The organism is Cytobacillus eiseniae, assembly GCF_017874625.1.
GTDB classification, from domain to species: Bacteria; Bacillota; Bacilli; order Bacillales; family Cytobacillaceae; genus Cytobacillus; species Cytobacillus eiseniae.
The window spans coordinates 1-115,343 of sequence record NZ_JAGIKZ010000007.1; the positions used below are offsets into that span (position 1 = coordinate 1).

The window sequence follows — 115,343 nt, forward strand, 5'->3', positions numbered from 1 at the left end:
AAGCAAATGCAAAGTCCATCATAGCATTGATGATGGACAAAACGCGGTGTGAAAGCAAATGCAAAGTCCATCATAGCGTTGATGATGGACAAAACTAGGTGTGAAAGCAGAGGGAAAGTCCATCATAGCGTTGATGACGGACAAAACGCGGTGTGAAAGCAAATGCAAAGTCCATCATAGCATTGATGATGGACAAAACGCGGTGTGAAAGCAAATGCAAAGTCCATCATAGCGTTGATGATGGACAAAACGCGGTGTGAAAGCAAATGCAAAGTCCATCATAGCATTGATGATGGACAAAACGCGGTGTGAAAGCAGAGGGAAAGTCCATCATAGCGTTGATGACGGACAAAACGCAGTGTGAAAGCAAATGCAAAGTCCATCATCAAGCAATTATGTCAGTTCTTTAAACAATCCTCCAAAATATTTCTCATAACCCCTTAATAATTTTCTCAAAGCAAATGCTAGTCTAATAGAACTAATAGATTAGTAACTGCATCGTCAATTATTCATAAGTTTTTCAAGTGATTAGCAGGGATATTGTCATAAAATGTAGAACTTTTAACCTATGCTCGATTACTTTATGAGGAGTGAGGAGAAATGCCGAAGCAAGTAAAGGTGTTAATTTGCGATGATTCTGCTTTAATTAGAAAAAAACTAAGAAATACATTAGAAGTTTGTAAGATTAGTCAGATTGATGAGGCTGAAGACGGTGCTGCAGCAATTGAAAAGGCGAAGGAAATGAAGCCGGATCTCATCTTTATGGATATCGTTATGCCAAATAAGGATGGACTTGAGGCTTTAGAAGAAATTATGAAAGAGAATTCAAAGATCAAAGTTGTCATGGCCTCTTCTGCTGGAACACAATCTCATTTGAAAAAGGCGTTAGATCTTGGGGCATATGATTTCATTCAAAAGCCGATTACTCTAGAAGCTGTAGCTGCGATCATAGATAAAGTGATCAAAGAAGTGGAGGAGAACGCCCATGTTTAGTCAATATTTTGGTCATTATTTACTGAACAATGGAAAATTAACGGCAGAACAGCTAAAACAGGCACTTGAACTGCAAAAAACTACCTATGTTAAGTTTGGAGTTATTGCGGTTGACGAAGGATTTCTTACTTCGAGTCAAGTAGAGGAAATTCATGAAAAGCAAAAACAGCAGGATAAGCGATTTGGCGAGATTGCTGTGGAGCTTGGCTTATTAACAGAAGAGCAAGTATCGTACATGCTATCTGCACAAAAGAAGAATTATTTAATTTTGGCACAAGCAATTGTCGATCAAGGCTATATGACGATGGACGCATTTACGAATGCTTTAAATGAGTATAAGCAATTACATAGTCTGTCTGATGAGAAATTTGAGGCGATTAAAAATGGAGATATTGATACAATCATTGAAAGTCTTCTTGAAATTAATCATCCTGACAAAGATGTATATACGCAATACTTATCCTTATTTGTTAAAAATATGATTCGTTTTATTGATGATCAAGTGTTTGTTCAGGCACTTCCATATGCACAAAGGAGCGAAACAGATTGGATTGTTTCTCAAGAAGTTACTGGGGAAAAGATGCTATGGACAGCGATTGCTGCGGATGAAAATGTATTTCTACAATTAGCATCCATTTATGCTGAAGAGACTTTAACAGAAGTGGATGAATTAGCAAAAGCATCTGTTAGTGAATTTTTAAATTTACATAATGGCATTTTCCTTGTAAATATGTCCAATAAAGGGATTGAGCTGAATATGAAGCCACAGCAAGTTGAAAAGGCTCGTACCGTTTCTTTACCTGAGGATAATAGCCTCTGTGTGTCCATCCATACTTCAAAAGGGAATTTCCAACTACTTGTTGCATACTCGCCAGAGCTTGTTGCTGCAGCAAATGAAAAGAGAGGAAATCAAGTAGGATAAAAAATCTAAAAAACCGAAGATCCATCCTAATTCATTTTTTAGTAAGGCTCTTTTCAAAAAGATTGTTGTTTTTAAAATAGTTGTTAGAATGAATTGTTTACCAAGTAGGTCGGTTGATTGGAACGGAAGGTGCGAGATCCTCGAAAATGCTGTCGCATTTCCTTCGTGCGGTGTGAATTCTAAGGAGCCAATTCAATGTCCTGCGGGATGCGTAGGACAGCTGAGACCCCGCAGGAGCGTGAGCGACGAGGAGGCTCAGCGCCTACCCCGCGGAAAGGGAGCAACCTGGAGTGGAAATCAACCTTTACCAAAATCATGTGTAAAATAGCAACAATGTTTGCGAAAACAGCCTTTAGTAAATAACAGAATTAATTGTTAAATTGACGCTATCGATCTTCCTTTGATAAAATAGTGAAAATTATATTGGAAACATATTTACCTGTATATGTTCAGTAATATGGACTGGACGTTTCTACCGAGCTGCCGTAAATAGCTTGACTACATGGGAAGAATGAATTATTTTTTTACTATTAAACTAGTGAATAATCATTTCTCTTGTGCAACTTTTGGTGGCTTCGCTTATTGCGAAGCTTTTTGTGATTGATACCAAAATAACAATAAGTCTATTTATAGAGCTCAGAGCGCCTAGCTATGTATGAACATGTTATCTCTTTGACCAACTAAGTCAACGAGAAAGTACCTGTTCCTAATTGCTAATCAAGGCGCTTCTGAGCTTTTCTTTTTTTTCGAAAGTAGGACGCTCTTGATAGGGAATAGTAACATATAATTAACTATTTTTTAGAAGGGGATCAAAGCATGTCACAATTTTTTCAATTCCAACTTAGGGGAACAAACTATAGACAAGAGACAATGGCTGGAATTACGACTTTTTTATCGATGGCCTATATATTAGTCGTTAATCCAATTATATTAAGTCAAGCGGGAATGGATAAAGGGGCTGTTTTTTCTGCAACTGCATTGTCAGCAATTATCGGTTCATTATTAATTGGCCTATTAGCTAATTATCCAATTGGGATTGCACCAAGTATGGGGTTAAATTCCTTTTTTACCTTCTCCGTTTGTATTGGGATGGGTATTCCTTGGCAAACAGCGTTAACTGGTGTTTTTGTTTCAGGTATTCTCTTTGTGATTTTGAGTCTATTAAAGATTCGAGAAAAAATTATTAATGTGATACCAAAGGATTTAAAGCATGCGATTGGTGCTGGGATTGGTTTCTTTATCGCCTTTATCGGATTAAAGAATGCTGGACTAATTGTTGGCAATGAAGCAACATTTGTTTCGATTGGGAATTTGAAATCTTCGGCCACATTATTAGCTATTTTCTGCTTTATTTTGACGATTATCCTTATGGTTCGAAAAGTGAATGGGGCTATTTTCTATGGGATGGCCATCTCGACTATTATCGGAATGGTAATCGGAATCATTGATCGGCCCAATCAGATTATAGGGGCCATTCCAAGTATGGCACCTACATTTGGTGAGGTGTTCTTACATCTTGATCAAATCTTTACACCCGAAATGATTGCCGTCATTTTTACCTTCCTTTTTGTTGCATTTTTTGACACAGCAGGGGCTTTAATTGCGATTGCTAGCCAAGCAGGAATCATGAAGAATAATGAAATTCCTAACGCTGGAAGAGCCTTACTTGCAGATTCGAGTGCGACTGTGGTTGGTGCCGTATTAGGAACGTCTACTACTGCCTCAATGATTGAATCAAATGCTGGGATTGCTGCTGGAGGACGAACTGGATTTACTTCGGTTATTATTTCAGGCTGTTTTGCGGTTGCGTTGTTTTTCTCCCCATTATTAGGTGTGATTACAGCAGAGGTGACTTCACCAGCACTGATTATTGTAGGGGCATTAATGGCGATGGAGGTAAAACAAATTGACTGGAGCAAGATTGAAATTGCCATTCCAGCTTTTGTGACGATTCTGATGATGCCGCTAACCTATAGTGTTGCTACAGGTATTGCTTTAGGCTTTATTCTCTACCCTGTAACGATGCTTGCTTTAGGAAAGCCAAAAGCGATTCATCCGATCATGTATGCACTCTGTATTGCCTTTATCGGCTATTTTATTTATCTTTCATAGAATGAAGAAAACCACCAATTAAGGTGGTTTTCATTCTAGTCTTTAATATCTTTTTTGATTTGTTTCATTAATACTTTCATTTCTGCATGGAATGCTTCTTTATCAAGATTGAGGCTTTTCTTGATTTCTTTAAATGATTGTCCAGCTTTCTTTTGTTTAATTAAATCGGCTAAGTCATTATTGCTTGCCTTTGCCATGGCTGCTCCTCCGACAATAAAGCCTAATGAGACCCCATCTTTATTCCAAGACTCAATTTCAGCTTCCGTCTTTCCTGAATATTCGGCTACATTTTCGATGACATCCTCTTTATGCTCTTCAAGGAATTTTTCCTTATGCTCATGGCATTTCTTTTTCATTTCTTCCGTATTTATGCCAAAATGCTCGGCTGTTTTTTCCCAAGATGAATTATTTTCTTTATATATTTTTAGGACATCATCGATCTTTTTATCTGCATATTTGGCAATATGAGCTGCTCTGATGATTTCCTTCTTTGTGTAGCCATCATCTACTAGTCGTTGAAATTCTGCCTCGTCTATAAAGTGATGGGGATGCCCCTTCTCCCCTTTTTCAGAGGAAGTTTCCTCGGCAAATGATTGGTTAGGTGTAAAGGTGAATATGGACCCTATTAATAAGAAAATAAGGGTACTAGTCATCCACAGTTTCTTCATTTTTTGCACGCTCCTTCAATATGTTATCGTTTAGCAACATGCTTAGCATGCCCAGAAATGAAAAACAAATGAGGGAAAATTTGGCTAATCTATAAAAAGGCTGTTCTCGCAAACATTGTTGCTATATTACACATAATTTTGGTAAAGATTATTTCTGCATGAGGTTGCTCCAATCAAGCGCCTTTCTAATATTTGTTCATTAAACTATTGCTGGAAAGGTTGATTTCCACTCCATTCAATCAGACCAATTTTGCAACATGATCATTCGCAAGTCTTAGCTAATAACCATAATCTTTTAGAAAAAAGTCAAAAAAAGAGGTTTTTATTGAAATATCGTGTGTGGTTCGTTTAAATAATAGTTATAGTAGTTCTTAGTAGGGATGGTGTAAGATGAAAATTCTAGTTGTGGAAGATAATGATAGTGTTTGCTCAATGCTAGAAATGTTTTTTATTAAAGAAGGATATGAAGGTGTGTTCGTACATAACGGTCAGGATGGATTTGACCGATTTAATAGAGAAAAATGGGATCTTATTATTGTGGATTGGATGCTTCCCATTATGGATGGTGTGACGCTTTGTCGTAAAATACGGGATTTAAGCCAGGTGCCAATTATTATGCTTACTGCAAAGGATAGTGAATCAGATCAAGTGCTTGGACTTGAAATGGGTGCAGATGATTATGTGACAAAGCCTTTTAGTCCGTTAACACTTATGGCAAGAATAAAGGCCGTGACAAGACGATATCAAATGGAAGCTGTTGAAAAAGAAGATAGCAACACGATTACTAGCCAATATTTCAGTATAAGCAAGGATTCACGTGAGGTGATCTATAAAGGTCAGGTGCTTGGAAATTTAACGCCAAAGGAATTTGATTTGCTTTATTATTTTGTGAAAAATCCGAAGCAAGTTTTTTCACGTGAGCAATTATTAGATCGTGTATGGGGCTATGAGTTTTATGGAGATGAAAGAACGGTGGATGTTCATATTAAGCGATTAAGAAGGAAAATAGGGACACCGGATCAGCCATACATTCAAACGGTATGGGGCATAGGCTATAAATTTGATGAAACGGAAGTAAATAATGAAGGTTAAATTTTTTTATCAGCTGCTTGTTAGTCAAATTAGTATTCTAATCCTTGCTTTTCTCATTTTAAGTCTCTCTTTCGCACAATTTGTTGAAAACTATATTTTTCAAAATAAAGTCGATGAATTGAATGATTATGGTGAACAAATCTTAACGGATATTACGATCCGAGTGGATGGGACGGAAAGTTTTTTAGATGAGTATAGCCAGATTCTTGAGACAAGGCATATTCAATATATTCTCTTTAACTATGAAGGGAAGGTAATTTATCCCCAATTACAAAGTGCACCGCTCATCCAGCTGACGAAATCAGAGTGGGAGCAAATCGCCAAGGGGAAGCGCGTATCAGTGAAACATGATATTAAACGATTTGGTCAAGAGGTGACGCTTGTTGCCATGCCTTTCATGCAAGGGGATAAGCTGTCTGGCGGAATTTTATTATTATCACCGATTACTGGTGCATTGGATATGATTAAGCAATTAAACCGCTTCTTATTATATACAATTGTGATCGCTCTCACTGCATCAATTCTAATTAGTTTAGTTTTCTCAAAAAGCTTTACGATAAGAATTCGCTCGATTCGTAATGCCACATCGATGATTACAGCAGGGAATTATGATGTCCATGTTCCTGATAAATATCAAGATGAAATTGGTGAGCTAGCAGCTGATTTTAATAAAATGGCTGAAAAGTTAAAGGATTCGAATGAAGAAATTGAGCGTTTGGAGAATAGAAGGAGAAAATTCATTGCAGACGTATCTCATGAAATGAGAACACCATTAACAACGATTAGCGGCCTTGCAGAAGGGATTAAAGATCATTTAATCCCAGAAGACGATATTGAAAAGGGAATGGTCTTAATCGATCGTGAAGCGAAGCGGCTCATTCGACTAGTCAATGAAAATCTGGATTATGAAAAAATTCGTTCGAATCAGCTCAAATTAAACAAAATGAATATGGAATTAATTGATATTTTTGAAGTAGTCGAGGAACAGCTCCATCTGCAGGCGTTAGAAAAAAATAATCATCTTACAATCGACTGTCATGAGGAAATTATCGTTTATGCAGATTATGACCGACTCGTACAGATTATCGTAAATATTGTTAAGAATGCGATTCAGTTTACAGATAATGGTCAAATTTTCCTGAAGGGGAAAAGGGATGAAACGAGTACGATTATCGAAATTGAAGATACAGGTGTAGGGATCAATCCAGAGGAAATAGAATCGATTTGGGTTCGCTTCTATAAGGCAGATTTATCAAGGACAACTCAGCCATATGGTGAATTCGGCATTGGTCTGTCAATTGTTAAACAGCTTGTACAATTGCATGAGGGTGAAATTGCGGTAACGAGTGAAAAAGGAAAAGGAACGAAGTTTACTATTCGTCTGCCGAACAGTGTAGAGGAAGAGATTAACTAACTGTCTAAATAAGTTGGAAGATAGAAGAGAATGAAAGGAGTACCAAATTTGGTACTCCTTTTTCATAGGATCATTTTTTTGTTAAACAACCTGAGTTTCTGTCATTGGCATTTGCGGTTGTGGTGTATCCATTTCTTGTATTTTTGTGACTTCGATATATTTGATATGATGTTCTTCCATATCAATTATTTTGAAAGCAAAGGAATCGAAATGAATAATATCTCCTTGCTTTGCTTCATAATTTTCGGTTAAAATCCAACCACCAATTGTATCCACATCTTCATCATCAATAGATATGCCCAGTAGATCACTTACCTCACTTACGAGCATTTTTGAATCGAAAATATAGTGGTCTTCTTTTATTTTTCGAACCTCAGGTACTTCATCCATATCGAACTCATCACGGATTTCCCCAACAATTTCCTCAAGAATATCTTCAACCGTTACAAGTCCAGATGTTCCACCATATTCATCCATTAATATAGCCATATGAATTCTTTCCTTTTGCATTTTTAGAAGGAGATCATGCACTGGAATTGTATCAATGACACGAATAATCGGTCTTGTATAGGAATGTAACGTATTAGTTGTGATGTCTCTATTTTTTATTAAATCTGTCATTACTTCTTTAATATTAACTAAACCGATGATATGGTCTTTATCCCCATCAATAATTGGATAACGTGTAAATTTCTCCTCATAGACAGTTTGTAAGAAGCTTTCAAGTGTATCATTCTTTGAGAATGATACAATCTCTGTTCTTGGGACCATAATTTCTTTTGCAATTCGGTTATCAAATTCAAAGATTTTATTTACATACTTAAACTCTGATTGGTTGATTTCGCCACTTTCATAGCTTTCAGACAGGATAATTCGTAATTCTTCTTCAGAGTGTGCAAGCTCGTGTTCGGAAGCAGGCTTTAAGCCAAATAAGCCTGTTAGAAATCTTGCAGATCCATTTAATGCCCAAATAAATGGATACATCATTTTGTAGAAAAAGATCAATGGGCGAGCTGTTAGCAAGGTAACTAACTCTGCTTTTTGAATGGCAAGTGTCTTTGGCGCCAATTCCCCGACAACTACGTGTAAAAATGTAATGAAAGCAAAAGCAATACCAATTGAAAGAATTTGAGTGGCTGAGCTTGGAATGTTCAGTTGTTCAAACAACGGACGCAGCATATGTGCTATCGTCGGTTCTCCAAGCCACCCAATTCCAAGGGCAGTAATCGTGATCCCTAATTGACAAGCAGATAAGTACTCATCCAAATGACTTATTACTTTTTTTGCCGGGATTGCACTTTTATTGCCTTCTTCAATTAACTGGTCAATTCTTGAGCTTCTTATCTTTACGATCGCAAACTCTGAAGTCACAAAAAATGCCGTTAAAGCAATTAAAATGGCTATGATAACCAAGTTTAATATGTCCAAATAAGTTCCCTTATCCCGAGTATCGGGTAAGGTGTCACCTCCTGATAATGTGAAAAATTTTAACTGTTTAAACTAGCAAGGGATTGAATTAATGTGGAGCTTTCATAATTAAGCTTCTTTGAAAGATCGCTCATTTGTTTTTGATCAAGATGGTGAATGAGCGGCAATAGAACAGAAATTTCATTGTGAAGCTGTTTCATATGCATGGTCACTACATCAACTTGTTTTTCAACTTCCCCTGTGTTCATATTCGTTTTTGACTTCAATTCTAGCTTTCTCTTAATCTCATCTAATGGAAGATGCATATGCTTGCATTCTTCAATAAATCGCAGATCAGAAAGTACGTCTTCTGAATACATACGATAATTTGATTTCGTACGATGTGCTTGAATGAGGCCGATATTTGTATAATAATCAATCGTTCTTTTCGATAATTTAGCAATCGAAGCTAATTCGCCAATTCGATAAACTGCCCCATGGTATCACCCCAATTATTCTATATATTTATTATTATATGTCAATCCAAACCATACAGTCAAACGTAATACTTCGAGTGAATGCTTCATTTCTATTTTATTAGATCATTCCTTTATTAAGAATCAGAATTTTTAGAAAAAATGACTTTGTATTTTTCTACAAAGTCATTTTTCCTCTGGCTTTTCTTTTTTCACTTCAATGTAAAAAATATGATGGCCTTCAATTTGTTGAATAATAAATTCATAACCTTCCTGGATAATGGAATCGCCTTGTTGTATATCAAACTTTTGTGTAAGAATCCAACCGCCAAGCGTATCAACATCATCTTGCTTTAATGCAGTTCCAAGTAAGTCATTCACTTCTGAAATGAGCAGTTTTGCATCTAAAATATAATGATCCTTATTTATTTTTTGTACAAGTGGGAGTTCGTCGGTATCAAATTCATCACGAATTTCTCCAACAATTTCTTCGAGAATATCTTCTGCAGTAACAAGTCCCGCGGTGCCACCGTATTCATCGAGCAAAATAGCCATATGAGACCGTTCCTTTTGCATTTTTAGGAGGAGATCATCGATTGGAATCGATTCCATGACGCGAATAATTGGTTTAATATAGTTTAAAATGGGCTTTTCTTCTGCACATTTTTTTCGAATACAATCCGTAAGAATTTCCTTTACATTAATTAAACCAAGAACATTGTCCTTGTCTCCATCAATGATGACTGGATATCTTGTGTATCTTTCATTCAGGATGGTTTCAAGCACTTTAGAAAGAGATGCATTCTTATCTAAACTGACGATTTCTGTACGTGGAACCATGATTTCCTTCGCAATTCGATTATCAAACTCAAATATACGATCCACATACTTATATTCAGACGGATTGATTTCTCCGCTTTTTAAGCTTTCCGAAAGAATAATTCGCAATTCTTCTTCAGAAAGGGCCAGTTCTTGTTCAGAAACGGGCTTTAAGCCGAATAATCGAGTGATAAATTGTGCGGAGTTATTCAATATCCAGATAAAAGGGAACATAAGTTTATAAAACCAAATTAATGGTTTCGCAAAATTTAAAGTAATCTGCTCGGCTTTATGAATAGCAAATGTTTTCGGCGCGAGCTCACCGATAACAACATGTAAAAAGGTGACGACCGAGAAAGCGATGATAAAAGAAAGAACAGAAGAAAGGGAAGGCTGGAGTTCTAATCTTCTAAATATCGGCTGGAAAAGCTGTGCAATGGTTGGTTCCCCAAGCCAGCCTAATCCGAGCGCTGTAATTGTGATACCAAGCTGACAGGCAGATAAATATTCATCGAGATTTGTGACCACTTTTCTCGCAGTAAGGGCTTGAACATTCCCTTCAGCAACTAACTGATCAATCCGGGATAAACGAACCTTCACCATGGCAAACTCTGAAGCAACAAAAAATGCGGTACATGCGATTAACAGAATAAGCAGAAATAAATTGAGTATCATAGCAATCCCCACAATATTTGTAAGGCATAGTCACCTCCATTACCCAATACTTTTCCCGCAAATCCCACTTTTTAGTATATGAAAATTAGTTACGCCTAAGATCGCATTCACCTGCATAAGGAGAGCTAACTAGAGGGGGGAGTTCGCTTATGCTCAACATTGAAAAGTGCAAGATTCTTAATGAAGAAAATAGCAAAAAGCAGTCAGGAGACTGCTTTTTGTTAATTTTTCCAATCCTTAGCAAGTATGCTATAGACAGCTAAATCATGGTAATGATTATATAGAAATTCCCCTTCTCGGATGATGCCTTCTTGTGTGAAACCTAATCTTTCTGGAATCGCACGACTTTTCTTATTTTCGATTCCACAGCGAATTTCTATTCGATTAAGGTTAAGGTCTAAGAAAGCGTAGTTGATGAGCGCTTGAACGCTCCTCGTCATAATTCCTTTTCCTTCATAGCCTTCTGCAAGATAATAGCCGATACTCGTTTGACGATTATTCCAGTCCATTTGGTGGAAGCCAATGGAACCGACGAGTACACCATTGTAGCGAATGCCTGTATTAAATCCATTATTATCGGCAAATTGTTTAAGCCAAGAAGGGATGATGGAATGGTATTGGATGGGGGAGCTCATGCTATCAACCCATGGCAGCCATTGGCTTAAATGATTGCGATTAACATCAACTAATTGATAAAGCTCCTCCGAATGATGCAATTGAAATAATTGTAGTTCGATTTCCTGATCAACCTTTAAAGTAAACATCATGATAGCTCCTATCTGAATGTAATTATTTCTATATGTTAAATGGAAAGCCTGAATATGTATACAGAATTTTTCTACAAATAGTGAAATTCAATGAAAGAAGCATGCGTTAAACGTCTGTAACAAGCTTGTCGTTAAGGCAAGTAGCCGGTAAATTGGCTGAAATGATCGATAAATCGTAAGAAGCAGCCGATAAATCGAATGAATTGCCTGATAAATAAATCAGAAGAAGAGTCAGTAAATCGCAAAAAGAAGCCAATAATTAAAAAAAGCCGACCCAACTATTGTTATGAGTCAGCAAAATACTATTGTGTATGAGCGATTGGAAGGCTAATGCTAAAAACCGTTAACTTTTCCCTTGTAGTACAATCTAAATTCCCTTTGTGTTTTTCGATAATTTCTCGACAAACGAATAGGCCTAGCCCAGTGCCCAGCTTTTTTGTTGTTACGAATGGCTCGAAAATGGTGTTAATAAGATGGGGTGGAATCATTGGACCATTGTTGGCAATTTCAAGTGTAATTTTGCCATTGGTGCAAGATTTTAGCTTTATTTCAATTAATGGATTGCGTGTACTTGTATTTAATACATCAATTGCATTAAAAATTATATTGATAAGCACTTGACGAATTTCATCAGCATATCCGTGCAGAAAAATAGTCTCCTCTATATCCTTCACAATTTTCACTTGTCCGTCGAGAATACTTGGGTATAAGAATACTAATACTTCTTCAATTAACTCATTTAAGGAAAAAGTTAATTTTTCTTTGCCGATTAATTCCTTTTTTGATAAAAGTAGAAATTGTGAAATTCGAAAATTTAATTGCTGCAATTCAATGGAAATGATATCTAAATATTTCATTTGCGGATTTTCCGATTTAAGTAGCTGTATAAATCCTTGAATAGATGTCAGCGGATTTCTAAATTCGTGGATAAAGCTCGAAGTCATTTGTCCAAGTAATGTTAGGCGATCTTTATGACTTGTATCAATAAATTTTGTTTTTTCCTCAATGATTTGATTTTTGACATCACTATAGCATGTGACAGAATAATAAAGATATTGGTCTAAGCAATAATGGATTTGTTCCAAGTAAAATTGGAGTTGCTGTAAGGAGGTATTCATTCCCTTTATATAGTTTTGGATAATTCTTCGCCCTAAATTTACATTGTATACAAATTCGCCAATATTCCCACCAGCTTTTACTCGTTGGTCAGCAATGGAAATGGAAAAGTTTCGAATGATTCCTTCTAGTTTATCTGTTTTAACAGTAAGACTTTGTAAGACTAGATAAAACAAGACCTCCCCATTTTCCTCCATTCTGTCTTTAAATGGATCATCAGTTGTGATCAGAATATTATCCTTCCACTCATTTAATATTTGTTCTTTTCCTGCGAGTAAAAAATCAACGATATTTTCGGTTGTACTTGTAACCATATAAACCTCCACTATGATAAGAATATTCTTTTTAGATAAACTTCGATCTTATTTGCTAATTTCCTTTATTAATTTAAAGGAAATAGAAAAAACAGGACTTCGAGCCTATACGTTTTTTGTCGAAATGGAGGCTTGTCTGTTAGCTGATGATTTTCAGTTGTACTATTTCCCGTAAGTCTTTTATAATAGAAAATAAAGTGTAAAAATACACAAAAGGGATGAAAGTTGATTTGACACGCGATGAAATTATCTCGAAGGTATCGGAAAAGCTTCGTCTAATTCGAACTGAAGCAGGATATACACAAGATAAAATGGCCGAAATTATCGGTATATCCAAGAAAACACTTGTTCAAATAGAAAAGGGACGTGCAAATGCGAATTGGTCTACAGTCGTTGCCATTTGTGCACTATTTCGCGAGACAGAGACAGTTCGCTTTTTATTTGGGAATGAACCATTAGAGGTGTTGGAAACAATCGCCTTTGAGGATATCGACTACCGGAAGCAAAAAACGATGGGTGGGAAAATTTGGTGGAAGGGAGTCGAAAAGAAGAATGGGCTGCTCCTGCAGCAAAATATTATTAGTCAGCATTTCAGGATTATTGATGAAGACCATTTTCGTATTTTTAGTAGCTTTGATGAAGTGGCGTCTAAAGAACGGTTAATAGAAATGGCGAAAGAAAAAGGAAAAGGGAGAAATGAATAAATTAAAACGGATATTTCTGCTAGTTGCTAGTATTGGGCAGGTTCTAGCGATTATATTATTATTTATTAATATAAAGGCCGCGATCGTATTTTACGTAGGGTATGCTGTACTAATGATTGGAATTTTTGTCATATTATTATTGGAACGTAAGAAAGAGAAAGAGGAGGATGATCGGAATGATTATCGTAACTACTGAGAATGTGTATGGGAAAGAGATTAAAGAATTGAAAGGATTTGTGAGAGGAAGTACAGTTCAAACAAAGCATATCGGAAAGGATATTTTGGCTGGTTTAAAGACAATTGTTGGCGGTGAGATTGGTGAATACACCGAAATGATGGATGAGGCAAGACAAAAGGCAATTGGGCGAATGGCAGAGGATGCAAAACAAAAAGGTGCAAATGCGATTATAGGGATGCGCTTACAGACATCTGCTGTTATGCAAAATGCAGCAGAAATTATTGCTTATGGAACGGCGGTCGTTGTAGAATAATTAACGTAGAAAAGTCATAAATTAGTCACTCTTTTGTCACAAATTGAAGAAGTATCCGCTAACTTATATGTTATTTTTTAAGTATAAACTCATTTGTTAGGGGGCTTCATCATGGAATTGCTTTCTGTTACTTTTGTCATTGCCAGTATTATGGTTCTTGGATACTTTATTGGATACACAATAAATAATTACTAAAACTGCTTGCATTATGCATGCAGTTTTTTTTTATATTTATTGAGCATATAGGGAATAGAATATAGTGAGTCAATATGTTCTTAGGAGGGCCATGTATGAATAATTTTCGGATTGAAAAAGATACACTTGGTGAAGTGAAAGTGCCTGTCGAGATGCTTTGGGGTGCACAAACGGAAAGAAGCAAACAGAATTTCAAGATTGGTCTCGAGAAAATGCCATTGGAGGTCGTTTATGGATTAGCCAATGTAAAGAGAGCAGCAGCCATCGTCAATCACAAATTAGGCAAATTAACTGAACGAAAAAAGGCAGCCATTGTAATGGCAGCGGAGGAAGTGTTGCAAGGGAAGCTTAATCATCATTTTCCACTTTCTGTCTGGCAGACTGGAAGCGGTACGCAGACAAATATGAATGTAAATGAAGTGATTGCTAGAAAAGCAAATGAGCAATTGAATGGATCGGATTTAGAAATTCACCCGAATGATGATGTAAATATGTCTCAAAGCTCCAATGACACTTTCCCAACTGCCATGCATATTGCCGCATATACAGAAGTGGCAGAGAAACTAATTCCTGCTCTCCAAAAGCTAAAAAACGTTATTCAAGAGAAAGAGGAAGCATACAAACATATTATTAAAATTGGCAGAACCCATTTGCAGGATGCAACTCCACTTACTTTAGGCCAAGAGATTAGTGGCTGGCGAGCGATGCTTGAAAAAGATGAACGTATGCTTACGGACGCAGTCGCGTATTTGCTTGATTTAGCGATTGGGGGAACAGCTGTAGGAACGGGAATAAATGCAGATGATGCTTTTGGAACAGAGGTGGCAAAGGAACTATCGAATCAAACAGGCTTCGCCTTCCAGTCTGCCAGCAATAAATTTCATGCGTTAACAAGCCATGATGAAATCGTTCATGTTCATGGTGCTATGAAGGCATTGGCAGCAGATCTCATGAAGATTGCAAATGATGTAAGATGGCTAGCGAGTGGACCAAGAAGTGGAATTGGTGAGCTTACGATTCCAGCTAATGAACCAGGGAGCTCTATTATGCCTGGGAAAGTGAATCCAACACAGAGTGAGGCATTAACGATGATTGCCTGCCAGGTCTTCGGAAATGATGCAACAATTGGATTTGCAGCTAGTCAGGGGAACTTTGAGCTGAATGTGTTCAAGCCAGTCATTATTTATAATTTTATTCAAAGTGTGCAGCTTTTAACAGATGGAATGAATTCCTTTAATGAGCACTGCATGAAAGGGCTAGAGGCGAATGAAGAGGTGATTAAAGACTATGTGGATCAATCGCTCATGCTTGTTACCGCATTGAACCCATATATCGGTTATGAGAAAGCAGCAGAAATTGCGAAGCTTGCCTTTAAGAACAATTCAAGCTTAAAGGAAGCAGCGTTAGCAACGGGGTATATTACGGATGAACAGTATGAGGAATGGGTAAACCCTAGTAAGATGGTATAGTCAATATAAAATGGCCCCCAATGAAGGGGGCCAAAGCCATATTTATTCAGTTGTCATTATTGATTATATCCGCCTAATTGCTGTTCAGCCATTTGTACAAGGCGCTTAGTAATTTCTCCACCTACAGATCCGTTTGCACGAGAAGTCGTATCTGCACCTAAGTTTACACCAAATTCGTTTGCAATTTCATACTTCATTTGGTCTAGTGCTTGTGCTACTCCCGGTACTAAAAGTTGATTTGAGGAATTGCTGTTTGATTGGTTTGCCATTTCTTCTTCATCTCCTCATGATTTTTTTTGATATGGTTGGGTTATCCGGATTTGCACCGGTGCAAGGTTTCTTGCTACCTCTTATTGGTCTAACCCATCGGTGTGTGTAAGAAGTTGAAGCTGTGTTTTGCTGTTTGTACTCTCTATTATGTTTGATTTCCAAATTAATATTCCATTGTTGTTCATGGCAATTGTTTCCTAATGATGAATACATAACGATAGAGAAAGAAACGAACGATATAAGTATGAATCAGAATGGGTTTCATTTTAAGAGAATGGAGCTGAGAGGATGGCAATTTGTCCGATTTGCAATGGATTCCAAGAAATACATGCTCGCTGTGCTTCATGTAGTGGGGATTTAATCGATCAAGGTCGGATCATGGATTACTACGATGATTATAGTGCATACATGCCGATCGACCAAATGAAACTTGAAGATGGATATGCATCTGATTTCTCAAATGAAGAGTGTCCACATTTATTAAAATGCAATTATTGTAACAGCGACAGGATTGTATTTATTAAAGAATAATAAAAAAAGGCTGTTTTCGTAAACATTGTTGCTATTTTACACATAATTGGTAAAGGTTGATTTCCGCGCACGTGTGCTCCCTTTCCGCGGGGTGGTCCGCTTTAGTCTCCTCGGAGCATCCGCTCCTGCTTAGGTCTCAGCTGTCCCACGCATTCCGCAGGACATTGAGTAGGCTTCTTAGAATTCACACCGAACGAAGGAAATGCGACAGCATTTTCGGGATCTCGCTACCTTCCACTCCAATCAACCGACTTAATTGGCAAAACATTTGATTCAAAAGCAACAATCTTTTAAAAAATAGCCTAAAAAAAGTCCCGTACGTAATTGTATCGGGACGTTTTTTTGGTCTATTCAATCTGATGAGGCGGTTCCTCTTCTATAAGATCTCTTGCTTCTTCAATATTTGTCTTTTCTTCACGCATATGGACAGATCCGCCCGACATTCCTTCATTTATCATACGGTCAATATCAAGATAGACGGAGTCTCTGCCTTCATATTGTGAATCCTCTGTATGCTTGTCTTTATCCATCATCCTACCTCCTTTTGTGTTACTTTACGCATGAAGGCAGGAAAACATACAGCTACATATTAATGGTCATATACATGAAAAAGCATGAGCTCATGGATTTGTTCAATTACTTTCACTTCATCCTCCGCATTTGGAGTGGATGAAGTCCATTCGATTTTTCCATTTTGATGGTAGATTCCATTAAATTTCTGCTTTTTAAAATAAAAGGAAAAATTCCATCCTGGTATTTGGGTGTTTTCATATAATTTTTTGTATTGAAAATGTGTTAGCATCTCTCTACCCCCTTGCTCTTATTTTACTTGTTTTTGTCGAGTAACCCAACACATTCAAATATAATTAGCATGATTTATCCAGTGTTTTTTTCGTTTAATAAGGGAAAAAGATAAGAGTACGGTTAATATGTAGGAGGGATTCGAATGAAAAGAGGAAATATAGCGATGACGGCGATAGCCTTAGGTGCTGCCTATTTATTGAGAAATAATAAATCACGTGAAAAAATAAAAAATCAATTCCTTGCTCTTGGAGAAACATCTAAAAGAAGATAAAGTTTTTTTGCCCAGAGACCAGTTATTGGATTCTGGGCAAATTTTCAATCATCTGTAGCCATTTTCAAAAACAGTTTGCAAAGAGATTGGATACGGGCATGTTCAATATGTTCCTCGTCAAAACGCATGGGCTTTGCATTTATTTCGTAAAGAACATATTTCCCTGATGATGATAGGCCAGCATCAATGGAAAACTCACCAAAAAAACCCTTTTCTTCCGTTAGGAGCTTTCCCGATCGCTCAGCAATAAGTGCAAGAAATTGGTCATGCTCTTTTGTTTGAACAGCTGAATAGGGAACAAGACAGCCGCCATTTGGAATATGGGTCGTAATTTCATTATCTCTAGACTGACGAATGCCCGTTCCAATCACTTGATATCCTTTTTCACTGAAATGAACAAGCACACGAAAATCATATCGCTTTCCATTGAGAAGGGCAGGGTCAATTGCTTCTTGAGCAATATACTGCAACTGTAATTGTTTTTCATTCCATTCATTCCAAAAGCTTTGGATGTCGTTAAATTGCTGCCTATTGTCAGCGCTTGATAGTTGGATATGCTCCTCCTGTTGGTCTAATGTAAAAATTCCCTTTCCTTTCGACCCATGCACCGGCTTTAAATAAATCTTCTTATGCTTATTGAAAAATTGGTAAAAGTCCCTTTCCTTATTCATCATCATTGTGTCAGGTAAAAGCGATCGCAAAATAGGGTCTTTCGATAAAATCGTTGAAAGCGTAGATTTATTGAGAAAACCAGGATTGAAAAAGGGGATCTTCTTACGTTGGAAAAAGGCATAGGCTTGCTGGAATGAATGGGTTGCTTCAAGCTTACGGGACGGTACACGATTAAATACAAGATGAGGGAGGGGGCAGATGACTGGAATCCAATGATCCTTTTCAGGTGAATAGAATAATCCATTAATCTGTGTATTATTCATATCTAATGGTGAGAAAACGACGGATAATCCGCCGTTTCGCAGCAATTCCTTTTGCAGCTCTTTAAAAAATGGCCCATTGCCAATAATTGAATTGTTTTTCCCTTTGCCCGCTAAAATCCCAATGATTGGACCATTATGTGAATGCAAATCAGTGATTGCCTTCATTTGAACATTTCCTCAGGACGTGTAATCACTTTTTCCGTTAAATAGACAGAAAAGGCAAGTGAAAGCTTACGAGTGAGGAAGTCGAAATCTTTTAGCTGAGGATTCTTGAAAATCGATCGGCCTGGTTTTGAATTTGCTTCAAAAAGCCATACATTTCCCAATCGATCAAGCCCAAGATCAAAGCCAATTTCCCCAATAATCCCTTCCATATTCGCTTCCAATGCTTGACTAATTTTAAGTGCGGCAGTAGTTAATTTTTCTTCCATCTCTTTTTGTTCTTCAGGGATAGGAAAGAGCTCTGCCAATGTTTTAATTACGCCACCATTATTCACATGGGTCGTAACACTTCCAGGGCCAGCCAGCTTTGCAGCAATCGCTGTGACAATCCATTCTCCATTTTCATCTTTATTCGTATGAACTCTAAAGTCGATCGGTCGTTTATCCGAGCGAATTAAATGAATGCCTTGCTGGACAAGCATTTTATTTAATTTTCTTTCGGCAAAGATATGACTCATTAATGACTCTAAGCTAGGAAACTTTAACAGTTTATTGTCTCCCGTTTGATTACGGAAGCGGCAGTAATAATCCCCCTCGAAACGATCATAAAGAATTTGGTGAATCCCTAGTCCAGAGCTGCCATTCATTGGCTTAATAAAAACATGCCCATAATCAGCTAGCATTTTTTCTATTTCAGAAAAAGAGCTGAATTCATATGTTTCTGGTAAGTAGTGAGCAATCTCTTCGTTTTGAAGCAATCGTTCATTAATATCTAATTTATTGAAAAATCCTGGATTATACCATGGAATCATATATTCTGTCTGTAATCGTTCTTTGACAAGCTTTAGTTGTTTCTGTCGCTCGCTTTTTCGATTGGGCAGCCGATCATAAATCACATTAGGAAAGGGCACTTCATATGTCTCCCATCCATCATGATGATAGAAGAGTCCATTAATTACGCCCCGTTCCCAGTCGATATGCTGTTCTCCAAAGACAAATGGAAGAGCTCCAACCGATTTTTTCACGGAAAGCAGCTTAGAGAAGAAGAGACTTCTTTCTCCAATTGGCCGCATTTGAAAGGGGGTAAATCCAGATGTGAATATTCCGACTAGCGGGCCAATATATAGTGTATCATTGTTCACAAAAAGATGAAGGGGAATGGAGAAATTAGGGAATTTAAGCTGTTCTGCGATATCTTTGCTTAACATGAGCGAATGTCGTTCATGACGGTCAATGACAACCTCTTGTGAAAGTGAACCAAAGGAAATTTTCGTTAATTTTGTTTTTGAAAGAAATCCCTTTGGTATAAGGACCTTCTGGGTTGTATCCTCGCTTATTTCTATTTGAATTTGCTTTTTCACGGCTGATAACTCCTTTCCATTTGAAGCAATCTTTTTCCATATTGAAGGGGAGCGGCATATAATTGATCACTCTTTTCTGGATGGAGGGCCAAAGCTACTTTTCTGCCTGGCTTTGAATTAATATCTAGCACCCATAATGCGCCGTCTTTATTCATGCCAATGTCTAGACCAATCTCAAAGAGAGGAGGAAAATGTTGCTCTAAGATTTTCGGTAATGTAACGATAATTTCATCGATTTCATTATGAATAAATTGGCGCTTTTCTAATGGGAGCGCTTGTATCCATAATTGAAAGGAGGAAATTTCTCCACCTGCACTTAAATTAGAAATAATTCCACCCTTTTGCCCATATCGAACGCCTCGAACAACTTCTGACCACTGTCCATTTTCATCTTTTTGCAGCAAAATTCGAATATCAAAAGGGCAATCTTCATTATTTCGAAGCTCTTCATATGCTTGAACGAGATACGTATGATCTTGTAGAAGTTGATTCAGCCAGTTTTCCGCTGATTGTTCATTCTTGAATGTTCGCATGATCTGTTTTTCCTGTTTATCCGTTTGTACAATGACTTCATTTTGTTGTTTCTTCAAATAATAAATCCCTCTGCCTTGTGAGCCATTAACTGGTTTAATCATTACAGGCTTTAGTGGAACTAATTCTTGAATTAAACTTTCCCCAGATAAAATGGGTTTGGAGGGAAGCAAATAGGGTGACAACTCAGAAGTGGCCAATGCTTGATATAACGCTAATTTATTCGGGAGGCCAATCCCAAGAAAGTGGAGATCTTTTCTTGTTTTCAGCCATTTCATAATAGCCATACATCGTTTAGAAGCGGAATCTTCACCATAGAAACACCGATCATAAAGAATGTCTGGCAATGGAAATTTACATTCTTCCCAACTCATTGTTGTTGGATTGAACTGATCTCCAGTAACCATTTCCGTGAGTGGACAAATGGAGGAGGGGAGAAAACGGAAGCATGTCATATCAAGTGTATATGCCCTTTTAGCGATCTCATAAAAATAAATTGACTCATGCTCCATATTTAAGGTTATGATTCCGAATGCATTCATTGTTCTCTCCTCCATGAAAATGATAAAAAAGTACAATACTCCAGTAAGGCTTTTGCTGACGGACGAATTTTTCTTGCGTCCTCCTCAAAACTTTTTGAAGGCTTTGAATTGACTTCGATAATCCAAAGTTTTCCATCATGGTCCATACCAATATCAATGCCAAGCTCTCCAAAAAAGCCATCCACATTTCTACTCACTAACATCGCTGTTTCCATAGCGAGCTCCTTCATTAATATGAGTTGTTGAATTGCAGTCTCTCGATCAGATATTTGAGTAAGAAGCTTTATAGGCTTCATTAATTCCCCACCTCTTGCAATATTGGAAACAAATTGCTTGTCAGCAGAGATTCTTGCGACTGCTGAAGTCGCCTTCCACATATTCGCTAAGTTTTTATGGCAAAGAACGCGAAAATCAAGCTGCCTGTTTTTATATTCCAGCAAAGGGATTGCTTGTTGAATTAAATATATTTTTCCTCTTAATGAAGGCGTTAATTTGCTGTATAGCTGCTGATCAAGATGATAGCTTTGTGAATAATCCCTTCCTCCACCTGTCGACCGAATGACATGAACACGTTCTTCCACTTTTGAAAGCTTCATAATATTTCGCCCTTGACTGCCGTTAATTGGTTTAATAAACACCGAATTGTATTTTTTCAGCATGGCATCAAGTGTTTGTGCTGTAAGCATCTTCGTTTCAGGAAGATAGGGATGCATATAATCTTCTTTAAATAGCAAGTCGTGTACATAATCCTTTGATAAAAATTGATCATTAAACATCGCGATTCTTTTGGATAGAAGTGTCGTTTTAAAAGACTGGAAAGCAGGACTTGCTTCGAACTTGCGAGAATGTATACGATTATAAATGACATCAGGGTAGGGAACTGTTCGCTTCTCCCACTGTTCATCTTTTAAATAGTAACCCTCAATCTTTCTATCAGAGAAATCATTTAATTGAAAAACATAGAATAGACCACCAATTTCAGTGATCAGCTCATGTAGCTCTTCACAAAAGGAATGAATAGAATGGAAATTAGGACCGTTTTCTGTCATGCTAACATTAGTTAATAATCCAATGATTGGTCCGATATGAAGTGAATGTTCTTGATGGGAATAGCTAACAATCCATTGGCCTTCTTGAATGGGTAGAGATAAGTCTTGGAATAGTTCTTTATCTACATACATTTCATTTTTTGTAATGGAAGCAGCTTCCACATGTGTAATTACATGTTTGCCACCAACGGTAATCCGGATGGGCTTCTTCGTATCGATCTCCCAATAGTTGATGAGGGAATGGCTGATTCGAATCCGTTCATCAAGATATTGAAACATTTGCACTGGAATAATCGTAATTGGTAGTAATGAATTGGTCATGAACATTCCCCATTTTGATTGAATAGGCGAAAGCTGATATAGTATCGTATGTAAAAAGGATAAATTTGTGCGGTAAGCCCACATAGAAGGTAGAGGTTAAATGTATGCAAACGGCAATAACGATTATATTGATGATGATCATTGGTGCAATTATTGGAGGTTTTACAAACTTTGTAGCAATTAAAATGCTCTTTCGGCCATATAAAACATTGTATATTGGCAAATGGAGAGTACCTTTTACTCCAGGTTTGATCCCAAAAAGGCGGGATGAGCTTGCAGAACAAATGGGAAAGGTTGTCACTCGCCATTTATTAACGTCAGAAGGGATTAAGAAGAAATTCCTTAATGAAGGCTTTCAAAAAGAGATGACAGGTTTTGTACAGAAGGAACTGGGGAATTTTCTTGCAACAGAAAAGACACCAGCTGAGCTGCTTGCTATTTTTGAGGTGACAGATGCTCATTTGAAAGCAGAAACGCGTATTCACGCATTAATTGAGAAGAAATATGAAAGCTTGCTTGAAAAATATCGACATCAACAAATAGAGGAAATCCTTCCACCCCATTTATTGGAAAAGTTAGAAGCGAAAATTCCTGTTGTTAGCCAATTTATTCTTCAAAAAGGAAGGGATTATTTCTCTAGTCTAGAAGGAAAGCTGCGAATTCAAAGAATGGCAGATGATTTTCTGAATGAAAGAAGCGGTGTGCTTGGAAATATGATGCAAATGTTTTTAGGCAATATCAATCTCGCTGATAAAATTCAACCGGAAATTATTAAGTTTCTAAGCAATGACGGAACGGAAGAAATGATTACGACGCTACTTAAAACGGAATGGGAAAAAGTGCTTGAATGGGAAGTAGCAAAGATCGAGGAACAATTTAAAAAAGAGGAACTACTAGAGATGATCAAAGGCAGTGCAACTAAATTGCTTGGCTTGGAGCAATTATTCCAAACACCTTTATCACAATTAACGGCCTCATTCCGCACTGAATTAGTTGATACAATAGCACCTAAGGCTGTTGGGCTTTTCGTTGATTTCCTTGCTGACCGAATGGATGTTTTAATGGAGAGGCTTCGTCTGCAAGAAATCGTTCGTCAGCAAGTAGAGAATTTCTCAGTCGAACAGCTCGAGGAAATGGTCTTGACGATTATCAATAGAGAATTAAAAATGATTACTTTCTTAGGCGCATTACTTGGAGGGGCAATTGGATTCATTCAAGGGATGCTTGCGATTGTAATGAATTAAATCGGTCATTTCTCGCATTCCTGCACATAGTTTGTTATAGTGTAAACATTCTATGGAAAATAAAGGAGTGTAAAATATGTCAGTAAACCTATATGATTCAGCTTACGAGCTTGAAAAAGCTGTACGACAAAGCGAAGAATACAAAAATTTAAAGCAAGCATATGATGAGGTGAATGCGGACGACTCAGCGAAAGGCATGTTCGATAATTTCCGCAATATCCAAATGCAGCTGCAGCAGAAACAAATGATGGGCGAAGATATTTCAGAAGAAGAAGTTATGCAGGCGCAAAAATCGGTTGCACTTGTACAACAAAATGCAAAGATTTCTAACTTAATGGATGCTGAACAGCGTATGAGCATGATCATTGCTGAAATGAACAAAATTATTATGAAGCCACTTGAAGAACTTTACGGTTCAGTAGAATAATGAGTAGCAGAAAAACAACCACTTCTTGACTGGAGAAGTGGTTGTTTTTCATTTTGAATAAGTATGTGAATGAATTAACTTTTGCCATTGCTTACTGTGTAGCTTTAGCGCCTATCACCTAGCAAACTTTAGTTCCTTTTCTTGCGATAAGTCAAGCACGGTATCGCTCAAGCTCACCATGTTTCTTTATCTCAGTCGTGAACCTTCCAGTTTGTACGGTGATGACCAATTCGCTACTGCTTTTCTAATTTAAAATCGCCCGCCAAGCTGTTGCTCAGCCATTTGAACGAGACGTTTCGTAATTTCTCCACCAACTGAACCATTTGCTCTTGAAGATGTTTCTGGGCCAAGATTTACGCCAAATTCTGATGCGATTTCTACCTTCATTTGATCAAGTGCTTGAGAAACTCCTGGTACTAAAAGCTGATTTGAACTGTTGTTACTTGCCATGTAAATCATCTCCTTTGATGTTTTAGTTGAAACATTTCTATTATTTAATTCAATAACACTATCTATACGTTGTTTATAATGGTAATTTTTTCATAAACAAAGGCTGTTTTCGGAAACATTGTTGCTATTTCACACATAATTGGTAAAGGTTGATTTCCACTTCAGGTTGCTCCCTTTCCGCGGGGTGGGCGCTGAGCCTCCTCAGAGCATCCGCTCCTGCTTAGGTCTCAGCTGTCCCACGCATCCCGCAGGACATTGAGTAGGCTTCTTAGAATTCACACCGCACGAAGGAAATGCGACAGCATTTTCGAGGATCTCGCACCTTACGCTCCAATCAACCGACCTAGTTGGTAAACCATTCATTCTAACAATTGTTTTAATAACAACATACTTTTAGAAAAGAGCATAATCAAAAGTTTTCATTTGTCATTGTCCATGTCCTGTTCTATTCCTTTTCATTTTTTCATAAAAGTGTAATAGAGACATTTACATCAGGAATAGGGGGCAGTCAGATGATCTATCGACTTTTAGCAATAAATATTGATGGAACTCTCCTTCAATCAAGTGGAAGGCTTCATAAATCGACGAAAGAAGCAATTGAATATGTGCAAGATAAGGGGATTTATGTCACCTTAGTTACTTCAAGAAGCTATCCATCTGCCAAAAAGGTAGCGAAAGCATTAAAAATAAATTCACTTCTCGTTGCACATAGTGGTGCGTATATTGCGGGTCCACATGAAAAACCAATCTATGTACAACGGATTGTTGAAGATGTAACGTATGAAATTGTCCGCTTACTGGAAGGGTTTCAATGTCAAATCCGATTAGTGCATGAGAAATATGCACTGGCAAATAAATCAAGGCTAAACCATAATATGATGGCAAAAACCGTGTTCACTTCAGGCGATCCGATTTTTTATTCTCAGCAATTTGTTGAGTCGATTAGTGAGACGATCTTAGAGGAGCCTGTAACCCCATCGAAAATTGAAGCGTATTTTGAAGATGCAGAGGACTTGAATGATGTCAAAGCAGCCATTCAAGGAACATTTGGTGAAGTAGATATTGTCCAATTAAATGAGCTGCGGTTTGATATTATGCCTGCTGGTGTTTCGAAGCTAAATGGACTGTTATATTTAGCGGATCATTTAGGAATTGCTCGAAATGAAATGGTTGTTATTGGCGATGGAATCGATGATTTACAGATGATTGAATCCGCTGGATTAGGCGTAGCCATGGGGAATGCTCCGGTCGAAGTGAAACAGGCAGCAGACTGGGTTACACGTCCAAATGATCAGCAAGGCGTGACTTATATGGTGAAGGAGCATTTTAGAAAACAGCAGCCAATCGAATTTTTAAAGAAAATGAATTTATTAAAATAGATTGTCAATTGACCTCGAATAGGCAATTCTGTACACTAAAATAGATTATATTATGATCATAAGAACTACCATCCTTTATAAGCTGATGGTAGTTTTACTATTTTTTATAAAAGGTGATAATTTTGCGAATCTCTATTACTGGATTAGCGGATGAGAGGTACCATCGTCCACTTCGGCTAATCGCTAACTTATTTTTTGAAGAATGCATTGTTTCATTAACTCCTCAAAAAGAGCATGATCTATCGATTGCTTTTACGGTTCAGCTTACTGAAACAATTCATGTTGAAGGTGTTTTAATAGATAAAGAAGGCACGAAAGAAAAGGCAACATATGAAAAAGCACTTATGCCTGCTAGTAATGATAAAGAACATTTCAAGCAAGTGAAAAATGCGGTTGCACATGTGTATTTGACGATTCTTCAAGAGTGGACAGGCATCACGCAAAAATGGGGAATTCTTACAGGGATTCGGCCAACTAAGCTTCTTCACCGTCAAATGCAAAAGCAAGTCCCAAAATCAATCGCTCATCAGCAATTAAGAGAAGAATATTTAATTACTGATGAAAAAATCGAGCTAATGCAGCAAATTGTCGATCGGCAGCTTTCTGTCATTCCAGATCTATATGATCTTCAAAAAGAAGTAAGCATCTATATTGGCATCCCATTCTGTCCAACAAAATGTGCGTATTGTACATTTCCAGCATACGCTATTAATGGCAGACAAGGCTCGGTAGACTCCTTCCTTGGTGGTCTTCATTATGAAATGAAGACGATTGGCGAATGGCTGAAGGCAAACAATGTGAAAATCACGACTGTTTATTATGGTGGAGGCACACCGACTAGTATTTCGGCAGAAGAAATGGATATGCTTTATGAGGAAATGTATGACTCCTTCCCTGATGTGGAGCATATTCGAGAGATTACGGTTGAAGCGGGCAGACCCGATACGATCACACCGGAAAAGCTAGAGGTGCTGAAGAAATGGCATATTGACCGGATAAGCATCAACCCTCAGTCCTATACGCAAGAAACATTGAAAGCAATTGGCAGACATCATACCGTGGAGGAAACAATCGATAAGTTCCATCTAGCAAGAGAGATGGGCATGAATAATATTAATATGGATTTGATTATTGGCTTGCCTGGTGAGGGTGTAGAAGAGTTTTCTTATAGTTTAAATGAGACAGAGAAATTAATGCCAGAATCACTCACTGTTCACACACTTTCCTTCAAACGGGCATCAGAAATGACGAGAAATAAGGATAAGTATAAAGTAGCGGATCGAATGGAAGCAGAAAAAATGATGAACATGGCTGAGTCTTGGACGAGGGAGCATAACTATGCACCTTATTATTTATACCGGCAGAAGAACATTCTAGGGAATCTAGAAAATGTAGGCTACTCGCTGCCAAATCAAGACAGCATCTATAATATTTTGATTATGGAAGAACAGCAAACGATCATCGGCATTGGCTGTGGAGCCGCAAGTAAATTCATTCATCCAGAAACCGGGGAAATCACTCATTTTGCTAATCCAAAAGATCCAAAAACATATAATGACAGCTTTGAAAAATACACAGAAGATAAAATCCAACTATTAAATGAACATTTTAATATACAGGAATCCCGTGCCTAATGTTTGGCAGGGGATTTTTTTTGAGTGAAAAAAGAGAGAGGATGCTGGAGGATTGTAAATGATGTAGCAACAACTTTATGTCAGATAGTATTGCAGTTTACATGAGTTTTTTACCAAATAGGAATGAACGATCAACTTGAGTTCAAGGATAATTAGTTTGTTTATTCAAGTAAAGAATCAGGTAAGCACATGGAGTAATAGGAAGATAGATAAAGGGAGTTTAACTTTTACAAAAAGTTAACAAGGTCTTTTTCCCTTACTTGTTGACTAAATAAAATAAGAGTGATTAATTTAGTTAAGAGATTACATACAAATTAACATTTTAAAGGAGATCCATATGAAATGGTGGAAATTGTTTCTACTGTGCTTACTAACCATATTTTTAGTCAGCTTAACGGTTGAATTAATAAAAAAACTTTCTTAAGACCCATGCAACAAATGTTTTATTGAAAGATGAAAAGTAATTTTTGCGTTTCTACTATAAGTAGAGACGCACTATTTTTAATGGAGTTATGCAATTGTTGCCAGAAAAATATACAAGTGAAATTGATTGATCTTTTTTAAACAAACGCATGCAATCTATTAATTGAAACCTAAATAGTTATAAGGTAAATCGAAAAAATTGCATATGAACATTGTGGGAGTAAAGAAAATGAATATTACAACAGAAAGATTAGAAATACGAAAATTTACATATGACGATTGGCAAGAAGTCTATGAGTATACATCTGATAGCAATGTTATGAAATATATACCAGAGGGAGTATTATCTGAAGTAGATACTAAAGAATTTGTCAGTAAAAATAGTCGTGAAAATGCTGAGAACTTCCCTGTTCTGTTAAAGAAAGAACAAAAGTTGATTGGTCATATTGTGTTTCATAAGTATTTTGGTGAGCATACATATGAGTTAGGGTGGGTGTTCAATCCGACATATTATAATAAAGGGTATGCATCTGAAGCTGCACATTCTATATTGAAATATAGTTTTGAGACAATGAAATTACATAGAATTATAGCGACTTGTCAGCCTGAGAATATTCCATCCTATCGAGTGATGGAGAAGATTGGGATGAGAAGAGAAGGCTTTTTCAAGAAGTGTATCCCTCAAGGAAACGAGTGGTGGGATGAGTACTATTATGCAATTTTAGATGAGGAGTGGAGGGCTTCACCTCAGCAATTATTGAGGAGTTAGTAATAGGAGTACTTTTATTTAACCATAGCCCTGATTCCGATCAAAAGTAGAATAGATATTTAAAATATCAGCGAGTAGTGCTATTAATAAAATGAAGGGAAGCTCAAAACTGCTTCCCAAAGTACAGATTCATTTTTTGCATAAATTACTGTATTTTCTCTTTTGTTAATAGCTGAAAGATTTCCTTGTTTTGTGCAACTTGTATTTCGGTATTTCTCTTAATCTGATAAATCCATAGTAAAAGAAATACGATGGATACTGGTATAGCAATTGTAAACAACAAAGATAGTAAGCCTATTGCGCTTGTTGCAGCCATGTTCGTCCCCTCCTTTGTAAATTTTACCAAACTTGAGGAGGGTTTCGATATAAAAAAACTAGTTATTTTTTGACAAATTATTAATGATGAACGATGTACATAATTTTGAGTTTTGATCATTTTAATAAAGGAGCTAGCAAAAACTCTTAGAAATGCTCTAGATTAAGTATCTGAAAAATACGCAGCCGTTATTTGGTGGTGAACAAATTGAAAATAAATAATCCTAATAGAATCCATATTATTGGTTCAGTGGGCAGCGGTAAAACCACATTAGCCAGAAACTTATCAAAAAATACCACATACAGCATTATGAACTGGATAATGTAGTATGGGAAAGACATAGAACAGGTGACGTAAGAAGAAATGATAAAGATAGGGATCACTATTTGGACCAAATAATTAGTAAGAAGAGATGGATAATCGAGGGTGCTCACAATCTTAACTGGGTTAGCAACAGTTTAAAGAATGCTGATTTAATTATCTTTTTGGATACACCGTATTACACTCGGATATGGAGGATCACAAAAAGGTATTTGAAACAGTTGATTGGAGTTGAATCAGCTAACTATGCTCCAACATTTAAAATATTTAAGAATATGTTTAGATGGAATCATTTTTTTGAAAAGAAAAGTAAGGCTGAGATTATAAAAATGTTCCAACAAGATAAGATGAATGCAATTATCGTAAAGGACCAAAAAGAACTAGATCAATACTTCAACTAATGATGGAATGGTTTGATGCTGCAGATGCATCTATAGAGAGAGGATATAAATGTTCATTCAAAATGGAAAATTAAACGTTCGTAAATTGGAAGAAAAGGACAAATATCTGCTAGCCAAATGGCTTTCAGACCCCTTAGTTCTAGAATTTTATGAAGGCAGGGATCATCCTTTTGATTTAGATCAAGTGAATAAAGTTTTTTATGCACCTGAAGATGATGAAGTAAAATGCATTGTTGAGTATGATGGCAATGAAATTGGCTATATCCAATTCTATCTGTTAAATAATGAAGCGAAAAAAGAATATGGTTATTTGAATGAAATTATTTACGGAACAGATCAATTTATTGGCGAAGTAGCATATTGGAATAAAGGGATAGGTACATTGCTTGTTTCAACAATCGTTACTTTTTTAATCGAACAGAAAAAAGCAGACCGGGTAGTTATGGACCCTCAATCAAGAAATACTAGGGCAATAAAATGCTATGAGAAATGTGGGTTTAAAAAAGTGAAAATCCTTCCCAATCATGAACTTCACGAGGGGAAATATCAAGATTGTTGGTTGATTGAGTATCGGGTATGAGAGCGTTGAGCAAAAGAAAAATAAGCGGAGAAATTCCGCTTAAATGCTGAATGAAGCCTGTTTTAGGTGAAATAAGCGGAATTTTTCCGCTTATTCAATGAAAAATCGACCATTATTGAACTTTTCGTAGAAATAGACGGAATTTTTCCGTCTATTTCTGTCTTTTTTATTAAAAATTACGAAATAAGCGGATTTTTTCCGTCTATTTATCTGCAAAGTTGCTCAACTAGATCCCCTAATCAATACGTGCATATATTCGAGATCCTAGATAAGCAAATTAGCAATATTCGATTTCTACCATAGATAATCATGATCATTGATTCTACAATTTACCCTATTTTGATAGTGCTTTTAACAAGTGAACAATAGCTGTTTAAAACTATGCTACATCTGTATCTATTTTCGATAGTAAAACGTAGTAATCCTTATATAACCAGAAGTAAGAGGAAGTATCTGCTAATTCACATACTGAAACACTAGTTCTTTTCATACGAATGCATGTTACGTGTTCTGCCTGTTTCTCAATCGATAATAAAAAAACGTTACTAATGAAAAATCGAGAACAATAACTGAAAACTCTGATAAAATTAAAGGGTTTTTCACTTAAAAAGAGAATAGTAAAGGTACAAATAATCATAGACTTCTTTGAGGAATGAAAGCGCTTTATTAAAAGGGAGGAATCAATATGATGATGCAAACACCTTTGACAATGACGCAGATGATCAATCGTGCAGAGAAGTTTTTTCCAAAGAAAGAAGTGGTATCAAGAACAGCAAGTGGCATTCAGCGATTTACATACAAGGAGATAGCCGCGCGTGCAAAAAGATTGGCGGAAAGTCTCGAAAAGCTTGGCGTTGAAAGAGGAGGGAAGGTTGGGACACTTGCATGGAATCATCACCGCCATTTAGAAGCTTACTTTGCGATTCCTTGCAGTGGGGCAGTCCTCCATACGATTAATATTCGCCTATCTCCACAGCATATTGTCTACATTATTAATCATGCAGAGGATAAGGTGTTATTAATTGATGCAGATTTATTGCCATTGGTAGAAGCAATTAAAGATAAGATCCCTACAGTAGAAGCATTTATTATTATGACAGATGAACCTGAGCTTCCTGCTACTACGCTTTCAAATGTGTATCATTATGAAAAGCTGCTAGAAGAAGCAACAGGAAATTATCAATATCCAGATGATTTAGACGAGAATTCAGCGGCTGGGATGTGCTATACATCTGCAACAACTGGAAACCCAAAAGGAGTGGTCTATTCTCATCGTGGAATTGTTCTTCATAGCATGGCATTGGGAATGGCTGATAGCGCGGCAGTGAGTGAAAAGGATATTGCGATGCCTGTTGTGCCAATGTTCCATGCTAATGCATGGGGATTGCCGTTTGCGGCGGTATGGTTTGGCACGAATTTGGTCATGCCTGGGCCATATTTTACACCACAGCTTTTGGCTGAACTCATTCAAAAGGAAAAGGTGACGATTACAGCAGGAGTGCCGACGATTTGGTTAGGACTATTAAAAGAATTAGAAGAGAACTCATATGATATGACTTCTTTACGAGGTGTCCTTTGCGGAGGGGCGGCTGCACCAAAAGGGATGATCAGGGCTTTCGAAGAGAAGTTTAAGATTCCGTTCATGCATGCATATGGCATGACGGAAACAAGTCCATTAGTCGTTATTTCTACGCTGAAAAGCTATCAGGAAGAGCTGCCTTATGAAGAACAATTGGATATTAAAGCGATGCAAGGAATTCTCGTGCCAGGGCTAGAAATGAAGGTCGTTGGAAAAGATGGCGATGTTGCTTGGGATGGGAAGGAAATGGGTGAGTTTGCTGTTCGAGGCCCTTGGATTGCCTCCGAATACTATAAGGATGAAAGAACAGCTGAAGCTTTCAAAGATGGCTGGCTCTACACAGGGGATGTGGTCACGATCAATGAAGAAGGCTTCATGAAAATTGTTGACCGGACAAAGGATCTAATTAAGAGCGGCGGTGAATGGATCTCCTCGGTTGATTTAGAAAATGCGTTAATGGCGCATGAAGCCATATTTGAGGCAGCTGTGATCGCTGTCCCACATAAACAATGGCAAGAGCGTCCAGTTGCATGTGTTGTTTTAAAGGATGCTTATAAAGGAAAGGTCGAAAAGGAAGAGCTCTTAGCATTTCTAAAGCCGCAGTTTGCCAAATGGTGGATTCCAGATGACATTTTATTCTTTGACGAAATTCCAAAAACATCTGTTGGAAAGTTTTTGAAAATGGCATTAAGAGATCAAGTTCATAAGGAATACGCAAGTACAAATAAATAATTGCTTAAAAATCGACTGCAAATATTTTTGTGGTCGATTTTTAATTTTACTTTAGGCTCAATTTTAATAGATTGTTGATTTTGAAATCAATCTTTATCAACTATATTATAAATGGCAACATCGTTAGTGAAAACAGCTGCCATAATTAATTATTAGAATTTTACGAATAAAGCTTTTTAAAAATAATATTATTTATTATAATGAGGGAGAGAGGTGGGAATATTATGACAATTAAAGCAGAAACAGAAACATTACAATTAACGATAAACAAACGAGTAGCGACGGTTGAATTTAATCGGCCAGAGTCATTGAACGCATTAAATGTTGAATTATTGAAGGGTTTAGCCTCCATGTTAAAAGAATTGAGTCAATCGGAGGAAATTGAGATTGTCGTGCTGAAAGGAAAAGGACGAGCATTCTCTTCAGGAGGAGATATAAAGACGATGCTTCTTGACGCATCTGAAGCAGATTTTCCAATCGTCATGGATTACATAAGTGAGGTTGTATTAACCCTTTATACGATGCCAAAGCTGACAATCAGTGCAATTACTGGAGCAGCGGCAGGGCTTGGATTAAGCATTGCCTTAGCGACAGATTATGTAGTGGCTGATAAAAATAGTAAACTAGCTATGAACTTTATTGGCATTGGATTGATCCCTGATGGCGGTGGACATTATTTCATGGAAAAATGCCTAGGCGAAGACAAAGCAAAACGAATGATTTGGGAAGGAAAACCGATCACAGCTGAGGCAGCCTATGAGCTAGGACTCATCCAGGAAGTAGCAGAACCAACATTGGAGGAGGCAGTAGAAGCGAAACTAGCTCAGCTTCTAAATAGTCCGATTCTTGCAATGATCGAAACAAAAAGGATATTTGCAGAAAAAAATCGTCCACAGCTATTAAGAGTGCTAGAGTTAGAGAAGGAAGCACAGCGCAAAATGAGACAAACGAAAGACCATCAGGAAGGCATTCAAGCATTTCTGGAAAAGCGCAAGCCTGTTTTTAAAGGAGAATAGTATGTAAAAAGCAAAGAATACGAGAATGTAAGAAGTTCCAATCATATGGAGAAAATGTGTAAACCAAACAGAACGCATGGATTTCAGTGCCAAAATCCATGCGTTCTGTTTGGTTTCCTCAATCCCATACTTGATGTCGTTTCCACTTTTTGCGGACCATGAGTACGTTATTATCATAAATCAGGCTATTTTTGAGAGTTTTCGGACACTTGGTATGTTATTTGCTAATAATTAGGTGAAAACAACATCTTTCAGATAAATAACGGAACGTATATCCGGTGAAAATGCAAAAGTACAATTAATATTGCAAATAGCGGAACCTGTATCCTGTTAATTATGCATTGTGCTTAGACTGCTCTTCGCATTTCCTGTAAAGCGTGATTGATCCAGACTAGCATCCTTATCGATGAAATAAAATAAGCTTACCAGCAGGGGATGTGCAGCGATGTGTTTTTTCAGAAAATCCCTTTTCTTCGAGTTGTTTTTCACCAATTGCTTTTGCTTCCTCATCATTACCTGCTTGAAAAGCTTCATCAAGAAGTTTTTCTCCATTTGCTTCAAAGACGGTTAATTTATACGATTTCATTTGCTTTCACCTCTTATTATAAAATTCAGATAGTTACTATTATTCTCGCATAATTTTAACAATGATGTAAAGAATTATTTATATCATAGAAATTTGAACCTTTTTGTTATTTAAAACGTATATGTAATTGCAAAAGAAAGGAGTGTTTTTTTTATGGGATTAAAGCTAGAGCAAGTAACAAAGCGTTTTGGAAGTTTTACAGCAGTTGATGATCTCTCGATTACCATTCCCGAAAAGGAGATGTTCGGTTTTCTAGGGGCAAATGGCGCAGGAAAAACGACAACATTTCGGATGATTCTCGGTTTGCTTGATGCAAGTAAAGGGAGCGTTACTTGGGATGGAAAGCCAATTAATTATTCAACAAGCCCAATTATTGGATATTTACCAGAAGAGAGAGGGCTGTATCCGAAGCTAAAAGTAAAGGATCAAATTGTCTATCTTGCTCGATTACGTGGCATGCATAAGCAAGATGCATTAAAGGAGCTTACATATTGGCTTGATCGTTTTAAAGTTCCTGAATATGCAGATAAAAAGGTAGAAGAGCTTTCAAAAGGAAATCAGCAAAAGATTCAATTCATTACAGCCGTCATTCATAAACCAAAGTTATTGATTCTTGATGAGCCGTTCAGTGGATTAGACCCTGTGAATGTGGAGCAATTAAAGGATGCCGTATTGGAATTGAAGCAAAATGGAACAACGATCGTGTTTTCTTCTCACCGAATGGAGCATGTGGAGGAAATGTGTGAGCATCTATGCATCATGCATAAGGGAAAGCCTGTTGTTCAAGGTTCTTTAAAAGAAATCAAACGATCATTTGACCGGAAAAACTTAGTTATTCATGCTGATTTTGATTTGGATTTCTTGAAAAATGCTTCTGGGGTGAAGCGCTCAAAACAAACGACAGAAGGCATCCATCTGCAAATTGAAGGGGAAGAAATTGCCGAAAGAATTTTGAAAGACATCGTTGGAAAAGGATTTATCCGCAAATTTATGCTTGAGGAGCCTTCATTAAACGATATTTTCATCGAAAAGGTAGGTGCTTCCTATGAATAATTTCTGGGTTATCCTTGGACATACTTATTTTAGTAAAGTTAAAACGAAATCATTTCTAATTACTACTCTCATTACGCTAGTTTTAATTATTGCGCTTACAAATATGTCACAAATTATTGACATGTTTACTAGCGATTCAAAAGAAGAACGAATCGCTGTAATGGATCAATCAGGAGAGCTATTTGAACCTTTACAAGAGCAGTTTAAGTTGTTGAATGAGGAAGTGCAGTTAGAACTATTTGAAGGATCTGAGACGGATGGCGAAACAGCAGTGAAGAATGAAGAGTTTGAAGGCCTTCTTATTCTCTCTCTTAATAATGAAGGTTTGCCGGACGCCGCATATAAAGCAAGAAGTGTGGCAAATTCAACGCTCCCTGGACAATTACAGCAAAGTCTTCAACAAATAAAGATTCAAGTCTCTGCATCTCAGATTCATTTAACACAGGAACAATTAGGGAAATTATATGAGCCCGTTTCCTTTAGTAAAGTAGCTCTAGAGGAAAATGCGAAAACGGCAGAGGAGTTAAATCAAGCAAGAGGGCTTGTCTATGTACTGCTATTTGTTATTTATTTTGCAGTGATTATGTATGCGAATATGATTGCCATGGAGGTAGCGACAGAAAAGTCATCCCGTGTCATGGAAATTCTAATTTCGAGCGTTTCACCGATTCAGCAAATGTTTGCGAAAATTATTGGGATTGCGCTCTTGAGTTTGACACAAATGGGCTTTTTCTTAATTGTCGGCTATTATTTTGTCAAACGCAATTTAGAATCAATGGAAGGTGGATTTTTTGAGTTTTTTGGCTTTGGAGATGTACCAGTTCAGACGATTGTTTATGCGGTTGTATTCTTTATCCTAGGGTATTTTCTATATGCGACATTGGCAGCATTCCTTGGTTCATTAGTAAGTAGAATTGAAGATGTGCAGCAGATGATTACACCGATGACGATGATGGTTGTTGCTGGCTTCCTTATTGCCATGTTTGGTCTGAACCAGCCTGAAACAACATTTATTACAATTACATCCTACATTCCATTCTTCACGCCAATGCTCATGTTTATGCGTGTAGGCATGCTAACTTTGCCGACATGGGAGCCATTGCTTGGAATCGCCATCCTAATTCTATCCATCGTTGTTCTAGCTATTTTTGGTGCAAGAGTGTATAAGGGCGGCGTGTTAATGTACGGAAAATCAAGTTCCTTTAAAGATGTGAAAAAAGCACTGCAATTAACGAAGAAAGATTAATCATTTTTTAAAGGAATGTAATCAATCTATGTGAAAAATGACGTATGAATGAACATACGTCATTTTTTTTTTGTTTAGGAAATTATAAAATCGCACGTTGTGTATAAAATTTAAATAGTTTTTTCTACGTCCAGCTTCACAAGGAATACTTCGGCAGCATATTCATCGCACGAGTATAAGTGTACTTCTTATAGGAGGAGCGCCTATCGCCTATCAAACTTCAGTTCTCCTCCGCAACGATTGCGTCAAGCACGGTATCGCTTACACTCACCGTGTTTCCTTTATCTCAGTCGGAGACCTTCCAGTTTGTACGGCGAGACCTTAGGCGCTTCCGCTTTTTTTTGCCAATGAAACTAGTCAGCAAACTATGCTATAATGAGTAGCCTATGATTTTGTGTATAAATAAACGGATGCCTAAGAAAGCCTCCGTCTAGTAATCAATTATGGAGGTATAAGTGAATGAATAAGCGATGGTCAATTAATAAAATTAAAGAGTTTGTTGAGAAAAATTCAGAAAGTAAATTGCTGTCAACTGAGTATCATGGTTTTTCTCAAAAATTACAATTTCAATGTGCATGTGGCAGCCAGTTTGAAAAAACATTTACGAAATTTAAAAATAATCACCAACGAAAATGTGATGTGTGCCAGCCGCCTAAAGAGTCACGTTAAATAGTTAGCAAAAAATAGCGCCAAGTTCTCTTTAATAGAGGCTTGGTGCTATTTTTTTAAGGAGAATAAAGGGCAAACATATATTTTTCTATGGGATGAGAAATTTTATAATCGCACATTTTTTATAAAATGTGAATAGTTTGTTCTACGTCCAGCTCCACAAGGAATACTTCGGCAGCATATTCATCGCACGAGTATAAGTGTACTTCTTATAGGAGGAGCGCCTATCGCCTATCAAACTTCAGTACTCCTCCGCAACGATTGCGTCAAGCACGGTATCGCTATCGCTTACCGTGTTTCCTTTATCGAAAGAACCAGTCCTTCCAGTTTGTACGGCGATGATCAAGGCGCTTGCGCTTTTGTTCCTAAGAACGTGCATTCGCCTTTGATATCGGTTAAAATGGTAAAAAAGAGCGTGAAAGGAATTTAATATGAAGAAGTTGACTTTTATTCATGCCGCTGATTTGCATTTGGATAGTCCGATGATCGGCCTTAAGCATTTGCCACAATCAATATTTCGAAAGCTACAGGAAAGTACATTTGAAGCATTACGCACAATTGTTGATCAAGCAATTGTTCTTCAAGTTGATTTCGTCATTTTGGCAGGGGATTTATTTGATGGAGAGGACCGAAGTGTGCGAGCACAAATTAGGTTTCTTAAAGAAATGGAAAGATTACGAGCGCATAATATCGCCGTTTTTGCTGTCCATGGAAATCATGATCATTTAGATGGGGAATGGACCTATTTGCCAATGCCTGAAAATGTGTATATTTTTCCTCAGGAGATGGATGTGAAACGGTTTGTGACAAATAAGGACATTTCGATCAATCTGTATGGCTTCAGTTATCCAAAACGACATGTATACGAACGCATGATTCAGTACTATACAAAAAAGGAAGATGCTGACTTTCATATCGGGATTTTGCATGGACAAATCGAAGGAAATCGTGAGCATGGGAATTATGCACCGTTTACAGTAAACGAATTGCTGGAAAAAAACTTTGATTACTGGGCGCTCGGGCATATCCATAAACGGCATCAATTGCATGCGGAGCCTCCTGTTATTTATCCTGGCAATATTCAAGGGAGAAATCGTAAAGAGACTGGAAAGAAGGGCTGTTATTATGTACAGCTTACAGACATGGATGCCCAATTGCAATTTATTGAATCATCGTCTGTATTATGGGAGGAAGTAATGATTAATGCTTCTGCTATCAAAACATTTCATGAGCTATATCTCTTATGCAGAAAGGAAATGGAACGATATCGGGCAGATAATCAAGGAACAATTCTAACAATAACAGCTGAAAATATCGATATGCCACAAGAGGAATATAAAAGCTTAGTGAATGGTGAGCTACTGGACATTTTACAAGAGGAAGAAAAAGGGGAAGATGCATTTGTATGGGTAGCTTCTCTCAACATAAAAGAAAAAGAAGAATGGACGCTTGAGCAATTGATGAATGAATCGGACTTCTATTATGAGCTCATACAAACAGCTAGACATTATGAGCAATTAGATCAGCGAATTTCAGCTCTATTTGATCACCCGTTGGCTCGAAGGTATGTGGATTCATTCACAGATGAAGAAAAAAGAAAACTAGCAAATGAAGCACAAACAGTACTATTACATCTAATTTATAAACAGTAAGCGGGGTGACAATGTGAAAATAACGGAACTTCATATATATGGCTATGGCAAGCTCACAGATTTGAAAATAGCTAATCTGCATGAATTTCAAATAATATATGGGGAAAATGAAGCAGGAAAGTCCACGATTATGTCATTCATACATAGCATGTTATTCGGTTTTCCAACAAAACAGCAATCTGAGCTTAGATATGAACCGAAAGAGGGAGCAAAATACGGAGGGCAGCTTACTGCTGAATTTCCAGCTCATGGAAAAGTTGTTATTGAGCGAGTGAAAGGGAAGGCGGCAGGAGATGTTAGTGTTCGATTTGAAGATGGGAGAACGGGAGAGGACGAATGTTTAAAGGATCTTTTGTCTCATGTAGATAAGACTCTTTTTCAATCAATTTTTTCATTTAATATCCATGGCCTGCAAAATATTCATCAAATGAAGGGCGATGATTTAGGTCGATTTTTATTTTCAGCAGGCGCATTAGGCACGGATCAGCTTTTACAAGCAGAAAATACACTTCAAAAGGAAATGGATTTACGCTTTAAACCGAATGGAAAGAAGCCTAGAGTGAATGAAAAGCTAAGAGAGTTAAAACAGCTGCATCAAGAATTAAAAAAGGTAGAGCAACAAAATGATCACTATTGGAAGCTTCTAAAAGACAAAGTACATATAGAGGAAGAAATCAAAAAGGTCCAGGGGATTCAGCATGATTTATACGCAGAAATAGCTCGTCTAGAAGCATGGAAGCAAGTCCAGCCGATAAAGGCAGAGGAAAGAATGATTGAAAAAGAACTTGAATCTTTTAGTCATATCCAATTTCCAGTCGATGGACTAGCTAGATTGGAACGTTTTGAAGAGATGATGAAGCCACTTGAAGGGAAAAGAGCAAGCTTAGCTTCGAGGGTGAATCGTTTGGAAGAAGAAATTAAAAACACTGCTCCAAATGAATCAATATTAAAAAAAGAACACGACATTCATGTCGCAGCAGAAAGCCTCGCCCTCATTGAGAAGCTAAGGCAAGAGGAGGAGGAATTAAAAGCGAGGCTGCAGCTATTATTGCAAAAAGAATCAGTGATTAGTGAAAAGCTGCATTTGACTTTTCAGGAAGATGAAATTCTCTCTATTGATACGAGTATGTTTATGAAAGAAAAAATAGCTCAATTAGAAGAGGAATACAAACGCTTAAAGGCAAGGAAATATGATTTAGATGATCGCTTTAACGAGGACAAACAGCTGCTTGAAGAGATTGAAGAGAAAATACAACAAGTAAAAAGAAACTGTCTGCCAAAAGAAAAGAGAGCATTGCTTGAGGAGAAAGTAAAAAGAGCTAGCCAAAAGATAGGAATCGAGCAGGAAATGAAGCAGCTAGATAAACGACATACCTCTCTTCTTCGGGCACAAAAAAAGGATAAGGATAAAAGAGCACGAAAGAAGGGGCAGGAGCGCATTCAATTTGTTTTATTTTGTATGCTTTTTCTTCTCCTGCTAGGATGGGGAATCAGTGTTGCTGAATGGATGATTGTAATGATTGGAGCCATTGGGATCGCCTTTTCCATCTTGCTGTATTTTAAAAAATCGACTTCAGCGAATAATGACTTTTTCATCAATGAAATCGAGGAAGTGGAAGAAAGAAAGAAGCAGCTCATGCAAATGATGAGTGAAGGAGATAACTATTCTCGATTTGAAAGAGAAATAGCTATTGATAATGAGTATTTGCAGAAATGGCAGCAATATAAGATTTTTTGGGAACAAAGAAATGAGCAATATGAAAGAACCGTATTGGCATTTGAAGCATGGGAAAGAGAAATGATGGAACAGGAAGGGAAGATGGTAGCGATGGGGGCTGCCCTGTCGCTTCCTAGGGATCTCGCTCTTCATTATTTAGCAGATGCTTTCCAACTGATAGAAGAGCAAAAACAACTATATAAAGAAAAAAAACTCGTCCAGCAACAGCACCTTGAAGTTTGCAGTCGATTGGACTTATTATTGAATGCGATCCAAATGCTAGGAGACGATTTATTAGAAGCAAAAGGAATGAATCCACAGGAAACTGTTTATTTATTAAAGAAGGGAGTAAAGGAAGAAACAGAAAAGCGGATTATGATTAGTGAAAGAAGAGAAAAGCTCGTTGAATTAGAAGAGGAGTTAAAGAAGCTGATCACAGAATGGGAGTACTATGAGAAGGAGCAAAGCATCCTCTTCCAGCTTGCTGAAGCAATAAATGCAGAGCATTTTCGAGAAATTGGCCATTTAGCGGGAAGAAAGATGGAATGTGAAGATAGGCTTAATCAACTGAAAAGGCAAATGAAACAATCCGTTTTTAGTGAAAAAGAGCAGGAAACGTATTTGAGCCTTTCAAATATAGATGCAACCCTTCAAGAGAAGAAGGAACAATTCACTCAATTAAGGGAAAAGCTGCCTCTGTTACAGCAGGACCTCGCACAGAAAAAGATTCAGATTGAGTCGATCGAAGAGGGAGGATTGTATGCAGATCTGCTACATAAGTATAAGCAAATGAAAGCAGAACTTAATGATGAGGCGAAGGACTGGGCAAAGTATGCGATGGCAAAGGAGATCCTCGAAAGGACAATTGAAACATTTAAAAATGAGCGAATGCCAAAAATGCTTGAAAAAGCCGAAGAGTTCCTTTCCTTTTTAACGGATGGAAGTTATTCACGCATCTATTCCCAAAAGGATAGCAGTGGCTTTTTAATTAGAAGCAAAAACGAGCAATTATTTGAAGCAAATGAGCTTAGTCAAGCAACAAGAGAGCAAGTATATATCTCCTTTCGCTTAGCATTAGCAGAGACAATTTATGAGAAATACTCTTTTCCGATCATTATTGATGATAGCTTTGTTAACTTTGATTATAAGAGGACAGAGAAAGTAATCAGTTTATTGAAGAGTCTAAAAAACAGACAGATCCTCTTGTTCACTTGTCATCAGCATTTACTCCCTTCCTTTAAGGAAGAGCAAATTTTATATGTTAACCATGAAACGACTGCAGCACAGATGACTGGTTTGTAGGAAAGAGATATGATCTTAAAGAGATGGCCAACGTAAAAATACAATATGGTATACTATTTTCATAGAAGGGAGAGTTGGTGAACGTATGTCGAAGGGAATTATTTATTACGATGTGGGAGAACAAATAGATCTTTTTTTACTTATTAAAACGGCTACAAAAGGAATTGCCAGCAATGGAAAGCCATTTATGACTTTAATATTTCAAGATAAGAGTGGGGAAATAGAAGCAAAGCTTTGGGACGTATCAGATGGAGATGAAAGTAGCTTCAGCCCTGAAACGATCGTTAAAGTGACTGGAGATATTCTAAACTATCGTGGCCGTAATCAGCTAAGAATTAGACAAATTCGAGTGGCTTCACCTACTGATTCTGTTAAGCTTGCAGATTTCCTTGAAACGGCCCCATTAAGTATTGATGAAATGACAGAAAAATTGACACAGTATATATTTGAAATGAAAAATCCAAGTATTCAGCGGATTACAAGGCATTTGATTAAAAAGCATCAGAAGGCATTTTTGGAATATCCTGCTGCAACGAGAAATCATCATGAATTTGTGTCTGGACTTGCCTATCATGTCGTCTCGATGCTTGATTTAGCAAAAGCGATCGCTAGCCTGTATCCAAGTCTTGATAAAGACCTTTTATATGCTGGTGTGATCCTTCATGATTTAGGGAAGGTGATTGAGCTTTCTGGACCAATCTCAACCGTCTACACAGTGGAAGGCAATCTCCTAGGCCATATTACGATTATGGTTAATGAAATTGGCAAAGCGGCGGACGAGCTTTCGATTTCAGGTGAAGAAGTGCTCGTTCTTCAGCATTTAGTTCTTTCCCATCATGGGAAGGCAGAATGGGGCAGTCCAAAACCGCCACTTATAAAAGAAGCTGAAATGCTTCATTATATTGATAATTTAGATGCAAAAATGAATATGCTTGACGGGGCACTGGAAAGAGTGAAACCAGGAGAATTTACTGAAAGAGTATTTGCACTAGACAACCGTTCCTTTTATAAACCAACCTTTCATAAATAAACAAAAGAAAAACAGCTGCATTCCCATTAGGGTGAGGTAGCTGTTTTTTTGATAATAATGGTAAGCAATAAACATAATTTTATCGTACAAGCATAAATTGAAAGTAAGAACGGATAAACTTTCATGTGAAGGAGGATGAACCCGATGATGACGATCCCATTCTGGGTTTATTTTGTAATAGTGGGGATTCTTATTAGTGCGTATATGGCGGTTAAATCAGGCAGGGAAGAACGTGAAATGGAGAATGAAAGCATTGAACTTGAAGGCAGAGTCTACATGGAGAGGCTTGAGAAGGAAAGAGAGGCAAGGCGGGCAGGTTGAGCATAATAAAAAGGTTCCTCTAAAGGGAACCTTTTTATTTGTATGAAAGCAGTGGATCACTCTTTCTCAGTGCTGCTGCTTAAGATTTCTTTTAAGTCTTTATCATTAATTTTCACATTTGCATCTTTTAGTTCACGTTCCATTGCTTTATTAATTATTTCCCCATCAAGCTTTGAAACTTTCACATCATATTCAATCTGTTCCTTCATGTCTTCAAAAGCCTGCTTCTCTTTTTTCTCAGTTGTTTGAATAACATGGAATCCATGCTGTGATTGAACAGGTGCACTAATTTCGTTCACATCTAATGCATAGGCTGCTTCTTCAAATTCAGCAACCATTTGTCCAGGACCAAACCAACCAAGATCGCCGCCTTTAGCTGCTGAGCCTGGGTCTTTTGAATACTCAGTTGCTAAATCCTCAAATTTAGCCCCTTCATCAAGCTTTTTCTTTACTTCCTTCGCTGTATCTTCATCTTCTACTAAGATGTGACGAGCCTTAATTTGTGGCTTGAAGTTTTCATAGTAATCCTTTAATTCTTCATCAGTTACTTTTATATCCTTAATTGCTGCTTTTTCTTGCATGAGACCTGTTTTAAAAGTAGCTTTCAATTCTTCCTCGTCTTTATAACCGTACTGTTGTAAGGCTAATTCGAAATTGTCGCCAAGCTGTTGCTTTAACTCGTCGATTTTTTCATTTAGTTCTTCATCCGTAATTTTATATTTCTCTGAAAGAACCTTTTCATAGACAAGCTCTCTTAAAACTTGCTCACCAATCTTATCTTTCATTGAATTATAAAGCTCGTCCTTTGAAATATCGCCTGCTTTTGTTTCAACAATTACATCTTCTGACCCGTTTGTGCTATTACATGCGCTTAAAGCCAATACGCCAGCTGTAATTGAGAGGGTAATTATCCATTTCTTCATGTTGAACACTCCTACCTGAATTTATCGATATAAGATTTGATTTCACAAAACTTACTATACCATAAATGTGTGGAAGAACAAAAATAATAACACATTGTTACTAGCAGAAATTAGGTAATTACCTATTCCTAATTAATAATCCATTCATATGATAATAAGAAAACTGCTTCAAAGATATATGTTTTATAAGAAATTTCAAAAAAACGTGATATACGCCTATTCGTTTGGGGCATTAACTGAATAGGATATGTTAGCAACATGAAAGGAGGGTGTTCTCATGGGTGCAGGATACGGCGGAGGTTTCGCGCTAATCGTAGTGCTTTTCATTTTATTAATCATTGTTGGCGCAGCGTGGTTATAATAAAAAGCTAAAGAATGAGAGCAGGCAGCGGTGAATCATTTCCGCTGCCTGTTCTTATTCTTTAGTCAGTGCTCTTTCATTACGTATATAGAATTTCAACAAATGAAGAGATTAGAAGGATGGTGACTAAAATATTGATCGTACGAAACACTTTTGGTTGTCGCTCTTCAGGAATTTCCTTTTGAAGACAAAGGGAATTTGTCATTTTGTTAATATTATATAAAATAAATACAGAGAAAATTATAAAAATGAAGATCATTGAAAATTCCCTCCTTAAAATAGTCTTTTACTAGGATAGGACCTGCATATTTATATGTTACTTACAATATCAAAATTCGCCGAAAAAAGATAGTATTTAAGATTTGCTGCTATGGAGTAAAATTTCTAAGCCATCTTCATTCTCTTCAATATATGACCGATTCGGTGCAGTAAGCACATTTTTAGCTTTCACAAAATCAGAGTAACAAAGGCCAACATGAAAAGCTAGTAAAATGGTAAAATAATGTACATAATGAGGAAAGCTAAGACAAGCTACAATCAAAAGGCTATTTATTACTGTAAATGGTGTAAATAATGCAATAATGAAAGACCATTTTGTAATTGGTTCATATACTTTTATTTTGACAATTGGGATCATCCAGTATTTAAAAGTGAGTGATTTTCTAACTTTATTTTTAAGGTAAATAATAGGCAAATAATGCAAAAGTTTATGCAATGGATACATGATCCAAAGGCTGATTATAAACAATAAGAAATAATTATCATAAAAAGAAGTCGTTGCAAACAAATATTGTGCAGGAACATAGATCAAAATAAAGGTAATAAGCATAGTTAGGACAGACATAATGAAAAGTCTTTGATCGCCATTATGTTTGTACATATTAATTGTTTTCCAGCAATTCATAAGTATCACACCTCCAAAAGGTGAACGGGTATTCTTCAAAACTTACTAAGATACTTTACGATGAACGAAGGAAAAAATCAATAGGTAAAACACGTAGATTTTGTCGTTGAAAATGGCTAGATTTAATTGTATTTTTGTGGTTTTACTTCATGATCGGAGGAAGTAAGTGGATATTCAAAAGATAGTAGAAAAAATTCAAAAGTTAGAGTATCATCAACAACTATTATTGAAAGTAATCGAAAATAATCATTGTTGTTTTTATAAATTAATCGTTGAAAAGTCGCTAGGGGAAAAGGAAGTAAAAGAATTTGAAGAAAATTGTGAAAAAATGAGCATGAAAATGGAAGAACAAAAAGCGGAAGGATTGGTTTACTTTCATCCGCTTTATATCGAATTTAAATCTCTTTTACACCCAGTTTTTAAAGCTGAAGACGTAATCATGGCTTGTATAAAACAGAGGTTATATCTTCCATTAATGGAGGAATTAAGAAAATATTTTTGATTATTTAGACACTTTCTTGTAGGGAGGTGTCTTTTTTACAAAGCCTTCCGTCCTCTTCGACAAAATCATTTTCTAAGTTAGCAAAGGATTTCTCAAAGATTTCCATGAAATCATCGCCATATACATTCCTGACAATGGCCATAATTTCTATGACATCAGGGAATTTGCCATACAATTCTCGAAGTGGCTTCGCACCAGAGTATACGGCATTTTTATCAGGCTCAAATGATTCCATCAGTTTCAGTAAGACTTCCTCACCTTCTGCAGTCAGTTCAATATACGTATTCCTTTTATCACTTTCCTTTTTAGAAAACTTAAGCAGGCCTCGTTCTTCAAGCTTTTTAGAAAAGTTAAACGCGGTTGAAACATGCATGACTCCAAACTTGGCCACATCTGAAATGGAGGCACCTTTTAAATGGTAGGAAATCATTAAAATATGGTGTTCATTAATATTTAAATCATAAGGTTTGATCCACTGCTGCCAATCCTTTTCAATAGTTTTCCAAAGTGCTTTACTTAATTGAGCAATTCGCTGGCTAAAAATCATTGCTTCTTTCATCGAATACAATTTATCGTTCATAAAGTTTCATTCACCTACTTTTTAAATTATCTAATAACATTATGCCAATAAAACAATAATTAATAAAGATATAAAAATACAAAATTTTTAGAAATTATTTCATGTGCGAATGTATTTATACGAAGTAATCAATAATTAAATAAAATAAACACTTGAGTGATCATCAAATTTAAATGATTGATCCAAATATAAAAGAGCAAGCATTCACTTTATTAATATATTTGTTTTCGGCTTAAAAATAAAAAATCCTTCTTTTTTTTATAAAGAAAGGATTTTTATTTTATAAATTGGAATATTTTATCAATTTTTTTGCACGTTTAAGCTTTTTTCGAGTTCCTGTATGGCGTTTTCAATTTCTTTTAGTTCTTTTTGAAGCTCCTGCTGATGTGGAAGAATGTCTTTCTTCCAACTGCTAATCGATTGTTTGACATCAGCTGAAAAAGCAATAATTTCCTTCGTTCCCTCTTTTGAAGCTGTAATTGTCGTGCTCTTTATGTCAATAAATTTATCTTTAAGATCAACCAATTGATTTTGAAGAGATCTGCTCCTTTCCTGCAATTGTTTGCGAGTGTTTTTCCCTGATGCAGGTGCAGATAATAATGTACTGATTCCTGCAGCTGCCCCGCCGATGAAAAATCCTAATAACAATGATTTCAATTTCATTATGATCACCTCTCTATAGTAGATTTTACTATATGTTGTTAAGAAATCCTTCAAAAATTGTGAAGGATTTATCGCAAATTTTTCTAATCAGTCCAATAGATGATTGTTCAGGCTCATATGATCGGTGGAACAAGCATACATTTAACTAATGACTATATGTTAAGTGAAGATTATTGATCATATATTGCTTCTAAAGGAGTGGATGAACCCCGATGTCAGGTATCATAACAGCTATTTATACAATTGGAATCTTATTATTAGCTGGTGGTGTTCATTTCTACTTAGCTATAAAAAAGCCTAGGGTATACCCTCCAAAACATATTTTAAGAAAGAGAGCTACCGCATTGGGAGCAGGAGGGATTTGTTTATTGCTACTTGGGATTATCATACATAGCTTTCAATAGAATCTATACAAAAATGTCCCAAAAGAAATTCTTTTGGGACATTAAACTATTTATTTTGGTATGACAACGGATTGCTTTGTCAGGTTTGTTCTTTTCATGATGGACTGTGCAATTGGGTATAAAATAATCATTGTAATTGTATTCACGAGGACTGCTGGTAAGACAACCAATCCAAATAATACGGTGAAAGGTCCTGGCAATCCTACAATAAGAAAGGCAGATGTTAAAAATACAATACCAGAAATAAGGGTACCAACTGCAGTTAAAACAGCGGCACTTATCATTGATTTATTAAACTTCTGTACCAATAGGAATAATCCAAAAAATAAAGCAGCAGTCACTGGCTTATCGATTATGTTTGGAATGAGTCCACCTGGAAAGGTAGTTGTCAGCCCAGAAATAATTCCTGTTGATAATGATAAAAGAAGTACACTCTTAGCATCGGGAAAAAGAATAATCCCTAAAAACATCATAGTCAACATCATGTCAGGCTTCATGCCTGCTCCAAATCCAGGCATTACAGCATGCAATACGGCACCCATTCCCACCAAAAGGGATAAGGCAACAAGGTTTTTCGTTTTCATCTTCTCAACTCTCCTATTCTCATCTCAGCTATTTGTTTCTCCTACAGTGCACTCATTGCCTGCAGCGAAAAACTTGTAGTAATTATAACATATTGTTCACAGAATAAAAGTATAAATTTTCAGTAATTACTATTTATTTTTTATCGCAAACATAGTTGCTAATTAATACTTAATTGGTAAAGGTTGATTTCCGCGCACGTGTGCTCCCTTTCCGCGGGGTAGCCTCGGAGCATCCGCTCCTGCGTAAGTCTCAGCTGTCCTACGCATCCCGCAGGATATTGAATGGACTTCTTGAATTCACACCGCACGAAGGAAATGCGAATGCATTTTTGCGGAGTCTCGCACCTTCCGCTCCAATCAACTGACCTATTTTGTAAAGAAAAAGGCCATAATTTTTTAGTGGGTATTACAATTTGCTTTTTATGCCATCAGCAATTTCTTGTAATGCTTCGGAGGTATATTCTGATTGATGTGATTTCCAGACAGCACCAAAGCCATCGCCGCTTCCATATCTCGGGATCAGGTGCATGTGATAATGAAAGACGGTTTGTCCTGCCGCTTCTCCTGTATTTGTGATGATGTTCATTCCAACTGGGTTGAATTCAGCTTTAATCGCATTAGCCAGCTGTGGGACAACCTCAAAAATATTTCGGGCGGCTTCAGGGCTTAAATCATAAATATTTTCATTATGTATTTTAGGGATAATTAATGTATGTCCTTTAGTGATTTGGCTTATATCAAGAAACGCGAGTACATGTTCATTTTCAAATACTTTTTTTGAAGGAATATCCCCATTAATAATTTGACAAAAAATACAATTACTCATTTGAAACAACCTCCTGCATTAGTTATTTTTCCCTTATATTAACATAGTTGAGAAAAGGTGAAAAGGCAGGATCCGCGTGGAATCCTGCCCTCGTGAAGGGGAAAGCTTCAGTTTAAGACGTTTTTAATTACAGGTTATTCCCTTTGATAAACACCTCATTTTTAGATGATTGTGTTTACTTCTAGAGACTTTCGATCTTTGTTCAAGCGAACCATCCCCTATATCTTTATATGTTTTTTACAACGTATAAAGCAGGATCCTGTCTTTTACAAACACCTCATTTCAAAGTGTGAGTTAGACCACCAACGGGTTAGGCGATCAGAACGGAAGATCTTTCGGTTAATGTGCATACTTTGCCCAATGTAACCATCCCCTTGATTTTAAACGTATGAAGCAATTCATGAAAGTGATTTTAGCTGTCTGCGACAGACACCTCATTTCAAGTTTTGATAATTCTTTACGTTATCAAATGACTTGTTTCCCCTTCATAGATTAGAATACCCGCTTTTGGATTTCATATACATCAAGTACAAAGTTTTTCTAAAAAGTTTCATGACGATTTATTAAACAAGATTTGCCCTCTAAATTGGACAATTTCCAGCTGCATTTTTACAATAGAAGTAGTAAATAGGGAAGGACGTTTGAAAAATGGCGCTTTTGCAAATTGAGAATGTGACAGGTGGCTATACAAGAAATCCTGTGTTGAAAGATGTTTCATTTACTGTGAATGAAAAAGAAATTGTAGGATTAATCGGATTAAATGGTGCTGGAAAGAGTACAACAATTAAGCATGTGATCGGTCTAATGGAGCCACATAGCGGTGAAATAAAGATTAATGGTAGCTTATTTCAAAAGAATAAGGAAGAATATCGCAGGCAATTTACCTTTGTTCCTGAAACACCGATACTATATGATGAGCTTACTCTGAGGGAACATTTAGAATTAACGGCTATGGCTTATGGGCTTAAACCATCTGAATATAAGGAACGGATGGAAAAATTGCTGAAGGAATTCCGCATGGAAAAACGTTTGAAATGGTTTCCAGCTCATTTCTCAAAAGGGATGAAGCAAAAGGTAATGATTATGTGTGCGTTTTTAGTTCAGCCTTCTTTATATATTGTGGATGAACCTTTCGTCGGTCTTGATCCGCTTGGGATTCAATCCTTACTTGATATGATGAAAAAAATGAAGGAAGAAGGCGCAGGCATTTTAATGTCTACACATATTTTAGCAACAGCGGAAAGATATTGTGACAGGTTTGTAATTTTACATGAAGGTAAAGTGCGGGCAAAAGGAACATTAACTGAATTGAGAGAGCAATTTTCAATGCCAGATGCGACTTTAGATGATATTTATATTCAACTGACAAAGGAAGAAGATTATGTTTGATGAGAAGGTATTATGGAAAGAGCGGTTAAGTAAAAGAACGAAAGAGCTAAGCAGTTACTTGCGATATATATTTAATGGCCATATTGTTATAGTTCTTGTCTTTCTGCTGGGAACGGCTGCGTTTTATTATCAGCAATGGTTAACGACTGTTCCTGAGCAATTTCCGGCTGCGTGGATTATGGCGATCGTCCTTGCTTCTATCCTTACATATAGCCCGATCTTCACCTTTCTTTCAGAGGCAGATCGCATTTTTCTTTTGCCGCTTGAGAATAGACTGAATGGATTTTTCCAACGGGCAAAAGTAGTCAGCTTTTTTCTGCATGCCTATTTGCTAATTATGGGCTTAGCTGTTTTTATGCCGATGTATGCAAGAGTGAATGAGGGAGATTTCCAAGCATTTCTTCCATTTTTGCTTGCGATACTCGTAATGAAAGTGTTCAATCTATTAATCCGTTGGCAAGTGCAATATTATGTAGAAAAAAATATTCACTTAATTGATTCTTTGATTCGCTTTGCTGTAAACACAGTATTTTTATTCTTCTTATTTTCAAATGAAGGGCTCTTATTCCTACTTCCAGAAGTATTCTTATTAGTGCTTTTGCTCCTTTTTTATCGTAAAAGCACATCGAAAAAAGGATTAAAATGGGAATTTCTAATTGAGCAAGAAGAAAGAAGAATGTCTTCCTTTTATCGTTTTGCCAATATGTTTACCGATGTCCCGAATTTACGTGATCGGGTAAAGAGACGCCAATGGCTTGATTGGGTATTTAGGAAGCTTGCGTTTAAACAGGAAAATTCGTTTCATTACCTATATATCCGGACGTTTCTGCGAGCAGGGGATTATTTTGGTCTCTTTGTTCGGTTAACGCTCATTGGGGCAGGAGGGATTTATTTATTATCGTTTGGCTATGGACAAGTTTTACTTATGCTCCTGTTTATGTATTTAACAGGGTTTCAGTTATTGCCTCTTTGGAATCATCACCAGAATAAGCTATGGGTGAATCTTTATCCGATTGAGGCGGGTGAGAAGGGAAGAGCATTCAAAAAAATATTGGCCAATCTTTTATATGTCCAAGCGATTCTATTATCAATTGTTGTCCTTTTAAATGGAGAGCTGCTGCTTTCGATTATTTCCTTTGTAGCTGGAATGACCTTTAGTTATTTCTTTGCTCATATGTATGCCCCTAAAAAGCTATCATTGTAATCTTTTGTAATGAAACCTTTCTCTTATGGCAATCGTATATTTTAGTACAAATGAAAAAGGGATGGGTAGCGCATGGATGAATATAATCTAACCGTCGTTCAGGAGATTGATGACTGGAAGCGTCGGATGAGAAGGAAGTCGGGTATTCTTAATCGTCTTTCGAAAAAGGCACAAACAAAAGTGAATAATTGGATTCCAGAGAAAGCACATCAGGTTATGACTGAAAGCATTAAGAATATGGTAAAGGCAACGCTTGTCGGCTCAAATATGACGACTAAAAAGAATCAACTAGCATTCCCTTCATTAGCTGAGATGGATGAACAATTAATGAAAAAGCTCTCTACTTACCGAAAGACGGCAATCGTCGAAGGTGCGGGTACAGGGGCAGGAGGGATTCTGCTTGGGTTGGCTGATTTTCCGCTCTTATTATCAATAAAAATGAAGTTTCTTTTTGAAGCAGCCACCATTTATGGCTTTGATACAAATGAATATGAGGAACGGCTCTTTATTCTACATGTATTTCAGCTTGCATTCTCTAGTGATGAAAAGAGAAAGGAAATGATGGAAATTATTGAGAATTGGGATAGGAGAAAAACAGAACTAATGGACATGGATTGGCAGGAGTTCCAGCAGGAATACCGTGACTACATTGATTTTGTGAAAATGCTTCAGCTCTTACCTGGAATTGGTGCTGCTGTTGGTGCAGTTGCTAATAATAATTTATTAGAGCAACTTGGCGAGGTTGCAAAAAATTCCTATCGAATACGTAAATTAAAAACAGCTCCCAAACCTGATTGAGTTTTGGGGCTGTTTTTTGAGTGGATAAAACTAGTTATTAGCCTTTATGGTGATATTGAATCGCAGCTGTACCAAGTGTTTTCGCGGCAATTAACATCGCTTTTTCGTCAATATCGAATTTTGGATGATGATGCGGATAATTTTCATCTGTGTAAGTAGGTTTCGCGCCAGTAAAGAAAAAGGTTCCTTTCACATGCTGGAGATAATAAGCAAAATCTTCTCCACCCATATGTGGTTCAGTTTCTTCAATTGACTGTACACCATCAATTTGTTCAGCACAGTTTATTAAAAAATCGGTTTCTTCTTTATGGTTTACAACAGCAGGATAGCCTTTTACGAATAAATAATCATAAGTACTATCAGCAGTGTAGCATGTCCCCTTTGTAATCCGTTCAATTTCCGATTCAATGAATTCACGTACATCTTCATTAAATGTACGAACTGTTCCGATTAGCTTTGCTCGATCAGCAATGACATTAAAGGCATTATCTGCCACAAAGGAACCAACAGTGACTACAGCTGAATCAATCGGGTTCACTTTTCTGCTGACGACTTGCTGGAGGTTCATCACTAATTGTGAGGCAGTGACAATTGCATCCTTTGTTCGATGTGGCTGTGCACCATGTCCGCCTTTTCCTTGGATCGTAATTTCAAAGCGGTCTGCCGCCGCCATAACTGGCCCCACACGGTACTGTATTTTCCCTACTGGTTCTGATGCCCATAGATGCGTTCCGAATATTACATCCACTTGATCTAAACAACCATCCTCGATCATTGAGATGGCCCCACCTGGTGCATATTCTTCGGCATGCTGATGAATGAGTACATAGTTTCCTTCTAGCTCCTCTTTTAATTCATGCAGGACTTTTCCAAGAACTAATAAAGTAGCTGTATGGCCATCATGCCCGCATGCATGCATTACACCGGGTACAAGTGATTTATATGGCACATCTTTTTCATCTTGAATGGGCAATGCATCGAAATCAGCACGCAGAGCAACTGTCTTTCCAGGCTTGCCTCCATAGATTTTTGCGACGACTCCATTTCCGCCAACTTTACCTTTTACTTCTATCCCTAAATTTTCATAATAGGCTTGAATGTATGCAGCTGTTTTTTCTTCCTTAAATGATAGCTCTGGGTGCTGGTGAAGGAATCTTCTAATTGAAACCATTTCATCATAATAACCTTCTAATCTACTAAATAATTGATTCAATTGTTTCCACTCCCTATATTTGAAATTTTTTCACTATTATAACATTTATATAAGGAAGAGTACGAACTTGAACACCTTTTTAATAGATGAAAAAAAGACAAAAATAGGTTAACATGTCTTATACATTAGCCGTGAACAGTTAAATATCAGAATCGGCATTTGATTTGTAAAGGAAGTTTTGTAATGACAGCAACAATGACTTATATAAAGATGTGGCAAAATGCTTTAAAGGCAGAAATTCAGCATTTAAAGAAAGAGGGAAGTACAAAGTATCGGCTATTGAATGGTCGCATCTTAACGCAAGGAGAGACGAATACGTATTTTTTCGATACGTTTGCTCCATTGAAAGTCCCAGTCGGTTCTGCAGTAAAAATTGAATGGGGAAAGAAGATCACCGATGGCCGTATCCTCTCCTCGGAAGGGAAAAGTGTCATTATTGAAATCGCTGAAAACTTAGGTGCCTCCCTTTCTGAAGTGTATATGATGTATGATCCGTGGGAATTGCTTGATCAGCTTTTCCAGCGCTTGGATGAAATGAAGGAAAGCAAACGGAAAAGGGGAAGAATTAAAAGATTAATGGATCCGTCCATGCCAGCCAAACACCCGACTGATAAAATTAAATCAACAGTTCATGAGCTGATCCTGCGAACGAAATATAACCCGATTACATTCGTATGGGGCCCTCCTGGAACAGGAAAAACATATACACTTGCTAGAACGGCTGCGAATAAATACTTAAAAAATCAGCAAGTGCTTGTTCTTTCACATAGCAATCAGGCAGTCGATGTGTTAATGGCGGAAGTTTCGCTATTTCTGGAAAAAAACAGCCACTTACATGAAGGTGACCTCCTAAGGTATGGTTCACAGGATGGAGCAGCCATTCAAAAGCGGCCCTTTTTAACAGCTACCCATTTAATCGAAAAGCATCATGCTGATTTGGCAAAGGAAAAGGTTGGTTTAATAGAAGAACGCAGGTTGATTAAGGGGGACTTATCTCAATCTTTTAGTAAAAGGGATTCAGAATATCTCCTTTCAGTTGAAAAAAAGCTGACATCCGTGTTAGAGAAAATTCGCCAAAAGGAACTTGAGTTTTTGAAGGAAGCGAAGATTATTGGAACAACTTTAGCAAAGGCAGCTAGTGATCCAGCCATATATGAAAAGGAATATGATCTAGTCGTTATTGATGAAGCAAGCATGGCCTATGTTCCACAGACTGCATTTGCTGTATCCTTAGCAAAAAGGGCCATTATTTGTGGTGATTTTAAACAGCTCCCGCCAATTGCCTCTGCCAGACATCCACTAGTTAGTGAGTGGCTAAGGGAGGATGTTTTTCGAAAATCAGGTGTTGCTGAATGGGTAGATAAAGGAATTCTGCATCCGCATTTATTTCTCCTTAAAGAGCAAAGGCGGATGCATCCAGAGATTTCGTCATTTACGAATAAATATATTTATCATTCCCTTGTGGGGGATCATAAGAGTGTGCTGAAGCTAAAAAGTGGAATTGCAGAGAAACAGCCATTTAAAGAAAGTGCATCGATTCTAATTGATACATCAGGTGCAGGAGAGTACTGTCTAACAGACCGCTTTTCAAAATCGCGAATCAACCTCTGGCAAATGCTCTTATCTTTTCAGCTAATCTATGAATCCTATGTAGGTGGCGCTAAATCAATTGGTTATGTGACACCCTATCGTGCACAAGCTGTGCTTATGGAAAAGTTACTTAGTGAGTGGGATGAGAAAGAGCATTTTGATGCAGATATCATTGCTGCAACTGTTCACCGTTTTCAAGGAAGTGAACGGGATGTCATGATTTTTGATACAGTGGATAGCTTCCCACAGGATCGTGCAAGCATGCTACTGACAGGGAAGGAAAGCGAGAGATTACTAAATGTAGCGATAACGAGGACAAAAGGGAAATTTATTCAGCTATGTGACTATCATTATGTCCAAAATAAAGTCTACAGAAATAAGATGTGGCGGAAGCTTGTTGAGCATCAGCGCGCAGAAGGGAAGTCAATTAGTCCTTCAGAAATTGGCACGTGGATCAAAAATGAGCATCCAAGCCTTCAATGGATGTATGCAAGAAAGCTAGAGAAGGTCAAGCAGGATATTCATTCCGCAACAAGCAAGATCGTTATTTCTCTTCCAAAGGGTGGGCAATTAACAAAGGAATGGGTTGATCTATTATCTAGTCGAAGTAAAGGCATTGATTTGCTTATGATGAATGGAGAGCAATCAATTGAGTCATTTTCATTTCCTTTCATTATAATCGATGAGCAAATCCTTTGGTTTGGGCTTCCAATTGAAGCCAATTTGAAAGCAATGCCTCCGTATATAGCAGCAAGAGTTGATTCGAAAATGTTAGCAAATTACATTCTTTCTTATATTGTTGATTGAAAAAAGGATAGGAGCATAAGTTTCAGTAAGCGAATAAATCTGCTTCCTTCTTTTTATAGTTATGTCAAAGATGACTGAGCTTTTTATTGAAAATAGCAACAGATTTAGCATAGGTTTTAGCCAGTGGGCAATGGCTATTGGTCACACGGTGAGATCGATTTTAAAAGTGGTGCGAAGAAGGTCCGCACTGATCGGTTGAGTACCCATGCGGATAAATAGGCGGAAAATTTCCGCTTATTTCATGATTTTTAATAAAAAAAGCTCAAATAAGCGGAGAAATTCCGCCTATTGCTTTGAAAAACTCAAAAATAGGGGATTCTTTATTGAATAAGCGGAAGAATTCCGCTTATTTTCTCCAAAAAGAGCTTCATTTTACATTTAACCGGAAAATTTCCGCTTATTTTGCTTTTGCTCGTTTCCCGGTTATGGAGAAGACATCTAATTTAGATGGAAGTGAGGTTATAAGCAGGGACGTTCTCTAGAAAAATGCCTCATCAACTAAAAACACAAGTCACTAGATTATAAAAACGCAGAGGATGTGAAACCTCTGCATTTTACTGTGTAATTTTATTGTCTCAAAGTATACGCTTGATATTGACCTTACGAACCCTATATTTCTACTTCACAACCGAACAACTTAGATTTGTTTCCTTCCTTTTGGAAGAAGTAAAAGCGATCAATGCCAATCTAGTGAGAACATCAAAAATTGTGGTGCTTTCGTTTTTCTATTTCTCTTCAGGGATCCAATATTTCTTCACATAGGAGGAACCGATAAACAATTGTGCTTGTTTATTTGGGACGGTAAGGCTGAATAACTCTTTATAATGTAAAGAAGCTTCCCAATTCATGAAAGCAGCTTCATTCTTCCATAAAGTAAGGACGATATATGTATTGGCTTTAAGTGGGCGAAGTACGCGTAGGGCTAGGAGATCCTTTTGATTAGCCATTTGTTTTGTGTTTTTTAGCTTAAATTCAATTAGGGGTCTGTCTTCATCTATAACGGGTATATTATTCATAACGACCATCCCTATATTATCAATCGAGCCGAAAGAATCAATGACCTGAAAGGACCGAGGTGTATTGAACACAGAGGATTTTTCCGTTTCATGCAATAAGACGGCATTGTACATATCTTGCATAAGATACATGGATTCATGAGGGTATTTTTCTTTCACTTTATATAGGAAATCAAACGTACCGCTTGTCATATGAATATTCATGGTTTCATCCTTTCCATACAAGTCTTTTCTTCATACTATACGATTATTCCGAAAAAAACATTCATTTTAAAAAAATCGCATGTTTTGTCAAATTTTCGACATTTTTCATTGTTGACTATACATATTGGGTAGAAAAAGATACAGTAAACATGGATGAATAGGTGTCAATATTTTTAATCTCCTTACTTATATATTAAAATAATAGTAAACAGATGTTTTGAAAGGTGGATAATTTAATGAATAAAATCACGAATGACACATTTTTACGAGCAGCGAGAGGAGAAAAGACTGAACATGTTCCTGTTTGGTATATGCGCCAAGCTGGGCGTTCACAGCCAGAATATCGAGCGATTAAGGAAAAATACTCTTTATTTGAGATTACCCATCAGCCGGAGCTTTGTGCATATGTAACTAAATTGCCTGTTGATCAATATAACAATGATGCAGCTATTTTATATAAAGATATTATGTCACCACTTCCTGCACTAGGGATTGAAGTGGATATTAAATCAGGGATTGGCCCAGTGATTGAGAACCCGATTCGTTCTGTTGCAGATGTGGAGAAGCTTGGTGAGATCAATCCAGAAGAAGATGTTCCATATGTACTTGAAACAATTAAGCTTTTAACACAAGAGCAGCTGACAGTGCCATTGATTGGTTTTGCTGGTGCGCCATTTACACTTGCAAGTTATATGATCGAAGGTGGACCTTCAAAAAATTATAATAAAACAAAGTCATTTATGCATGCAGAACCAAAAGCATGGTTTGCTTTAATGGACAAGTTAAGTGAAATGACAATTACATATGTGAAAGCACAAATTCGTGCAGGAGCAAAGGCGATTCAAATCTTTGACTCATGGGTTGGGGCGTTAAATGTAGAGGATTATCGCAATTTTATTAAACCAACAATGACACGAATTTTTACTGCTTTAAAAGAAGAAAATGTACCACTTATTATGTTTGGTGTAGGGGCAAGCCATCTTGCTATGGAATGGCATGATCTTCCGCTTGATGTTGTCGGTTTAGACTGGCGTTTGCCAATTAATGAAGCAAGGGAAAGAGGAATTACAAAGGCTGTTCAAGGAAATCTTGATCCTGCACTTCTTCTAGCACCTTGGGAAGTGATTGAAGCGAAAGCGAAAGACATTCTTGATCAAGGAATGGCAAAGCCAGGCTATATCTTTAACCTTGGACATGGCGTATTCCCAGATGTGAATCCGGAAACATTAAAACGTTTAACGGCATTTGTTCATGAATATTCTGCAACAAAATTAGGTAAATAGGTATTTTTGATCAGATTATTTGGTTGTTTCGTGGTTTTTTGACATAATTAGAGGCGGCATAAGAGATTAACAAGAGGTGAAGAATATGACAAGAAAAAAAATGGGTTTGCTTGTGATGGCTTATGGAACGCCATATAAAGAAGAGGATATTGAGCGTTACTATACACATATTAGACATGGAAGAAAACCGACAGAAGAAATGCTTGAGGACCTGGTAGGCCGATATAAAGCAATTGGCGGCATTTCTCCTTTAGCAACAATAACAATGGATCAGGCAAAAGGGCTTGAGTCCCACTTAAATGAAGTACAAGATGAATATGAATTTGTGATGTATCTTGGATTAAAACATATCGAACCATTTATTGAAGATGCTGTTAAACAAATGAATGAGGATGGAATTGAGGAAGCGGTCAGCATCGTTCTTGCTCCACATTTCTCCACATTCAGTGTGAAATCATATAATGGACGGGCGAAAGAGGAAGCTGAAAAGCTTGGCGGTCCCGTGATTCAATCGGTTGAAAGCTGGTATGATGAGCCAAAATTTATTAACTATTGGGTAGATCGTGTGAAAACAACATTTGATGGCATGACAGCTGAGGAAAGAGAGAAAGCAGTCTTAATTGTGTCCGCACATAGTTTACCTGAAAAGATTTTACAATTAGGCGATCCATACCCAGAGCAGCTACAAGAAACGGCAGATCTAATCGCTCGTCAAGCTGGTGTGAATAATTACGCAGTCGGCTGGCAAAGCGCAGGGAATACACCTGAGCCGTGGCTAGGACCTGATGTTCAAGATTTAACGAGAGAGCTTTACGAAAAAGAAGGATATAAAGCATTTGTTTATACACCGGTTGGCTTTATTTCTGAGCACTTAGAAGTACTCTATGATAATGACTATGAATGTAAAGTTGTTACAGAGGAAGTTGGAGCAAGCTATTATCGCCCTGCCATGCCTAATGCACAACCAGAATTCATTGATGCCCTTGCAACAGTTATTCAAAAGAAATTAGCAAATAAATGAATCTAATGTAAAGTAGGCGATGAACCGTGTCGGAAGAAAAGCAGAAGGTTATCATTATCGGTGGCGGTATTGCTGGGCTAACGGCTGCGTATTATTTGCAAAAAGAAGCTCGGGAAAATCATCTCCCTCTTGAGGTGAAACTAATCGAGGCCTCACATCGTCTTGGAGGAAAAATGCAAACAGTCATTAGAGATGGCTTTGTCATTGAAAGAGGCCCTGATTCCTTTCTTGCTAGAAAAATGAGTGCAAGTCGCCTGGCAAAAGAGGTTGGAATGGAAGATTCACTCATTAGTAATACAGCGGGTAAATCATTTATTGTTGCAAGAGAAAGGCTACACTCCATGCCAGGTGGATCGATTATGGGAATTCCAACAGAAGTAGGTCCGTTTATTACAACTGGATTATTTTCACTCCCAGGAAAAATGAGAGCTGCGACTGACTTTATTCTCCCACGTTCAAAACCGAATGAGGATCAATCACTTGGGGCCTTTTTTCGCAGAAGGTTAGGAAATGAAGTAGTTGAAAACTTAATTGAGCCGCTATTATCTGGAATTTATGCGGGGGATATTGATCGATTAAGTCTATTATCTACTTTTCCTCAATTCTATCAAGTCGAACAAAAGCATCGAAGCTTGATCTTAGGAATGAAAAAGTCTGCACCTCCGAAAGAAAAAAAAGTAGAGAAGAAAGAAACAGGCGGATTTTTAACCTTTACAAAGGGGCTTCAATCATTCATCGATGCAATCGAATCTAAATTGGAGAAAGATTCCGTTTTGAAAGGCGTTCAAGTTCGTCATGTTCAAAAAAAGGACAGGAACTATGAAGTGATCATGTCTGATGGAAAGAGCTTGCAGGCAGATAGCATCATAATGGCTGTTCCTCATCATGTAACACAATCAATATTTTCAGATTATCGCTTTTTTGATCCATTTAAAGCAAGTACGATGCCTTCGACAACGGTTGCAACCGTGGCGCTTGCATTCCCTGCAGAAGCGATAAAAAAAGACATTGACGGGATTGGCTTTGTCGTTTCAAGAAATTGTGATTATACGATAACGGCTTGTACTTGGACACATAAAAAATGGCCACATACAGCTCCTGAAGGGAAAGTTCTGCTGCGATGTTATGTAGGACGCCCTGGGGATGAAGCAGTTGTTGATGTATCCGATGATGAAATGATTAAAATTGTCCTAGATGATCTTAATAAAACAATGAATATTACAATGGATCCAGACTTTGCCGTTATCTCTCGGTGGAGAGATTCAATGCCTCAGTATACAGTTGGGCATAAAGAACGAATGGCTAATGCGGCTATACATCTAGAAAAAGAACTCCCAGGTATTTATCTTGCTGGTAGTTCCTATGATGGATTAGGCATTCCCGATTGTATTGACCAAGGAGAAAAGGCTGTCCAACAAGTAGTATCCTTTTTGTCTACTCAAAAAGCTGTCCATTTGTGACAGCTTTTTTTGTTTTTCTAAAAAAATATTTGCATTTAATAATTAGATATGCTAAATTATCTATTATACAAATTGACCAAATTACTAATTCGGTCAATTATTCTCTTTTTAAAACGTGAGGTGAGAAAATGGCAGTCGATCGAAAGCAGCTGATTGTTGATGCAGCTACTAAATCTTTTTCATTATTTGGTTTTAAGGCGACAACAATGGATCAAGTTGCAAAGATTGCAAATGTAGGAAAAGGAACGATTTATACTTTTTTTAAAAATAAAGAAGAACTGTTCGATGAAATCATTAGCTCTCTGATTATTGAAATGAAGAGAGAGGCTGATGAAGCAATGGACTCTTCACTTTCCTTTCATGATAAAGTGCATCATGGGCTTTATCGAATCTTGGAATTCCGTATTAAGCATCAGCTCACCATCAAGCTTTTCCAAGAAGAGAAAGAGATGGGAACGCCTGCAGTGATGGAAGTGATGGTAAAACTCGAAGATGCAATTCTCGGCTATTTGAAGGAGAAAATCATCATTGCGATTGAAAAGGGAGAAATTCAAGAATGCAATCCAGAGGTAACAGCCTTCATTTTGTTAAAGCTCTATATTGCTCTCATATTTGATTGGGAAAAGAAGAATGAACCATTAGCAAAGGAAGAAATCGCAAGGTTGCTTGAACAGTATATCTTTAAAGGATTGTCAAATGGATAGTCCTCATTTTTTGGAGTATATTGACCAATTGAACAAAGCAGTCATTTCAACAAGGGGGAAACAACATTGAGAGAAAGTCTTTTCAAAAAGGAATTGCTGTCTGTTTTGAGGAATAAAAAGCTTCTTATTCCGATTATTGCCGTTCTATTTATTCCGGTATTATACAGCGGGATGTTCCTTTGGGCATTTTGGGATCCGTATGATCATTTGGCAGACTTACCTGTGGCAATTGTGAATGAGGATCAAGGAGCTGACTTTGAAGGGAAAGAGCTTCAGCTCGGGAGTGATCTTGTTGATAAATTAAAGGAAAGTGGAGATTTTAATTTCCAATTTGTTAACAAAGAACAAGGATATAAGGATCTTAAAAATCAAGAGTATTATATGCTGATTGAAATTCCATCAGAATTTTCATCCAATGCTACAACATTGCTTGATGATCATCCTGAAAAGTTAAAGCTTGTTTATGTTCCGAATGAAAGCTATAACTTCCTTTCTTCGCAAATAGGTGAAACTGCTATAGAAAAAATTAAATCATCTATTTCAGAGAAAATAACCGAAACATATGCAGAAACGATGTTTGATAAAGTGACAGAGCTTGCTGATGGAATGGGGCAAGCAAGTGACGGTGCTTCAAAAATAAATGAAGGTGCAGCCGAACTGAAGGACGGTTCTTCTCTTATTTATGAAAAGCTATCTTTATTGGCTAATAAATCCATTGAATTTAATGATGGAGTAGGAAAGATCAATGATGGTTCTAAAGAGTTAGTATCTGGTTCAAAAACGCTTGCAGATGGACTTGGTCAGCTGCAAGAAGGACAGAATACATTACAGTCAGCTTCTGATCAGTTGAAAGCTGGCCATGAGCAATTGGCTGTAGGCATTCATCAGACGAAAGATGGTTTAGGAGCTGTTAATGAAAAGCTTCCAGCTGTTGTTGCTGGTACGGAGCAAATTGGTGCAGGGGCAAAATCATTATCAGCCTCTTTGGAGCAATGGCAATTAGAAGCAGAAAAAGTAAACGGCGGAATGGCTGTGCTTCAGGAAAAATTGCAAGCATTGATTGGTCAGCTTCCTGAAAATTCGCCTCAGCGTTTAGAATTAGAAGGGGCATTGAACCAGCTTAAAACGGGAACAGCTGAACTTGCTGGTGCTGCTGGTCAGCTAGCTAATGGCGGAAATGACATTGCTGTTAAAATTGGCGAGCTGAATGCAGGACAGAAGCAGCTTCAGCAAGGTGTAAATGAGCTGGCAAAAGGCAGCGAAAAGCTTGAGAGTGGAGCACAGGCAGTTTCGAAAGGGCAAAATGAGTTCCAAGCAGGAATGAATACGTTTGGTCAAAAATTCGCAGAAGCGAAAGCAGGTGCGGATCAACTAGCTAATGGATCAACTGTGCTAGCTGGAGGACTTGGGCAATTACAAGATGGTTCTGTTGCTATTAAAGATGGAACAGCACAGCTTAAAGATGGTGCTGAAAAGATCGCAGATGGAACGGTCACATTACATGAAGGCTCAGAGGAACTAGCAAGCAAATTAGGAGATGGAGCTGAAAAGGCATCGTCTGTTCATGCAAATGACGATACATTTAGTATGATGGCAGGACCAGTGAAAGTAGATAATGAAAAGATCAATCAAGTGCCAAACTATGGTACAGGATTTGCTCCATATTTCTTATCTCTAGGATTATTTGTTGGTGCACTCTTGCTTTCCATTGTCTTTCCGTTACGTGAACCAGCAGGAGTACCTAAAAATGGTTTTAGCTGGTTTACTAGTAAATTCCTTATTCTTATGGGGATTGGCGTCATTCAAGCCTTAATCGCCGTGTTGATTATGTTTGTTGGTTTAAAAATTGAAGTGCAAAGTGTACCATTATTTATTCTCTTTGCGATCATTACAAGCTTAACATTCATTACATTGATTCAATTCTTTGTTACTACATTTGGTGATCCTGGACGTTTCATTGCGATCATCATCTTAATTTTACAATTAACAACAAGTGCAGGCACATTCCCACTTGAGTTAATTCCTAATTTCTTACAGCCATTTAGTACGTTCTTGCCAATGACTTACACGGTTTCAGGCTTTAAAGCAGTCATTTCAAGTGGAGACTTTAGCTTTATGTGGCATAATGTAGGAGTATTAGCAATTTTCATTGTCGCATTTATTGCAGGAACCATTGTATTCTTCACAGGTATGCACAAAAAACGCTTTGCAGCTGTAACTGCTACAGAATAAGAAAAGCGTAAGCGGCTTGCTCAGACCCGACAAGCATAAGAAGGGGCGGATGGAAGGTTGTACTGTAACCTTCAAGCCGATCCAGCTTATGACCTCGAGGGTCTAGCCGCTGTAGCTAGACAAAGAAAAGCGTAAGCGGCTTGCTCAGACCCGACAAGCATAAGAAGGGGCGGATGGAAGGTTGTACTGTAACCTTTGGTCAGAATGTCTAATAATCTCGAGCCTCTAGCCGTTAGAAAAAAGAAACCAGCCGTTTTAAATTAAGCGGCTGGTTTTTGTATTTGTAGAAAAATTATAAATCTGAAACACCCATACAATGATCACATTTGTTTCCATAGCATTCATGCTGTTCTTCAATTGGCTTCCCACAGTCAGCACACTGCTTTGCTGGTAAATTTCTAAAGAAATCTAAAATGTTTTGGATCATTTTGAAAGCCTCCCATTGTTTATGTTTGAATAGTAAGATTACTATTATTGTATTATAACAGATTAGGTGTGTCAATTACTGTTTTGATACAAAGTGTGAAATATGAAAAAATAGGCTTATTCATGTATAGTAGTGATGATATTATGTTTTTCATTTTTATAATTAGGTGAAAATAATGAGGAAATGGATAGAAGGAGGAGAAAGAATGAAGTTTACTGTGATTGGCTGCTGGGGTGGGTATCCAAAGGCAGATGAAGCGAGTTCGGGCTATTTACTAGAACATGAGGGATTTAAATTAATGCTCGATTTCGGAAGCGGTGTCCTTGCAAAAATGCAAAAGCTTTTTCAGCCGGAGGAAATTGATGGTCTAATCCTTTCTCATTATCATCCTGATCATATTGCTGATATCGGTGTATTGCAGCATGCTCGTCTCATTCAAGGTTTTTTAGGCAAAAAGACAGAGTGTCTTCCTATTTATGGGCATGAGAAGGATGTACATGAATTTTCGAAATTAACGTATAAAGAGATTACGAAAGGGATTGCTTATCAAGAAGATCAAACTTTAAAAATTGGTCCTTTTACGATACAATTTTTACAGACGGATCATCCGGTCCCATGCTTTGCGATGAGAATTGAGGCGGATGGAAAATCCCTTGTTTACACTGCGGATACATCATATAAAGAAGAATTCGTTCCTTTTAGCAATGAGGCGGATTTATTAGTATGTGAGTGTAATTTTTATAAGCATCAGAATGCCTTGGGAGCAGGGCATATGACAAGCTATGATGCAGGAACTTTAGCACAGAAAGCAAATGTCAAAAAACTTCTGCTTACTCATCTGCCGCATTATGGGAATATAGAGGATTTAAAGGAAGAAGCTGCAGAGATGTATAGTGGGCCAATTGCGCTTGCTTCATATCAATGGTCCGTTAAATTATAAGGAGTGAATCAACATGTTATTTATCGATAACAAAGGAATAACTGATCCAAGAATTAACTTAGCAATTGAAGAGTACGCACTGAAAAATCTAGATATTAACGAAACGTATTTACTTTTTTACATAAATGAGCCATCGATTATCATTGGGAAAAATCAAAATACGATTGAAGAAATTAATACGGAATATGTAGAAGGCAATGGCATTCACGTTGTTCGCCGATTATCAGGCGGTGGAGCTGTGTATCATGATTTAGGAAACTTGAACTTTAGCTTCATTACTAAAGACGATGGAGAAAGCTTTCATAATTTTCGTAAGTTCACTGAACCTGTTGTTGATGCTTTACGTAAGCTTGGCGTAAATGCTGAACTAAGCGGCCGAAATGATCTTACCGTTGAAGGCAGGAAAATTTCTGGAAATGCACAATTCTCCACAAAAGGCAGAATGTTTAGCCATGGTACACTTATGCTAGATTCTGAAATAGACAGTGTTGTTTCCGCATTACGAGTGAAAAAGGATAAAATTGAGTCAAAAGGAATCAAGTCAATTCGTAGCCGTGTCGCTAATATTTCTGAGTTTTTAAATGAAAAAATTTCGATTGAAGAATTCCGTGCCCTTTTACTTGAAAATATTTTCGGTGGCAAGGACCAAATTAAGGAATATGTACTAACAGAGTCTGATTGGGAAAAAATTCACCAATTATCTGAAGAACGGTATCAGAACTGGGATTGGAATTACGGGAAATCGCCAAAATTTAATTTGCAGCATTCCCATCGTTTCCCGGTTGGCGGCCTAGATATTCGACTTGATGTTGATAAAGGAAAAGTGGAAAATTGCAAAATTTACGGTGACTTTTTCGGTGTAGGCGATGTGAGTGACATTGAAAATAAACTAATGGGTGTCCGTTATGAAAAAGCTGAATTAGAAAAAGCACTTGAAGAAATTGATATTAAACATTATTTCGGTAATATTACTAAAGAAGACTTTTTAAATCTAATATACTAAAATTCATGAGAGTGTTCCTTGCGGGGAACGCTTTTTTTAATGAATAGAAGTCAATTAATAAAAAGCTAAAACTTTTTACTATCAATGATGCGTCTTTAAAGTGTATACAAATTAATAGCAATAAAGGAGCCTTTTTGCGAGATGGGAAAGAAAAGTAGATGGAATCAAGACGAAGTTTTTACAAATTTTATTCGCGAGAACAAAGAGAATTTTTATCGGCTAGCCTACAGTTATGTGAAAAATTCTGAGGATGCATTAGATATCGTACAAGATTCGATTCATAAAGCGATCGTCTCTATTGATTCACTGCAGGATTTAAAAACACTAAAAAGCTGGTTTTATCGAATTGTCGTCAATACTTCCTTAGATTTTCTCAGGAAACATAAACGAGTCAGTATTGTTGATGCGGAAACAATGGAATTTATTAGCTCTGGCAATGAAGATCAGTATGAAAATATTGATTTAGAAAGGGCTTTAGATCATTTAGCTCCTGAATACAAAAGCATTATTGTCTTACGTTTTTTTGAGGATATGAAAATCGATGAAGTGGCTGATGTGCTGAATGAAAATGTGAACACGATAAAAACAAGATTGTATAAAGCTTTGAAGCTATTACAGATTGAATTGAAAGACGAAATGATTAAGGGGGCTAACTAGAGTGGACAAAAAATTAGAGGAACTGAAAACAGAGTATAAAAATATTCAAATTCCAGATGAATTGGATCTCGTTGTCGAACGAGCTTTATTAAAAAGTAAGAAAAAGAAAAACGGGTATAAATGGCTGGCTGGGGCGGCTGCAGCGGCAGTTCTTTTTATTGGAGGGTTGAATATTAGCCCAGCTATGGCTAGCAGTTTAGCAGAAATGCCTGTCGTTGGGAGTATAGTAAAGGTATTAACGTTTACAGAATACAAAGTGGATAAAGAAAAATACCAAGCAGATATTAAAGTACCAGCCGTATCAGATTTAGAAAATGGAGATTTAGCTCAAAGTCTGAATGATAAATATTTAAAAGAAGGAAAAGAACTTTATGACGAGTTCATGCTCGAAGTAAAGGAATTAGAGGATAACGGTGGCGGTCATTTAGGCGTTGACAGCGGGTATGAGGTTAAAACGGATAACGAGCAGATTTTGTCAATCGGCAGATATGTTGTCAACACAGTTGCATCATCTTCAACGATTATGAAATATGATACGATTGATAAGAAAAATCAAATTTTATTAAGCTTACCAATGCTATTTACAGATGAAAGCTATGTGAATACAATAAGCGAGAATATCAAAGAACAAATGCGTGAGCAAATGAAGGCGGATGAGAATATAATTTATTGGGTTTCTGGAGCTGGACTTGAAGATGAAGACCTTACTGAGCTTTTCGAAACGATAAACAAAGAGCAAAACTTCTATATTAATAATGAAGGAAAATTAGTGATATCTTTTGATAAGTACGAAGTGGCACCTGGGTATATGGGGGTTGTTGAGTTTATCATTCCGACTGAAGTCATTTTAGACATATTAGTAAGCGATGAGTATATTCATTAATATGAAAACCGAACGGTGGCATCCGTTCGGTTTTTATATTAGTATAAAAATTTTCGTTAATATAATTGTGAATTCCTTGAAAATTAGCATTAAAAACTTTTTTACTTGAATACATAACTTTCTTTCAATATAATATATTTAGAAAATTATTTCTATAATAATGAATGATTGTTCATTCAAGAAAAGGGGGAAAGGATATGAATTTAACAAAACAGCTTCATGAAACAGCACAAATAAAGGGGAGCAAACCAGCTTATTACTTTATGGATCAATCAAGTACATATGCAGAATTGGATGCGGCGGTTACGAAATTTGCTTCTGGCCTTGAACAATTAGGGGTAGAAAAAGGGGATCATATTGCCTTATTGTTAGGGAATTCGCCACACTTTGTAATCGCTTTACACGGAGCGCTCCGTCTTGGAGCAACCATTATACCAGTTAACCCAATCTATACACCTGATGAAATTGGTTACATCGTTAATAATGGAGATGTTAAAGCAGTTGTCGCCCTTGATTTACTACTTCCATTAGTTGAAAAAATGCATCCAGCTTTGCCGAAAGTAGAGAACTATATTATTTGTGAAACACCTCAAGGAAAGGAATCAGGCGTTGATGTAACTGCTCTGTCTGTATTTCCTAAATTGAAATCGTTTTCACAAGTGTTGGGATCAGGTGACCTTGGCTTTACAGGACCAGAATTAGAAGACGATGAAGTGGCAATTATTCTTTATACTTCGGGTACAACAGGTAAACCAAAGGGTGCAATGCTGACACATAAAAATCTTTATAGCAATGCGAAGGATGTTAGCGATTATTTACATATGAATGAAGAGGATCGTGTCGTAACAACCTTACCGATGTTCCATGTTTTTTGTTTAACAGTTGCCTTGAATGCGCCGCTGATGAATGGTGCAACAATCATAATTGACCCGAAATTCAGTCCAAAGGAAATGTTCAGACTTGTTGAGACGTATAAGCCAACTGTTTTTGCTGGTGTCCCAACGATGTATAATTTCCTCCTTCAATATGCCGAAAGCTATGGTGGGGATTTACGCTCGCTAAGGCTTTGTATTTCAGGCGGATCAGCGATGCCAGTTGCGCTCTTAAAGAACTTTGAACAGAAATTTAATGTCCTGATTTCTGAAGGATATGGACTTTCAGAAGCATCACCTGTCACATGCTTCAACCCATTAGATCGACCAAGAAAAGCAGGCTCTATCGGTCAATCGATTGTAAATGTAGAGAATAAAATTGTTAATGAGCTTGGTGAAGAGGTTCCTGTCGGTGAAGTAGGGGAATTGATTGTCCGTGGCCCAAATGTAATGAAGGGCTACTACAAAATGCCTGAAGAATCAGCTGCAACGATTAAGGAGGGCTGGCTATATACGGGGGATTTAGCCCGAATGGATGAGGAAGGCTACTTCTATATCGTTGATCGGAAAAAGGAGTTAATTATTGTCGGTGGCTATAATGTGTATCCAAGGGAAGTAGAAGAGGTGCTTTATGATCATCCGGATGTCGTAGAAGCAGCTGCAATTGGTGTTCCAGATCCTAATCTAGGCGAAGCAGTTAAATGTTATGTCGTAAAGAAGAATCCTAGTTTAACTGAAGCAAATCTTCAAGAATATTGTGCCCAGCATTTAGCGAAATATAAGTTGCCATCTTCAATTGAATTTTTGGAGGAGCTTCCTAAAAATACGACAGGAAAAATCTTGCGAAGAGCTTTGAAAACTCAGGTTTTACAATAAAAATTCGTATTCTATTTTAATTAACCATTAGAAACAGGCAGACGGGCTTGTTTCTTTTTTTCTGAAATTTTGAAAGGATTTTCGAGAATTTTCGCGAATTGGAACATGTAGTTAATAAAAGGGGGCGGATTTACTTTGAGTTCAATTGCTGTTGAATTAAAAGAACATATTGCATTAGTAACGATCAATCGTCCAGATGCATTGAATGCATTTAATTATGAAACGTTATCCGAGCTTCAAGCTTTGGTTGAGAAATTACGAACAGATCTTGAGGTTCGAGTTGTAATTTTTACAGGAGCAGGTGAAAAGGCATTTAGTGTTGGAGCAGATTTGAAGGAGCGCAAAACGTTATCAGACGTGGAAGTGCGCCGAAATATTTATAAGATTGGCGAAGTGTTTTCACTTATTGATCAGCTTCCACAGCCAACGATTGCTGCGATAAATGGCTTTGCTTTTGGAGGAGGAATGGAATTAGCCTTATCATGTGATTTCAGAGTGGCTGTTGCAGGTACATCAATGGGACTGACTGAAACAAGTTTAGCAATCATTCCCGGTGCGGGTGGAACGCAAAGGCTGCCTAGATTGATCGGCCAGGCAAAGGCACTTGAATTAATTTTAACAGCGAAGCGTTTGTGCTCAGAGGAAGCATTCGAGTACGGTTTATTAACGAAAGTAGCTGACCGGGAAAACTTACTGGATTCATGTTTCGAGCTTGCAGAGCAAATGCTAGCCAATGGACCGTTAGCACTTCAGCAGGCAAAGTTTGCTGTTAAGCAAGGAATGAATGTGGACTTGCAGACTGGACTACAAATTGAAAGAAAAGCTTATGAGGTCATCATTCCGACAGAAGATCGGGTCGAAGCACTTCAAGCTTTTGCAGAAAAAAGAAAGCCAGAATTTAAGGGGAAATAAAGACACGGCCATTGCAGCCGTGTTTTTTTGTGGAGAATTGGTGGTTAGGAGATATTTATGGTGGCGGAAAAAGGAGTGGCTGGAAAATCGGTAGTTAAGAGATGTTTAAAACTCCCGGAAAAAGGAGCGACTGAAAAATAGGTAGTTAAGAGGCGATCATAACTCCCGAAAAAAGGAGTGACTGAAAAATAGGTAGTTAAGAGGCGATCATAACTCCCGGAAAAAGGAGTGACTGAAAAATAGGTAGTTAAGAGGCGTTTAAAACTCCCGAAAAAAGGAGTGACTGAAAAATAGGTAGTTAAGAGGCGTTTAAAACTCCCGAAAAAAGGAGTGACTGAAAAATAGGTAGTTAAAGAGGTGTTTAAAACTCCCGAAAAAAGGAGTGACTAGAAAATAGGTAGTTAAGAGGCGTTTAAAACTCCCGAAAAAAGGAGTGACTAGAAAATCGGTAGTTAAGAGATGTTTATACCGCTCGAAATCAGGAGCAAGCAAAAATTACTAGCTACAAGTTCCTCAAAGAAAGTGCAATCATCTTAGTCGTTTATTTTAATAATTTTTTGAAAATAATAAAAAGTACTTGATATTTTCGCTTTATTAGATTTATAATTTAGTGAATAAAAGCATAAAAGCGTTTAAGTGTAAAAGGGGTGCGGAAAATGATAAAACAATTAAAAGTACTAGCTGCTGCTAGTTTAGTAGGCATTGCATTATTGAGTGGCTGTGGAAGTGAAAGCACAGAAGGAAATGAAACAGATAGCGGAAAGGAAAAAACGTTCAAGATTGGCTTAACCCAATTTGCTGAACACCCATCTCTTGATGCAGCAACAGAAGGATTTAAAAAGGCATTAGAAGATGAAGGATTTAAAGAGGGAGAGAATGTTGAATACAATTTCCAAAACGCACAAGCAGATATGAACAACACTCAGACAATTGCCAATAACTTTGTCGGCGATAAGGTGGATTTAATCTTCGCGAACGCTACACCAAGTGCTGTCAGTGCATTAAATGCAACAAAGGATATCCCTATTCTCTTCACAGCTGTAACCGATCCAGTAGGAGCAGGATTAGTAGAAGCCTTGGACAAGCCAGGAACTAATATTACGGGAACGACTGACAATCACCCTGAAGGAACAGCCAAGACCATTCAGTTTATTGTTGAAGAGGCAGGGGCAAAAAGTATCGGTGTCATCTACAATGCGGGGGAGCAAAACTCTGAAGTACAAGTCGATCAAGTTGAAGAGCTCGCTAAAGGGCTAGGTGCTTCGATTGTGAAAGCATCAGTATCCACTTCTGCCGAGGTGAAGCAGGCTGCTGAATCATTAGTTGGACGAGTCGATGCCATTTATGTACCAACTGATAACACCGTCGTATCCGCATTAGAATCTGTTATTTCTGTTGCTAATGGCGAGAAAATCCCGCTATTTGTTGGAGAATTAGATTCGATGGAGCGCGGTGCAATCGCCGCAAGCGGATTTAGCTACTTTGATTTAGGCTACCAAACAGGTAAAATGGCAGCGGACATTTTGAATGACAATAAAAAGATCGCTGATATTCCAGTCGAGCTGCCTGGAAGCTTAAAGCTTGTCATTAATAAAAAAGCTGCTGAAGAGCAAGGGCTTGAAGTAAAACAAGAATGGGGAAATATTGCTGAATTTTTTGAAGGTAAATAAAATTAATTTGCTAGTTTTGCAAAGTGATAGAGAGGAAGAGAAGTATGCCAACAGCCATTTTCGGTTCAATTGAAGCAGGTGCCATCTATGCATTAATGGCATTAGGCGTCTACCTATCTTTTAGAATACTCGATTTTCCTGACCTTACTGTAGATGGAAGCTTTGTAACAGGTGCTGCGGTTGCAGCAGTTCTTATTGTCGGCGGAACTAATCCGTATGTTGCTACGCTCCTTGCAGTGTGTGCCGGTTTTGTCGCTGGATGTATAACAGGGCTTCTCCATACGAAGGGAAAAATCAATCCGCTTTTATCCGGAATTCTCATGATGATTGCCTTATATTCGATTAATTTGCGAATCATGGGAAAATCGAATGTTCCGCTCCTTGCAGAAGAGACGGTGATCACAAAATTAACGGCATTTTGGCAAAGTCTTGGATTGGATAAGCCGCTGCAAGCATTATCTTCGGTAACAGGCTTTGAACCGAAAACATGGGGAATTCTCTTCCTTATGCTTATTCTCGCATTTGTCGTAAAAGTCATCATTGACCTATTTTTAAAAACAGATATCGGCCTTGCGATTCGAGCAACAGGTAATAATGAAACGATGATTCGCAGCTTTTCAGCAGATACTGATTTATTAAAAATCATGGGCCTTGGAATTTCGAATGCGCTAGTTGCCTTTTCTGGAGCGTTAATTGCTCAATACAACGGGTTTAGTGACGTTGGCATGGGAATAGGCATGATTGTCATCGGTCTAGCTTCCGTCATTATCGGTGAAGCCATTTTTGGGGCGAAAACGATTGTTCGAGCGACCTTGGCTGTCATCGGCGGCGCCATTTTATACAGAATCATTGTTACAGCTGCTCTTCGCGTTGATTTTCTTGAGGCAGGAGACATGAAGCTTATTACTGCTTTAATTGTTGTTTGTGCACTCATCATTCCGAAAGTGCTTGAAAAGCAAAAAGAAAGACAGCGGAAAAAGCGTCGGGTACTCCAGTCAAAACAAACAACATACGAGGGTGGTGAACAGCTTGCTGCAATTAAAACAGATTCATAAGATTTTTAATGAAGGAACGCCAGATGAGAAAATAGCACTTCAGCGCATGGATTTGCATCTTAAGCCTGGTGACTTTATGACCGTAATCGGCAGTAATGGAGCAGGGAAATCAACCCTCATGAATTTGATCTCTGGAAAAATGATTCCTGATGTTGGCGAAGTAGTTATTGATGGAAAAGATGTCACAATGGCAAAGGAACATAAACGTTCCAGATTGATTGGCCGTGTCTTTCAGGACCCGATGGCTGGAACAGCACCAGCCATGACGATTGAGGAAAACCTGGCAATTGCTTATTCACGAACGACTTCCCGTGGTTTTAAAAAAGGTGTTTCGAAAACTAGAAGGAGTTTCTTTCAAGAGAAGCTTGAATCACTGCATCTCGGGTTGGAAAATCGCCTGCAGGCAAAGGTCGGCTTTTTATCAGGCGGAGAAAGGCAGGCACTCTCCTTATTGATGGCGACCTTCACTGAACCGAAAATTCTCCTGCTTGATGAACATACCGCCGCCCTTGATCCAGCCCGTGCCGAGCTGATTACGGCTTTAACGAAAGAAATTGTTCAATCCTATCAGTTAACGACTTTGATGGTTACTCATAATATGCAGCAAGCATTGGACCTTGGCAATCGGCTCATTATGATGGACAAAGGCCAGCTTATTTTCCAAGCAAATGAAGAACAAAAAGAAAACTTAACCGTTGAGAAGCTATTAGCAGAATTTCAACGAATCCGCGGGGAGAAAATGAGCAGTGATAAAGCAGTTCTTATTTAATTGAAATAGAGGATCGGAATAAAGTGAGCTAGAATGAAAAAGGCATATCACGCAAATGGTGATATGCCTTGCCGTTTTCTCTACGGATAGTACATAACTAACTGAAGTCTAATGACCTCATCTCCACTATTTTTATACGTGTGTGTCTTGTTTGCTAAAAAGCGAATGGAGTTGCCTTGCTGGATTTGGAGTTGTTGGTCACCAATATACATATCTAGCTTGCCATTCATGACGGTGACGTATTCTTCTACTCCATCATTATGCTTATCTGCAGTATGCTGACAGTCAGGCTCGATTTCTACGATGAATAGTTCAAACTTCTTCCGTGGGTCAAATGGAAATATTGGATAAACACGATAATCTCCATTACATTCGACAATTGGTGAAATCTTTGTTAAATCTACATGAAGAACATCAGAAGGCTTTTCACTAATTAAGGATGAAAAAGAAACTTGTAGCCCGCTCGCAATTTTCCACAATGTTGTCACTGTAGGATTCGATTCTCCACGTTCAATTTGTCCAAGCATCGCCTTACTGACCCCAGTTATTTCAGCAGTCGTATCTAGACTGTACCCCCTTGTTTTTCTAATATTCTTTAAGTTGACCCCAATATTCTTTTGAATATTTTCCATTATTTCCTCCAGAATGATTGTTTATTATAACGCACATATGTATAATATAACTAATATGTTGTCTTTTATACTATCTATTATAGCTATTATAGTATACTTTTTTTAAAAAAAGTTCGCAAAATAATGAAGGCGGTGAAATGTTTGGCAGAACTAACTGTAAATAAGTCTGCATCAGAATTTAGAAAAGGGTTTCAGGCGGCAATAAGTATTGCGATTGGGTATGCACCGGTTGCTTTAACCTTCGGGCTGTTGGCTAAAACGACGGGTCTTTCCATTGGAGAAACGGTTTTAATGAGCTTAGTCGTATATGCAGGTGCATCTCAATATATGTCACTTAGCCTTCTTACACTTGGCACAGGGATGATTGAAATCGTTCTAACAACCTTCATCGTAAATATTAGGCATTTTCTTATGTCTACAGTTATTAATGATAAAAGTGAGGAGGATCATCTATTTAATAAAGCGATGTATTCGTTTGGGATTACAGATGAAACCTTTTCTGTTGCATCAATGAAAGAAGGACGCTTAACTACAGGATTTATGTTTGGACTGAACCTGTTATCCTATATGAGCTGGGTGATTTGTTCAGGAATCGGCTATGTCATTGGTGCAAGCCTTCCTCAAACATTACAGGAAAGCATGTCGATTGCTCTGTATGCTATGTTTATCGGTTTATTAGTTCCTTCCATGAAAAAAAGCATCAAGATTGTTTTTCTTGCTGTAGTAGCAGGCTGCTTTAATACAGTTTTTACTATTACTAATGCTTTGTCAACAGGATGGGCAATTGTGGTGGCTACCCTTCTTTCTGCTATAATCATCGAGCTAATTGAGGGCTTAAAAAAGAAGCAGAGGGGGAATGAGCATGACTAGCGAAATGGTCTGGATGATAGTTGGGATGGGCGTAGTTACGTTTATTCCAAGAATGCTTCCCTTTGTTCTTTTTAAAGGGAAGGAATTACCTCAATTTCTACAAGGTGTATTGAAAAATGTCCCATCTGCTACATTAGGTGCACTGATCTTTCCTGGTGTATTTTTCATTCAAGAAGATATATGGTTTGGTTTATTTGGTGCGGCAGCTGCCTTTGTGATTGCCTACTTAGGTGCGAATGTAATTGTCGTTGTATTAGGGGCGATTGCCGTCTTATCTGTTTATTCATTTTTCCTATAACTGTCTTTATGCCCGTTCAAGTCTTGAAAACAGCTAGTTTTCTAAGAAAATTGGTTTTTCAATTGGAGAAAACGTACAAACTATAATGTAGTCTGCTTATTTCATAAGACAAGTAGTTCTAAAAAAATAAGTTTATACTACACTTAATATAGAAGGGCTGTACAGATGGGGGGAGTGAAATGGCAAGGAAAATTGGTTTTTACGGTGTTCTCGCTTATGTGTTATATGGGCTGTTTTTTTATTGGTACTTGTTTCATTTTGCAGATACAAGTTTGCAATTTGAGTATGAAGGATCGAAGGCAGATCCTGCTACATTCCTCAATGGAAGAGAGCTTATGTTAAGTGAAGAATACTCGAAAATAAGAAATTTATTGTTTTTCCTTTCAACACCGTTTGAATGGCTATTTTATCTTTTTATTCTTCTGCTTGGTTTCGGAAATGCTTTTAAAAAGTGGGCGGGACAATCTACTAAATTTAAACTTGTACAGACTGCGATTTATTTATTCTGGCTTTCGCTTTTTGCATTTCTTGCAACAACACCAATCAGTTACATTAGTTATGCCTTATCAAAAAGCTATAATATTTCTACACAAAGCTTTAGTAGTTGGATGAAGGATGAACTGATTGATTTTTGGGTCAATTTTGGGATGATGATTATAATTGTTGGGGTCCTTTATTGGCTGATTAATAAAAGCAGTAAAAGATGGTGGCTTTATGCATGGCTGCTGTCTATTCCATTTACATTATTTCTCATGTTTTTGCAGCCTGTGATTATCGACCCACTCTATAACGATTTTTATCCTTTGAAAGATAAAGAACTTGAAGCGAAGATTTTAGCACTTGCAGATAAAGCTGATATTCCAGCTGAACATGTTTTTGAAGTCAATATGGCGGAAAAAACGAATGCATTAAATGCTTATGTTAATGGAATCGGGTCGAATTCTAGAATTGTCCTTTGGGACACAACATTAAATCGATTGAATGATGAGCAAATTTTATTTATAATGGCGCATGAAATGGCTCATTATGTAGAAAAACATATTTATTTTGGCATTGCTGGTTACTTGCTTCTATCTCTCGTTGGTCTTTATTTAACAGCTAGAATAATGGAGTATGTCATTGGCAGATGGGGGAATGTACTTAAGATTCCTCAAGTGAATGATATTCGTTCCTTGCCATTGTTTTTAATGATTCTTTCGATGCTTTTATTTATCTCCAGTCCATTATCAAATTTTGTCTCTCGTTATCAGGAATTGCGTGCAGACCAGTTTGCAATTGAAATGACTAGGGACACGCAAGCTGGGATCGAGACCTTTCAAGAATTGACCCGAGCGGGACTAAGTCAAGTAAATCCACCGCTGCTAGTGAAAATCTTTCGCTATGGACACCCAACGATGCTCGAACGAATCTCGATGATTGAGGAGTTTGAAATAAATAATAAAGTGAAGGAAACCAAGTAATGTTGCTTGGTTTTTTTTGAATAAAAAATCTCTCGCTGCTAAGTTGAGCGAGAGATTTCCAGTTGATTATGTGCCGAATTGTTTAGAAATTTCCTTATATTGTTTGGACAGATGAAGGAACGCTGATTTATTGCCAGTGTCAAGGGCTTTGTTGATTTCTTTCATTAGTCTTGCTCTTTCCTTTGTCAGCAATACTTCTGATAGCAGCATGTCAATGTAAAGATCTAATACATAGGATTCTTTTAATTTCTTTTTCCTCATAGCACTTTTTTTCATCAGCTCTGTGTATGATTTTTCATTCATGAAAATCACCTCAATGCTTTTTATTATTATATGGGGTAATCATGAAATATTAACTTAATTTTGAATCTTTTGAAAATATTTTTTAAAATGAATTTTGAACAAATTAGTAACATTTAGTAAAAAATGAAAATTATTGTCGAAAAGCTGATATGATGAAGTGGCATATTAAAAATTGAGGAGATGATCAAATGAACGGCCAAGCGATTCCCCCTTTAATTGATGAATATGAAATCAATCCGAATACGATGGTTGTGATGCCATTGTCATATGGTGCGAAGATTTATTCGCAAATTTGGGAACTTGAGGATGAATATGTTTCCCCATTTAAACCCATTGAAATTATTAAGAAGAGCTGCACCTTTTTCGGATCAAGCTATGAAGGTCGCAAAGAGGGAACTAGACAGTTAACAGGAATTACCCACAAAGCACCAATTACTATTGACCCCACTAACTTCATTTATTTTTTTCCAACAACTTCAGCGAGCAATTCACAATGCATATGGATTTCAACGGAACATATTTTTTCTTACAACCGTGTTGATCGGGCAAAAACAGAGATAATATTTAAGAATAAACGATCATATGTCGTACCTGTGTCATTTAATACAATCAATAATCAAATTTTAAGAACAGCGCTATTGAAAACGACTTTAATTAGAAGAATTGAAGATTCGGAGCGTAAGGCATTATACTTTTTTAGTCATAAAAAGGTGATGAATGCATCCGAACGAGGAAGTCATTATCGTACAAGAGAGATGGGGGACTAAGAGGGCATGTTTTTTCATCATGCTTTCTTAGTCCTCGAATCTTTTTCTAGATGACGCTTAAATAAATAATAGTCCATTAGTTCTTGAACTTTATTGCGAATGCGAGGATTGAAGTAATTAAGATGCTCTTCATGTCCTTTATAGTGAAAAAGGAACATAGTAAAGGCCTCATCACGCTTCACCTGGTGTACCTTAAGTGTATTAGACTTCATATAACGTTTAACTTCTTCTAATTCCTTTTGAATGACTTGTATTGTTTCTTCAACTAAATTTAAATAAGGTTGTGTAAGTTTAAAGGGGCTTTTATTAAAAACAAGCAGATCCCGGTTCAAAACTGTGAGTAACATTGGCAAATAAAATGCTTGCTCCATGATGATGCGCTCTCCCTCAGGAATTCTTGTCATTTCCAATTCCTCCATTCTTAATGAATAGAACATTTGTTCCTATTTTACAATCGATGTATTTCTATTGCAAGTCTTAATCTTTCGGGAAAATATTCTGTATTTTTTAAGAGGAAGAGAAGGGAATTTATTTCTATTGTCGAAATAAAGAAGAAATACAAAGAGAGGGTGACGAAAATTGACAGAAAGAAGAAAAATACAGGCAGAGGATTTATTTAAGCTAAAATCAGTAGCTGATCCACAAATGGCGACCAATGGAATGGATTGTGTATTTGTCGAGACGAAGATGTTAGAGGAGGAAAATAAATATGCTTCCAATTTATATTACATAAATATACATGAGAAACAGAAGCCGGTTCAATGGACATACGGTGAAAACCGTAACCATTCCCCTCGATGGTCACCAGATGGAAAAATGGTAGCTTTCGTATCAGATCGGGAGGGCAAAGGACAAATTTTTGTTCTCGACATAAAAGGTGGGGAGGCCCGTCAATTAACGAAATGCCCGAATGGTGCAGCGAATCCTGTTTGGTCACCTGATGGAACAAAAATTGCTTTTAATGCAGCACTTAAAGATGGGGAAGCTATATTTGTGAATAAAAGTGATGAAAAAAAGGAGAAAAAACCGCTTCCGCTTGAAGTAGATAAAATGAGATACAAATCAGATGCCTCTGGGTTTTGGGAAGGGAATTATAACCAGATTGCGGTTGTTCACGTTCAATCAGGAGAAGTGGAGAAGCTAACTGAAGATACGCATGATTATCAGCTTCAATCATGGTCTCCAGATGGGGCGTATATTACAGTTACAGCTGATTTAAATGAAGAGAAGGACCATTCTTACCAAAGTGATGTATATCTTATCCAGGCGAATACAAAAGAAGTGAAAAAGCTGACGGCAAGTACAGGGTATTTTGGCCATGTAACCTGGTCACCGAACGGAAAATATATCGGTATGCTTGGCCATGAAAGTGAATATAAAAATGCCACACTAGCAAAAATTTGGATCTATGATATGGAAGCAGAAATGCTTCGTTGCTTAACAAGTGATTCAGATTTATTAATTGGTGATTATGCAATCGGTGATTTCCAGCAGGGGGCTGTTACACCGGGCATTCTTTGGGGGGAGGATAATCATAGCTTTTATTTCTTAGCGACCGATCATGGCAACACAGTCGTTTATTATGGAACATTAGATGGCGAGATATACCCAGCTTTACTTGATGAGCAGCATGTGTATGGACTTACTACAGGAGGCAAGGTGGATTATGCCGTTGTAGCGATTAGTAAGCCGACTCATCCGGGTGATTTATTCTTGTTGAATGTTACGTCAGGTGAACTTGAGCAGCTAACTAATGTTAATGAGGAGATTTTACAAGAAATAGTTCTTGCTGATGTGGAGTCAATTGAATTTAAATCATCTGACGATTGGGATTTACATGGATGGATGATGAAACCTGCTAACTTTAAAGAAGGGGACAAAGTGCCATTAGTACTTGAAATCCATGGCGGGCCACATGCGATGTATGCAAATTCATACTTTCATGAATTTCAATGCCTAGCAGCTCAAGGCTTTGCCGTATTGTATATCAACCCAAGGGGAAGTCATGGATATGGGCAGCAATTTGTTGACGCTGTACGGGGTGATTATGGTGGCAAAGATTATGAAGATATAATGGATGCAGTTGATTATGCTGTAGCTAAATATGACTTTATCGATGAGAATCGTTTAGGGGTGACAGGTGGAAGCTATGGCGGCTTTATGACAAACTGGATTATTGGGCATACAAACCGTTTTAAGGCTGCCGTCACACAGCGCTCCATCTCCAATTGGATCAGCTTCTATGGGGTGAGTGATATCGGTTATTACTTTACGGATTGGCAAATTAAAAGCAGCTTAAGTGATATCCACACACTTTGGAAACATTCTCCGCTAGCGTATGTTGATGAGATGGAAACACCACTTCTTATCCTGCATAGTGAGAAGGATTTCCGTTGTCCAATTGAGCAGGCAGAACAATTATTTATTGCCTTAAAAGACCGTAAAAAGGAAGCAAAGTTCATTCGTTTCCCTGAGGCAAACCATGAGCTTTCAAGAAGCGGAAAGCCAAATCTACGAATCAGCCGTTTGAATTATATTACGAATTGGTTTAAAGACTATTTAAAATAGAAGTGAATGCCGCAAGCCTTTAGAGGTTTGTGGCTTTTTACTGTTCAGCAAAGGCTCTTTTCTAAATGATTGTTGTTTTTATATTAATTATTGCAAAAATAAGTGATTTATGAAGATAATAAGGTAGACAATTATTACCAGTAGGTGAAAAGAAACTTTTTGTCTAATTTAGTAGTCATATATTATTGAAGATAAATACTAGAACGAGGAAGGACTTTACAAGATGAGAGCTGAGAAAAAACGTAAGAAAAAGAAAAGATGGAAATCAATTGTATTCATTTTTTTATTAATAATTGCAGGTACCCTCGCTTACTCCTATGTTCAATTTAAACAAGGAGTTTCACAATCAGAGGAAAAAATAGAAAAAGAGAAAAAAATAGAGATAGAAGAATATGAATTCAATGGGGATAAAGATTCTTACGGCGGAACGAATGTCCTGCTGCTTGGCAGTGATGCAGCAAGTGAGGGGAAAACAAGGGCAGATACGATTATGGTAGCTCAATATCATCCAGACAAAGGAACGTATAAATTACTATCAATAATGAGAGATACGTATGTTGATATCCCGGGATATGGGAAGAATAAAATCAATGCGGCTTTTGCTTTTGGTGGACCTGAACTGCTCAGACAAACAATTAAAGAAAATTTTAGTATCGATATACAATATTATTCAATTATTGATTTTGAAGGGTTCGTTCATTTAATTGATGAGGCATTTCCAAAAGGAGTGGAAATTGAAGTTGAAAAAGCCATGTCTGCTAGAATTGGTGTGAGCTTAGAGAAAGGATTGCAAAGATTAGATGGAGAGCATTTGCTGGGCTATGTAAGGTTTCGGCATGATGCAGTCGGAGATTTTGGCAGGGTTGAGCGTCAGCAAAAGACAATGAAGGTGCTAGCCAATCAATTTATGAGCTTTCAAACAATAACAAAGCTGCCAAAGTTAATTGGGGTGATGACGCCATATATTAATACAAATATGAATACGAAAGATATTCTTTATATTGGAAAGGATTTCATCTCGACAAAAAATCGGGAGATAGAAACATTACGTATTCCAGTGGATGGATCGTATGATGATGAAAGAATTAAGGGGGTTGGTTCTGTTTTAGCCATTGATTTTGAAAAAAATCAGCGAGCAATTCATGAATTTTTAACTAAATAAAATTCCTTTTAAGAAAAAGAGGTGTACAATAAAGGAAAAAGAGGTAAACATAGAAAGTAGACAGACTATATAAGGATCAAAGAAAGTGCATGTAAACAGTTGTCTAGCTCTATTCAAGGAGATTTTAAATGGATTACGAATTATTTAAAGACTTATTTTCACTTGAAAATATTATGGAATTAATTGAAAAATATCGTTCTTTTGGTCCGCTTCCAGGACTTGTATTGCCGATGTTAGAAGCTTTTTTGCCTTTTCTGCCGCTCTTTTTATTTGTGATGGCAAATGCAAACGCCTTTGGTCTTTGGTTTGGTTTTTTATTATCATGGATAGGGGCAACGGTTGGCGCTTTTCTAGTCTTTCTGCTCGTTCGAAAGTATGGACAAAAGAGGATGCTGCGTTTCCTCAAAAAGAGTGAGAAGGTTCAAAAGCTTATGGCATGGGTGGAGAAACATGGATTTGGTCCATTATTTGTTCTTTTGTGCTTTCCGTTTACACCATCGGCAGTTGTCAATATTGTAGCTGGTTTATCAAAAATTAGTATTGCCCAGTATATGTTAGCTGTTTTAACGGGAAAGATGGTAATGATTTTTACGATTAGTTTTGTAGGGTATGATATTAAATCTTTAATTACTCAACCGATACGAACAGCAATTGTAGGTGTGATTATTTTCATTCTCTGGTATGTTGGCAAAAGAATTGAAATAAAAATGAATAGAAGCATGAAAAAGGATCGGGATTATTAGAAGTAGGAAAGCTGGGTGAGAAAATTGAAAGAGGCAGTGAAAAAGGAAGGAATCGAATGGATAAAGGCATTTGGAATTGGCATTATTATTTTAGTGTTTCTTCGTACTTTTTTCATCTCCAATTATATTGTGGAAGGTGTATCAATGATGCCTACACTTGAAGATGGAAATAAATTAATTGTGAATAAAATAAGCTATCAAATTGGAGAGTTAAACCGCTTCGATGTCATTGTTTTTCATCATAATCAGGAAGAGGATTTTGTGAAGCGAATTATTGGTTTGCCTGGAGATAAGATTGAGTATAGCAATGATGAACTTTATGTTAATGGGAAAAAGGTGGAAGAGCCCTATCTCGATAAGTACCGGAAAGAAGCTTTAGGGGCAAGGTTGACAGGTGATTTTACATTAATGGAAAAAACTGGTGAAGAAATCGTGCCAGAAGGGAAGCTTTTTGTTCTTGGTGATAACCGTCTTGAAAGCTGGGATGGCCGTCATTTTGGTTTTATTTCTACAAATCAAGTCGTGGGAAAAGTAAACTTAAGATATTGGCCAATCGATGAAATGGATATATCTTTCTGAAACGATGGAATGACCAACTTCAATCATTCATAATAGGTAAAAAAGCGTGATGATTTTGTCACGCTTTTTCTAATGATAGAAGCTTGCTAATCAATAATAAGCTCGCTTCTATGATAAAATAATGAATAGAATCAAGCCCTAAATGAGAGGGAAGGAAGAGAGGGGTTCTATGTCCGTTCGCATCGTAATCGGTCGTTCTGGTAGTGGAAAAACAGAATACTGTCTGAATGAAATTCGGGAACAATTGCAAACAGCGCCTGATGGCAACCCGATCATCTATTTAGTACCTGAACAGATGACATTTCAATCTGAATATAAATTAGTTTCAACACCAAACCTTGGAGGAATGATTCGCAGTCAAGTCTATTCTTTTACCCGTTTGGCATGGAGGATTTTGCAAGAAACGGGAGGAATGAATCGATATCATTTAAATAGTGTAGGCATTAGTATGCTCATTAGAAAAATTATTTCTGATAAAAAAGAAGAGCTCAAGCTTTTTCAGCGAGCAGCTGATAAAAATGGTTTTATTGGCCAAGTTGAGCAGATGTTAACAGAGTTTAAACGATATTGTGTTCAGCCCGAAGAGCTGATCGCGCGGAAAAATCAATTATCTTCAGGTCAGAAAACAAATAAAGTACTTGAAGATAAACTTCATGACTTAGAAATTATTTATCAGTCCTTTGAGGAATCGCTTTTTGAAAAATATGTAGATTCAGAGGATTACTTTCGGCTATTAACGGAAAAAGCAGCTGAATCTGATTATTTGAAAAAGGCTGAAGTGTATATTGATGGTTTTTATAGTTTTACCCCACAGGAATACATGATTGTGGAGCAATTGATGAAAGTTTGCAGAAAGGTGACGATTTCACTCACCCTTGATCAGCCATTTAAGCAGACTCCTCCTGGCGAGCTGCACTTATTCCGTATGACAGGGGAGAACTGTCAAACGATTTATGAAATGGCAACTAGAAATGGACTTCAGATCGAGGAGATCTTACTAACAGAGCCAAAAAGATGGAAGGATCCATCCTTCAACCATCTTGAAGAAAACTTTGCAACTCGTTCAGCGGTTAGTTATAAAGGGAAACCAGGAATTTTTCTTGCTCAGGCTATGAATAGACGAGCTGAAATTGAAGGGGTAGCAAGACAGTTGAACGAGCTTGTTCGCACAAAAGGTCTGCGTTATCGGGACATCGCTATTCTTGCAAGGAATAGTCAAGATTATTATGACAATATTGAAACGATTTTCTCTGATTATCAAATTCCCTTTTTCATAGATCAGAAGCGAACGATGCTCTATCACCCACTAATTGAGCTGATTCGCTCAAGTCTAGAAGTGATTAATGGGAATTGGCGGTATGAGCCGATTTTTCGAGCGGTGAAGTCGGAGTTATTATTTCCAGCAAAATTAAATACAGATCAGTTACGCGAAAAAATGGACCGGCTTGAGAATTATGTACTTGCCTATGGCATTCAAGGAGATAAATGGACGAAGAAAAATAGGTGGATTTATCGGAGAATTAGAGGGTTAGAATTTGAAGCTTATGGACAGACCGATGATGAACAGCAAATGGAACAAGAGTTAAATGAATTGCGTGAGATGATTACCTCTCCCATTCTTAGATTATCACATCGTCTAAAGAAAGCGGTGAGTGGACGGCAATATTGTGAAGCACTTTATTTATATCTTGAAGAATTAGATGTGCCAACCAAATTAGAAGAGTGGAAACAGACGGAAGAAGAAAAAGGGAATCTACTAAAATCCCGTGAACATGCGCAAGCTTGGAATGCTATGATTGAACTTCTCGATCAATATGTTGAGATGTTAGGAGAAGAAGAGGTTTCAATTAAGCGTTTTGCTGAAATTCTGGATGCAGGAATAGAATCGCTTCAATTTACAGTTGTCCCCCCTGCAATTGATCAAGTAATGGTAGCTGATCTAGAAAGGTCACGTCTTTCCGATGTGAAGATTGCCTTTGTGATCGGCTTAAATGATGGTGTCCTGCCAGCTAAGTTTTCAGAGGAAGGCATTCTTGCTGATGAAGACCGAGAACAGCTATCGGCAAATGGGCTAAAACTAGCAGCAGGAAGCAGCATTCGTTTATTGGATGAAGAGTTCCTTGCATATAAAGCATTTGTTACTCCATCTGAGAGGCTATACATGAGCTATCCACTTGCAAATGAAGAGGGAAAAGGATTAATGCCATCAACTTATATTAAACGAATAATGGACCTATTCCCAGAGATAGAAAAGTCAACGTATATGGTAGACCCTGCTGAACTTCCTGAAGATGAGCAGTTGGCATATGCTGCAAATATTAATACAGCCTTATCGTACTTAACCTCTCAATTACAGTTGAAGAAGAGAAATTATCCAATCTATGATTTCTGGTGGGATATTTATAATTTTTACTTGAAGGATGAAGGATGGAGTAAAACAGCGATTAAAGTGCTTTCAAGTTTAAATTATGAGAACCGCACAGAACAAATAGAAGAGGTGACGAAAGAGTTATATGGAGAAGAAATACAAGCGAGTGTCTCAAGAATGGAATTGTTTCACAGCTGTCCATTCTCACATTATGCTCAGTATGGACTCAAACTCAGGGAGCGCCAAGTATTCCGATTAGATGCACCAGATATTGGTGATTTATTCCATGCAGCACTGAAATATATTACGGAAATTGTCATGAAAGGAACGTATTCATGGACAGAACTGACGAGGGAGCAATGTGAAATCCTAGCAAAAGAAGCAGTGGAGGTGCTCGCTCCGAAATTGCAGAATGAGATTTTATTAAGCTCCAATCGACATTACTATATAAAGAGAAAGCTAGAGCAAATTATTAGTCGTGCTTCATTTATACTTGGTGAGCATGCAAAATCAAGCGGTTTTTCTCCAATCGGGCTAGAGCTTGGATTTGGCCCTAAAGGAGAGCTTCCTTCGATCAAATTCCCACTCAAAAATGGCACCCAGATGGAGCTAGTCGGCAGAATTGACAGAGTGGATAAAGCACAGGATGATCAAGGTGTATTTTTACGAGTGATCGATTATAAATCAAGTGCCAAGGATTTAAATGTGACGGAAGTGTATTACGGACTGGCTCTGCAAATGCTCACTTATTTAGATATTATTATTGCTCATTCTGAGGATCTAATTGGAACGAAGGCTGATCCTGCAGGTGTGTTGTATTTTCATGTTCATAATCCAATGATTAATACTTCGAAAATGCTCACACTTGATGATATTGAACGGGAGATATTCAAAAAGTTTAAAATGAATGGCCTACTGTTAGGTGATGAAAAAGTCATCCGCTTAATGGATCAAACAATCGATAAGGGCGATTCACCGATTGTTTCAGCTGGCTTTAACAAAGATGGGTCCCTTTCGAAGCGCTCCAAAGTAGCAAGTAAACAGGAATTTGACTATTTAAGAAAATTTGTTCGGCATAAATATGTAGAAACTGGTAATCAAATGACAAGCGGACAAGTTCAAATTTCACCTTATAAAATGAAGGATCAAACTCCTTGTACATTTTGTTCGTATAAATCGGTTTGTCAATTTGATGAATCACTTGAATCAAATGAATATAGACAGCTTGTTCCACATTCAAAGGATGACATGCTTGAATTGATCAAAAAGGAGGTTGAATCCCAATGACAACTAGTTCAATCCCCAAAAAACCTGCAGATGCGACATGGACAGATGATCAATGGAAAGCAATTATGGCTAGTGGACAGGATATTCTTGTTGCAGCAGCAGCAGGTTCAGGGAAAACGGCAGTGCTTGTTGAAAGGATCATCAAGAAGATCCTTTCGAGTGAAAATCCAATAAATGTTGATGAGCTTCTTGTTGTTACCTTTACAAATGCTTCTGCAGCTGAGATGAGACATAGAATTGGCGAGGCAATAGAAAAAGCCATTCAAGAAGAGCCGAAATCAGAGCATTTGCGAAAGCAAATAGGTTTATTAAATAAAGCTTCAATATCAACTCTGCACTCCTTTTGTTTAGAGATGATCCGAAGACATTACTACTTAATTGATATCGATCCAGGCTTCCGAATTGCCGATGAAACAGAAGCACAGTTAATACGGGATGAAGTGTTAGAAGAGCTTTTTGAAGAGGAGTATGGAAAGGATGGAAATGACGCGTTCTTTACCCTCGTTGACACATTTACAAATGATCGTAATGATTTGGCGTTGCAGGGCATTATTCGTGATTTATATGATTTTGCAAGGTCTAACCCGTTACCAGAACAATACTTAGATTCAATTGTGCAAATGTACGATGTGAATGAATCCATGAAAGTAGAAGAATTGCCATTTATTCAACCAGTCATTCAGGATATTGATTTACAGCTGCAGGGAGCAAAGCAGTTTATTGAACAGGCAATGGCATTAACAAAGCTCCCTGGCGGCCCTGCTCCTAGAGCAGAGAACTTTTTGGATGATCTTCGAGTGATCCAAACATTGATTGATGGGAAAAATGATTCATGGACAACCCTTTATGAGGCATTGCAGACATTTTCATTTGGCAGACTTAAAAATTGTAAAGGGGATGAATATGACAAGGATTTAATTGAACAATCGAAACGGTTTAGAGACCAAGCTAAGAAAATGATACAAGAGTTGAAGGATGAGTTATTTACGCGCAAATCTGAAAGTTTTATCCGGGATATGCAGGAGATGAAGCCACATATTGAGGGACTTATTTTTTTAGTTAAGTCTTTTTCTACTCGCTTTGAAAAAGTGAAAGCAGAGAAAGGACTTGTCGATTTTGCTGATTTAGAGCATTATTGCTTAGCCATTCTTTCTGAAAAAAGTGAATCCGGCAAATTAATTCCTTCAGATGCAGCCATTGCATGCAGGGAACAATTCAATGAAGTATTCGTAGATGAATATCAGGATGTAAATTTGGTTCAAGAATCAATTCTCCAGCTTGTGACGAAGGATTCCGATCATGCAGGGAATCTTTTTATGGTTGGAGATGTGAAACAGTCCATTTACCGTTTTCGACTGGCAGAGCCGAATTTATTTTTAGGAAAGTATACTCGATTTACACAAGCAGGTGAGAATACAGGCTTACGAATTGATCTTGCGAAAAATTTCAGAAGCCGTAAAGAAGTACTTCATGGAACCAACTATATTTTTAAGCAAATAATGGGTACAAGTGTAGGAGAAATTGAGTACGATGAAGCCGCAGAATTAGTGAAAGGGGCTCCTTATACAGAGGATCAAAGCCATCCAATTGAACTAGCGATTATTGATCTGGATGGGAAAGGGGCAGAGGATTCGTTCGAACAGGAGCAGGAAGCGTTTGATCCAACAGAACTTGCACAATCACAGCTTGAAGCAAGATATATGGCAGCCAAAGTGAAAGAAATTATTGCGGACCGTACAGAAATATATAATCCGAAAACAAAATCAGCACGTCCAGCCATGTATCGAGATATTGTCATTTTACTACGTTCAATGACATGGGCACCACAAATTATGGAGGAATTCAAGCAGCAAGGAATTCCTGTATATGCCAATCTTTCAACTGGATATTTTGAAGCAACAGAAGTGGCGATCATGATGTCCCTTTTAAAAGTGATCGATAATCCGTATCAGGATATTCCACTTGCTTCTGTATTAAGGTCACCAATTGTTGGTTTAACAGAAAAGGAATTAGCACAAATAAGAATTCATCATAAAAAAGATTCCTTTTATGAGGCAGTTTCTTCATTTTGTAAAAATAAACCTGTTGTAGAATCGGAAAGGACAATGGATAAGGTTCGCCCATTTTTTGAACAATTAAAGGAATGGCGGAAAATAGCTAGAAAAGGCTCACTTTCTGGGCTTATTTGGCAGCTTTATAGAGAAACACGATTTTATGATTTTGTTGGAGGGATGCCTGGCGGAAAGCAAAGACAGGCTAACTTAAGGGCATTATATGATCGGGCAAGACAGTATGAGGAAACATCCTTCAGGGGATTATTCCGTTTCTTAAGATTTATTGAGCGCATGCGTGATAGAGGGGATGATCTTGGTGCTGCACGTGCGCTTGGCGAACAGGAAGATGTTGTTCGTCTCATGACCATTCATAGCAGCAAAGGCCTCGAGTTTCCATTTGTTTTCATTGCTGGACTTGCTCGTCAGTTTAATACGATGGACTTGAAGAAAGCTTATATGCTTGATAAGGAATTTGGATTTGCCACAAAGTATGTAAATGCTGAAAAAAGAATTTCGTTGCCCTCATTGCCGCAGTTGGCTTTCAAGCGGAAGAAGAAAATGGAGATGCTTGCAGAAGAGATGCGTGTTCTCTATGTTGCATTAACTAGGGCAAAGGAAAAGCTTTATCTTGTCTCCTCTGTCAAAAGTGTCGAAAAGAAAATGCATCAATGGAAGCAAGCTGGTGAGTGTAGGGATTGGCTATTAAATGAATATGCCCGAGCTACAGCAAATAGTTATCTTGATTGGGTTGGTCCCTCCCTAATAAGGCATAAAGATTGTCAGCAATTAAGGGGTGATTCAGCCGCAATAAACCCGCTTATTTCAAAGGATATTATTGAACATCCATCATGCTGGTCTATACACATTCTTAAAAGTGAAGAAGTGGCTGTTATTCAAGACGAGGACGTAGCTGAAAAAGAGTCTTTACTAGATAAAGTGTATGCTGGTGATCTTATTCCAGTTCAAACAAACTTTAAAGAAAGAGTAGAGGAACAGCTATTATGGAAATACCCTCAGATGGAGGCATCTACTTATCGTTCGAAGCAGTCAGTATCTGAAGTAAAAAGGCAAAAGGAAATGTTCAATGCTGAAGATAGCGGGACAGAGCTCATACAAAAAATGAAGAAGCCGATGCTAAATCGTCCAAAATTCATGCAGGAAAAATCATTATCACCCGCTGAAAGAGGAACGGCTATGCATATGGTTTTACAGCATCTTAATTTCAGAGCAAATATTACAGCAGTATCGGTAGAAGAAAAGATGGATGAGATGGTGAGAAAGGAGCTTCTTTCAGTAGAGCAGAGAGAAGCAATTGACCCAGCATTAGTTGTTCACTTCTTTGAAACGGAAATTGGAAAGAGGCTAGTTCAGGCACCTGTTATCAATCGAGAAATTCCATTTAGTCTAGCATTCCCAGCAAGTGAAATTTATCTTGATTGGCAAGGTGAAGAAGAGACTGTTCTTATACAAGGAATAATTGATTGTGTTTTTGAAGATGAGCAGGGCTTAGTACTTCTTGATTATAAAACAGATGGAATTACAGAGCGTTTTAAAGGTGGATTTGCGGAAGCAAAGCCTGTACTTGAGGACCGTTATCGAATTCAAATAGATATGTACACACGCGCATTAGAACAAATCTTAAAACGCAATGTTACAGAGCGGTATTTATTTTTCTTTGATGGGGCAAATACAATTAAAATGTAAATTTTTAAAAGACCGGTAAGAGAAATGCCTTACCGGTCTTCTATGTTGTTGAGTCAAAAGTTTTATTAGAAAGCCGTTTCTGCTTTTCTAATTATCTAGCTCCAGCGGCTAGACCCTCGAGGTCATAAGCCGTTCTGGCCTGAAGGGCAAAGAACACCCTTCACTCCAGTCCGTCTTATGCTTGTCGGGTCTGACCAAGCCGCTTCCGCTTTTCACTGTCTAGCTCCAGCGGCTAGACCCTCGAGGTCATAAGCCGTTCTGGCCTGAAGGTTAAAGAACACCCTTCACTCCAGCCCGTCTTATGCTTGTCGGGTCTGACCAAGCCGCTTCCGCTTTTCTAATTATTCCCAACCATTGGTTGGTCAATTAGGTTTGAATCAAGTACATTACTAGCACTAAGGCCATTATTTGCAATAATGAATCCGCCGGTATTTCCGGCTCCCTGGCCGGAAACAGATTTTGAACTGCTCTTTGGAGACATATTTAAGGAATCACCAAATTGAACAATGCCTCCAGCGACATTTAGGATTTGGACCGGTCCAACTATAGCTGGCATGGCAAAACACCCTTTTATTAAGTTGATATGATTTCTACCTTTTTCCATTTAAAGAATCACGTGTTAAATGACGAATATGCTCAACCCTTGATTCTAATTGTACATGCTTGCTATTTCCAACATGAAACACGGATGAAGAAGAAACACCAAGAATATCAATTGTATTTACTTTAATGGCTGGTTTCAATTGGATCGTATTCATCGTTATGACTTCAGTAATGGGTGGCAATGGAATGGATTCTTTGAAAATGGAGTATGATTGAAATTGCGCTTCATTGCCGAAGAAAATCTCGGCTTCTCTTTGAACGGCAATCGCCCGTGAAAAACCTTGGATATAAGATGAATCGCCAATTTCTAAAAAGGAAGAGAATGAAATGGTTTCAACTTTTAAATGATTGACTATTGAAGTTCGCTGTAGCATATGGATTACTTAGGAGTTAATGGAACAAATGGTCCAATGATTAGTGATTCAGGAGGTGTGTCAAAAATCGATGCTAATTGAATGGTTTGTGTGTCGCCAATCATTAATAATGAAGAACTGGAGACCCCAATCACACGAATATCACCTACACATAAATCCCTGTTATATACTTGATAATTCATTCATTCTTCATTCCTTTCACATTTTCAGGCAAATGGCTAATAAAGATTTGAATCCCATTTAAAATATCCGTTTTAAGAAGATTAATGATGTCTTCGTTTGAATGACGATTTTGTTCATCTGTCGCAAGATGTTGTTTGAGATAGGAATCGATCTTCGTTGGAAGTTGCTTTTTAATATCTTCTTTAATAAATGAAAGATAAGAAGCATCTTCTGCTACATTTAAATTTCTTTGAACTTCAGAAAGCACATCTGGTAAATCATGGTCTAAATAATGATACATGACGTTTTCTATTTCCATGGCCTTCTTCATATGAAGCTTAGGGGGAATTGGTGCATTGATTTCCTTATTATCTACTGTGAAATCTTCAATATTTTCCAAATCAGCAGGGTTTAAACCGATATTAAGTGTTCCTTCCAATGTCTCAACTTTTAATTGATCAAATTTGTAGTCGATTCTTTCTATATTAATAGGAGGACGTTTCTTTAAAGCAATGGTTTCTTCATGTAATTGTTGAATTTTCTTTTCAAGGCTGCTAATTCTCTTTTCCTGTGATTCAACAAAGGAATGTAATTTTTGAAGATACGAATAAAAATCTTGGTTCATATACACCACCACCTTATACTTATCGTCAATTTACGACTTTTCCTTTTTTCCTAACAGCTTTCGGCAATAAGACTGCTAACTCATGATGCAGGCGCAGTTAATGGGACGGATGGAGTGGCAGCTACTTCTGGTGAAAGGACAGTATCTGTTTCTGCTTCTGGTGCAGGCTCGGTGTAACCGCCTGTATTGTATAAATGTGAAGAAGGTTTGATGATCCCTGCGCTGCCAATTTGCATAACAGATGAGTTTGATATTCCGCCAATTTTTATTAGGTTAATATGAATGGATTGTTGAATATAATAATTCATGCTCCTCACCTTTTTTAAACATTTAATATAATTCCTTGGTCAATCCCATCTGAATCATATGTGTTTGTTGTGCTTAAATGATTGTATACATTCATGCCATCACCTGTATTGAAAGAGCCAGCACCAGAAAAGGTTTTTGCAGTGGAAACAGGCATCATTTTGTACACATCTCCAATATTAAAAATTGAACTGCTTCCAACGGATATGACCTGAACAACTCCAACAATTGCCGGCATAGACGACACCCTTTTTCGAATTAGAAAATTGAGATAGACGCAAATACATAACAAATAGGCACCTCTCATTTCTTTATCTTATGTGCCTATTTGGAGATTGTGATAATATAGCCCAAAATAATCGGTGGAATGGCTGTTTCTAGACAAGTATTTATCCGTCATTTATGATTGTGGTTAGAATTTGAAATATTTAGAAAAGGAGAATGGGAATGAGTCAATCTCTTAAGTCAGTTACGGAGAAGGAACGGATTATTTCATTAGATATCATGAGAGGGTTTGCAATTTTGGGGATTTTCCTTGTAAATATGCTGACATTTCACTCCCCATTTATGTATATCGATCCGCTTGAATACTGGAGTGGAGCTGTAGATCAATCCATCTACACATTTCTTGATCTTTTTGTTCAAGCAAGCTTTTATCCTCTATTTGCGCTTTTATTTGGGTATGGATTGATGATAATGAGGGAACGCTCATTGTTAAAAGGATATTCATTCGGCCAAATAGCGACAAGAAGATTATCTTTATTGCTTTTTATTGGAATGATTCATGCATTTTTAATTTGGCATGGAGATATATTAATTACTTATGCATTGATGGGCTTTTTATTTTTGCTATTCATGAGGCTGAATGGAAAGAATCTAATCATTATAGGCATTGTTTTGTATGTCATTCCAAATCTGCTGATGGTTCTTTTAGTATTTGCTAGTCTGTTTATTGTATCTGGTGATGCGCTCAGTCTTACAGATCCTGCACAAGTGGAAGCATCCTTTCAGGCTTATCAGAATGGGAGTTTTACAGAAATTACAGTCCAACGATTCAAAGATTGGTATTTTGCGAACAATCTAGGGACATTTTTTGTCATGATTATTTCCATTTTGCCTTTATTTCTTATTGGTGGTGGGGTGGCTAAGCTTAAATGGCTTGAGGAGCCAAAGAAACATCAAAGAAAGCTAATAATAATTGCAAGTACGGCCTTAATCATAGGTCTATTGCTTAAGCTGCTACCGATGTTTACTGCTCATAATTTTGCGACAAATTATGTTCAGGATGCTTTTGGCGGACCGCTTCTTGCAATAGGATATGGCCTAGTGATTGCATTGATAATTGAGAATGAAACGATGAAAAAGCTTCTCTATCCTTTATCCTTCGTCGGTAAACTATCATTAAGTAATTATCTCCTTCAGTCTATTGTAGCAACATTCATTTTTTATCAATATGGGCTAGGTTTATATGGGAAGGTATCGTTAGCTACTGGAACGGTCATCGTCTTAATTATTTATATCATGCAACTTTTGATTAGTCGTTACTGGGTGAAACATTTTTATTATGGCCCAGTCGAATGGGTATGGAGAAGCTTTACTTATTTGCAATATCCACAATGGAAGCGGAAAAATCACGAATAATGATTGCTGAAAATTAGTAGCAACTTTCAATCCATAAATTTAGAATAATTTGTATGAATATGGTATGATATAGTCGATTTAATTGAAGGAGGATCATATTAAATGATACATGCACACATTACAAGCTGGCTTCTAGCTCTTATCTTATTTATCGTGGCACTTGGCCTGCATAAAAGCGGGAAAGAAAAGGGCTTTAAGATCGTAAAGATGATTTTGAGACTCTTCTACCTACTTACGATTGGTACAGGAATATGGATTTTAACTAGCATAAATATCGACATGATGTATGTGATTAAGTCATTAGTAGGGATATGGGTAATAGGGATGTTCGAAATGGTCCTTGCAGGTACAGCAAAAGGGAAAAAAACAGCCATTTCATGGTTATTATTAATTATTTCATTAGTCATCGTCTTATATTTAGGATTTGTCTATTTGCCATTAAGTTTTTAACGGTTAATAATAGTTACTATTTTTTGAAAAAGCTGTCGAAAAGATGGCTTTTTCGTTTTTTTGTCATGTTATAATTAGGACTTTTATGGTATTTTTAACATGAGAGAGTTTAAAAACAATCAAATTACATATATGGTGGTTCTTTAAATGGCAAAAACAATAACTTGTTCGTACGAAAATTCAGATCAACTATATGATTTCATCCATGAAAATGATCTCGGAGAATATCCAAATTTACTTGTTCAAGTCTATTCAAGCAGTACGAATCGTACTTTTCTTATTCAACTGCAATCCGATATCAAAAATGAACTCCCATATGCAACAATTATAGGCTGTACAAGTAGTGGGGAAATAATTGAAGGACGAATGGCTGAGAATAAAGTCATTGTTTCGTTTACCCATTTTGAAAAAACGGAATTAAAATCATTGTTGCTTCACCAAAGTACTTATCAAGACAGCTTCGAACTAGGGAAGGCAATTGCTGGAACCCTTCTGACATTTGATACAAAGGCAATTATCCTTTATTCAGCAGGTACACAGGTTGATGCTCAATCTGTTTTAGATGGGATTCATCAGAGCAACCAAGGCTTTGTCATTGCTGGTGGTTTGGCGAATGGTATAAACGATGAGCCATCCGTTTTTACAGGTGAAGAAATAACAAGTTCAGGAATCGTTGCTGTCGCTCTTCAGAGTGATCAACTTGTTGCAGAAGTATTTAGTCATAGCAAATGGACGGATATTAGTCGGCCATTTCACATTACAAAAGCAAAAGATACAATCATTTATTCAATTGAAAATAAAAAACCAATCCAAATATTAACGAAATACTTAGGGAAGGCATTCGTTGATAGATTGCCGATATCCGGATTTGAATTTCCTTTTATGATCGATGAAAAAGAAAGGAAAGTACCAGTATTTATCAAAAGTATACTGAAAAATGGAGCAATTGAAGTCAATCGGAAAATATCAGAGCATCAAGAAATGACGTTAGCTTTTTCAGATATCGAAGGGGAGATGAAAAGCTCTCTGTCTAATTTGAAATATATAGAAAAAAAACAAATAGAAACGATTTTTATATTCAGTGGAATGGCTAGAAAACAATTCACACATGCGTTCACAGTGAACAAATTAGAGATGCTCCAGAATATTACTGCCACGAATGGCTTTTTTACAAATGGAGAATTAATCGGTGCCCCTAAAGAAAAGCCCGTTTTATTAGACCATTCAATGACTTATTTAGGATTATCAGAGAATACGAGTCAAAAAAGGCTGGACCAAAAACAGCGGTTTAAATATACACGAACAACAAGTATGAAAACTTTATCTTCATTTATCCAATTGATGCAGTCAGCTCAGCTAGACTTGCAGCTTTTAAATGAAAATTTAAAGGTTTCTGAGCAGTATCATCAATCTCTATTCAACACTAATTCGGATATTATCTTATCGATTGATATTAAGGGCAGAATAAAAAATACTAATCCTGCCTTTGAAAAAGTACTAGGCTACAACAGTCATATAATGATAGGAAAATCAGCACTAAATTTAATTCAAAGTGAAGATGTTCCTCGTGTACGAATGTACTTTAATAAAGCGCTAAAAGGAAAAGAGCAATTTTTAAATGTAATGATTCAGCCAAAGCATGGGGAAGCAAATTTACATCAAATAAAGTTAATCCCGATCTTAATGAATGAAGAATGCTTAGGAGTGTACGTCGTTTGCAGGAATATTAGTGAGCAGAAGCGTATAGAAGAAAAGATTACAGAGCTTTCCTATTATGATCATGACACTGGTCTCCCTAATCGGATTAAGCTGACTGAGCAGCTAGAAAATATGCTTGCTAAAGCAAAGAAGAAGAAAAGAATACTTGCTGTTCTATCGATTGATATTGACCGCTTTAAAATCATCAATGATAGCCTCGGGCATTTTGCTGGTGATATGGTACTGAAGGAATTAGCCTATCGAATTGAAAAAGTACTTCCGAGCGGGGCATACCTTGGCAGATTTGGTGGAGATAAATTTACAGTCATTGTTTCGAAGGAAGTCATGGTGGAGGAAGTCTTAAAGATTTGCAAACTGATTTTGAAAGAAATTTCCAAACCGATTGATTATAAGGGGCGGGATTTCTTTGTTACGGCAAGTATTGGTGTTAGTTTTTATCCAGAGGATGGAATGGATGAGCATGAGCTCCTAAAAAATGCCGACATTGCCACGAACCGTTCGAAAAATCATGGTGGGAATCGTATCACATTCTTTTCAAATGAAATGAATGAGCATGCAGTATCAAGATTTGAATTAGAGAGCTATTTAAGAAAAGCGTTGCAAAAGCAGGAATTTTATTTAATGTACCAGCCATTGATTGATTTGGAAACAGGTGGAATTTTTGGGAGTGAGGCTCTGATTAGATGGAATCACCCTAAATTAGGCCTTGTATCACCGGCTGATTTCATCCCATTAGCTGAAGAGACTGGACTAATCGAAGAAATAGGCAACTGGGTACTGCGAACGGCCTGCATACAAAATAAAAAATGGCAATTACAAGGACATAGAAATTTATCTGTTTCTGTTAATGTTTCTGCCTATCAATTTCAACAGCCAGGATTTATCAAAGAAGTCAAAAAAGCATTAAATGAATCAAAGCTAGACCCATGTTATTTAACATTAGAACTAACGGAAAGTACGATGTTAGATAATATTGGGTATAGCATTCAAACGATGGAATTATTGCAAAAACTTGGAGTAAAAGTATCAATCGATGATTTTGGCACAGGCTATTCTTCATTAAGTTATTTGAAAAACTTGCCGATTAATACATTAAAGATTGATCGTTCATTTATAAATAATCTACGTCTTAATACATCTGATATTGCGATTGTAAAAGCAATAATTACAATGGGACACGGCCTAGCGGTTAAGGTACTCGCAGAAGGTGTTGAGACAAAAGAGCAGATAGAATTACTTAAAGAACTGAAATGTCATTATGCTCAAGGGTTTTATATTCATCGACCGCTACAAATAGCTGATTTTGAAAAGGGATTAGAAAAGCCAACAACACTTCTTAATTAAATCCATTGAAAAAGGGCTCAGCTTAGCTGACCCTTTTTTTCAATGAAGAATAAACGTGCTGCCCATTAGGGGGGTGTATAGTCAAGAAGAAATCTTCTCAATCACCATTCTTTTCCCGCTATTTAATGTAAACTCAAATCGGTCATTCATTTTTTCAAAATAACTAAAGTGATGCTGGACATTGCAAATTTGCTCTTGATTATCAAAAACGATAAAATTAACACCGCTTTTTCTTTCGGTTGTAGTGAGAAAACTTAATTGATTGTAGCAATAAATGCAGTCATATACAGAAAATTTCAAGGAATTTAGCGTAGTTATAAATTGGAAAAATGCATCATCATTTATTTCGTCCAATAGTTTTTCTAAAGAAAAGATTAAATGTTTGCGAATTCGGATCGTATCTTGGTCTTTCAGAGTTGTCATTTCATTAGACAAACCCATCTTGCCTTCTTCAAACAAAATTCCTTTCTTCCAGCGCTTCATGCGGAATACTTCGATTTCCTGGTGGAGGAACTCATCCAATAATGCTGCTTCATCTGTTTCATTATCAAAGAACACCCACTGATTATTGATGTATTCGATTGTACCTTCAGTAAATGCCCGGGTTTGAAACTCTATCAGTTTTGTACGCTGCTGTTTATTCATAAAAAACCTCCATTTGCATCCTTCACCATTCTTTTTAGACAGATTTTGGTGTTTTTATAACTCTATTTGAGGCAAATACCTATTTTTCATAGAATTCATACTGTTCCTTATAGTAGGATATTCTTTTCACATTTTATCTGATACAAAAGGGGAGTAGGCGATTTGTTCAACCTTAACGGCAAGTAAGGGAAATGCGAACTCTATGTTTGACGACTGGATGAGAAAAGGCTACTCTTAAGGTATTGTGTTAATTTTTAGCTTATATATTTTGAATTGGAGGAGCGATGATGAATAAAAGATTTTGGACGCTCATCATGATCCCGTTTCTTCTTTTTTACGCTATCCCAGCAGGAGCCGTTGAAAAAGAAGATCGTAAATGGCAGGATGAATCCATTTATTTCTTAATGGTGGATCGTTTTAATAATGGGGATTTAAAAAATGACTTTCAAGTTGATGTTAAAGATCAAATGGCCTATCATGGCGGTGACTTTCAAGGGGTAATCGATAAGCTCGATTATATTAAAGACATGGGCTTTACAGCCGTTTGGCTAGGCGCCATTTTTGATAATGAAGAAAATGGCTATCATGGCAAATGGGTTCAAGACTATTATAAAACGGAAGAACAATTCGGTACGATTGAAGAATTCAAGGAGCTTGTAAAGCAAGCACATAATAGAAATTTGAAGGTGTTAATAGACTTTGAATTGAATCATGTTGGTCCTAATCATCAATGGTTGTCTGAATCTGATAGACAAGATTGGTTTAGTGGACAACAAGCTGATCTGCCTGTATTGAATCAAGAAAATCCAGAGGTTAGAGGATATTTAATTGATGCTGCGAAGTGGTGGATTGATGAAACAAACATTGATGGGTATTATTTAGATAATATTTCTGTTGCAGAAGAAAGTTTTATGAAGGAATTTTCTGAGGCAGTGAAGGAACAAAAGGAAAACTTCTATTTACTAGGCAGTGATGAAACGAATGATTCGGAAGCCATTGCTCATTATCAAACGATAGGTGTGGATGGACTGCTCGATTACCCACTTGCTGAAAGTACAAGACCTATTTTTAAAAAAGTAGATCATTCATTAAGTGAGCTCATTACATATAAAAAAGAACAAATGACAAAATACAAGGATCCCTATTTAATGGCCAGCATGTTGGATAATGATCAAATGGTGCGCTTTACACATGATGCGGTTACAAATAATCAGCATCCAGGGCCAAGATGGAAGCTTGCATTGACCTATTTGTATACAACGCCTGGGATTCCTGTTGTTTTTTATGGCACTGAAATTGCACTTGAAGGTGCGGGTGGAGAAAAAAGCCATGGACAAATGGACTTTCGGACGGATAAAGAATTAATTGAGTATATAACAAAGTTAGGAGAATTACGTTCTGCTTATCCAAGTTTAACAAGAGGGACATTAGAGCTGCTTGGAGAGGATAAGGAGATCGTTGTTTATAAGCGAGAGTATGAAGGAGAAACATCTGTCATCGCCATTAATAACTCATCTGAATCTAAGAACATTACAATTAAGAATGAGTTGTTAGAAGAAAATAAAGAGCTAAGAGGACTTATTTCTGATGATCTTGTGAAAAGCAGTGACGAAGGGTATGTGCTGTTTCTTGACCGGGAAGAAGCAGAGGTATATGTACTAGCAGATCAATCAGGCATTAATATTCCGTTTGTAATTGCAACGATTATTGTTTATGGTGCATTTATAACTTTTATTTTCCTCCTATGGAGACGAGCGAAGAAAAAACGAGCGAATGAGAAATAAAAAAATGAGTCAAAGGGAAAATTTCATCCTTTGACTCATTTTTTGTTATTGTATAGGAATTTATAAATTAGTTACTGTTCTTTTTCAGATGCTGTTCTCATGATGTTTTAAACTTATGTGTTAATTTTTGCAGATTATCAGCAATCTGTGCTAAATCCTTTGTAGAGTTAGCTACTTCATCAACAGAGGCTAATTGTTCTTGAGATGCTGCTGATACACTCATTGAATTTTGATTATTTAATTGAGCAATCGATGTGACTGCAGTTACGGCTGAAGTTACGTCATTTGCGCTGTCTTCGATCATTTTACTGCCATCAAGAATTTTACTCATTTGACTATTCATATCTACCATAGAATGAGAGATCCGATGGAAAATATCCTTCGTTTCATTTGTCATAATAATTCCTTCTTGAACATCTTCTATGACATGCTTCATTGTTGCAACTGAATCTCCGGTTTGCTTGTGAATGACATTGACAAGTTCGGCAATTTGTTGTGCAGATTCATTTGATTGTTCAGCTAGCTTTCTTACTTCTTCCGCAACAACGGCAAAGCCTTTTCCTGCTTCTCCAGCTCGTGCTGCTTCAATCGCAGCATTCAATGCGAGCAAGTTTGTCTGATTCGCAATATCAGTAATTACTGTTAAAAATTGCCCAATTTCCTTTGTTTGTTCCTGAAGCATTTGAATGGAATGATCGGATTCGCTGACTGAGCTTTGAATAAGTCCCATTTGTTTAACAGTTTGATCAACCGCTTTTTCGCCCTCTTCAGCAACAGCGGTATTTAATTGGGATTGACTGCTAATCGCCTCTGTATTATGAGAAATGTCATTAATTTCACTATTTACTATATTCATTGCTTCGGCAATTCTTTCCATGCCAGCCATTTGTTCCTCTGAACCAGCAGCCACGCCTTGGATTGCAGTAGAAATTTGCTCGGAAACGGTAGCAGTACAATCAGAATTAGTAGAAAGCTGGTCAACTGAAACAACAATACGATCAGATGTATGATTGATTTCTTTGACGACTAATTGGAGATGCTCTGTCATTTGTTTAAAGCTTTTTGCAAGTTGGCTAATTTCATCGTCTACTCTAGATGAAAAGTCTATATTTACATTTAGGTCCCCTTCAGCTACCATATTTGTTGCTTTTAGTAATTTCTCAAGTGGAGTAATAATGATCCAACGAGTAAATAGTGCAACAATAATTGTTGCAATTAAGAGATTGATAAATGTGTTAATATAGATGCCGAAACTAGCAGGTACCTCTATTAAATTCATCACATGTTTGTTTAGATTAGAGGAAAGTGGTGTACTAATTAATGAAGCAAAAACAATTACCCCAATCATTTTAAGCCGTATACTTCTGAATTTAATCTTTTTTAACATTTGAATAAACCCCTCCCATTGGGTGTGCAACAAAACCAGTTGTTAGTCAATTATACCTATAAATTGAAATGAAGGCTATTATTAAGTTATTTGCATAAAAAGGAAAAAACAGTTTGTGCATCAAAACAAGTAGTTCACCAGTTATGAAGTAGAAAAGATAATTTCATAATGTTAATATTAAGCGAAATCACATACTTTTAGACTATAAAATGACAGTAAAAAGCAGAGGTTGGGCATCCTCTGCTTTTTGTGTATTGTCACTCTGGAAGTTATTTTGCACTGTGAATAAATAGAAAAAGTCCAATCTCCTAATTATAGAATTAAGAAATTGAACGAGTTGCTTACTTTACAAAAGTGCCCTTTTGTTGCATAGACTCAACTATTGTATTGTGTTACTTAAATACTATAGTCATATCCTTAGTACTTCTCCTCCAAATCATATGGTCTGTGCCCTGTGACCAATAATCCTTTAGCAAATAATCAGGTTTTCCGAATTTCTTTTCCCATATTTTTTGTGCATTTATGTATCCACTATCTAGACAAAATTCTTGAACCCCATTCCCAAGGAGTGTTAAAAACATTGCATTTAAAAGCAAAGTCCCTATACCGCGTCTTTGATAATCTGGAAGTACAAATACAGTCCCTATTTCATACATTCCCTTTAATGCACCATTTGTACAAGTATCAATTAGTTCACTGGCATGACCGTATTCGATTGTACCGATAATCTTATTACATTCATTATCTACAGCAATTAAAAAATAACGACTTTTACCGTTGCTATCAAGGTCATTTTTCAGGTATTGCTTTTTGGTTTCAATTTCATTTTCCATATCATCATGCAATTCCGATAAACCTTCCTTAGCAAACGTATTCTTTGTTACTATACTAAAAAGTTGGTTTAACTCTTCACTGTCCTCAATTCGCGGTCTTCTTATCTTAACGTTATACACTACAATACCTCCCAATGCACCTCTTTGTTTATCCAACAATCTGGCCCATTTACGGAACAATCGGTAGATGTCTTTTTATATTTACTTGACTCTAATTATCAAGCTATCCTTTGCGGCTTCAACAACTTCTGTTGTAATCATTTCAAGCTTATTAATTTCAAGTATCCTTTCAATCTGAGTGAACAGTCTTAAGTCTTTGTATGAGTCTAAAGTTTCCGCCAGTAATCTTTAGTATGCTGGTTATTGCTTCGCAGTTGGAAAAATATTCAAATTTTACAGAAAGCCCTAACTCTTCCCATTTATACTCCAAGATATGATTGGTTTCATCATTACTAAGTTTGTCAAATTCATGAGCAAATCCAATTCTGGAGTAGAGTGGGGGATATCGCGCTATTCGCTTCTCAATACTGTCACTTTATTAGTAGCAGGGTTTATTGGGTTGTACTTTGAAACTTCAATAATATTGCTTTAGGGTCTTTAATTGACTATTTCAATGTAGATCAATCAACCATCCAATGGTTTAATGAAAAATCCACCATTTTTGAGTTTTTCAAGTCAATAGGTGGAAATTTTCCGTTTATTAGCGCTAATTTTTCTAATAATTACGAAATAAGCGGATTTTCTCCGTCTATTTATCTGCTCAGATGCTCAACCTGAGCAGATAAATGCAAGTTAGTAAAAGATCGGGTGATGAATGGATGATCCTATCGATAATTCACAAATTGCACATCTACAGTTAAGTCTGCTTCTTTCACTGATGCAATAATTTGTTGGAGGTCATCACGGTTTTTGCCTGTTACTCGAACTTGATCATCTTGTACTTGGCTTTTTACTTTAAGGCCGCTGTTTTTGATAAGGGTATTAATTTTCTTTGCGTTTTCTTTGTCAATCCCTTGGGCAATTTTTGCGCGTTGTCTGACTGTTCCACCTGAGGCACCTTCAAGCTTTCCATAATCTAAGTTTTTAACTGGGATGCCTCGCTTAATCATTTTGCTAAATAATACGTCCTTCAGCTGCTCTAACTTGAATTCATCATCTGATAGTAAGACAAGCTCCTCTTTATCAAGCGAAATCTGACTCTTACTACCTTTAAAATCATAGCGTGTTTGAATTTCCTTCATTGCAATATTAATTGCATTCGTTACTTCAGAAAAATCAACCTTGGATACAATATCAAATGAACTTTCTTTAGACATAGCTTCCTCCTTAAACAATCCTTGTTAAATAGAGATTTCACTTTATCTCTTAATTATAGTAAAATATAGCAGTTCATACAACTATCGTGATATTAGGTGAAATTTAGATAAATGAAGCGAATAAAAAGGAGAATGAAGCATGGCATTGAGAGAATATATCGGACGGACTGTTCATTTGAAGGCAGAGAGACAGACGGACTATGGCTATTTTTTATCAGATGGTGAAGAGGATGTACTTCTGCATAAGAATGATACACATATTGAAGTAGAAGAAGGACAAGAAGTTGAAGTTTTTCTTTATACGGATTCGAGAGGAAGAATAGCGGCAACGACTAAGCTTCCTGAGATTACAACTGAAACGTATGGCTGGGCAAAGGTGAGTGATGTAAAGCCAGGAATTGGGATCTTTATTCATATCGGAATAAATAAAGATATGCTGCTTGGGGAGGAAGACCTGCCAGCACATGAGTCTGTATGGCCGGAAATCGGGGACATGCTCTATATAACACTTCGAGTCAATCGGAATGATCGTATTTATGTGAAGTTAGCTACAGATCCGATTATCCATGATATTTCAGTGAAAGCAACTAGAGAGGATTTTAATAAAAATATCCATGGGCATATTTACCGTACGGCTAAGGTAGGCAGCTGGATCTACTCCGCAGAAGGATTTAAGGGATTTATTCACGAATCACAGCGTAAGATTGAACCAAGGCTTGGCGAAAAAGTGGAGGGGAGAATAATTGATGTCAAAGAGGATGGCACGATAAATGTCTCATTGGCTCCAAGAAAAGAAGAGTCGCTAGATCAAGATTCGGAAACGATTATGGAATATTTAGCTTCAAGAAATGGGGCTATGCCATACGGGGATAAAAGTGCACCAGAGGATATTCAAGAACGTTTTCAGATGAGTAAATCTTCATTTAAAAGGGCGCTTGGACGTCTAATGAAGAACGGAAATATTTATCAAAAAGAGGGCTGGACATATACAAAGGAAGAAAAGTAAAACGAGCATGCGGCATGACCGCTTGCTCGTTTTTTGTGCTTATTTAGAAAACTATAAAATCGCGCATTGTGTATAACTTTATGAGTAGTTTAGTGTACGTCCAGCTCTGGTGCCTATCGCCTATCAAACTTCAGTACTGCTCCGCAACGATTGCGTCAAACGCGGTTAGCTCACGCTCACCGTGTTTCCTTTATCGAAAGAACCAGTCCTTCCAGTTTGTACGGCGATGATCAAGGCGTCTGCGCATTTGTATTTTTATAAATGATCGGTTTTCTTAGAATACTGGTTCTTTCCAGCCTTGCGATTTTTTTCACTCATCATATTTTTTTCATGACGGAATGCATTATTATCTTGTGCTTTTTTGTCATTATCTGAAGTTCGGGGCATATGTTCATAACTCCTTCCAAATTGTCACAGTCTACAACGTAGTATTAATAGACTGGTTCAAGTGTTATTGTCTGTCAAAATGAAGGGGAGTATGTATTTAAACCGATGATAGATGAAAAAAAGCAATTGGTATGAACCAATTGCTCAATAAGAATTATGATTGCATTTTATTTAAAAAGAATACAGCGATCGTACCGGATCCAGTATGTGAACCGATAACGGCACCGATTGAGGAAATATAAAAGTCTTTTACTTGTAATTCAGTTGATATAAGTTCTTTCATTTCATTTGCTGCAGCCTCATCATCGGCATGACTAATACCAATCACTTGCTTGTCTAAAGAATCGCCTTGCTCCTTCATAATTTCGATGATCCTTCGTTGAAGCTTCTTCTTTCCACGATGTTTTTCAATTGGAACTAGCTTTCCATCTTCAACATTTAATAATGGCTTAATGTTCAGCAGCCCACCTAAAAACGCAGATGCTTTTGAAACACGGCCACCTTTTGCTAAGTGATCAAGGTCATCCACTGTAAATAAATGCTTCGTATGCTGACAACGGAATTCAATGTCCTTAAGGATCTCATCTTTCGAAGCGCCTTCCTTTGCAAGTTTTGCAGCTGCTTGGACAATTAAACCAAATCCTAGCGAAGCACATTTTGTATCAATAATTGTAAGATTGAAATTAGGATACGCTTCTTTCACCTGTTCAAGGATCATTACCGCTGTTTGATATGTACCAGATAATTCAGATGAGAAAGCGATATAAATGCCATCTTCATTATTTTCAGCCATTTTCGTAAATGTCTTTTCAAAGAGCAGTGGAGATACTTGAGATGTCTTTGGAAGCTTGCCTTCACGGATTGCTTGATAAACAGTTTTTGGAGCAATGGTTAATAAATCTTCATATTCCGTATCATCTAGATGGACCTTTAATGGGAAAAGAGTGACATCATTTTCTTTATAAAAACTTAATGGCAAATCACTTGCACTGTCTGTTAAGATTTTGACTGACATTCTTTTTCACCTACTTTCTATTCATATATATATTCTATAAGTGTATATAAATTAGTAAAAAAAGACAATCAAAATTACTTCGCTCTGAATTATTTGCCCTTATAAGAATAATTAAGAAGATAGTTTCACAAGCTTTTATTAAGATCAATCTGTATTTCTGGAAGTTTTACTAAACATATTGGGGGGAGATTTGCTATCCAGTTACTATTGATTGCCCAAATTTTATTATTTACAAATCTTTTTCCGATTCAGCTTTATGAAAGATATGGGACGGAAACATTCGACATGTATAAAAATAATCCATTAGAGGAACAGAATTTTAGGAACGTATTCGTATCTGGAAAGAACGGAAAATATTTAATCACGGGTGAAATCCGTTCAAAAATGAATGATTTTTTTTATATTGTTGAAGATGGTCACAATGAGCTTATTAAGGAGACAAAAGCAATGGTGGAGACAGAGGATCAGCTATGGTCCAAATTTTCGATTCATCTTGATATTCATAAGAAATTACTCCCTGAGAATGGGAACATCACGTTATATATGTATGCTAAGAATAAATTAGGTGGAATGATTCACACGTACCCAGTCGTGTTAGAGAAATTTTCTAAAGAACAAAGCTGACACGAACGGTGTCAGCTTTGTAGGAAGCTTTAATAGTTACGAATGCTTTATTACATCCAATTCCTTTTCCACACTGCTTAGCTGATCTTGTTCTGCTTGAGCAGTGCTCGCAAATGCAGGGCTAATGACATTTTGAGCGGCAATTATTCGCATTTGTTGTTCAACTGGTTCCACATTTCTTGTTTCATCAACTATGCGCCTTGTTTCTTGAACCAATTGATTGTCCATTTTATATTCCTCCGAGAGAAGATTCCTTCACATTTTTCAGCTTCTCAGCTTCTGCTTCAGCATATGTCATGTGATACGGGATGCGTTCAGCATGTTTTGTTACAGAATCTACACCTTGTTGCACAAAGCGTTTCGATTTCGTACGTTTACCCAATCGAATCCCCTCCAAAAAGAAGAATGTTGAAACAACTAATTCGTTGCTTCGTTTATTAGTATGTGCAAAGTTCCTTATTTAAAAAGGGGAATTATTTGTCCTTTTCATAAAAAAGTTCCAAATAGAATTTAGAATAATTTCAAGTTAAGTAATTCATTTAAATAAACACCAACACCGTCTTCTTCATTTGATAATGTTGATTTATTTGCTGTTGTTTTTACTTGGTCAATGGCATTGCCCATGGCAACTCCATAACCTGCATAATCAAGCATTTCAAGATCATTATCTTCGTCTCCAAAGGCAATAATTCTTTCCGGAGGAATTTGGAAATAGTCAGATGCTTTTTGCAGCCCCACTGCTTTATTTAAACCTAATTTTACGATCTCAATCACATGCCATGGAGCAGCCCAACTACGATGATCGATCACTTCGGCATGAACGGCAGATAGATGATCTCGGATTGTTTTCACGTGTTCCTCATCCGTGTGGATTAACATGCTTGTTGGAGAGGCATTCAAATAGTTGCGAAGGTCACCAGTCGTAATATTAGGATTACCGAAACCAAAGATATCAAGAAGTTTTTCGTCATGATAATGTATATAGACATCATCAATCACTTCTGCAATAATATTGTGGAATTTGAAGGTGTTACATGCTTCAACAATCTCCTTAGCTACATTGACCTCTAGCGGTGAATGGTACATCCCCCAATTCGCATCTTTTGGATGATGGACAAATGCCCCGTTAAAATTAACAATCGGTGTATCAAGATCCATTTCTCGATAGTACATTTCACTTGAGCGGTATGGACGACCAGTAGCAATCATTACAATATGTCCCTGCTCACGTGCTTTTTGGATAACCATCTTATTTCTTTCTGAGATCGTTTTATTATCCTTTAATAATGTTCCATCTAAATCAAGAGCAATTAAATGTTTTTCTGGCATATAAACACCTACTTACAGTTATTTGTTTAATCCTAAGTATTAACACTTTGGAAAAAAAAGCCTACATGATACACTTATTGAAAAGTAACTTCATTTTCTATAAACACTATGTTAACAAATATATTAATATTTTGTTACTAAATAGACTTTATTCATGTATTTTTACAATATATTTGAACGTAGTTTACAAAGGGAGGCTTTATACAACAGTGATCGGAATTGAAAAGAAAAATATAAATGACATTCCGCTGCTTCATATTGTTGCTGCAAATAAAAAAGATGAGAAGCTGCCATTAATTATGTTTGTACATGGTTTTAAAAGTATAAAGGAAAAAAACCTTCATTATGCCTATTTTCTTGCAGAAAAAGGTTATCGTGTGATTCTTCCCGAGGCACTGCATCATGGTGGAAGATCAGATGGAATCTCCGGGAATCAGATGATGTACCAGTTTTGGGATATTATTTTACAAACCATTTCTGAGCTTGAGATCATCAAAAATTCTCTAGAAAAGGAACATCTAATTGATGCCTCACGTATTGGGTTAGTTGGTACATCGATGGGGGGCATGATCACTTTAGGAGCTTTAACTAAATATCCATGGATAAAAGCAGCTACTTGTCTAATGGGGATGCCTTATTATGAAAAGTTTGCCCAACTGCAATTAGATGAAATGAGAAAGAATGGACTAGAAATTCCTCTTGCAGAAGATAAAATTGCCTTTTTAATGGATAAACTAAAATCGTTTGATTTAAGTATGCAAACGGAAAAATTAGCTGGACGGCCATTGCTTTTTTGGCACGGTGAGAAAGATCCAGTCGTTCCATTTGAATATACATACCATTTTTATGAAACAATTAAACCTTTATATGAACAGCAGCCAGAAAAGCTAAAATTTATTGTTGATGAAAAAGCTGGCCATAAAGTTAGCAATGAAGGGATCAGCCAAACAGTCAGATGGTTTGAATTATATGTATGAAGCAACAATAATTTATAATTTAATAAAACTTTGATATGATACATATAAATAAAAAGAAGGAGCTGTATACATATGGAGCAAGAATTAAAAGACAGCATTATGGGGGCGCTTGAGCTTGTAGTCGACCCAGAACTTGGAATTGATATTGTTAATCTTGGATTAGTTTATGATGTGAAGATGGATGAAGAAGGATTAACAACCATTGACATGACATTAACTTCAATGGGATGCCCGCTTGCAGGTACCATTGTTGAAAATGTAAAGAGTGCTTTAACAGATATTCCAGAAGTAAAAGAAACAGAAGTAAATATTGTATGGAATCCGCCATGGTCTAAGGATAAAATGTCTAGATATGCGAAAATAGCGTTAGGCATTCGATAAGGGAAGGAATATTAAGATGAAAAATAAAGTAATCTTAGTTACTTCTGATCAGCTTGGAAAAGGGGAAAAGGAGCTCGGTGAAACGGTTCTTGAAACCTTTTTCACCCTTTTGAAGCAAAGGGATGATTTACCTAAAGCTATTTTTTGTATGAATCAAGGAGTATTTACATTAACTGAAAAATCATTGGTTTCCGTTCACATGAAGGAACTAGAAGATAAAGGTGTCGAAGTACTTGCTTGTAAAACATGTGTTGATTATTATGATGTTGAAAATATATTAATCGCTGGCAAAATAAGCGGGATGCCATCTTTCCTTGACCTAGCAGCAAAATATGAAGTAATCACTATATCTTAAGAACAGCAGATCTTTTTCTGCTGTTTTTTGTTGGACAATATATTTAAATGTGAGATTCTTCACTTATTTAATAAACAAACTCCCCTATAATTTAATTATCGATCTCATTGTACTTAATCAGACAATCCGAAATTTTCTTAAGGAAATGAAAATGGAGGGTGTTGAAGGAGGATTTATTTACATGGCTTTTAATCGTGATTTTAATTCAGATCCCTTTATTGTGATTTGGGAGTTAACTAGAGCTTGTCAGTTGAAGTGCCTGCATTGCCGTGCTGAAGCTCAGTATAAAAGAGACCCTCGTGAGTTATCTTTTGAGGAAGGAAAAACATTAATTGATCAAATTTATGAAATGAATAATCCGATGCTTGTATTCACAGGTGGAGACCCACTAATGCGACCTGATGTTTTTGATATCGCAGAATATGCTGTTAAAAAAGGTGTACGGGTTTCAATGACACCAAGTGCTACACCAAATGTAACAAAAGAAGCAATCGAAAAAGCAAAAAATGTAGGGTTATCTCGTTGGGCATTTAGCCTTGATGGTCCAACTGCAGAAATCCATGACCATTTCCGCGGCACGGCAGGTTCTTTTGATTTAACGATGGAACGAATTAAATATTTACATGAGCTAGAGATCCCAATTCAAATTAATACGGTTATCTCTCGCTATAATATTGATTATCTTGATGAAATGGCAGAACTAGTTGAAAAATTAGATTGTGTACTTTGGAGTGTATTTTTCCTTGTTCCTACAGGTAGAGGACAGGAATCAGATATGATTTCACCTGTTGAGCATGAGAAAGTATTCCAATGGCTCTATGATTTAAGTAAGCGTGTTTCCTTTGACATTAAGACAACAGCTGCACAGCATTACCGTCGTGTAGTTATTCAAAATAAAATGCGTGAAGCAAAAAATCAAAAAGATGAAATTCAGTATTTAGATGCATTAACACAACAAGGATTAACAGGATCTATCGATGGACTTGGAAGAGCACCAAAGGGAGTAAACGATGGAAATGGCTTCGTCTTTATTTCTCATGTCGGAGATGTTTATCCTAGTGGATTACTTCCTGTAAAAGCAGGAAATGTAAGAGAGCAAACAATCGGAGAAATTTATCGTGAATCACCAATCTTTCAAGATTTAAGAAATCCAGATAAATATAAAGGCAAATGTGGTGTATGTGAATTTAGACATGTTTGTGGAGGCTCACGTTCCCGTGCTTATGCAATGACAGGGGATTACATGGAAAGCGAACCGTTCTGTGTTTATATTCCAAAAGCATTAAGAAAAAAAGAGAAAACAACAAATTAAAGTATGCATAGATCATTATCAAATGTGCAGTCTTGCTCAAAGACTGCACTTTCTTTATAGGACTAAAAACGTTGAATGAGGAATGCTTGCTAACGGACACAAACATGCGGTTTAAAATTTACACAAAGGATTATTTCTGAAAAAAAGTGTATATTTATAGGCTGTTTTCTAAAGAATTGTTGTTTCATGAATCAAATGTTTTGATTGAATATAAATGCCAACTAAGTCGGTTGATTGGAGCGGAAGTTGCGAGATTCATGTGGGATGTGTTGGACAGCTGAGATCCTGCAGGACATTAAATTGGCTTCTCAGATTTCACACCGCTCGAAGGAAATGCGAATGCATTTTCGAGGAGCGATTGCTCCAAGGAGGCTCAAGCGGACAACCCCACGGAAAGCGAGCATCTGGAGCGGAAATCAACCTTTACCAATCTTTATCTTAATACTACGCAACAATGTTTGCGAAACAGCTTTAGTAAAAGAGGAAAATCGACAACATCATGACATTTTCGTGTTATGATTAACATATAGGTAATAATATGATGTAATTAGTATTGATAAAATCTTGTTATCAGATTTTGATCACTCTTAATATGGAGTTGATAAAGTGGAAAAGTTAATTATTCGAGATCAATTAAATAGACCGTTAAGAGATTTGCGTATTTCAGTTATTGATCGCTGCAATTTTCGTTGTACGTATTGCATGCCTGCTGAGAAATTCGGTCCGGACTTTGCTTTTTTACCTAAAAGTGAATTGCTAACATATGAGGAAATTGAACGTTTAGGCAAAATATTTGTTGGACTTGGTGTAGAGAAAATTAGACTAACTGGCGGAGAGCCATTACTGCGCAAAGATTTGCCGCTTCTCGTTAAAAAGCTTTCAGATATAGAAGGATTAAAGGATATTGGGTTAACAACAAATGGTGTCCTCCTACCGAAATATGCAAAAGAATTAAAAGCTGCGGGCCTTTTAAGGGTAAATATTAGTTTAGATACACTGAATAGTGAATTGTTTGGACAAATCAACGGCAGAGGTGTTGGTGTTGAAACAATTCTAGAAGGAATTAGAGCAGCGCAGGATGCTGGCCTAGGTGTAAAAATTAATATGGTTGTGAAAAAAGGGTTAAATGAGACAGAAATCGTACCGATGGCTAAGTTCTGTAAGGAACAAGGATTGCAGCTTCGTTTTATTGAATATATGGATGTTGGCAGTACGAATGGCTGGAAAATGGATGAAGTTGTAACCAAAAGAGAAATTTATGAATTGCTTAAGGAACATTATTTATTAGAGCCAGTAGATCCAGATTATTTTGGAGAGGTTGCTAAACGTTATCGATACGAAGGAACAGATGTGGATGTTGGCTTTATACCTTCTGTTTCGGAATCATTCTGTTCAAGCTGTACACGTGCTAGACTTTCTGCAAATGGTCAAATCTTTACCTGTCTATTTAATGGAGAAGGACATGACATAAAAGAATTTATGAGACGTCAAGATATGACAGATGAAGAGATTATCGAACGGATCACAGGGATTTGGAGTGGCAGAAAAGACCGCTATTCAGATGAGCGAACAGAAGAAGGCGCTAAAAACCGTAAAAAAATTGAAATGTCTTATATCGGTGGATAAGAACAAATGTGCAAGCGCCTTGATCAGCCTCAGGCACAGCACAAGACGAGCCTCACTAAAAAGGTGTCCTTTACCGATTTTTAGAGGATTGGCTTGTGACCCACCTCGAGGTCGACAAAAACGCGACGTCCTGTCGCATTGTCGACACTAGTACGTCCTGTACGTCTGGGGTAGGCGCTCCTCCTATAAGAAATACACTTATAGTCGTGTGATGCTTATGCTACCGAAGGATTCCTTGTAGAGCCGGACGCAGACAAACTTGTCGTAAAGTTATACACAACTTTCAAATTTATAGTTTCCTAAACGATATAAAAACCCCCTGTTGTACTAAAACAGGGGGTTCAACTATTCTTGATTAGATGTAACGAGGGAATAAGATATTATTTTCTAAATGAACATGCATAAAGGTTTGACCTTCAAGTGCTTCAATTCGTCTGTATACAAGTGTATATGTTCCACATGCATCAAGAGGAAGCTCATAATCAGATGTAACTTCTCTAAGTTGTCTTAGGATTTCTCCAACATGATCATGTTCTTTTTCAAGTTCTGTAATGTAGTCAACAATTTCTTGGCGATTTTCTACATCTGGGTTATCAAGCTTTTTAAGCAATGGGAATACAACTGTTTCCTCTTTCTCTGTATGCTCGATCATTTCTTTTTTAAATTCATACCAAAGCTCATAGACCTTCAGAAGCTCTGGATGACCGTCTCCGTGGACTTTCATTACTTTTGTTACATACGGGCTTAATTGGGCAAGCTCTTCTAATAGCGGAGCATGGTAGTGCTCACTAATATGCTTAATAATGTCATCAGAGCTGCTATTTGTCCAAACAGTCATATCATCTGTATCATTTTGTTCATTCACATATATTTCATTTAAATCTGCCATTAATGGATCCATTTCAATAGACAAATCAGCAGCTGCCTTGCTTAATGGGATATTTCCACCACAGCAGAAATCTATACGATAACGTTTAAAAACATCACTTGTTTTGGGTTGTGCATTTACAATATCTTTAACTAATGTTGATTCAGTAAAAGGCATAGTCATTCGATATATCCTCCTTATTTTTCATTACAATTAAAGCATAACTGATTCACAACCTTAAGCAGGTGACCGTCATCACACTTTTGAACGTTTTGGTAAATTTATCTACGGGAAAGAATGTTGTGATGTTTGTCATGTTGAATCTTTAGGGGGACATATATAATATAGAATAGAAGAAAGACAGCGTTTTTTCTAAAGAGGAGCTGATTTTTTATGTTAGAGAAAAGAAAGCCAATCCCTGTTGGAGAGGCTGTCAAACGGATTATGTTCCATGAAATTCATGGGCAAACTGAGCACGTCTCGATCAACGAAAGCTATGGAAGGTATTTATCAGAGGATTTAGTTGCGACAAGTGATGTGCCTCATTTTGATCGAGCTCCATATGATGGTTTTGCTGTTCGTACAATTGATACAATAGATGCTGCACAAACAAATCCAGTTGAATTTGAGGTTATTGATCATATTGGTGCAGGAATGGTAACTGACAAAGAAGTGGGTGCGTTTCAAGCTGTGAGGATTATGACTGGCGCACAAATGCCAATTGAATGTGATGCAGTAGTCATGCTTGAGCTCGCCAAAGCTTTTGAAAGGGATGGAAAAAATTACATATCAATTAAACGGGCATATAAGCCTGGAGATAATGTCTCTTATAGAGGAGAAGATGCAAAAGAAGGAGATATTTTAATTAAAAAAGGAACAAAAATTAATCCTGGTATTCAAGCAATCCTCGCAACTTTTGGTTATGCAGAGGTTCCAGTCGCTAAAAAACCAATCGTTGGACTTTATGCAACAGGTACGGAATTATTGGATGTGTTTGACCAACTAGAGCCAGGAAAAATCAGAAATAGCAACTCTTATATGATTGCTGCTCAAATTGAGCGTGCAGGTGCTAAGGTCCATTATTTTGGCCAGCTGCCAGATGAATTTGACACTTGCTATGAAGCAGTGAAAAATGCACTTATTAATGTAGATATGCTAATTACAACAGGTGGAGTGTCGGTTGGAGATTATGATTATTTGCCGGCTATTTATGAAAAACTAGGCGCTGAGGTGTTATTTAATAAAGTAGCCATGCGTCCTGGCAGTGTAACAACAGTTGCTCAATTAGAGGGAAAACTCCTTTTTGGGTTATCAGGGAATCCATCCGCTTGTTATGTAGGATTTGAACTTTTTGCACGACCAATTATCAGAAAGATGCTGGCCTCTGAAAAACCACATCTTAGAAAAGAAAAGGCCATCCTATCTGTAGATTTTCTGAAGGCCAATCCATTTACACGATTTGTTAGAAGTGCATTAACGGTTTCTGAAG

115 protein-coding genes, 1 pseudogene and 1 riboswitch (1 of these 117 running past the window's edge) are annotated in these 115,343 nt (G+C 37.1%); of the genes and pseudogenes, 70 read left to right on the forward strand and 46 right to left on the reverse strand.

Annotated elements, in window-relative coordinates; all coding sequences use genetic code 11:
* Positions 1-600 precede the first annotated feature (600 nt).
* From J2Z40_RS07825 to J2Z40_RS07835, 3 genes are all read left to right on the forward strand, one after another.
* On the forward strand, positions 601-993 hold the full coding sequence (locus tag J2Z40_RS07825) for a response regulator (RefSeq protein ID WP_066392501.1): 393 nt from the start codon (positions 601-603) through the stop codon (positions 991-993).
* Positions 986-1,915: a cyclic di-GMP-binding domain-containing protein, MshE-related gene (locus tag J2Z40_RS07830; protein WP_066392503.1), complete on the forward strand. Its 930-nt coding sequence runs from the start codon at positions 986-988 to the stop codon at positions 1,913-1,915. The genes J2Z40_RS07825 and J2Z40_RS07830 overlap by 8 nt, the downstream gene beginning before the upstream one ends.
* Before the next feature lie 419 nt (positions 1,916-2,334).
* A riboswitch (purine riboswitch) is annotated at positions 2,335-2,436 on the forward strand.
* Between the two features lie 295 nt (positions 2,437-2,731).
* Positions 2,732-4,027: an NCS2 family permease gene (locus J2Z40_RS07835; protein WP_066392505.1), complete on the forward strand. Its 1,296-nt coding sequence runs from the start codon at positions 2,732-2,734 to the stop codon at positions 4,025-4,027.
* Between the two features lie 35 nt (positions 4,028-4,062).
* Here J2Z40_RS07835 and J2Z40_RS07840 read toward each other — a convergent pair whose 3' ends face one another.
* A complete protein-coding gene (locus J2Z40_RS07840; RefSeq protein WP_066392507.1) occupies positions 4,063-4,695 on the reverse strand; it encodes a hypothetical protein in 633 nt (210 codons plus the stop codon).
* A 390-nt stretch (positions 4,696-5,085) separates the two neighbouring features.
* On the opposite strand from J2Z40_RS07840, the gene J2Z40_RS07845 reads away from it, so the two are divergent.
* Together J2Z40_RS07845 and J2Z40_RS07850 are read left to right on the forward strand one after the other, a co-directional pair.
* On the forward strand, positions 5,086-5,787 hold the full coding sequence (locus J2Z40_RS07845) for a response regulator transcription factor (protein WP_066392509.1): 702 nt from the start codon (positions 5,086-5,088) through the stop codon (positions 5,785-5,787).
* Positions 5,777-7,201 carry a sensor histidine kinase gene (locus J2Z40_RS07850; RefSeq protein WP_066392511.1) on the forward strand — a complete coding sequence of 475 codons (1,425 nt, stop codon included), beginning with the start codon at positions 5,777-5,779 and terminating at the stop codon, positions 7,199-7,201. The genes J2Z40_RS07845 and J2Z40_RS07850 overlap by 11 nt, the downstream gene beginning before the upstream one ends.
* An 81-nt stretch (positions 7,202-7,282) precedes the next feature.
* Here the strand turns inward: J2Z40_RS07850 and J2Z40_RS07855 are convergent, their stop codons facing one another.
* The 5 genes from J2Z40_RS07855 to J2Z40_RS07875 form a co-directional block, all read right to left on the reverse strand.
* Positions 7,283-8,629 (reverse strand): hemolysin family protein, encoded by a 1,347-nt coding sequence (locus J2Z40_RS07855; RefSeq protein WP_066392513.1) that lies wholly within the window; start codon positions 8,627-8,629, stop codon positions 7,283-7,285.
* Positions 8,630-8,688: 59 nt separating this feature from the next.
* Positions 8,689-9,090 carry a MerR family transcriptional regulator gene (locus tag J2Z40_RS19985; protein WP_083953853.1) on the reverse strand — a complete coding sequence of 134 codons (402 nt, stop codon included), beginning with the start codon at positions 9,088-9,090 and terminating at the stop codon, positions 8,689-8,691.
* Between the two features lie 180 nt (positions 9,091-9,270).
* On the reverse strand, positions 9,271-10,578 hold the full coding sequence (locus tag J2Z40_RS07865) for a hemolysin family protein (RefSeq protein WP_066399144.1): 1,308 nt from the start codon (positions 10,576-10,578) through the stop codon (positions 9,271-9,273).
* A 221-nt stretch (positions 10,579-10,799) separates the two neighbouring features.
* Positions 10,800-11,342, reverse strand: a complete 543-nt coding sequence (locus tag J2Z40_RS07870) for a GNAT family N-acetyltransferase (RefSeq protein ID WP_066392517.1) — start codon at positions 11,340-11,342, stop codon at positions 10,800-10,802.
* 305 nt (positions 11,343-11,647) lie between these two features.
* Positions 11,648-12,775, reverse strand: a complete 1,128-nt coding sequence (locus tag J2Z40_RS07875) for a histidine kinase N-terminal domain-containing protein (RefSeq protein ID WP_066392520.1) — start codon at positions 12,773-12,775, stop codon at positions 11,648-11,650.
* A 230-nt stretch (positions 12,776-13,005) separates the two neighbouring features.
* On the opposite strand from J2Z40_RS07875, the gene J2Z40_RS07880 reads away from it, so the two are divergent.
* The 4 genes from J2Z40_RS07880 (at position 13,006) to fumC (ending at position 15,634) form a co-directional block, all read left to right on the forward strand.
* Complete coding sequence (locus tag J2Z40_RS07880; protein ID WP_066392523.1) at positions 13,006-13,479, forward strand: helix-turn-helix transcriptional regulator; 474 nt, start codon at positions 13,006-13,008, stop codon at positions 13,477-13,479.
* Positions 13,472-13,675 (forward strand): hypothetical protein, encoded by a 204-nt coding sequence (locus J2Z40_RS07885; protein WP_066392526.1) that lies wholly within the window; start codon positions 13,472-13,474, stop codon positions 13,673-13,675. The genes J2Z40_RS07880 and J2Z40_RS07885 overlap by 8 nt, the downstream gene beginning before the upstream one ends.
* Positions 13,656-13,970, forward strand: coding sequence for a YbjQ family protein (locus J2Z40_RS07890; RefSeq protein WP_066392529.1), 315 nt, complete (start codon positions 13,656-13,658; stop codon positions 13,968-13,970). Before J2Z40_RS07885 ends, J2Z40_RS07890 begins: the two co-directional genes overlap by 20 nt.
* A 290-nt stretch (positions 13,971-14,260) precedes the next feature.
* Positions 14,261-15,634, forward strand: coding sequence for a class II fumarate hydratase (gene fumC, locus J2Z40_RS07895; protein WP_066392532.1), 1,374 nt, complete (start codon positions 14,261-14,263; stop codon positions 15,632-15,634).
* A 56-nt stretch (positions 15,635-15,690) separates the two neighbouring features.
* Here the strand turns inward: fumC and J2Z40_RS07900 are convergent, their stop codons facing one another.
* Entirely contained in the window at positions 15,691-15,903 is a 213-nt protein-coding gene (locus J2Z40_RS07900; protein WP_066392535.1) for an alpha/beta-type small acid-soluble spore protein, read from the reverse strand.
* Positions 15,904-16,192: 289 nt separating this feature from the next.
* On the opposite strand from J2Z40_RS07900, the gene J2Z40_RS07905 reads away from it, so the two are divergent.
* Complete coding sequence (locus tag J2Z40_RS07905; protein ID WP_066392538.1) at positions 16,193-16,435, forward strand: hypothetical protein; 243 nt, start codon at positions 16,193-16,195, stop codon at positions 16,433-16,435.
* Between the two features lie 347 nt (positions 16,436-16,782).
* On the opposite strand, the gene J2Z40_RS07910 is transcribed toward J2Z40_RS07905, so the two are convergent.
* The gene (locus tag J2Z40_RS07910; RefSeq protein ID WP_180316771.1) at positions 16,783-16,968 is read right to left on the reverse strand and encodes a hypothetical protein; all 186 of its coding nucleotides are present in this window, start codon (positions 16,966-16,968) and stop codon (positions 16,783-16,785) included.
* 56 nt (positions 16,969-17,024) lie between these two features.
* Positions 17,025-17,237 (reverse strand): YheE family protein, encoded by a 213-nt coding sequence (locus J2Z40_RS07915; protein ID WP_066392546.1) that lies wholly within the window; start codon positions 17,235-17,237, stop codon positions 17,025-17,027.
* A gap of 144 nt (positions 17,238-17,381) precedes the next feature.
* Between J2Z40_RS07915 and J2Z40_RS19990 the strand changes: the two genes are divergently transcribed.
* A complete protein-coding gene (locus J2Z40_RS19990) occupies positions 17,382-17,510 on the forward strand; it encodes a hypothetical protein (RefSeq protein ID WP_281064453.1) in 129 nt (42 codons plus the stop codon).
* Between the two features lie 44 nt (positions 17,511-17,554).
* Here J2Z40_RS19990 and J2Z40_RS07920 read toward each other — a convergent pair whose 3' ends face one another.
* Genes J2Z40_RS07920 through J2Z40_RS07935 form a run of 4 tightly spaced genes read right to left on the reverse strand, consistent with a single transcriptional unit; the run spans position 17,555 to position 22,411 of the window.
* A complete protein-coding gene (locus tag J2Z40_RS07920) occupies positions 17,555-18,610 on the reverse strand; it encodes a YheC/YheD family endospore coat-associated protein (RefSeq protein WP_083953854.1) in 1,056 nt (351 codons plus the stop codon).
* Positions 18,607-19,968, reverse strand: a complete 1,362-nt coding sequence (locus J2Z40_RS07925; protein ID WP_066392549.1) for a YheC/YheD family protein — start codon at positions 19,966-19,968, stop codon at positions 18,607-18,609. Before J2Z40_RS07925 ends, J2Z40_RS07920 begins: the two co-directional genes overlap by 4 nt.
* Complete coding sequence (locus J2Z40_RS07930; protein ID WP_066392553.1) at positions 19,965-21,041, reverse strand: YheC/YheD family endospore coat-associated protein; 1,077 nt, start codon at positions 21,039-21,041, stop codon at positions 19,965-19,967. Before J2Z40_RS07930 ends, J2Z40_RS07925 begins: the two co-directional genes overlap by 4 nt.
* Entirely contained in the window at positions 21,038-22,411 is a 1,374-nt protein-coding gene (locus tag J2Z40_RS07935; RefSeq protein WP_066392555.1) for a YheC/YheD family endospore coat-associated protein, read from the reverse strand. Before J2Z40_RS07935 ends, J2Z40_RS07930 begins: the two co-directional genes overlap by 4 nt.
* Before the next feature lie 104 nt (positions 22,412-22,515).
* Here J2Z40_RS07935 and J2Z40_RS07940 point away from each other — a divergent pair, with 104 nt between their 5' ends.
* Together J2Z40_RS07940 and J2Z40_RS07945 are read left to right on the forward strand one after the other, a co-directional pair.
* On the forward strand, positions 22,516-23,655 hold the full coding sequence (locus tag J2Z40_RS07940; RefSeq protein ID WP_066392557.1) for a DUF445 domain-containing protein: 1,140 nt from the start codon (positions 22,516-22,518) through the stop codon (positions 23,653-23,655).
* 76 nt (positions 23,656-23,731) lie between these two features.
* Positions 23,732-24,082, forward strand: a complete 351-nt coding sequence (locus J2Z40_RS07945; protein ID WP_066392559.1) for a YlbF/YmcA family competence regulator — start codon at positions 23,732-23,734, stop codon at positions 24,080-24,082.
* 249 nt (positions 24,083-24,331) lie between these two features.
* Here J2Z40_RS07945 and J2Z40_RS07950 read toward each other — a convergent pair whose 3' ends face one another.
* Positions 24,332-24,532, reverse strand: a complete 201-nt coding sequence (locus tag J2Z40_RS07950; protein WP_066392561.1) for an alpha/beta-type small acid-soluble spore protein — start codon at positions 24,530-24,532, stop codon at positions 24,332-24,334.
* A 512-nt stretch (positions 24,533-25,044) separates the two neighbouring features.
* Here J2Z40_RS07950 and J2Z40_RS07955 point away from each other — a divergent pair.
* The 3 genes from J2Z40_RS07955 (at position 25,045) to J2Z40_RS07965 (ending at position 28,737) form a co-directional block, all read left to right on the forward strand.
* Positions 25,045-25,911 carry a Cof-type HAD-IIB family hydrolase gene (locus J2Z40_RS07955; RefSeq protein ID WP_066392563.1) on the forward strand — a complete coding sequence of 289 codons (867 nt, stop codon included), beginning with the start codon at positions 25,045-25,047 and terminating at the stop codon, positions 25,909-25,911.
* A 122-nt stretch (positions 25,912-26,033) separates the two neighbouring features.
* A complete protein-coding gene (locus tag J2Z40_RS07960; RefSeq protein WP_066392565.1) occupies positions 26,034-27,545 on the forward strand; it encodes a coproporphyrinogen III oxidase in 1,512 nt (503 codons plus the stop codon).
* A 652-nt stretch (positions 27,546-28,197) separates the two neighbouring features.
* A complete protein-coding gene (locus tag J2Z40_RS07965) occupies positions 28,198-28,737 on the forward strand; it encodes a GNAT family N-acetyltransferase (protein ID WP_066392567.1) in 540 nt (179 codons plus the stop codon).
* 145 nt (positions 28,738-28,882) lie between these two features.
* On the opposite strand, the gene J2Z40_RS07970 is transcribed toward J2Z40_RS07965, so the two are convergent.
* The gene (locus tag J2Z40_RS07970; RefSeq protein ID WP_162840472.1) at positions 28,883-29,053 is read right to left on the reverse strand and encodes a hypothetical protein; all 171 of its coding nucleotides are present in this window, start codon (positions 29,051-29,053) and stop codon (positions 28,883-28,885) included.
* A 771-nt stretch (positions 29,054-29,824) separates the two neighbouring features.
* Here J2Z40_RS07970 and J2Z40_RS07975 point away from each other — a divergent pair.
* The 3 genes from J2Z40_RS07975 to J2Z40_RS07985 all read left to right on the forward strand — a co-directional run bounded on the left by J2Z40_RS07975 (position 29,825) and on the right by J2Z40_RS07985 (position 33,682).
* The gene (locus J2Z40_RS07975; RefSeq protein ID WP_066392568.1) at positions 29,825-30,355 is read left to right on the forward strand and encodes a GNAT family N-acetyltransferase; all 531 of its coding nucleotides are present in this window, start codon (positions 29,825-29,827) and stop codon (positions 30,353-30,355) included.
* A gap of 685 nt (positions 30,356-31,040) precedes the next feature.
* Positions 31,041-32,666: a long-chain fatty acid--CoA ligase gene (locus tag J2Z40_RS07980; protein ID WP_066392569.1), complete on the forward strand. Its 1,626-nt coding sequence runs from the start codon at positions 31,041-31,043 to the stop codon at positions 32,664-32,666.
* 224 nt (positions 32,667-32,890) lie between these two features.
* Positions 32,891-33,682 carry an enoyl-CoA hydratase gene (locus J2Z40_RS07985; protein ID WP_066392570.1) on the forward strand — a complete coding sequence of 264 codons (792 nt, stop codon included), beginning with the start codon at positions 32,891-32,893 and terminating at the stop codon, positions 33,680-33,682.
* A 400-nt stretch (positions 33,683-34,082) separates the two neighbouring features.
* Here the strand turns inward: J2Z40_RS07985 and J2Z40_RS07990 are convergent, their stop codons facing one another.
* Complete coding sequence (locus J2Z40_RS07990; protein ID WP_066392572.1) at positions 34,083-34,268, reverse strand: YhzD family protein; 186 nt, start codon at positions 34,266-34,268, stop codon at positions 34,083-34,085.
* A 153-nt stretch (positions 34,269-34,421) separates the two neighbouring features.
* Between J2Z40_RS07990 and J2Z40_RS07995 the strand changes: the two genes are divergently transcribed.
* The 7 genes from J2Z40_RS07995 (at position 34,422) to J2Z40_RS08025 (ending at position 43,258) form a co-directional block, all read left to right on the forward strand.
* Positions 34,422-35,321, forward strand: coding sequence for an ABC transporter ATP-binding protein (locus J2Z40_RS07995; protein ID WP_066392574.1), 900 nt, complete (start codon positions 34,422-34,424; stop codon positions 35,319-35,321).
* Complete coding sequence (locus J2Z40_RS08000) at positions 35,314-36,567, forward strand: ABC transporter permease (RefSeq protein WP_066392577.1); 1,254 nt, start codon at positions 35,314-35,316, stop codon at positions 36,565-36,567. Before J2Z40_RS07995 ends, J2Z40_RS08000 begins: the two co-directional genes overlap by 8 nt.
* A 459-nt stretch (positions 36,568-37,026) precedes the next feature.
* Positions 37,027-37,236, forward strand: a complete 210-nt coding sequence (locus tag J2Z40_RS08005; protein ID WP_066392580.1) for a hypothetical protein — start codon at positions 37,027-37,029, stop codon at positions 37,234-37,236.
* Between the two features lie 431 nt (positions 37,237-37,667).
* Complete coding sequence (locus J2Z40_RS08010) at positions 37,668-38,888, forward strand: metallophosphoesterase family protein (RefSeq protein ID WP_066392586.1); 1,221 nt, start codon at positions 37,668-37,670, stop codon at positions 38,886-38,888.
* A gap of 13 nt (positions 38,889-38,901) precedes the next feature.
* Positions 38,902-41,907: an AAA family ATPase gene (locus J2Z40_RS08015; protein ID WP_066392588.1), complete on the forward strand. Its 3,006-nt coding sequence runs from the start codon at positions 38,902-38,904 to the stop codon at positions 41,905-41,907.
* An 85-nt stretch (positions 41,908-41,992) separates the two neighbouring features.
* Positions 41,993-42,937 (forward strand): 3'-5' exoribonuclease YhaM, encoded by a 945-nt coding sequence (gene yhaM / locus J2Z40_RS08020; protein ID WP_066392591.1) that lies wholly within the window; start codon positions 41,993-41,995, stop codon positions 42,935-42,937.
* Between the two features lie 147 nt (positions 42,938-43,084).
* Positions 43,085-43,258 (forward strand): sporulation YhaL family protein, encoded by a 174-nt coding sequence (locus tag J2Z40_RS08025; protein ID WP_425351382.1) that lies wholly within the window; start codon positions 43,085-43,087, stop codon positions 43,256-43,258.
* Between the two features lie 56 nt (positions 43,259-43,314).
* Here J2Z40_RS08025 and J2Z40_RS08030 read toward each other — a convergent pair whose 3' ends face one another.
* A complete protein-coding gene (locus J2Z40_RS08030; RefSeq protein WP_066392595.1) occupies positions 43,315-44,181 on the reverse strand; it encodes a peptidylprolyl isomerase in 867 nt (288 codons plus the stop codon).
* A 277-nt stretch (positions 44,182-44,458) separates the two neighbouring features.
* Here J2Z40_RS08030 and J2Z40_RS08035 point away from each other — a divergent pair, with 277 nt between their 5' ends.
* Positions 44,459-44,542, forward strand: coding sequence for a YjcZ family sporulation protein (locus J2Z40_RS08035; RefSeq protein WP_064503397.1), 84 nt, complete (start codon positions 44,459-44,461; stop codon positions 44,540-44,542).
* Positions 44,543-44,621: 79 nt separating this feature from the next.
* Here J2Z40_RS08035 and J2Z40_RS08040 read toward each other — a convergent pair whose 3' ends face one another.
* Together J2Z40_RS08040 and J2Z40_RS08045 are read right to left on the reverse strand one after the other, a co-directional pair.
* A complete protein-coding gene (locus tag J2Z40_RS08040; RefSeq protein ID WP_066392596.1) occupies positions 44,622-44,801 on the reverse strand; it encodes a hypothetical protein in 180 nt (59 codons plus the stop codon).
* A gap of 96 nt (positions 44,802-44,897) precedes the next feature.
* Positions 44,898-45,446 (reverse strand): DUF3267 domain-containing protein, encoded by a 549-nt coding sequence (locus tag J2Z40_RS08045; protein ID WP_066392597.1) that lies wholly within the window; start codon positions 45,444-45,446, stop codon positions 44,898-44,900.
* A gap of 166 nt (positions 45,447-45,612) precedes the next feature.
* Between J2Z40_RS08045 and J2Z40_RS08050 the strand changes: the two genes are divergently transcribed.
* Positions 45,613-45,948: a DUF1878 family protein gene (locus J2Z40_RS08050; RefSeq protein WP_083953856.1), complete on the forward strand. Its 336-nt coding sequence runs from the start codon at positions 45,613-45,615 to the stop codon at positions 45,946-45,948.
* 4 nt (positions 45,949-45,952) lie between these two features.
* Here J2Z40_RS08050 and J2Z40_RS08055 read toward each other — a convergent pair whose 3' ends face one another.
* Together J2Z40_RS08055 and J2Z40_RS08060 are read right to left on the reverse strand one after the other, a co-directional pair.
* Positions 45,953-46,528, reverse strand: a complete 576-nt coding sequence (locus J2Z40_RS08055) for an HTH-type transcriptional regulator Hpr (protein ID WP_066392598.1) — start codon at positions 46,526-46,528, stop codon at positions 45,953-45,955.
* Between the two features lie 300 nt (positions 46,529-46,828).
* Positions 46,829-47,191: a YtxH domain-containing protein gene (locus J2Z40_RS08060; RefSeq protein ID WP_066392604.1), complete on the reverse strand. Its 363-nt coding sequence runs from the start codon at positions 47,189-47,191 to the stop codon at positions 46,829-46,831.
* Between the two features lie 212 nt (positions 47,192-47,403).
* Between J2Z40_RS08060 and yhzF the strand changes: the two genes are divergently transcribed.
* Positions 47,404-47,595, forward strand: coding sequence for a membrane protein YhzF (yhzF, locus tag J2Z40_RS08065; RefSeq protein WP_066392605.1), 192 nt, complete (start codon positions 47,404-47,406; stop codon positions 47,593-47,595).
* Between the two features lie 50 nt (positions 47,596-47,645).
* On the opposite strand, the gene J2Z40_RS08070 is transcribed toward yhzF, so the two are convergent.
* Both J2Z40_RS08070 and J2Z40_RS08075 read right to left on the reverse strand, forming a co-directional pair.
* On the reverse strand, positions 47,646-48,179 hold the full coding sequence (locus J2Z40_RS08070; RefSeq protein ID WP_066392606.1) for a tryptophan transporter: 534 nt from the start codon (positions 48,177-48,179) through the stop codon (positions 47,646-47,648).
* 406 nt (positions 48,180-48,585) lie between these two features.
* The gene (locus J2Z40_RS08075) at positions 48,586-49,005 is read right to left on the reverse strand and encodes an HIT family protein (RefSeq protein ID WP_066392607.1); all 420 of its coding nucleotides are present in this window, start codon (positions 49,003-49,005) and stop codon (positions 48,586-48,588) included.
* Positions 49,006-49,653: 648 nt separating this feature from the next.
* Here J2Z40_RS08075 and J2Z40_RS08080 point away from each other — a divergent pair.
* From J2Z40_RS08080 to J2Z40_RS08090, 3 genes are all read left to right on the forward strand, one after another.
* Entirely contained in the window at positions 49,654-50,394 is a 741-nt protein-coding gene (locus tag J2Z40_RS08080; RefSeq protein ID WP_066392615.1) for an ABC transporter ATP-binding protein, read from the forward strand.
* Complete coding sequence (locus tag J2Z40_RS08085; RefSeq protein WP_066392618.1) at positions 50,387-51,598, forward strand: ABC transporter permease; 1,212 nt, start codon at positions 50,387-50,389, stop codon at positions 51,596-51,598. Before J2Z40_RS08080 ends, J2Z40_RS08085 begins: the two co-directional genes overlap by 8 nt.
* Before the next feature lie 72 nt (positions 51,599-51,670).
* A complete protein-coding gene (locus J2Z40_RS08090; RefSeq protein ID WP_066392620.1) occupies positions 51,671-52,396 on the forward strand; it encodes an EcsC family protein in 726 nt (241 codons plus the stop codon).
* 37 nt (positions 52,397-52,433) lie between these two features.
* Here the strand turns inward: J2Z40_RS08090 and J2Z40_RS08095 are convergent, their stop codons facing one another.
* Positions 52,434-53,567, reverse strand: a complete 1,134-nt coding sequence (locus tag J2Z40_RS08095) for a M20 family metallopeptidase (protein WP_066399151.1) — start codon at positions 53,565-53,567, stop codon at positions 52,434-52,436.
* Positions 53,568-53,792: 225 nt separating this feature from the next.
* Between J2Z40_RS08095 and J2Z40_RS08100 the strand changes: the two genes are divergently transcribed.
* The gene (locus J2Z40_RS08100; protein WP_066392624.1) at positions 53,793-56,006 is read left to right on the forward strand and encodes an AAA domain-containing protein; all 2,214 of its coding nucleotides are present in this window, start codon (positions 53,793-53,795) and stop codon (positions 56,004-56,006) included.
* Between the two features lie 323 nt (positions 56,007-56,329).
* On the forward strand, positions 56,330-56,488 hold the full coding sequence (locus tag J2Z40_RS08105; RefSeq protein WP_157087803.1) for a hypothetical protein: 159 nt from the start codon (positions 56,330-56,332) through the stop codon (positions 56,486-56,488).
* A 243-nt stretch (positions 56,489-56,731) separates the two neighbouring features.
* Here the strand turns inward: J2Z40_RS08105 and J2Z40_RS08110 are convergent, their stop codons facing one another.
* Positions 56,732-57,226, reverse strand: a complete 495-nt coding sequence (locus J2Z40_RS08110) for an antibiotic biosynthesis monooxygenase family protein (protein WP_066392629.1) — start codon at positions 57,224-57,226, stop codon at positions 56,732-56,734.
* Between the two features lie 236 nt (positions 57,227-57,462).
* Between J2Z40_RS08110 and hemE the strand changes: the two genes are divergently transcribed.
* The 5 genes from hemE to J2Z40_RS08135 all read left to right on the forward strand — a co-directional run bounded on the left by hemE (position 57,463) and on the right by J2Z40_RS08135 (position 63,926).
* Positions 57,463-58,509 carry a uroporphyrinogen decarboxylase gene (gene hemE, locus J2Z40_RS08115; protein ID WP_066392630.1) on the forward strand — a complete coding sequence of 349 codons (1,047 nt, stop codon included), beginning with the start codon at positions 57,463-57,465 and terminating at the stop codon, positions 58,507-58,509.
* A gap of 85 nt (positions 58,510-58,594) precedes the next feature.
* Positions 58,595-59,530: a ferrochelatase gene (gene hemH / locus J2Z40_RS08120; protein ID WP_066392631.1), complete on the forward strand. Its 936-nt coding sequence runs from the start codon at positions 58,595-58,597 to the stop codon at positions 59,528-59,530.
* Positions 59,531-59,556: 26 nt separating this feature from the next.
* Positions 59,557-60,990, forward strand: coding sequence for a protoporphyrinogen oxidase (hemY, locus tag J2Z40_RS08125; RefSeq protein ID WP_066392632.1), 1,434 nt, complete (start codon positions 59,557-59,559; stop codon positions 60,988-60,990).
* A 128-nt stretch (positions 60,991-61,118) separates the two neighbouring features.
* Positions 61,119-61,694, forward strand: a complete 576-nt coding sequence (locus J2Z40_RS08130; RefSeq protein ID WP_066392633.1) for a TetR/AcrR family transcriptional regulator — start codon at positions 61,119-61,121, stop codon at positions 61,692-61,694.
* 66 nt (positions 61,695-61,760) lie between these two features.
* Entirely contained in the window at positions 61,761-63,926 is a 2,166-nt protein-coding gene (locus tag J2Z40_RS08135) for a YhgE/Pip domain-containing protein (protein ID WP_066392634.1), read from the forward strand.
* Positions 63,927-64,218: 292 nt separating this feature from the next.
* Here J2Z40_RS08135 and yhfH read toward each other — a convergent pair whose 3' ends face one another.
* Complete coding sequence (gene yhfH, locus J2Z40_RS08140) at positions 64,219-64,353, reverse strand: protein YhfH (RefSeq protein WP_066392637.1); 135 nt, start codon at positions 64,351-64,353, stop codon at positions 64,219-64,221.
* Positions 64,354-64,558: 205 nt separating this feature from the next.
* Here yhfH and J2Z40_RS08145 point away from each other — a divergent pair, with 205 nt between their 5' ends.
* From J2Z40_RS08145 to J2Z40_RS08185, 9 genes are all read left to right on the forward strand, one after another.
* Positions 64,559-65,293, forward strand: coding sequence for an MBL fold metallo-hydrolase (locus J2Z40_RS08145; protein WP_066392639.1), 735 nt, complete (start codon positions 64,559-64,561; stop codon positions 65,291-65,293).
* 13 nt (positions 65,294-65,306) lie between these two features.
* On the forward strand, positions 65,307-66,296 hold the full coding sequence (gene lplA / locus J2Z40_RS08150) for a lipoate--protein ligase (RefSeq protein WP_066392640.1): 990 nt from the start codon (positions 65,307-65,309) through the stop codon (positions 66,294-66,296).
* Positions 66,297-66,437: 141 nt separating this feature from the next.
* Positions 66,438-66,953, forward strand: coding sequence for an RNA polymerase sigma factor SigV (locus tag J2Z40_RS08155; protein WP_066392643.1), 516 nt, complete (start codon positions 66,438-66,440; stop codon positions 66,951-66,953).
* A gap of 1 nt (position 66,954) precedes the next feature.
* Positions 66,955-67,836, forward strand: coding sequence for an anti-sigma-V factor RsiV (gene rsiV / locus J2Z40_RS08160; RefSeq protein WP_066392645.1), 882 nt, complete (start codon positions 66,955-66,957; stop codon positions 67,834-67,836).
* A 197-nt stretch (positions 67,837-68,033) separates the two neighbouring features.
* Positions 68,034-69,584 (forward strand): fatty acid--CoA ligase family protein, encoded by a 1,551-nt coding sequence (locus J2Z40_RS08165; RefSeq protein WP_066392647.1) that lies wholly within the window; start codon positions 68,034-68,036, stop codon positions 69,582-69,584.
* A gap of 135 nt (positions 69,585-69,719) precedes the next feature.
* Positions 69,720-70,496 carry an enoyl-CoA hydratase-related protein gene (locus J2Z40_RS08170; RefSeq protein WP_066392649.1) on the forward strand — a complete coding sequence of 259 codons (777 nt, stop codon included), beginning with the start codon at positions 69,720-69,722 and terminating at the stop codon, positions 70,494-70,496.
* A gap of 656 nt (positions 70,497-71,152) precedes the next feature.
* A complete protein-coding gene (locus J2Z40_RS08175; protein ID WP_066392651.1) occupies positions 71,153-72,166 on the forward strand; it encodes an ABC transporter substrate-binding protein in 1,014 nt (337 codons plus the stop codon).
* Between the two features lie 44 nt (positions 72,167-72,210).
* Positions 72,211-73,221: an ABC transporter permease gene (locus tag J2Z40_RS08180; RefSeq protein WP_066392653.1), complete on the forward strand. Its 1,011-nt coding sequence runs from the start codon at positions 72,211-72,213 to the stop codon at positions 73,219-73,221.
* Positions 73,196-73,990 carry an ABC transporter ATP-binding protein gene (locus tag J2Z40_RS08185; protein ID WP_066392655.1) on the forward strand — a complete coding sequence of 265 codons (795 nt, stop codon included), beginning with the start codon at positions 73,196-73,198 and terminating at the stop codon, positions 73,988-73,990. Before J2Z40_RS08180 ends, J2Z40_RS08185 begins: the two co-directional genes overlap by 26 nt.
* Before the next feature lie 80 nt (positions 73,991-74,070).
* On the opposite strand, the gene J2Z40_RS08190 is transcribed toward J2Z40_RS08185, so the two are convergent.
* Positions 74,071-74,622: a helix-turn-helix domain-containing protein gene (locus J2Z40_RS08190; RefSeq protein ID WP_066392660.1), complete on the reverse strand. Its 552-nt coding sequence runs from the start codon at positions 74,620-74,622 to the stop codon at positions 74,071-74,073.
* 141 nt (positions 74,623-74,763) lie between these two features.
* On the opposite strand from J2Z40_RS08190, the gene J2Z40_RS08195 reads away from it, so the two are divergent.
* The 3 genes from J2Z40_RS08195 to J2Z40_RS08205 all read left to right on the forward strand — a co-directional run bounded on the left by J2Z40_RS08195 (position 74,764) and on the right by J2Z40_RS08205 (position 77,250).
* Positions 74,764-75,492 carry an AzlC family ABC transporter permease gene (locus J2Z40_RS08195; protein WP_066392662.1) on the forward strand — a complete coding sequence of 243 codons (729 nt, stop codon included), beginning with the start codon at positions 74,764-74,766 and terminating at the stop codon, positions 75,490-75,492.
* Positions 75,485-75,790 (forward strand): AzlD domain-containing protein, encoded by a 306-nt coding sequence (locus J2Z40_RS08200; RefSeq protein ID WP_066392663.1) that lies wholly within the window; start codon positions 75,485-75,487, stop codon positions 75,788-75,790. The genes J2Z40_RS08195 and J2Z40_RS08200 overlap by 8 nt, the downstream gene beginning before the upstream one ends.
* Before the next feature lie 179 nt (positions 75,791-75,969).
* Entirely contained in the window at positions 75,970-77,250 is a 1,281-nt protein-coding gene (locus tag J2Z40_RS08205; RefSeq protein ID WP_066392667.1) for a M48 family metallopeptidase, read from the forward strand.
* Positions 77,251-77,316: 66 nt separating this feature from the next.
* Here the strand turns inward: J2Z40_RS08205 and J2Z40_RS08210 are convergent, their stop codons facing one another.
* Positions 77,317-77,553: an IDEAL domain-containing protein gene (locus J2Z40_RS08210; protein ID WP_066392669.1), complete on the reverse strand. Its 237-nt coding sequence runs from the start codon at positions 77,551-77,553 to the stop codon at positions 77,317-77,319.
* 188 nt (positions 77,554-77,741) lie between these two features.
* Here J2Z40_RS08210 and J2Z40_RS08215 point away from each other — a divergent pair, with 188 nt between their 5' ends.
* Positions 77,742-78,320: a competence protein ComK gene (locus tag J2Z40_RS08215; RefSeq protein ID WP_066392673.1), complete on the forward strand. Its 579-nt coding sequence runs from the start codon at positions 77,742-77,744 to the stop codon at positions 78,318-78,320.
* Positions 78,321-78,337: 17 nt separating this feature from the next.
* Here J2Z40_RS08215 and J2Z40_RS08220 read toward each other — a convergent pair whose 3' ends face one another.
* On the reverse strand, positions 78,338-78,724 hold the full coding sequence (locus J2Z40_RS08220; RefSeq protein WP_066392679.1) for a YhjD family protein: 387 nt from the start codon (positions 78,722-78,724) through the stop codon (positions 78,338-78,340).
* A 175-nt stretch (positions 78,725-78,899) separates the two neighbouring features.
* On the opposite strand from J2Z40_RS08220, the gene J2Z40_RS08225 reads away from it, so the two are divergent.
* The 6 genes from J2Z40_RS08225 to addA all read left to right on the forward strand — a co-directional run bounded on the left by J2Z40_RS08225 (position 78,900) and on the right by addA (position 90,785).
* On the forward strand, positions 78,900-80,888 hold the full coding sequence (locus tag J2Z40_RS08225) for a S9 family peptidase (protein ID WP_066392682.1): 1,989 nt from the start codon (positions 78,900-78,902) through the stop codon (positions 80,886-80,888).
* Positions 80,889-81,111: 223 nt separating this feature from the next.
* The gene (locus J2Z40_RS08230; RefSeq protein ID WP_066392685.1) at positions 81,112-82,050 is read left to right on the forward strand and encodes an LCP family protein; all 939 of its coding nucleotides are present in this window, start codon (positions 81,112-81,114) and stop codon (positions 82,048-82,050) included.
* Positions 82,051-82,178: 128 nt separating this feature from the next.
* Positions 82,179-82,793 (forward strand): TVP38/TMEM64 family protein, encoded by a 615-nt coding sequence (locus tag J2Z40_RS08235; protein WP_066392687.1) that lies wholly within the window; start codon positions 82,179-82,181, stop codon positions 82,791-82,793.
* A gap of 24 nt (positions 82,794-82,817) precedes the next feature.
* Positions 82,818-83,372, forward strand: coding sequence for a signal peptidase I (gene lepB / locus J2Z40_RS08240; RefSeq protein WP_066399154.1), 555 nt, complete (start codon positions 82,818-82,820; stop codon positions 83,370-83,372).
* Between the two features lie 169 nt (positions 83,373-83,541).
* Positions 83,542-87,027: a helicase-exonuclease AddAB subunit AddB gene (gene addB, locus J2Z40_RS08245; RefSeq protein ID WP_066392698.1), complete on the forward strand. Its 3,486-nt coding sequence runs from the start codon at positions 83,542-83,544 to the stop codon at positions 87,025-87,027.
* Positions 87,024-90,785, forward strand: a complete 3,762-nt coding sequence (gene addA, locus J2Z40_RS08250; protein WP_066392700.1) for a helicase-exonuclease AddAB subunit AddA — start codon at positions 87,024-87,026, stop codon at positions 90,783-90,785. The genes addB and addA overlap by 4 nt, the downstream gene beginning before the upstream one ends.
* A 337-nt stretch (positions 90,786-91,122) precedes the next feature.
* Here the strand turns inward: addA and J2Z40_RS08255 are convergent, their stop codons facing one another.
* From J2Z40_RS08255 to J2Z40_RS08280, 6 genes are all read right to left on the reverse strand, one after another.
* A complete protein-coding gene (locus tag J2Z40_RS08255) occupies positions 91,123-91,341 on the reverse strand; it encodes a spore germination protein (RefSeq protein ID WP_066392701.1) in 219 nt (72 codons plus the stop codon).
* 34 nt (positions 91,342-91,375) lie between these two features.
* Entirely contained in the window at positions 91,376-91,762 is a 387-nt protein-coding gene (locus J2Z40_RS08260; protein WP_066392703.1) for a spore germination protein GerPE, read from the reverse strand.
* A 5-nt stretch (positions 91,763-91,767) separates the two neighbouring features.
* Positions 91,768-91,944, reverse strand: coding sequence for a spore gernimation protein GerPD (locus J2Z40_RS08265; RefSeq protein ID WP_066392706.1), 177 nt, complete (start codon positions 91,942-91,944; stop codon positions 91,768-91,770).
* Complete coding sequence (gene gerPC / locus J2Z40_RS08270; RefSeq protein WP_066392712.1) at positions 91,941-92,549, reverse strand: spore germination protein GerPC; 609 nt, start codon at positions 92,547-92,549, stop codon at positions 91,941-91,943. The genes J2Z40_RS08265 and gerPC overlap by 4 nt, the downstream gene beginning before the upstream one ends.
* An 80-nt stretch (positions 92,550-92,629) precedes the next feature.
* On the reverse strand, positions 92,630-92,857 hold the full coding sequence (locus J2Z40_RS08275; protein ID WP_066392713.1) for a spore germination protein GerPB: 228 nt from the start codon (positions 92,855-92,857) through the stop codon (positions 92,630-92,632).
* A gap of 14 nt (positions 92,858-92,871) precedes the next feature.
* A complete protein-coding gene (locus J2Z40_RS08280; RefSeq protein WP_066392714.1) occupies positions 92,872-93,093 on the reverse strand; it encodes a spore germination protein in 222 nt (73 codons plus the stop codon).
* Positions 93,094-93,302: 209 nt separating this feature from the next.
* Between J2Z40_RS08280 and J2Z40_RS08285 the strand changes: the two genes are divergently transcribed.
* The 3 genes from J2Z40_RS08285 (at position 93,303) to J2Z40_RS08295 (ending at position 98,009) form a co-directional block, all read left to right on the forward strand.
* Entirely contained in the window at positions 93,303-94,496 is a 1,194-nt protein-coding gene (locus J2Z40_RS08285) for a DUF418 domain-containing protein (RefSeq protein WP_066392715.1), read from the forward strand.
* 102 nt (positions 94,497-94,598) lie between these two features.
* Positions 94,599-94,946: a YisL family protein gene (locus J2Z40_RS08290; protein ID WP_066392718.1), complete on the forward strand. Its 348-nt coding sequence runs from the start codon at positions 94,599-94,601 to the stop codon at positions 94,944-94,946.
* A 147-nt stretch (positions 94,947-95,093) separates the two neighbouring features.
* On the forward strand, positions 95,094-98,009 hold the full coding sequence (locus tag J2Z40_RS08295; RefSeq protein WP_066392720.1) for a bifunctional diguanylate cyclase/phosphodiesterase: 2,916 nt from the start codon (positions 95,094-95,096) through the stop codon (positions 98,007-98,009).
* An 81-nt stretch (positions 98,010-98,090) separates the two neighbouring features.
* On the opposite strand, the gene J2Z40_RS08300 is transcribed toward J2Z40_RS08295, so the two are convergent.
* Entirely contained in the window at positions 98,091-98,654 is a 564-nt protein-coding gene (locus J2Z40_RS08300) for a DUF2777 domain-containing protein (protein WP_066392723.1), read from the reverse strand.
* Between the two features lie 287 nt (positions 98,655-98,941).
* Between J2Z40_RS08300 and J2Z40_RS08305 the strand changes: the two genes are divergently transcribed.
* On the forward strand, positions 98,942-100,438 hold the full coding sequence (locus tag J2Z40_RS08305; protein ID WP_066392726.1) for an alpha-amylase family glycosyl hydrolase: 1,497 nt from the start codon (positions 98,942-98,944) through the stop codon (positions 100,436-100,438).
* A 97-nt stretch (positions 100,439-100,535) separates the two neighbouring features.
* Here the strand turns inward: J2Z40_RS08305 and J2Z40_RS08310 are convergent, their stop codons facing one another.
* The 4 genes and pseudogenes from J2Z40_RS08310 to J2Z40_RS08320 all read right to left on the reverse strand — a co-directional run bounded on the left by J2Z40_RS08310 (position 100,536) and on the right by J2Z40_RS08320 (position 103,974).
* Positions 100,536-101,825 carry a methyl-accepting chemotaxis protein gene (locus J2Z40_RS08310; RefSeq protein WP_066392729.1) on the reverse strand — a complete coding sequence of 430 codons (1,290 nt, stop codon included), beginning with the start codon at positions 101,823-101,825 and terminating at the stop codon, positions 100,536-100,538.
* A 392-nt stretch (positions 101,826-102,217) separates the two neighbouring features.
* Positions 102,218-102,778, reverse strand: a complete 561-nt coding sequence (locus tag J2Z40_RS08315) for a GNAT family N-acetyltransferase (RefSeq protein WP_066392732.1) — start codon at positions 102,776-102,778, stop codon at positions 102,218-102,220.
* 81 nt (positions 102,779-102,859) lie between these two features.
* Positions 102,860-103,184, reverse strand: a pseudogene (locus tag J2Z40_RS19770) (AAA family ATPase); the annotation flags it as partial.
* Positions 103,185-103,482: 298 nt separating this feature from the next.
* Complete coding sequence (locus J2Z40_RS08320; protein WP_066392734.1) at positions 103,483-103,974, reverse strand: YajQ family cyclic di-GMP-binding protein; 492 nt, start codon at positions 103,972-103,974, stop codon at positions 103,483-103,485.
* Positions 103,975-104,113: 139 nt separating this feature from the next.
* Between J2Z40_RS08320 and J2Z40_RS08325 the strand changes: the two genes are divergently transcribed.
* Positions 104,114-104,980 carry a CvfB family protein gene (locus tag J2Z40_RS08325; RefSeq protein WP_066392737.1) on the forward strand — a complete coding sequence of 289 codons (867 nt, stop codon included), beginning with the start codon at positions 104,114-104,116 and terminating at the stop codon, positions 104,978-104,980.
* A 255-nt stretch (positions 104,981-105,235) separates the two neighbouring features.
* Here the strand turns inward: J2Z40_RS08325 and J2Z40_RS08330 are convergent, their stop codons facing one another.
* Both J2Z40_RS08330 and J2Z40_RS08335 read right to left on the reverse strand, forming a co-directional pair.
* Complete coding sequence (locus tag J2Z40_RS08330; RefSeq protein WP_083953857.1) at positions 105,236-105,367, reverse strand: DUF3941 domain-containing protein; 132 nt, start codon at positions 105,365-105,367, stop codon at positions 105,236-105,238.
* A gap of 154 nt (positions 105,368-105,521) precedes the next feature.
* On the reverse strand, positions 105,522-106,382 hold the full coding sequence (locus J2Z40_RS08335) for a DegV family protein (RefSeq protein ID WP_066392739.1): 861 nt from the start codon (positions 106,380-106,382) through the stop codon (positions 105,522-105,524).
* A gap of 285 nt (positions 106,383-106,667) precedes the next feature.
* Between J2Z40_RS08335 and J2Z40_RS08340 the strand changes: the two genes are divergently transcribed.
* The gene (locus J2Z40_RS08340; RefSeq protein ID WP_157087804.1) at positions 106,668-107,006 is read left to right on the forward strand and encodes an intracellular proteinase inhibitor; all 339 of its coding nucleotides are present in this window, start codon (positions 106,668-106,670) and stop codon (positions 107,004-107,006) included.
* Between the two features lie 36 nt (positions 107,007-107,042).
* Here the strand turns inward: J2Z40_RS08340 and J2Z40_RS08345 are convergent, their stop codons facing one another.
* The 3 genes from J2Z40_RS08345 to J2Z40_RS08355 form a co-directional block, all read right to left on the reverse strand.
* Positions 107,043-107,234 carry a DUF3813 family protein gene (locus J2Z40_RS08345; RefSeq protein ID WP_066392743.1) on the reverse strand — a complete coding sequence of 64 codons (192 nt, stop codon included), beginning with the start codon at positions 107,232-107,234 and terminating at the stop codon, positions 107,043-107,045.
* 1 nt (position 107,235) lies between these two features.
* Complete coding sequence (locus tag J2Z40_RS08350) at positions 107,236-107,388, reverse strand: hypothetical protein (RefSeq protein ID WP_162840473.1); 153 nt, start codon at positions 107,386-107,388, stop codon at positions 107,236-107,238.
* Positions 107,389-107,516: 128 nt separating this feature from the next.
* Positions 107,517-108,335, reverse strand: coding sequence for a Cof-type HAD-IIB family hydrolase (locus J2Z40_RS08355; RefSeq protein ID WP_066392745.1), 819 nt, complete (start codon positions 108,333-108,335; stop codon positions 107,517-107,519).
* A gap of 209 nt (positions 108,336-108,544) precedes the next feature.
* Here J2Z40_RS08355 and yjfP point away from each other — a divergent pair, with 209 nt between their 5' ends.
* The 5 genes from yjfP (at position 108,545) to moaA (ending at position 112,986) form a co-directional block, all read left to right on the forward strand.
* Positions 108,545-109,312 carry an esterase gene (yjfP, locus tag J2Z40_RS08360; RefSeq protein WP_066392748.1) on the forward strand — a complete coding sequence of 256 codons (768 nt, stop codon included), beginning with the start codon at positions 108,545-108,547 and terminating at the stop codon, positions 109,310-109,312.
* 72 nt (positions 109,313-109,384) lie between these two features.
* Entirely contained in the window at positions 109,385-109,693 is a 309-nt protein-coding gene (locus J2Z40_RS08365; RefSeq protein ID WP_066392750.1) for a metal-sulfur cluster assembly factor, read from the forward strand.
* A 16-nt stretch (positions 109,694-109,709) separates the two neighbouring features.
* Positions 109,710-110,048, forward strand: coding sequence for a DsrE family protein (locus J2Z40_RS08370; protein ID WP_066392752.1), 339 nt, complete (start codon positions 109,710-109,712; stop codon positions 110,046-110,048).
* A gap of 181 nt (positions 110,049-110,229) precedes the next feature.
* Entirely contained in the window at positions 110,230-111,360 is a 1,131-nt protein-coding gene (locus J2Z40_RS08375; RefSeq protein WP_066392754.1) for a TIGR04053 family radical SAM/SPASM domain-containing protein, read from the forward strand.
* Positions 111,361-111,966: 606 nt separating this feature from the next.
* Positions 111,967-112,986, forward strand: a complete 1,020-nt coding sequence (gene moaA / locus J2Z40_RS08380) for a GTP 3',8-cyclase MoaA (RefSeq protein WP_066392761.1) — start codon at positions 111,967-111,969, stop codon at positions 112,984-112,986.
* Between the two features lie 355 nt (positions 112,987-113,341).
* Here moaA and ric read toward each other — a convergent pair whose 3' ends face one another.
* A complete protein-coding gene (ric, locus tag J2Z40_RS08385; protein ID WP_066392763.1) occupies positions 113,342-114,037 on the reverse strand; it encodes an iron-sulfur cluster repair di-iron protein in 696 nt (231 codons plus the stop codon).
* 210 nt (positions 114,038-114,247) lie between these two features.
* On the opposite strand from ric, the gene J2Z40_RS08390 reads away from it, so the two are divergent.
* Positions 114,248-115,343: the 5' portion of a molybdopterin molybdotransferase MoeA gene (locus tag J2Z40_RS08390; RefSeq protein ID WP_066392766.1), read on the forward strand. 170 nt of this gene lie beyond the right edge of the window; the window shows 1,096 of its 1,266 coding nt (coding positions 1-1,096); it begins with the start codon at positions 114,248-114,250; its stop codon lies off the right edge, out of view.

Coding starts and splice junctions, on each gene's coding strand:
- J2Z40_RS08155 (WP_066392643.1), top strand. CDS start 66,438: ATGGGAAAGAAAAGTAGATGGAATCAAGACGAAGTTTTTACAAATTTT.
- J2Z40_RS07920 (WP_083953854.1), bottom strand. CDS start 18,610: ATGAAGGCAATCACTGATTTGCATTCACATAATGGTCCAATCATTGGG.
- J2Z40_RS08010 (WP_066392586.1), top strand. CDS start 37,668: ATGAAGAAGTTGACTTTTATTCATGCCGCTGATTTGCATTTGGATAGT.
- yhfH (WP_066392637.1), bottom strand. CDS start 64,353: ATGATCCAAAACATTTTAGATTTCTTTAGAAATTTACCAGCAAAGCAG.
- J2Z40_RS08210 (WP_066392669.1), bottom strand. CDS start 77,553: ATGAATGAAAAATCATACACAGAGCTGATGAAAAAAAGTGCTATGAGG.
- J2Z40_RS07970 (WP_162840472.1), bottom strand. CDS start 29,053: ATGGCTGCAACAAGCGCAATAGGCTTACTATCTTTGTTGTTTACAATT.
- J2Z40_RS08070 (WP_066392606.1), bottom strand. CDS start 48,179: ATGAAAACGAAAAACCTTGTTGCCTTATCCCTTTTGGTGGGAATGGGT.
- J2Z40_RS08235 (WP_066392687.1), top strand. CDS start 82,179: ATGGATTACGAATTATTTAAAGACTTATTTTCACTTGAAAATATTATG.
- J2Z40_RS07835 (WP_066392505.1), top strand. CDS start 2,732: ATGTCACAATTTTTTCAATTCCAACTTAGGGGAACAAACTATAGACAA.
- J2Z40_RS07965 (WP_066392567.1), top strand. CDS start 28,198: ATGAATATTACAACAGAAAGATTAGAAATACGAAAATTTACATATGAC.
- J2Z40_RS08310 (WP_066392729.1), bottom strand. CDS start 101,825: ATGTTAAAAAAGATTAAATTCAGAAGTATACGGCTTAAAATGATTGGG.
- J2Z40_RS07990 (WP_066392572.1), bottom strand. CDS start 34,268: ATGAAATCGTATAAATTAACCGTCTTTGAAGCAAATGGAGAAAAACTT.
- J2Z40_RS07910 (WP_180316771.1), bottom strand. CDS start 16,968: ATGATGGATAAAGACAAGCATACAGAGGATTCACAATATGAAGGCAGA.
- hemH (WP_066392631.1), top strand. CDS start 58,595: ATGACAAGAAAAAAAATGGGTTTGCTTGTGATGGCTTATGGAACGCCA.
- J2Z40_RS08370 (WP_066392752.1), top strand. CDS start 109,710: ATGAAAAATAAAGTAATCTTAGTTACTTCTGATCAGCTTGGAAAAGGG.
- J2Z40_RS07900 (WP_066392535.1), bottom strand. CDS start 15,903: ATGGCAAACCAATCAAACAGCAATTCCTCAAATCAACTTTTAGTACCG.
- J2Z40_RS07840 (WP_066392507.1), bottom strand. CDS start 4,695: ATGAAGAAACTGTGGATGACTAGTACCCTTATTTTCTTATTAATAGGG.
- J2Z40_RS08030 (WP_066392595.1), bottom strand. CDS start 44,181: ATGAAGAAATGGATAATTACCCTCTCAATTACAGCTGGCGTATTGGCT.
- J2Z40_RS08060 (WP_066392604.1), bottom strand. CDS start 47,191: ATGAAATTGAAATCATTGTTATTAGGATTTTTCATCGGCGGGGCAGCT.
- J2Z40_RS07905 (WP_066392538.1), top strand. CDS start 16,193: ATGGCAATTTGTCCGATTTGCAATGGATTCCAAGAAATACATGCTCGC.
- J2Z40_RS08100 (WP_066392624.1), top strand. CDS start 53,793: ATGACAGCAACAATGACTTATATAAAGATGTGGCAAAATGCTTTAAAG.
- J2Z40_RS07955 (WP_066392563.1), top strand. CDS start 25,045: ATGATCTATCGACTTTTAGCAATAAATATTGATGGAACTCTCCTTCAA.
- J2Z40_RS07865 (WP_066399144.1), bottom strand. CDS start 10,578: ATGATACTCAATTTATTTCTGCTTATTCTGTTAATCGCATGTACCGCA.
- lplA (WP_066392640.1), top strand. CDS start 65,307: ATGTTATTTATCGATAACAAAGGAATAACTGATCCAAGAATTAACTTA.
- J2Z40_RS08340 (WP_157087804.1), top strand. CDS start 106,668: ATGTATAAAAATAATCCATTAGAGGAACAGAATTTTAGGAACGTATTC.
- J2Z40_RS08035 (WP_064503397.1), top strand. CDS start 44,459: ATGGGTGCAGGATACGGCGGAGGTTTCGCGCTAATCGTAGTGCTTTTC.
- J2Z40_RS08110 (WP_066392629.1), bottom strand. CDS start 57,226: ATGAATATTCATATGACAAGCGGTACGTTTGATTTCCTATATAAAGTG.
- J2Z40_RS08275 (WP_066392713.1), bottom strand. CDS start 92,857: ATGAATTATTATATTCAACAATCCATTCATATTAACCTAATAAAAATT.
- ric (WP_066392763.1), bottom strand. CDS start 114,037: ATGACTATGCCTTTTACTGAATCAACATTAGTTAAAGATATTGTAAAT.
- J2Z40_RS08005 (WP_066392580.1), top strand. CDS start 37,027: ATGAATAAGCGATGGTCAATTAATAAAATTAAAGAGTTTGTTGAGAAA.
- J2Z40_RS07935 (WP_066392555.1), bottom strand. CDS start 22,411: ATGACCAATTCATTACTACCAATTACGATTATTCCAGTGCAAATGTTT.
- J2Z40_RS08200 (WP_066392663.1), top strand. CDS start 75,485: ATGACTAGCGAAATGGTCTGGATGATAGTTGGGATGGGCGTAGTTACG.
- J2Z40_RS07875 (WP_066392520.1), bottom strand. CDS start 12,775: ATGGTTACAAGTACAACCGAAAATATCGTTGATTTTTTACTCGCAGGA.
- J2Z40_RS08330 (WP_083953857.1), bottom strand. CDS start 105,367: ATGCCCCGAACTTCAGATAATGACAAAAAAGCACAAGATAATAATGCA.
- J2Z40_RS08230 (WP_066392685.1), top strand. CDS start 81,112: ATGAGAGCTGAGAAAAAACGTAAGAAAAAGAAAAGATGGAAATCAATT.
- gerPC (WP_066392712.1), bottom strand. CDS start 92,549: ATGAACCAAGATTTTTATTCGTATCTTCAAAAATTACATTCCTTTGTT.
- J2Z40_RS07930 (WP_066392553.1), bottom strand. CDS start 21,041: ATGAATGCATTCGGAATCATAACCTTAAATATGGAGCATGAGTCAATT.
- hemE (WP_066392630.1), top strand. CDS start 57,463: ATGAATAAAATCACGAATGACACATTTTTACGAGCAGCGAGAGGAGAA.
- J2Z40_RS08260 (WP_066392703.1), bottom strand. CDS start 91,762: ATGCTACAGCGAACTTCAATAGTCAATCATTTAAAAGTTGAAACCATT.
- J2Z40_RS07995 (WP_066392574.1), top strand. CDS start 34,422: ATGGGATTAAAGCTAGAGCAAGTAACAAAGCGTTTTGGAAGTTTTACA.
- J2Z40_RS07845 (WP_066392509.1), top strand. CDS start 5,086: ATGAAAATTCTAGTTGTGGAAGATAATGATAGTGTTTGCTCAATGCTA.
- J2Z40_RS07975 (WP_066392568.1), top strand. CDS start 29,825: ATGTTCATTCAAAATGGAAAATTAAACGTTCGTAAATTGGAAGAAAAG.
- J2Z40_RS07940 (WP_066392557.1), top strand. CDS start 22,516: ATGCAAACGGCAATAACGATTATATTGATGATGATCATTGGTGCAATT.
- J2Z40_RS08265 (WP_066392706.1), bottom strand. CDS start 91,944: ATGAATTATCAAGTATATAACAGGGATTTATGTGTAGGTGATATTCGT.
- J2Z40_RS07825 (WP_066392501.1), top strand. CDS start 601: ATGCCGAAGCAAGTAAAGGTGTTAATTTGCGATGATTCTGCTTTAATT.
- J2Z40_RS08145 (WP_066392639.1), top strand. CDS start 64,559: ATGAAGTTTACTGTGATTGGCTGCTGGGGTGGGTATCCAAAGGCAGAT.
- J2Z40_RS08285 (WP_066392715.1), top strand. CDS start 93,303: ATGAGTCAATCTCTTAAGTCAGTTACGGAGAAGGAACGGATTATTTCA.
- J2Z40_RS07915 (WP_066392546.1), bottom strand. CDS start 17,237: ATGCTAACACATTTTCAATACAAAAAATTATATGAAAACACCCAAATA.
- J2Z40_RS08190 (WP_066392660.1), bottom strand. CDS start 74,622: ATGGAAAATATTCAAAAGAATATTGGGGTCAACTTAAAGAATATTAGA.
- J2Z40_RS07980 (WP_066392569.1), top strand. CDS start 31,041: ATGATGATGCAAACACCTTTGACAATGACGCAGATGATCAATCGTGCA.
- J2Z40_RS08095 (WP_066399151.1), bottom strand. CDS start 53,567: ATGGTTTCAATTAGAAGATTCCTTCACCAGCACCCAGAGCTATCATTT.
- J2Z40_RS07885 (WP_066392526.1), top strand. CDS start 13,472: ATGAATAAATTAAAACGGATATTTCTGCTAGTTGCTAGTATTGGGCAG.
- J2Z40_RS08290 (WP_066392718.1), top strand. CDS start 94,599: ATGATACATGCACACATTACAAGCTGGCTTCTAGCTCTTATCTTATTT.
- J2Z40_RS07890 (WP_066392529.1), top strand. CDS start 13,656: ATGATTATCGTAACTACTGAGAATGTGTATGGGAAAGAGATTAAAGAA.
- J2Z40_RS08055 (WP_066392598.1), bottom strand. CDS start 46,528: ATGAACGATAAATTGTATTCGATGAAAGAAGCAATGATTTTTAGCCAG.
- J2Z40_RS08045 (WP_066392597.1), bottom strand. CDS start 45,446: ATGAATTGCTGGAAAACAATTAATATGTACAAACATAATGGCGATCAA.
- J2Z40_RS08295 (WP_066392720.1), top strand. CDS start 95,094: ATGGCAAAAACAATAACTTGTTCGTACGAAAATTCAGATCAACTATAT.
- J2Z40_RS08130 (WP_066392633.1), top strand. CDS start 61,119: ATGGCAGTCGATCGAAAGCAGCTGATTGTTGATGCAGCTACTAAATCT.
- J2Z40_RS08180 (WP_066392653.1), top strand. CDS start 72,211: ATGCCAACAGCCATTTTCGGTTCAATTGAAGCAGGTGCCATCTATGCA.
- J2Z40_RS08220 (WP_066392679.1), bottom strand. CDS start 78,724: ATGACAAGAATTCCTGAGGGAGAGCGCATCATCATGGAGCAAGCATTT.
- J2Z40_RS08305 (WP_066392726.1), top strand. CDS start 98,942: ATGAATAAAAGATTTTGGACGCTCATCATGATCCCGTTTCTTCTTTTT.
- J2Z40_RS07950 (WP_066392561.1), bottom strand. CDS start 24,532: ATGGCAAGTAACAACAGTTCAAATCAGCTTTTAGTACCAGGAGTTTCT.
- J2Z40_RS08255 (WP_066392701.1), bottom strand. CDS start 91,341: ATGCCAGCTATAGTTGGACCGGTCCAAATCCTAAATGTCGCTGGAGGC.
- J2Z40_RS08175 (WP_066392651.1), top strand. CDS start 71,153: ATGATAAAACAATTAAAAGTACTAGCTGCTGCTAGTTTAGTAGGCATT.
- J2Z40_RS08300 (WP_066392723.1), bottom strand. CDS start 98,654: ATGAATAAACAGCAGCGTACAAAACTGATAGAGTTTCAAACCCGGGCA.
- J2Z40_RS08090 (WP_066392620.1), top strand. CDS start 51,671: ATGGATGAATATAATCTAACCGTCGTTCAGGAGATTGATGACTGGAAG.
- J2Z40_RS08345 (WP_066392743.1), bottom strand. CDS start 107,234: ATGGACAATCAATTGGTTCAAGAAACAAGGCGCATAGTTGATGAAACA.
- J2Z40_RS08215 (WP_066392673.1), top strand. CDS start 77,742: ATGAACGGCCAAGCGATTCCCCCTTTAATTGATGAATATGAAATCAAT.
- J2Z40_RS07830 (WP_066392503.1), top strand. CDS start 986: ATGTTTAGTCAATATTTTGGTCATTATTTACTGAACAATGGAAAATTA.
- J2Z40_RS08000 (WP_066392577.1), top strand. CDS start 35,314: ATGAATAATTTCTGGGTTATCCTTGGACATACTTATTTTAGTAAAGTT.
- J2Z40_RS08205 (WP_066392667.1), top strand. CDS start 75,970: ATGGCAAGGAAAATTGGTTTTTACGGTGTTCTCGCTTATGTGTTATAT.
- J2Z40_RS08025 (WP_425351382.1), top strand. CDS start 43,085: ATGACGATCCCATTCTGGGTTTATTTTGTAATAGTGGGGATTCTTATT.
- J2Z40_RS08325 (WP_066392737.1), top strand. CDS start 104,114: ATGGCATTGAGAGAATATATCGGACGGACTGTTCATTTGAAGGCAGAG.
- J2Z40_RS08335 (WP_066392739.1), bottom strand. CDS start 106,382: ATGTCAGTCAAAATCTTAACAGACAGTGCAAGTGATTTGCCATTAAGT.
- J2Z40_RS19990 (WP_281064453.1), top strand. CDS start 17,382: ATGAAAAGAGGAAATATAGCGATGACGGCGATAGCCTTAGGTGCTGCC.
- J2Z40_RS08165 (WP_066392647.1), top strand. CDS start 68,034: ATGAATTTAACAAAACAGCTTCATGAAACAGCACAAATAAAGGGGAGC.
- J2Z40_RS07870 (WP_066392517.1), bottom strand. CDS start 11,342: ATGTTTACTTTAAAGGTTGATCAGGAAATCGAACTACAATTATTTCAA.
- J2Z40_RS08080 (WP_066392615.1), top strand. CDS start 49,654: ATGGCGCTTTTGCAAATTGAGAATGTGACAGGTGGCTATACAAGAAAT.
- J2Z40_RS08320 (WP_066392734.1), bottom strand. CDS start 103,974: ATGTCTAAAGAAAGTTCATTTGATATTGTATCCAAGGTTGATTTTTCT.
- addA (WP_066392700.1), top strand. CDS start 87,024: ATGACAACTAGTTCAATCCCCAAAAAACCTGCAGATGCGACATGGACA.
- J2Z40_RS08075 (WP_066392607.1), bottom strand. CDS start 49,005: ATGAGTAATTGTATTTTTTGTCAAATTATTAATGGGGATATTCCTTCA.
- J2Z40_RS08040 (WP_066392596.1), bottom strand. CDS start 44,801: ATGATCTTCATTTTTATAATTTTCTCTGTATTTATTTTATATAATATT.
- J2Z40_RS07850 (WP_066392511.1), top strand. CDS start 5,777: ATGAAGGTTAAATTTTTTTATCAGCTGCTTGTTAGTCAAATTAGTATT.
- yhaM (WP_066392591.1), top strand. CDS start 41,993: ATGTCGAAGGGAATTATTTATTACGATGTGGGAGAACAAATAGATCTT.
- fumC (WP_066392532.1), top strand. CDS start 14,261: ATGAATAATTTTCGGATTGAAAAAGATACACTTGGTGAAGTGAAAGTG.
- addB (WP_066392698.1), top strand. CDS start 83,542: ATGTCCGTTCGCATCGTAATCGGTCGTTCTGGTAGTGGAAAAACAGAA.
- J2Z40_RS08365 (WP_066392750.1), top strand. CDS start 109,385: ATGGAGCAAGAATTAAAAGACAGCATTATGGGGGCGCTTGAGCTTGTA.
- J2Z40_RS08280 (WP_066392714.1), bottom strand. CDS start 93,093: ATGCCGGCAATTGTTGGAGTTGTTCAGGTCATATCCGTTGGAAGCAGT.
- J2Z40_RS07985 (WP_066392570.1), top strand. CDS start 32,891: ATGACAATTAAAGCAGAAACAGAAACATTACAATTAACGATAAACAAA.
- J2Z40_RS07945 (WP_066392559.1), top strand. CDS start 23,732: ATGTCAGTAAACCTATATGATTCAGCTTACGAGCTTGAAAAAGCTGTA.
- J2Z40_RS08085 (WP_066392618.1), top strand. CDS start 50,387: ATGTTTGATGAGAAGGTATTATGGAAAGAGCGGTTAAGTAAAAGAACG.
- J2Z40_RS08355 (WP_066392745.1), bottom strand. CDS start 108,335: ATGCCAGAAAAACATTTAATTGCTCTTGATTTAGATGGAACATTATTA.
- J2Z40_RS08375 (WP_066392754.1), top strand. CDS start 110,230: ATGGCTTTTAATCGTGATTTTAATTCAGATCCCTTTATTGTGATTTGG.
- yhzF (WP_066392605.1), top strand. CDS start 47,404: ATGTCAGGTATCATAACAGCTATTTATACAATTGGAATCTTATTATTA.